The sequence below is a fragment of the Pseudomonas germanica genome (assembly GCF_019614655.1).
GTDB lineage: Bacteria > Pseudomonadota > Gammaproteobacteria > Pseudomonadales > Pseudomonadaceae > Aquipseudomonas > Aquipseudomonas neuropathica.
In genome coordinates this window covers 2387146-2502488 of record NZ_CP071586.1, presented here as the reverse complement: position 1 = coordinate 2502488, position 115343 = coordinate 2387146, and the positions used below count along the sequence as shown (strand labels likewise).

The window sequence follows — 115343 nt, the reverse complement described above, 5'->3', positions numbered from 1 at the left end:
ACCGCGAGCTTGTTGCTCAGTGCCTTGGCATCACCTGCCGGGCCTTTGCCGCGCGCCTTGGCGCTCTCAGCGGAGACCAGGCTCAGATTGTCCTGGGCGTTCTGTGCTGCACCGGTGTTACCGCGACCACGGTTGGTCGCATCGAGCTGCTGCTGACCAGTGCCCGGTTTGGCCACATAACGACGGCCCTGACGCCAGGCTTCGTTTTGCGCCGCGACTTCGGCAATCGCCTTGGATTGCGGCAGCGCGGTGCTTTGCACTGAATCCGGCAGACGCAGCACTTGGCCAGTTTTCAGACGGTTGATGTTGCCGCCGATGAATGCATCCGGGTTCAGCGCTTGAATGGCCAGCATGGTCTGCTGCACCGAGCCGCCGGTACGCGCCTTCGCGGCGATTTCCCACAGGGTATCGCGCGGCGTGGTGGTGTATTGCGTCGGGTGCGTGGCGCCAGTGGTCGGCGCGGCGATGGTCTGCGACGGCGCTGGCTGTGCGGCGGCGTCAGCGGTCTGTGGCGAGAACTTCGACGGATCCAGCAGCACGCTGTAGTCGCGCAGCAGACGGCCGTTCGGCCACATCACCTGCACGAGGAATTTGACCATCGGCTCGGACAACGGCTTGCTCGACGTTACGCGCAGCACGCTTTTGCCGCTGGCGTTGAGCACCGGGGTAAAGGTCAGATCGTTGAGGAAGGCCTGGCGGTCGACGCCGGCCTTGGCAAAATCTTCGGGTGACGCCAGGCTCGGCACCACTTCGGCAGCAGTGAGATCCTTGACGTCGAGCAGCTCGATTTCAGCCACCAGCGGCTGGTTCAGGGTCGACTTCAGGGTCAGCTCCCCGAGCCCGAGGGCATGCGCCATACCGGAGGACAGCGCCGAGGCGGCCGCTATTGCTAACACCAGTTTGCGAACTTGAACCATAGCCTCATCCTTTGTTTGAACGTTCCTCGGCCAGCGAGAAGATGTTGAATACCGCTGCCGTAAGGCATTGCGCGCGACGACGACAGATGTCGCGCGCGATCATTTCTTTGATGCCCCGGAATGTCCCGGAGGGTGACACGTTATCAAGCGATCTGGGCAAGCATAGCGCTCACCTAGAATCAGTCGACAAATTGTTGCCAAGTATCTTTTACAGCAGGTCTTTTATCAACAATTCAGCCACCTGCACAGCGTTAAGGGCCGCGCCTTTGCGTACGTTATCTGACGTCAGCCACAGATTTAGTTCCGCCGGATCGTCGACACCGCTGCGCACGCGACCGACATAGACAACATCCTGCCCTACCGCGTCACCGACCGCAGTCGGGTAATCACCGGCCTCGACCAGCTCGATACCCGGCGCATCTTCGAGTGCAGCGTTGACTTTTGCCAGGTCGACAGCCGACGTTGACTGCAAGGTCACGCTAAGGCTATCGCCAAAAAACACCGGGGCTTGAACGCAAGTTGCGGAAATCTTTAATAAAGGCTTGGCCAGCACCTGACGCAACTCGCGCACCAGACGTTTTTCCAGCAGCGTATGGCCCTGCGCGTCGGGCATGCCGACCTGAGCCAGCAAGTTGAACGCCATCTGCCGATCAAAGAACGTCGGCTCCAATGGACGCATGTTCAGCAGCTCGGCGGTCTGCCGCGCCAGCTCGGTCACGGCTTCGCGTCCCTGGGCGGAAACAGCCAGATTGGCGGTGACGTTGACATATTGCAGGTCAAGCAGATCAAGCAGTGGCGCCAATACCACGGCGAGCGAAGTGGCCGACGGGCTTGGGCTGCTGATCTGAAACGGCGCTTTCAAACCAGCGAGCACTTCGGCGTTGGCTTCGGGTACTACTTGCGGCGCCTGATCGACCGGCAGCGCGCCGGACAAGTCGATCAGCGAGCAACCGGCGGCGTGGGCACGGGCGGCGTAGCTCAGGGTAATCGCCGGGCCTGCGGCGAAAAACACCAGTTTGACCTTGCTGAAATCGAACTCGTCGACTTCGCGAACGCGCACGTTCTTGTTGCGGTACAGCACCGAGCTGCCGGCGGATTCGCTGCTCGCCAGCAGGTGCAGGGTACCGACCGGGAAGTCGCGTTCTTCGAGAATCTGCACGAGGGTTTCGCCGACAGTACCGGTGGCGCCGATCACGGCAATATCTAGGGTCTGGGTCATGGTGCGAGCCTCTGGCGAAACGGGGGGAGCGGCACTTTACCGGGTGACTGGCGCACAGGCAATTTCTGCCCACCCAGATCGTTCCCACGCTCTGCGTGGGAATGCCACATCGGACGCTCTGCGTTCGGCTTGTAAAGGGACGCGGAGCGTCCCGGGATGCATTCCCACGCAGAGCGTGGGAACGATCGGCATAAAAAAACCCGCACCTCTTTCAAGGCACGGGTTCTTTCATTGCTGCAAGCAATCAACGCTCAAGCAAAATCCGCAGCATGCGACGCAGCGGTTCGGCCGCGCCCCACAGCAGTTGGTCGCCGACGGTGAAGGCACCGACGAACTGCGAACCCATGTTCAGCTTGCGCAGACGACCCACCGGCACATTCAGGGTGCCGGTAACCTTGGTCGGGCTCAGCTCCTGCATGCTGATCTCGCGCTGGTTTGGCACCAGTTTGACCCAAGGGTTGTGCTGGCTGATCAGCCCTTCGATATCGGCGATCGGCACGTCTTTGTTCAGCTTGATGGTCAGCGCCTGGCTGTGGCAACGCATGGCACCGATGCGCACACAGATGCCATCAACCGGGATCGGGCTCTTGAAGCGACCAAGAATTTTGTTGGTCTCGGCCTGAGCTTTCCACTCTTCACGGCTCTGGCCGTTCGGCAGTTCCTTGTCGATCCACGGGATCAGGCTGCCGGCCAGCGGTACGCCGAAGTTTTCGGTCGGGTACGCTTCGCTGCGCATGGCGTCAGCGACACGACGGTCGATGTCGAGGATCGCGCTGGCCGGATCGGCCAGTTGATCGGCGACAGCGGCGTGGGTCGCGCCCATTTGCTTGATCAGTTCACGCATGTTCTGCGCGCCGGCACCGGAGGCCGCCTGATAGGTCATGGCGCTCATCCACTCGACCAGACCGGCCTCGAACAGACCGCCCAGGCCCATCAGCATCAGGCTGACGGTGCAGTTGCCGCCGATGTAGTTCTTGGTGCCCGCGTCGAGCTGCTGGTCGATGACCTTGCGGTTGACCGGGTCGAGAATGATCACCGCGTCATCGTTCATGCGCAGGCTCGAGGCCGCGTCGATCCAGTAACCCTGCCAGCCGGCTTCGCGCAGTTTGGGGAACACTTCGCTGGTGTAGTCGCCGCCCTGGCAGGTCAGAATCACGTCGAGGGTCTTCAGCTCGTCAATGCTGTAAGCATCCTTGAGCGGAGCAATGTCCTTGCCCACGGACGGGCCTTGGCCACCGACGTTGGACGTGGTGAAAAACACCGGCTCGATTAGATCGAAATCCTGCTCTTCCAGCATCCGCTGCATGAGCACGGAACCGACCATCCCGCGCCAACCGATCAGACCTACACGTTTCATCGCAACTACACCTTCTTGAAAAGTGGGCCGCTGCTTTGTATTGAATTTCGCAGCGGGCCCGAGAGATTACAGATTCCGCAGCGCGGCGACTACTGCGTCGCCCATTTCCTGCGTACCGACTTTGGTGCAACCGGCCGAATAGATGTCGCCAGTACGCAGCCCTTGATCAAGGACAACGCTGACAGCTTTTTCGATAGCATCGGCCGCGTCGTGCAGATTGAAGCTGTAACGCAGCATCATCGACACCGACAAAATGGTCGCCAACGGGTTGGCGATGCCTTTGCCAGCGATGTCCGGGGCTGAACCGTGGCAAGGCTCGTACATGCCCTTGTTGTTGGAATCCAGCGAGGCCGACGGCAGCATGCCGATGGAACCGGTGAGCATCGACGCTTCGTCGGAGAGGATGTCGCCGAACATGTTGTCGGTGACGATCACGTCGAACTGCTTCGGCGCGCGCACCAGTTGCATGGCGGCGTTGTCGACGTACATGTGGCTCAGTTCGACTTCCGGGTAATCCTTGGCCACTTGCTCGACCACTTCACGCCACAGTTGGCTGGACGCCAGCACGTTGGCCTTGTCCACCGAGCAGAGCTTCTTGCCACGGACCATGGCCATGTCGAAACCGACGCGGGCGATGCGGCGGATTTCGCTTTCGCTGTACGGCAGCGTGTCGTAGGACTGACGCTCGCCGTTTTCCAGGGTACGGGTGCCGCGTGGCGCACCGAAGTAGATGCCACCGGTCAGTTCTCGGACGATGAGGATGTCCAGGCCAGCAACGATTTCCGGCTTCAGGCTCGAAGCATCGGCCAGTTGCGGGTACAGAATCGCCGGACGCAGGTTGCCGAACAGGCCCAGTTGCGCACGGATTTTCAGCAGGCCACGCTCAGGGCGGATGTCACGCTCGATGGTGTCCCATTTCGGGCCGCCGACGGCGCCCAGCAACACGGCGTCAGCAGCGCGGGCACGGTCGAGGGTTTCGTCGGCCAGCGGCACGCCGTGCTTGTCGATGGCGGCGCCACCGATTACGTCATGGCTCAGCTCGAAGCTCAGGCTGTATTTGTCGTTGGCCAGCTCCAGCACCTTGACCGCTTCGGCCATGATTTCCGGACCAATACCGTCACCTGGGAGAATCAGAATCTGCTTGCTCATGCTTTCCTCGTGTCTTCAGTCGGTGCGCCATCTTAAGCGCGCCCGGAAAAATTCTTATCGCTCAGCCATCAGCACGATTACATCTGTACTGAACGAGCCGTCGGCATCAATCTCAAAATATTCGCGCACTTCATTGCCCATCGACTGCTGCAACTGGCGGATCGCTGCGCGCATCACTTCAGGCGTGCGCATGCGCTCAACCCAACTGGTGTACTCCAGACGCAGGCGCTGACGGGTGGTACTGCGTACATGCAAACCGGCCTCGCTGACCTGACGCAGCCATTCGGCGGCGGAATAATCGCGCACATGGCTGGTGTCACGCAGCACCTCGACGCTTTGCAGGTAAGTGTCGAACAACGGACTGCCCGGTGACAACACATCAACGAACGCCGCCACACCGCCCGGCTTCAACACCCGACGCACCTCGCGCAGGGCCACGCCGAGATCGCTCCAGTGATGCGCCGAATAACGGCTGAACACGAAGTCGAACTCGCCATCGGCAAACGGCAGACGCTCGGCGGCGCCGTTGACCGTGGCAATGTTGGTGAAACCGCGATCAACGGCCGCGGCGGCGACTACATCAAGCATCTGCTGCGACAGGTCGTAGGCGACCACTTCCCTGACCAGCGGTGCGACGTGAAAACTAACGTGACCGGCGCCGCAACCCAGATCCAACACCCGGGCGCTGCCCTGCCCTATCAGCTCAGCCTGTAGCAGTGCGAACTCGGTGCCTTGAGCGTGAACGGCGCTGCTCAGGTAGGCGGCGGCCTGTTCACCGAATTGCTTTTGTACGACCTGAGTGTGCTGGGCGGTGCTGGTCATGGTCATGGTCACATCCTGATATTTTTGTTGTTTGGGCTGCCGCCTTCGCGAGCAGGTCGAATCGTCGCACCGTCGCTCCCACATTTGAAATGCATTCCAAGGTGGGAGCGAGCCTGCTCGCGAAGGGGCCGGCCCTGACTAATCACGCGTCGCGAAACAACCACGGCTGGCTAACCCGATGCTTGGCCTCAAACGTCGCAATCGCATCACCGTCCTGCAAGGTCAAACCGATATCGTCCAGACCATTCAACAGGCAGTGCTTGCGGAACGCATCAATCTCAAAGCTGTACACCTTGCCATCCGGGCGAGTCACAGTCTGCGCCTGCAGATCGACCTGCAATTGATAGCCCGGCTCAGCCTCGACCTGCTTGAACAACTCGTCGACTTCCGCATCGCTCAAGATGATCGGCAACAAACCGTTCTTGAAGCTGTTGTTGAAGAAGATGTCGGCGTAACTCGGCGCGATGATGCTGCGGAAACCGTATTCTTCCAGCGCCCACGGCGCGTGCTCACGGCTGGAACCGCAACCGAAATTCTCACGGGCCAGCAACACGCTGGCGCCTTGATAACGCTCGGCGTTGAGGACGAAGTCCTTGTTCAGCGGGCGCTTGGAGTTGTCCTGATACGGCTGGCCAACGTCGAGGTAACGCCACTCATCGAACAGGTTCGGACCAAAACCAGTGCGCTTGATCGACTTCAAAAACTGTTTCGGAATGATCTGATCGGTGTCGACGTTGGCACGATCCAGAGGCGCGACAAGACCAGTGTGCTGGGTAAAAGCTTTCATGCTGCGCTCCTTTAGATCAATTCACGGACGTCGATGAAACGACCGTTCACCGCTGCCGCAGCAGCCATGGCCGGGCTGACGAGGTGGGTACGGCCACCGGCACCCTGACGGCCTTCGAAGTTACGGTTGGAGGTCGAGGCGCAATGCTCGCCGGACTCCAAACGATCCGGGTTCATCGCCAGGCACATCGAGCAGCCCGGCTCACGCCATTCGAAACCGGCTTCGAGGAAAATCTTGTCCAGACCTTCGGCCTCAGCCTGCGCCTTGACCAGACCCGAGCCAGGCACCACGATCGCTTGCTTGATGGTCGAAGCGACTTTGCGGCCCTTAGCGATGACGGCTGCAGCGCGCAAATCTTCGATCCGCGAGTTGGTGCAGGAACCGATAAACACGCGATCCAGTTGAATGTCGGTGATCGCCTGATTGGCGGTCAAACCCATGTATTTCAAGGCACGGACGATCGAGTCGCGCTTGACCAGATCCATCTCTTTGGCTGGATCCGGCACGTTCTGATCAACGGCCAAAACCATTTCCGGCGAAGTGCCCCAACTGACTTGCGGTTTGATCTGCGCGGCGTCGAGTTCAACCACGGTGTCAAACTTGGCGTCAGAGTCGGAGACCAAGTCTTTCCAGGCCTCGACGGCCATGTCCCATTCGGCGCCTTTCGGTGCAAAAGGACGGCCCTTCACGTAATCGACGGTCTTCTGATCCGCCGCCACCAGACCGACGCGGGCGCCGGCTTCGATGGACATGTTGCAGATGGTCATGCGGCCTTCAACGGACAAATCGCGGATCGCGCTGCCAGCGAATTCGATGGCGTGGCCATTACCGCCGGCGGTGCCGATCTTGCCGATCACCGCGAGGACGATGTCCTTGGCGGTCACGCCGAACGGCAATTGCCCTTCAACGCGCACCAGCATGTTCTTCATTTTCTTGGCGACCAGGCACTGGGTGGCGAGCACGTGCTCGACCTCGGAAGTGCCGATACCGTGAGCCAGAGCGCCGAATGCGCCGTGGGTCGAGGTGTGCGAGTCGCCGCAGACCACGGTCATGCCCGGCAAGGTCGCGCCCTGCTCCGGGCTGATGACGTGAACGATGCCTTGGCGCACGTCGTTCATCTTGAACTCGACGATGCCGTACTCATCACAGTTGTCATCGAGGGTCTGAACCTGCAAACGCGAGACCTGATCGGCAATGGCTTCGATGCCGCCCTTGCGCTCTGGAGTCGTCGGTACGTTGTGGTCCGGGGTCGCGATGTTGGCATCGATGCGCCAAGGCTTGCGCCCGGCCAGACGCAGGCCTTCAAAGGCTTGCGGCGAAGTCACTTCGTGAATGATGTGACGATCGATGTAGATCAGCGCCGAGCCATCGTCGCGCTGTTTGACCAAATGCGAATCCCAGAGCTTGTCGTAGAGCGTTTTGCCGGCCATCAGACGGTTCCTCATCAGCTTGTTTCTATGCCCTGGGCTTATCAATAACCCTTTGGCTTGTGAGGCCGATCCTATGGGGTTAGATTAAATAACTCAAATTCATATTTTTTATGCTTTGGATAACCAACTGGAATACGAACATGGATCTGGCCAACCTCAACGCTTTTATCGCGATTGCCGAGACCGGCAGCTTCTCCGGCGCCGGCGAACGGCTGCACCTGACACAGCCGGCGATCAGCAAACGCATCGCCGGGCTGGAGCAACAATTGAAGGTGCGCCTGTTCGATCGGCTGGGCCGCGAAGTCGGCCTGACCGAGGCCGGCCGCGCCCTGTTGCCGCGGGCTTATCAGATTCTCAATGTGCTGGACGACACCCGGCGCGCCCTGACCAACCTGACGGGTGAAGTCAGCGGGCGCCTGACCCTGGCCACCAGTCACCATATCGGCCTGCACCGCTTGCCGCCGCTGTTAAGGGAATTCACCCGCCGTTACCCACAAGTGGCGCTGGATATTCAGTTCCTCGATTCGGAAGTGGCCTACGAAGAAATTCTTCATGGCCGCGCAGAACTGGCGGTCATTACCCTGGCGCCGGAGCCTCACGCACTGGTCAAAGCCACGCCGGTGTGGGACGACCCGCTGGACTTTGTGGTCGCCCCGGAGCATTCGCTGATCAATAACGGTGCCGTCAGCCTGGCGGACATTGCCGGTCATCCGGCGGTTTTCCCCGGTGGCAACACCTTTACCCACCATATTGTCCAACGGTTATTCGAGGCTCAGGGCCTGACGCCGAACATCGCCATGAGCACCAACTACCTGGAAACCATCAAGATGATGGTCTCGATTGGCCTGGCCTGGAGCGTTTTGCCGCGCACCATGCTCGATGAACAGGTTGCCAGCATCGTATTGCCGGGCATACAGCTCAGTCGCCAGCTAGGCTATATCCTGCACACCGAACGGACGCTATCGAACGCGGCAAGAGCCTTTATGGCCTTGCTGGATGCACAGATCGATCTGCCAGGGACTTGAGGCCAACTTGTGCTACTCCTATAGAGCCGCTGCCCCTGTGCCTAACGCCACCATCAGCTCAAGGCCTGTCCACAATGCCGAAATCTGTTGACCGAATTCCGCCGATGCCGCGTATTCAGGCGATTGACCCGCGACATTCCGAGCAGAGCTGGGAGAGCGCGCCGCAATTGCTGGCGGCGCTCAACGGCGCGCGGCTCGGCGCCTGGTATTGGGACATCGAGCGCGGGCAGATCAGTTGGTCGCGTGGTACGCAGGCATTGTTCGGCTTCGATCCTCGGCAACCGCTGCCGGCGGACCTCGAATACCTCGACTTGCTCCCACCGGAAGACCGCGCCAAAACCGTTCGCGCCTTCCACGCGGTGATTGCCGGCGCGCCGCTGGAACAAGCGATGCACCACCGCATTCGCTGGCCCGACGGCAGCCTGCACTGGCTGGAGATCAACGGCAGTTTGCTGCCGGATAAAAACGGCCGCCCCCGAATGATCGGGGTGATTCGTGAAATCACCCATCAGCGCCAACGCGAACAGGCACTGAGCAGCTCGGAGAAGCGTTTCGCGACACTTTTTCACCTGTGCCCGAACATGGTCCTGCTGACCCGTCAGGAAGACGGCCTGATCAGCGAGGCTAATCAGTATTTTGAAAGCCTGTTTGGCTGGCCGGTGCAGAGCGCCATTGGTCGTACCACGCTGGAGCTGGGGTTGTGGGTGCATCCGGAGCAACGCGGCGAACTGGTCAAGAAGACCAAGGCCAAGGGCGAACTGATCAGCATGGAAGTGCAATTTCGCGCCAGCAACGGGCAGATTCACGACGGCATTCTCAGTGCGCAGAAAGTCGAACTCGAGGGCCAGCCGTATCTGCTCAGCACGTTCCTCGACACCACCGAACGCAAAGCCGCCGAACACGCCTTGAAGGACAGCCAGGAACGCCTCGATCTGGCACTGGACTCGGCACAGCTCGGCACCTGGGACTGGCACATTCCCAGCGGCATGCTTTACGGCTCGGCGCGGGCCGCGCAATTGCACGGTCTAGAGCCGAAACCGTTTCATGAGTCGTTCGAAGAGTTTTTCGAAGGCGTCCCCGGTGAGGAGCGCGACAGCATGCGCGACGCCTACCGCAGCCTGCGCGAAGGCCCGGCGGGCAATTATCAACTGACTTATCGCGTGCAATTGCCGGACGGCAGTTCGCGCTATCTGGAAAGCCGCGCCCGCCTCTACCGCGACGACAACGGCGCACCGCTGCGCATGGCCGGCACCCTGCTCGACATCACCGATCAGGTCGAGCGTGAACAGCGGCTGGTGGCCTCGGAAGAGAAATTTGCCACGCTGTTCCAGGTCAGCCCGGACCCGATCTGCGTCACCCGCCAAGACAGCGGCGAGTTCATCGAGATCAATAACAGTTTTACCCAGACTTTCGGCTGGAGCGCCGCCGACGTTATCGGCCACACCGCCGAAGAAATCGGCCTGTGGGACGCCTCGGCAAAAAGCCTGCAACGGATTGAACGGGTCATCCGCGAACAGGGCTTGAGCAATGTCGCGATCATCGTGCAACACAAGGACGGCCAGTCGCTGACCTGTGTGATTTCCAGCCGGCAGATCAGCGTCGGCGACCAGGCTTGTATCGTCACCACTCTGCGCGACATCACCCAGCAGCAGCGCTCGGAAGCAGCGCTGAAAGCCAGTGAGGAGAAATTCGCCAAGGCGTTCCACTCCAGCCCCGACGCAATCACCATCACCGAGCGCGACACCGGGCGTTATCTGGAGGTCAACGACGGCTTCTGCCGTCTCACTGGCTATCGCGCTGAAGAAGTCGTGGGCAAAACGGTTTATCAGGTGGGTATTTGGGCTGAAGAGAAACAGCGTTCAGCATTACTCGCCGAATTGCAGATCAAGGGCCGCGTGCACCATCAGGAAATGCTCGGGCGCAACAAGCGCGGGGAGATGCTGACGGTGGAAGTCTCGGTCGAGCCGATCACCCTCAATGAAACGGCGTGCCTGCTGCTGACCGCGCGGGACGTCAGCCTGCTGAAAAACGCCGAAGCGCAGATTCGCCATCTGGCCTACCACGACCCATTGACCAACCTGCCCAACCGCGCCTTGCTGATGGATCGTCTGAGCCAGCAGATCGCCCTGCTCAAGCGCCACAATCTGCGCGGCGCCTTGCTGTTTCTCGATCTCGATCACTTCAAGCACATCAATGACTCCCTCGGCCATCCGGTCGGCGACACGGTGCTGAAGATCATCACCGCGCGGCTCGAAGCCAGTGTGCGCATGGAAGACACGGTCGCACGCCTCGGCGGCGACGAATTTGTCGTGCTGCTCAGCGGTCTCGAAGGCTCGCGCAATGAAGTCAGCGCACAAGTGCGCAGTCTGGCCGACACCCTGCGCGAATTGCTCTCGGAACCGATGTTCCTCGACGGCCAGCGCCTGCAAGTGACGCCGAGTATCGGCGTGGCGCTGATTCCCGATCATGGCTCGACGCCAACCGACCTGCTCAAACGCGCCGACATCGCGCTGTACCGGGCCAAGGATTCCGGGCGCAACACCACGCAGATGTATCACAACACCATGCAGAAGGCCGCCAGCGAACGGCTGCGCATGGAGACCGACTTGCGCCTGGCGCTGTCGCGCGGTGAATTCACCATGCACTTTCAGCCGCAGGTCGACGCCCGCGACAACCGCATCATCGGTGCCGAAGCCCTGGTGCGCTGGAATCACCCGGAACTGGGCGCGCAGTCACCCACCGAGTTCATCAAGGTACTGGAGGACAGCGGCCTGATTCTCGAAGTCGGCACCTGGATCCTCGACGAAGCCTGCAATGCCTTCAAACAACTGATTGCGCTGAAACTGGTCGACCCGCTGAATTTCAGCCTGTGCGTGAACATCAGTCCACGGCAGTTCCGCCAGAACGACTTCGTCGAACGCATCGAGCACAGCATGAGCAGCCACGGCCTGCCGTGCTCGTTGCTGAAACTGGAAATCACCGAAGGCATCGTCATCCAGAACCTCGAAGACACCATCAGTAAAATGCGCCGGCTGAAAAAGCTCGGTGTGAGCTTTGCGATGGATGACTTCGGCACCGGTTATTCGTCGCTGACCTATCTCAAGCGCCTGCCGGTGGACACGCTGAAAATCGATCAATCGTTTATTCGCGATGCCACGACCGATCCGAACGATGCCGAGATCATTCGCGCGATCGTCGCCATGGCGCGCAGTCTGGAGCTGGAGGTGATTGCCGAGGGCGTGGAAACTCCCGAACAACTGGCGTTCCTGCAGGGTTTGGGCTGCCATTTGTATCAAGGCTATCTGCATAGCCGACCGGTTGCGCTCGAGGATCTGAAAAAGCTCCTGCCGTAACCGGTGCACGTTGCAACAGACGCGCAATTGCCACGATTTGCAGCAACCTGTAGGGTCGCGTTTTTTGCGCCGTTTCGAGATCTGTCATGCAGGATGCAACCCTCCCCCGCCCGGCTCTGCTGGGCATCGACCTTGGCACCACCAACAGTCTGATCGCCGTCTGGCAGGACGGTCAGGCCAGACTGATTCCCAACGCCCTGGGTGATGTGCTGACGCCATCGGTAGTCAGTCTCGATGAAGACGACACGATTCTGGTCGGTAAAGCCGCGCGCGCGCGCCTGACCACGCACCCTGATCGCACCGCTGCAGCGTTCAAGCGCTTCATGGGCAGCGATAAACAAGTCCAGCTCGGTACACGTCAGTTCAGCCCGGAAGAGTTGTCGGCGCTGGTACTCGGCTCACTCAAGCAGGACGCCGAAGCCTTTCTCGGCCACGCGGTTTCGGAAGCAGTGATTTCCGTGCCGGCGTACTTCAGCGACGAACAACGCAAACGCACGCTGTTTGCCGCCGAACTGGCTGGGCTCTCGGTGACACGCCTGATCAACGAGCCGACCGCCGCCGCGATGGCTTACGGGCTGCATGAACAGAAATTCGAACGCACGCTGATCTTCGATCTGGGCGGCGGCACCTTCGACGTCACGGTACTGGAATACGCGTTGCCACTGATCGAAGTGCACGCCTCCACCGGCGACAACTTTCTCGGCGGCGAAGACTTCACTGCCGCGCTGTTGCAGGCCTGCCTGAAGCACTGGCAACTGACTCCGGCAATGGTCGATGCGCAAAGCATGGCCAGCCTCGGTGATGCCCTGGAGCAACTGAAATGCAAACTCGGCGAAGGCATTCAACAACTGAGTTGGCGCCACGCCGACAAGACCTTCGAATGATCACTGGACGAAGCGGCGGCGGTAAAAATCTGGGAGCCGCTACTGGCCCGTTTGCGCGCGCCGATCGAACAGGCCCTGCGCGATGCCCGACTCAAGCCCCGCGACCTCGACAGCCTGGTGCTGGTCGGCGGCGCCACGCGCATGCCGGCGGTGCAGCAAATGGTTGCCACGCTGTTCGGGCGCCTACCTTACCGGCATCTTGATCCGGATACCATTGTTGCGCTCGGGGCGGCGACGCAAGCGGCGTGCAAGGCGCGTGACGGGGCGGTTGAAGAGTTGATTCTGACGGATGTCTGCCCGTATACGCTGGGGATTTCGACCATACGCGGCGAAGACATCAAAGGCGCGTTTTCGCCGATCATCGAGCGCAATACCATCATTCCGACCTCAAGGGTGGAGCGTTACCACACGACATCTCCACGGCAGGAAGTCATCCGTATTGCGGTCTATCAGGGCGAACGTCCGTGGGTACGCGACAACATTTTTATCGATGCTTTCGATGTCACGCTGACGCCCAGCGATGATATCCAGGCGCTGGATGTGCGCTTCAGTTATGACATCAACGGTTTGCTCGAAGTTGACGTCACCCTGCCAGGGACGGGCGAACGCCACAGCCACAGCATTGACCGCAGCCCGACCGGACTCGATGCGCAATCGCGGCAAACCAGTCATGAACGCTTGAGTACACTGAAAATTCACCCCCGCGACACGCTGCCCAACCGAACCCTGCTGGCTCGACTGGAACGGGCGTGGACGCAAAGTCTGGGCGAAGAACGCCAGCGGATTGCCGACTGGCTGGACAGTTTCACCACGGTGCTGGGCGGCCAGCGATCGGAAGAAATCGCCAGCCACCGCTCACAACTCAACAAGGTACTGGATGAGTTGCGCCTCTAGCCGATAAGTCGCCGCAAGGTCGCCTGCAAACCACCGGACAAGGTGCCTTCACCGCCACTGTCCGGTGGCACGCCATAACGATTGGGCAGCTTCTCTCCGGGAAAACCGAACAGTATCAGCGGCAGGAACGGCAACACCGGCGACAGCATTACCAAAATCAGTAACATCGGAATGCCCCGCCCCATGTCATGCAAACGGCGCAGGACCGCACCGAGCAGAAACGCCAGGCCCAGTAGCAACACGACGATGCCGGACACGGGCGTACCGCTGAGCAACGCCGCCACGGGCGTCACCAGCAACGCGCCAATCACCTGCCAGATAAACGCCCCGCGCCCCAGCCGGGTACCCAGGCGCCAGAACGCTCCGGCGGGGGTTGGACGGGTCTCTGCCTTGGCCAGCAGCAAACGCTCAGACCACGACAGCAATGCGCTGAATGCGAAGCGCAGACCGAGTCCATTTTCCGGGTCATCCTTGGCCCGCTGCATGCGCAACAGAACTTTCTGCCTTGGCACGCCCAGATTGCCAAAACGCACCAGATCCTTCAGCACATCCAGCGCCAGGTAAAAGGCGTCGCTGACACCCTCCTCCGTGAGAGCCTCACGGGGCGGGTGAACAGGCTCACCCTTGATCAGACTGTGACGGAAGCCGTCGAACCAGTCCTGTGGATTGACCACCTCGGTGATACTTTCCAGCAGGTATTTGCGCTGTTGCGCAGTGAGCAACGGGTCGTGGTAAAGGACTCCACCCAAGAGCATGCGCCCGAGCAAATCTTCGTTGAAGCTGGCGATGTCGCTGCGCATGCACTCGAACAAACGGTCATTACCCAACAGCCGAGTGCTGTCGAGCGCCTCATGCACACTGAACAACTTGCGCGCGAGCAGCGAGTGCACCGGATCCGCCGCTTGCAGCCAGCCGAGCAGGCCACTGGCACAGCCCTGCTCGCGATTCAGGCGACAGAGCAGCGGCTGCAAACGGGCCAAGGGGTGTTCACGCGCAATATTCATGGCGTCGACGCAGTGTGCCGATTGCGCGTCCAGCCAACGCGTCGGATCGTCGAGGGTGGCCAGCAGGTAAATCGCCTGACGATGCCATTCCCAGACATCAGAATAGCTATCGACGGCCGGAAGCAGCATGCCTTGCGCGGCCAGTTGCGCTTGCAACTTGAGCCCCGCAAGCCGTTCGTCACGTTTGTCGAGACTGAACGCTTCGGCAAGCCGCGCCAGCGATCGGGCGTCGTAAGTGCGCAAACGGCGCATCCACAGCAGGCTGAGTTCAAGCGGTTCGCCCTTTTCCAGCGCCGGCGGCAGTGTCGAGTCACTGGCCAGAAACGCTTCCAGGGCCTGAGGAATCGGCGCCCGGGTCAACCAGCAGATCTGCTGCCCGGCCTGATACTGCAAGCCTTCCAGCACCAGTTGATCGAGCACATCCTCCGGCTCGGATGCCTCCATGATGCGTCGCAGCAATGGCACATCACCACGGTGCAAAGCCCAGGCATGCTGGTAAAGCGTTTGCAGCGGCCGGTCATCACTGTCAATGATCAGCGCCGCCAACAACGGCAACTCGTCACCACTGATACGCCATTCGACAAATGCACCGGCAATGTCCTGCAACTCGAGTTGCCTGGCCCTAAACCAACGCCCGAGTGTCTCCGGGCGCTGCGATGGACTGCCGTACTCTTGGCTGACATCGCTCAGATCCTCGGACCAGTCGCGGAAGTTTTCCAGACGATCAAAGGCCTGAATCAGCAGCGGCAGGCGCTGAGGCTGATGTCGCGCGCACAATGCCAGTAACCACGTCGCCGCTTTCGGATGCTGATGTTCGCGCCAGAGCCGCACCCACGCCTGCAGTGCCAACTCTTCCATTCCCAGCGCACTGCGCTGACAGGCCAACAGATACAGCCAGTCGACATCTTCAGGTGCAAGCCGGTGCTGCTCGCTGATAATGTCGAGAAAGTCTTTGTTGGCGATATCAGCCTGACTGAACTGTATGGCCAGGCGTTGTAATAACCCGTCATCAGCAGGCAGCGGGATGCAAGTGTGCAGGCCGGCGAAATGACGGTAGTCGTCGAGCGACGCCTCTCGGTGCAGGTGATTCAGGGTGCGCACATACCAGAGAGTTTCCAGTTGCGCGACAGCGGGCCAATGGCTCATCAACGAGGTGTCGAACGGATCCGCCGCGCTGATCCGCTGCAAAAACTCGTCGACATGCCGTGCGTTGTCGAAATCCAGATCCAGCATGCGGCTTGCCCAGCCCAGGCGCTGGGCCAACAAACGGGCGCAGACATGGGAAATCGGGCCGGCGTCGAGCAACTCACGTAGCAATGGCCAGCAAACTTCGTCCAGTACCTCCAGCGGCAGACGGTCCAGCTCAAGGTTGAATGCCTGCCAGGCCACCGGGTGAAAGCGACGCGCTGGATCAAGCAGCAATGCTTCAAAGTCGGCCATCGTCTGATCGGCAGGACTGACCTCACCTGCAACCGGTTGATCCGGTTCCTCGGCTTCCTCGCGGGCAAAGCGTAGTGCCAGTTCATAGGCCTCACGCAACGCCTGAAAACCTTCCGGATCGGTTTCCGGGTGGTGCTGCGGCAAGCGCGCGCGATAGGCGCCGCGAATGACGTCGTTGTCTTTGGTGGGCTCGATACCCAAGCGAATCCAGCAGCTCATGACCAGTCGAACTCCCCTAGCGAATCAGGCCGCTCGGGTGGATGCAGGGGCATGTCCCACGGCAATTGTGCGAACAGCGCGCGCGCATCACGATCAAGCTTGCTGATGACCACGGTGGTGCCTATGTAATCGCCTTGCCGGTCATATTCGTGTTCCAGCTCTTCATCCTTGTTGCCCAGGCAATGCCAGAAGGCTTTGCCGAAGACAAAGCCGTTAAGGTAGCTCGTCCAACTGTCGTAGTAGTAGCGCGCGCGTGCCGCCATGCGACCATGCAGCCAAAGGCTTTCGGTGAGATCGATCCAGCCGTGCAGCACCGCAGAACGCAGCAGAAAACCCATGCGGCCAAGGTCCCAGGCACGGATGCCACCTGAACCGCACTCGCCAAATGTGCGACTGGCGAATTCGTAGAAAGCTCGCTGGCGAGTGTCAAGTGTTGCGAGCAAGGCCTGCCATTCTGACGGCAGACACCGCTCCCATTGCCGATAGGCTTCGTTCAACTGCGTAGCGTGGCCGTCATCGGCAGTACGCAGCATGTCCAACAGTTGTTCGCGCGTAGTGATGCCCCAACCACCTTCGACATCGACATGTTTGAGGTCAAAGCAATAGGTGGGTGCGGTGTAATCGGCGTCGGGATTGAGGGCGACCAAAGGCGCAGAAAGCGCGTATAGCCAGCGCTGTTCCATTTCGTCCATGAACAAAGGCTCCGGGGCCAGCGGGAATTAGGGAGTGCCGGCCTTGTTGGCGCGGATTGTAAAGAGCCACAAAGGCAGCGGCAAACGTTGCGTCCGCTTTCTTTGCGCGCACAAAAAAGGCCCCGACGTATCGGGGCCTTCATTCAGCGGCTCATCGCCGGTTCAGACGATTGTGTTGCGGCACATGACTCAGTGCTGCAACGCCGGCTTCTCCACCCCGTTGATCGGGATGCGTTTGGCTTTCGCTTCTTCCGGGATCACTCGCAACAGGTCGATGCTCAGCAGACCGTTTTTCAGATCCGCAGCCTTGATCTCGATGTGATCGGCCAGGCGGAAGGACAGCTTGAAAGCACGTTGGGCGATGCCCTGGTGCAGGAAGGTCACGCCTTCGTTGGCATCACGCTTGCCGCCACTGATGGTCAGCACACCTTTCTCGACTTGCAGTTCCAGGTCTTCTTCCTGGAAACCGGCTGCCGCTACGACAATGCGGTATTGGTCATCACCGTGCTTTTCGACGTTGTAAGGTGGGTAGCTGCTGCCTGGCTCGTTGCGCAGGGCGGTTTCGAACAGGTCGTTGAAACGGTCGAAACCTACCGAGGAACGGAACAGTGGCGCGAGGGAAAATGCAGTACTCATGGTTCAAATCTCCTGAAAACAATCAGCAAGGTTTTTTGACTCCGCGACCCGAATTCGGCATCGCGTACCCCTTAGATAGGGACCGCTGAAATGATTTCAAGAGATTATTTGCAGATTTTTTTCAGGCCGCTTCAGCCACTGGCAGACCGAGCAGACGCGAGACATGATCCGGCTCAGTTTCACGACGCAGAACGGTGAACAGCTCGGCAGCCTCGGGATAATTGCGCGTCAGCATGGCCAGCCATTGCTTCAAGCGGCCTGGCGATTGGCGTGCAGTCATCTGCGCTTTGGCTTGCAGCCAGAAGTCCTGGATCAGCGGCATCAGCTCGGCCCAGGTCATCTCAACCACTTCTTCACCAGCGCGAGCGGCAGCGATCTGTTTGGCCAGATCCGGGCGCGAGACCAGACCGCGACCGAGCATGATGTCTTCCACGCCACTGATTTCGCGGCAACGCCGCCAGTCTTCGACGCTCCAGATATCACCGTTGGCGAACACCGGGACTTTGACCACCTCCTGCACGCGCGGAATCCACTCCCAATGCGCCGGCGGCTTGTAGCCGTCCATTTTGGTTCGGGCATGAACCACAATGTGCTCGGCGCCGCCTTCAGCCAGCGCAGTGGCGCAGACCAGCGAACCGTCGGGGCTGTCGAAGCCCAGGCGCATTTTTGCGGTGACGGGAATGTGCGCGGGTACAGCGCGACGCACGTGCTCGACGATCTGGTTAAGCAGCTCCGGCTCTTTGAGCAGTACCGCGCCGCCACGGGACTTGTTCACGGTCTTGGCCGGGCAGCCGAAGTTGAGGTCGATGACTTCGGAGCCGAGTTCGCAGGCCAGTGCAGCGTTTTCCGCCAGGCAAACCGGGTCGGAACCGAGCAATTGCACGCGCAATGGCACACCGGAGGCGGTGCGGGCACCGTTGAGCAACTCCGGGCCGAACTTGTGGAAATAGGCCGGCGTGAGCAACTGGTCGTTGACCCGAATGAACTCGGTCACACACCAGTCGATGCCGCCAACGCGGGTCAGCACGTCGCGGAGAATGTCGTCGACCAACCCCTCCATGGGCGCCAGAGCAATTTGCATGGGAAAACACTACTTGAAGAAAAACGTGCGGCAGTTTACTGGATATCGCGCAAATCCGCAGATCCCTTGTAGGAGCTGCCGAAGGCTGCGATCTTTTGATTTTGCTGTTTGCAGATCAAGATCAAAAGATCGCAGCCTTCGGCAGCTCCTACAGGGATCGGGTCAGGCTAGTGCCAGGATCGCCGGTCCGTAGCCCTCGACGAACTCGGCCGGCATGCGCTTCGGCTTGCCCGTGGACAGCTCAATGCAGACAAACGTGGTCTGAGCGCGCAACAACGTGGTGTTGTCGCTCGGGCGCTTGAGCTGGAAATGCCGGGTCATCTTCAAGCGTTGATCCCAATCGACAATCCAGGTTGCCAATTGCAGTTCGTCGCCTTCATAGGCGGCGGCGAGATAATCGATCTCGTGACGGACCACGGCCATCGCCCGATCCAGTCGCCGATACTCGACCAGATCCAGGCCCAGACGCTGCGAGTGGCGCCAGGCGCAGCGCTCGAGCCAGGTCACGTATACGGCGTTATTCGCGTGGCCCAACCCGTCGATATCCTCAGCGCCTACTTGCAGATCAATGGTAAACGGCGTTGCCCGATCCCAACCCATGCCCCACTCCTGGTCAAAGTATTCAACCGGAGCAGTGTAACGGAGCTCAGGCCGATTGGCGCGCCTGAAGGCTGCGGCCGGCCAGCAGTGATAACACACCATCAATCACCCGAGGGTCGGCCAGCACGCGCTGGTGCCCGCCGCCCTCAAGGCGCAACAGGCGACTGTCGAACCAGGATTCGTGGATCAGCTGCGACTCCTTGACCGAAACGAAATTATCGTCCTCGGCATGCACGATCAGGCCGGGCATATCCAGTTGATAGTGGGCAACGTCGAGCGTCGCGGCGCGCATACCGACATCTTGCTCGACCTGACGGATGAAGGCGGAGCGCGCTCGCGGCGGCATACCGACGTAGCGGGCGAAACCGCGCAGTACACCCAGAATTCGCGCAGGTGCGGCGATGCTGACGAGGGTTTCGGTGCGCAAGCCCAGTTGCACGGCGAGCATGGCGCTGGCGCCGCCCATGGAGTGACCGATCACCGCTTGCAATGGCGGCAACTCGGCAGCGGCTTCGAGCATTGCCCGAGCGAACAACACGACATTGGCTTCACGCCCCGGCGAACGACCGTGAGCCGGACCATCCAACGCGACGACGGTATACCCGGCATCGACCAGCGCAGTGATCAGCGCGGCGAACTGGGTTGGCCGCCCTTCCCAGCCGTGCATCAGCAGCACTGTCGGGCCTTGGCCCCAGCGCAGCGCCGAGAGGCCAAAGCGCAAAGTGATGCGTTCGGAACTGGCCAGCAGCGGCAACTCCCAATCACGAAGAGGCAGCGAACGTGGCGTCATGAATGCCAGACGCATTTTGCTCGCCACGCGTTTCGGTGCAATCCAGCCCAAGGTGCCATTAACGCCACGAACCCACTTCAACGTGCTCATCGCTCTCTCCTCAGGCGTGTTGCCTTCAGGTCAACGCACCGCCGACTTAGCAGCGCGCAGCAATCGATCGGATAAATCTCCCGGGCCGAGCGCTCTTGCGAGTGCCAGACCACCCACCATCAAGGCCACGTCGGCCAGGGCTTTGTCGGTGTCCTCGGGGCTGGACGCCAACTGCGCAATCATCAATTCCAGGTGCTCGTTCAGCGCGATGCGGAACGATTCCGGCAAACGCCCCAGCTCGCCGATCGACGCTGGAATCGGGCATGCCGCGTCGCTGGAATCACGATGCTTGCGCGACAGGTAAAACGCGGCGACCAAGGCGCGGCGCTCTTCCCCGGTCAGTTCGGCATCCATGTCGGCAATCAGGTCGCGGCGGCGGCCGAGAAGCTGCTTGAACGCTTCCAGCATCATCGCGTCCTTGCTTTCGAAGTGCGCATAGAAACCGCCAACGGTCAGGCCGGCCGCGCCCATCACTTCGCCCACGCTAGGGTCAGCCGGGCCACGCTGGATCAGTGCGGCGCTGGCAGCCTTGAGGATGCGTTCGCGGGTTTGAGCTTTTTTATCGTTCATCGTTGCCTCCGAATATTACGACTAGAATATTATTCGCATAATAATATTCCGCAAGTCAAGGATATGACCGCTGGTCTGATGCACAGTGTAAGGAAAAAGGAGAATTGGCCAAACGCCAGACAAACAAAAGGGCCATTCAATAATTGAATGACCCTTATAAAATCCCGCAGAGCGGGTAATCGTGGCGTCCCCTAGGGGACTCGAACCCCTGTTACCGCCGTGAAAGGGCGGTGTCCTAGGCCACTAGACGAAGGGGACACAAACCTTCTATACAACTGATCAGCGCTGAGAACTGATCGATTCAAGGGCGGTGTGGCCAGACCTTGAACTGTAAATTGGTGGAGCTAAGCGGGATCGAACCGCTGACCTCCTGCATGCCATGCAGGCGCTCTCCCAGCTGAGCTATAGCCCCGGATTTTTCGCCTCGCGGCGGAGTGACATTTTGCAACATCACTTCTGTAAAACTGGCGTCCCCTAGGGGACTCGAACCCCTGTTACCGCCGTGAAAGGGCGGTGTCCTAGGCCACTAGACGAAGGGGACGCAAACCCTTCTATACAACTGATCAACGCTGAGTGTTGATCGCTTCGGAGCCGGTGTGGCCAGGCTTCGAAGTGTAAATTGGTGGAGCTAGACGGGATCGAACCGTCGACCTCTTGCATGCCATGCAAGCGCTCTCCCAGCTGAGCTATAGCCCCTCATCGTTGATGTCATCGCTGAGGACGGGGCGAATCTTAAGGGCGTATCGAAAGCCTGTCAAACTTATTTTTGAAAAATTTCAAAATTTTTCGTCGGCATAACAATCACTTACCGCCCTCCCCCCGTAAATTCGGGAGAAGCGCCGAAGGCACGATCAAAAGATCGCAGCCTTCGGCAGCTCCTGCACAAAGCCGCAAGCGCTTAGGCGATAGCGCCCAGCAGCTTTTCCCACTCTTTGTTTTCTTTCTTCGACACGCCACCCAGCAGGTCAATCGCCTGCCGCAGACGATAACGGGTCAGATCCGGGCCAAGGATTTCCATGGCATCGAGCACCGAGACGGAACTCGCCTGACCGGTGATCGCAGCAAACATCAGCGGCATCGCATCGCGCAGTTTCAACTCCAGCGATTCGACCACGGCCTGAATCGTCGCGGTGATGTTGTCCTTCTCCCACTGACGCAGGCTTTCCAGCTTCCACAGGATCAACTGCATCAACTGGCGAACCTGATCGCCCGAAAGCTTTTTCGATTCAAACAGCTTGGCATCCGGATTGACGCCGCCGGCGAAGAAGAACCCGCCCAACGGGGCAACCTGGCTGAAGGTTTCAACGCGGCCCTGAACGTGCGGCGCGATCTTCATCATGTATTCGGAATTGAACGCCCACTTCTGCACGCGTGCAGCGAACTCTTCCACCGGCAGATCACGCAGCCACTGGCCGTTGAGCCACGACAGCTTCTCGATGTCGAAGATCGGCCCGCCGAGCGAGACACGCTTGAGATCGAAGTTGTCGACCATTTCCTGCAGCGAGAACTTCTCGCGCTCGTCCGGCATCGACCAGCCCATGCGGCCGAGGTAGTTGAGCATCGCTTCCGGCATGAAGCCCATGCGCTCGTAGAATGTCACCGAGGTAGGGTTCTTGCGCTTGGACAGCTTGCTCTTGTCCGGGTTACGCAGCAGCGGCATGTAGCACAGCTCTGGTTGCTCCCAGCCGAAGTACTCGTAAAGCAGAATCAGTTTCGGTGCCGATGGCAGCCACTCTTCGCCCCGCAGCACGTGGGTGATGCCCATCAGGTGGTCGTCAACCACATTGGCGAGGAAGTATGTCGGCAGGCCGTCGGTCTTCATCAGCACTTGCATGTCCATGCGATCCCACGGGATCTCGACGTCGCCACGGAGCATGTCCGGCACCACGCAAACGCCTTCACTCGGCACTTTCATGCGGATAACGTGCGGCTCGCCAGCGGCCAGACGGGCGGCGACTTCTTCTTTCGACAGCAACAGTGCGCGGCCGTCGTAGCGCGGGGTCTCGCCGCGAGCCATTTGCTCGGCGCGCATCTGATCCAGCTCTTCAGCGGTGCAGAAGCACGGGAACGCGTGACCCATGTCGACCAGTTGCTGGCAGTACTTCTGATAGATGTCGCCGCGCTCGCTCTGACGGTATGGACCGTGCGGGCCACCAACGTCCGGGCCTTCGCTCCAGTCGATACCCAACCAGCGCAGGGCGTCGAAGATCTGCTGTTCGGACTCGCGGGTCGAACGCAACTGGTCGGTGTCTTCGATGCGCAGGATGAACTCACCGCCATGCTGCTTGGCAAAGCAGTAGTTGAACAATGCGATGTAAGCGGTACCTACGTGGGGGTCCCCGGTAGGCGATGGCGCGATGCGAGTGCGGACGGTGGTCATGGCATGTCTCGAAAAGAATGAAAAGCAAAACAATCAAGCGGCGAATGGTAACAGGCGACACCCGCCCCGCTCCAGCGGGCAGGGCATTTAAGCCAAGTTTGCGTCTGGAACGCCCGTAAGCCGTGGTGAATGGGCAAATATCAGCGGATGGCATTTACCGTTTATCGGCTGTATGCCAGATTCGCCTGCTGATAACTTTCCTTACAATTCATCGACTACAGTTTGCCCATGCCTGCCCAACTCAAGCGTCGCCTGTTGATTTTCCTACTGCTCGTCCTGCTGGTCGCCGGGGGCTTTTTCGCCCATTGGTTCTTCAAGGGACGCTTTTATGAAAGCACCGACAACGCTTATGTCCAGGGCGAAATCACCCGTGTCTCGAGCCAGTTGAGCGCGCGCATCGATGAAGTGCTGGTGCAGGACAATCAACACGTGGAAAAAGGCCAGTTGCTGGTGCGCCTCGAACCGAATGACTTCCGTCTGGCCATCGATCGCGCCAATGCCGCCCTCGCCACCCGCGAAGCCGAGCGCCTGCAAGCGCAAAGCAAATTGACTCAGCAAGCCAGTCTGATTGCTTCCAGCGACGCACAAGTGGCAACCACCCAAGCAACGCTCGGGCGCTCGCAGATGGATTTGTCGCGTGCCGAAACCCTGCGCAAGCCCGGTTACGTTTCCGAAGAACGCGTGACCACCCTCTCCGCTGACGCTCATATCGCCCGTTCGCAAGTGGCCAAGGCGCAGGCCGATGCGCAAGGTCAGCGTCAGCAGGTCAACGCCCTGAACGCAGAAATCAAACGCCTCGACGCACAGATCGCCAACGCCCGCGCCGATCTGGCGCAAGCCGAACTCAACCTGACCCGCAGCGAAATCCACGCGCCAATCAGTGGTCTGGTCGGCCAGCGCGCCGCCCGTAACGGCCAAGTGGTGCAGGCTGGCGCTTACCTGCTGTCGATCGTCCCGGACGAAGATATCTGGGTGCAGGCCAACTTCAAGGAAACCCAGATCGGCCGCATGCAACCCGGGCAGAAAGCCGAGCTGACCTTCGATGCCTATGGCGACACGCCGATCGAAGCGCGGGTCGACAGCCTGTTCGCCGCGTCCGGCGCGCAATTCAGCCTGCTGCCGCCGGACAATGCCACCGGCAACTTCACCAAAGTCGTGCAACGGATTCCGGTGAAACTGACCTTCAAGGCCGACAACCCGCTGCACGGCAAGATCCGCCCGGGCATGTCCGTCACTGCCAAAGTGAACATCAAAGACGCCCCGGACAATGGCCGGTGATGCACTGATCCGCCCGGTCGGCGAACCGACCCGGCGCGATTGGATTGCGGTGATGAGCGTGATGCTCGGCGCCTTTATGGCCGTGCTCGACATCCAGATCACCAACTCGTCACTGAAAGATATTCAGGGTGCGCTGTCGGCGACGCTGGAAGAAGGTTCGTGGATTTCCACCTCGTATCTGGTCGCGGAAATCATCATGATTCCGCTGACCGCGTGGCTGGTGCAACTGCTGTCGGCACGACGGCTGGCGGTGTGGGTGTCGCTGGGCTTTCTGGTTTCATCGCTGCTGTGCTCGATGGCCTGGAGCCTGGAGAGCATGATCGTCTTCCGCGCCATGCAGGGTTTTACCGGCGGCGCGCTGATCCCGCTGGCGTTCACCCTGACCTTGATCAAACTCCCCGAACACCACCGCGCCAAAGGCATGGCGATGTTTGCCATGACCGCGACCTTCGCCCCATCCATCGGCCCGACGCTGGGCGGCTGGCTCACGGAAAACTGGGGTTGGGAATACATCTTCTACATCAACATTCCGCCGGGCCTGATCATGATTGCCGGCCTGATGTACGGGCTGGAGAAGAAAGAAGCGCACTGGGAACTGCTGAAAAGCACCGACTACACCGGCATTCTCACGCTGGGGATTGGCCTCGGTTGTCTGCAGGTATTCCTTGAAGAAGGCCATCGCAAGGATTGGCTGGAGTCGAGCCTGATCGTGACCCTGGGCAGCATTGCCCTGCTCAGCCTGATTACCTTTGTGATCGTGCAGATTTCCAAACCGAATCCGCTGATCAATCTGGGCATCCTGCGTAATCGCAATTTCGGTCTGTCGAGTATTTCCAGTCTGGGCATGGGTGTCGGGTTGTACGGTTCAATCTATCTGTTGCCGCTGTATCTGGCGCAGATCCAGAACTACAACGCCCTGCAGATCGGCGAAGTGATCATGTGGATGGGCGTGCCGCAGCTGTTCCTGATTCCGCTGGTGCCCAAACTGATGAAGTTTGTTTCGCCGAAATGGCTGTGCACGATCGGCTTTGGGCTGTTCGGGTTGGCGAGTTTTTCATCGGGGGTGCTCAACCCGGATTTTGCCGGGCCGCAGTTCAATCAGATCCAGATCATTCGAGCGCTGGGGCAGCCGCTGATCATGGTGACCATTTCGCTGATCGCCACGGCTTACATTTTGCCGCAGGATGCGGGGTCGGCGTCGAGTCTGTTCAATATTCTGCGTAACCTCGGCGGTGCGATCGGGATTGCTTTGTTGGCGACGCTTCTGGATGCGCGCACCAAGACTTACTTCGATTATTTGCGCGAGGCGGTGGTGCCGACCAATCCGCAGGTGGCCGAGCGGTTGGCGTCGATGACTGATCGGTTTGGCAGTGATACGGCGGCGTTGGGCAAGCTGAGCGAGATCGTCCATCAGCAGGCGGCGATCATGGCTTACAACGATGCGTTTCACTTTGTCGGGATTGCGCTGGGGATCAGCATGTTGGCGATTTTGTTGACCAAGAAATTGCCGCAAGGGCTGAAGGCTGGGGAGTCCCACTAACTGCAACTGATCGTTCCCATGCTCCGCGTGGGAATGACTCCGGCGACGCTCTGCGTCACAGCGGACGCGGAGCGTCCGGGGCTGCATTCCCACGCAGAGCGTGGGAACGATCCTCCTTACACAGCCAAAAGCCGTTCGCGCAGTTTGGCAATCTCGTCGCGCATCTGCGCCGCCGCTTCAAATTCCAGATCCCGCGCCAGCTGATACATCTTCTCTTCCAGCGCACGAATACGCTTGGTGATCTCGCTCGGCGAACGCAGTTCTGCTTCGTACTTGGCGTTTTCTTCGGCGGCTTTGGCCATGCCTTTGCGCTTCTTGCTGCGCGAACCCGGCACGGTGGCGCCTTCCATGATGTCGGCGACGTCCTTGATCACCCCGCGCGGAGTGATGCCGTTTTCCAGGTTGAAGGCGATCTGCTTGTCGCGACGCCGCTCGGTTTCGCCAATCGCCCGCTCCATCGAACCAGTCATCCGATCGGCGTAAAGAATCGCCCGGCCATTGAGGTTACGCGCCGCCCGGCCGATGGTCTGAATCAGCGAACGCTCGGAACGCAGAAAGCCTTCTTTGTCGGCGTCGAGGATCGCCACCAGCGACACTTCCGGCATGTCCAGGCCTTCACGCAGCAAGTTGATCCCGACCAGCACATCAAAGGTACCGAGGCGCAGATCACGGATGATTTCCACGCGCTCAACGGTGTCGATATCCGAGTGCAGATAACGCACGCGCACGCCGTGATCGGCGAGGTAATCGGTAAGGTCTTCGGCCATGCGTTTGGTCAGCGTGGTGACCAGCACCCGCTCCTCGACCGCCACGCGTTTGCTGATTTCCGAGAGCAGATCGTCGACCTGAGTCAGCGCCGGACGCACTTCAACCTGCGGGTCGACCAGGCCAGTCGGCCGCACCACTTGCTCAACCACCCGCCCGGCGTGCTCGGCTTCGTAGTTGCCCGGCGTCGCCGAGACGAAAATGGTCTGCGGGCTGACCCCTTCCCACTCGTCAAACCGCATCGGCCGGTTGTCCAGCGCCGACGGCAAACGGAAGCCGTATTCAACGAGGGTTTCCTTACGCGAACGGTCGCCCTTATACATCGCGCCGACCTGCGGCACGCTGACGTGGGATTCGTCGATCACCAGCAAGGCGTCGGCCGGCAGATAATCGTAGAGCGTTGGCGGCGCCGCGCCGGCCGGGCGACCGGACAGGTAGCGCGAGTAGTTCTCGATGCCGTTGCAATAACCCAACTCGAGGATCATCTCCAGGTCGAAACGGGTGCGCTGTTCAAGACGCTGGGCTTCGACCAGTTTGTTGTTGCTGCGCAGGTATTCGAGGCGTTCCTGCAATTCGACCTTGATGTGTTCGATGGCGTCGAGCAGGGTTTCCCGTGGCGTTACATAGTGGCTCTTCGGGTAAAAGGTGAAGCGCGGCATCTTGCGGATGACTTCGCCGGTCAGCGGGTCGAACGCGGAAATGCTTTCGACCTCGTCATCGAACAGCTCGATGCGGATCGCTTCCAGATCGGATTCCGCCGGATAGATGTCGATCACGTCGCCGCGCACACGGAAAGTCGCGCGGGCAAAGTCCATGTCATTGCGCGTGTATTGCAAGTCGGCCAGCCGCCGCAGCAGCGCACGCTGATCGAGTTTGTCGCCGCGATCGACGTGCAGCACCATCTTCAAATAGGTTTCCGGGCTACCCAGACCGTAGATGCACGACACCGTGGTGACGATGATCGCGTCTTTACGTTCCAGCAACGCTTTGGTTGCGGACAGGCGCATCTGCTCGATGTGGTCGTTGATCGACGCATCCTTCTCGATGAAGGTGTCGGACGACGGCACATAGGCTTCCGGCTGATAGTAGTCGTAGTAGGAAACGAAATACTCGACGGCATTATTCGGGAAGAACGCCTTGAACTCACCGTACAGCTGCGCAGCAAGGGTCTTGTTCGGCGCCAGCACCAGGGTCGGGCGCTGAATCTGCGAAATGACATTGGCGATGCTGAAGGTCTTGCCCGAGCCGGTCACACCGAGCAGCGTCTGGTGCGCCAGCCCGGCCTCGATGCCCTCCACCAATTGGCGGATGGCTTCTGGCTGGTCGCCGGCGGGCTCGAAGCGGGTGACGAGCTGGAATTCGGACATATACACCTCTGGGATCGCGGCATTCCGAGCAAAGCGGAACACCACGGGGACGACCGCAAACGACCGGTGTCGCGCAAGAAAAAACCTGGATTGTGCTCAATGTGGTGGCGATTGCCTCACCTTTCAAGGCAAACGTCCTACATCCGGTAAAGACTCTGACACGAGCAGTCGACTAACGGTCAAGAAATAATCGGAAAAACTTACCCTAAAAGCCGAATCGCCTGTCGCCATTATTCAGTAATGGCCTCTATACTAGCTCCCCGTTTGTGCACCGCTCTAGTGCATCCGGCTGGAGCGCGACACGTCCCTCCATTCTCCATTCAGAGCCGCCGCAATAATGAGCCTGTTCTCCGCTGTCGAAATGGCACCCCGCGATCCAATCCTGGGCCTCAACGAAGCATTCAACGCCGATACCCGGACCACCAAGGTCAACCTGGGCGTGGGTGTTTACTGCAACGAAGAGGGGCGAATTCCACTTCTGCGCGCCGTGATCGAAGCCGAAACCGTTCGCGCCGCTCAACACGCTTCGCGCGGCTACCTGCCGATCGATGGTATCGCCGCCTACGACCAGGCCGTGCAAAAGCTGCTGTTCGGCAACGACTCGCCGCTGATCAGCGCCGGTCGCGTCATCACCACTCAGGCCGTCGGCGGGACCGGCGCACTGAAGATCGGTGCCGACTTCCTCAAGCAACTGCTGCCGAACGCCGTCGTGGCGATCAGTGACCCAAGCTGGGAAAACCACCGTGCCCTGTTCGAAACCGCCGGCTTCCCGGTGCAGAACTACCGTTACTACGACGCAGCCAGCCACGATGTGAATCGTGCTGGCATGCTCGACGACCTCAACGCCCTGCCGAACGGCTCGATCGTCGTCCTGCACGCCTGCTGCCACAACCCGACCGGCGTCGACCTGACCCCGGCGGACTGGAACAACGTGCTGGAAGTGGTTAAAGCCAAAGGTCACGTGCCGTTCCTCGACATGGCCTATCAAGGTTTTGGCGACGGCATCGATGAAGACGCCGCGGCCGTGCGCCTGTTCGCTGAGTCCGGTCTGACTTTCTTCGTTTCGAGCTCGTTCTCCAAATCGTTCTCGCTGTACGGCGAGCGCGTTGGTGCGCTGTCGATCATCAGCGAATCGAAAGAAGAAAGCGCGCGCGTGCTGTCGCAGGTCAAGCGTGTGATCCGCACCAACTACTCCAACCCGCCGACCCACGGCGCAAGCATCGTTGCAGCTGTATTGAACAGCCCGGAACTGCGTGCACAATGGGAAGCCGAGCTGGCGGAAATGCGTCTGCGCATTCGCGGCATGCGCGAGCAGATGGTTGCCCTGCTGGCAGAGAAAGCCCCGGGCCGCGACTTCAGCTTCGTCGGTCGTCAGCGCGGCATGTTCTCCTACTCAGGCCTGACCACTGAACAAGTGCATCGCCTGCGTAACGAGTTCGGCATCTACGCCCTGGACACCGGCCGCATCTGCGTGGCTGCGCTGAACCAGAGCAACATCAAGGCGGTAACGGATGCGATTGTTCAGGTCATCTGATTTCGCACTGTGATGAAAAACGGGAAGCCTTGGGGCTTCCCGTTTTTTATTTGTCCCGGATAACGCCCCATACCCTCTAGACTGCACACAAATCCAAAATGTAGGAGTTAGCCTGCTCGCGATAGCGGCGTGTCAGGTAATGAAGCTTCGACTGACACGACGCTATCGCGAGCAGGCGAAGGCCTACAGGTTTTGTGTACACCCGAGATTTCTGAAGAGACCCAATATGAAAAACGACAACCTGCGCGCCGACCGTGACGATCTGGATGATTTCATCCCCCGCGCATCGGCCAAGCGCGAAAAGAGCCTGGTACTGCAAGTCGCCGCCGGGGTGTTCCTGGGTGGCCTGGTCCTGTGGCTGGTGCAACTGGCCGCCACCGCGGCTTACGCCAAACTGATGATGGGCACCATCACCTTCGGCAGTTAAGCCAGTTCGATCGCACGCTGACTCGCGGCGTCGTCATAAACGACGTACAGCGATTCGGCGATCTGACTCTTGATCGCCTTGGTGCTTTCAAGACCCAGGACGAAGCCTTCGGCCTTGCCACCGGCGCGGTTCAATTCCTCAGCGGTGCTGGCCTGGGTGATTGCATCGAAGAGTTTTTCGGCGTGAGGGCCAACGCCCTTGGGTAGGCTGATTTGCGCGATGCTCATGCGAACACCTCGCTGTTGCGGGATAAATGGTTCATGACGCAGACCTTTTTCGGCGAATGGCCGGCAGCGCGTGTGACCACTTCCGGGCGCCCATGGTAGACCTCTACCGCAGTTCTGGTAACCGCCAATCGCTGACAAGTCACCGTTCGTCCCGAGGATTCAGCTAATTTTACAACCTGCGCTTGACTTCTCTTTTTGAATCAGTAACATACGCACCAATTCCGCAATAGCTCAGTTGGTAGAGCAAATGACTGTTAATCATTGGGTCCCTGGTTCGAGTCCAGGTTGTGGAGCCAAATAGCAAAGCCCCTGAATCGAAAGATTCAGGGGCTTTTTTGTGGGCGCTCGAAAAGATCTGAAGATCGCAGCCTTCGGCAGCTCCTACAGATTCAGCGTTCATCCGCAGAATCGGCGGAGCATGAGATCTGTGTAGGAGCTGCCGAAGGCTGCGATCTTTTGATCTTGAAATGAAAAAGGGCCGATCTGTGTGTAATAGATCGGCCCTTTTTGTTTAGAGACAGCCGTCAGACGTGCTCGCTACTCTTTACCTGCACCTTCGACGCACCCTGCCCATGATCGTGATCATCAGGCTCAATGACCGGCACTTCCTTGCCATCGCAGTCATGCAGCTTGCCGTCGCTGAAGTAATCGCCTTCACGCAGCGCCGCCAAGTCGCGATAGCGCAGGGTCCGCTCTTCCGCCGCCGCAAACACCGACTGCTGATCCGAGTTACCGGCGGTGAAGTGGTTGAAAGCCAGGTTGAGCAGGATCGCCATGATCGCCGACGAGCTGATGCCCGAGTGGAAAATGGTCGCGAACCAGCTTGGGAAGTGATCGTAGAAGTTCGGTGCGGCAATCGGGATCATGCCGAAACCGATCGAAGTGGCGACGATGATCAGGTTGACGTTGTTGCGGTAATCAACCTTCGACAGCGTACGGATACCGCTCGCTGCCACCGTGCCGAACAGCACGATACCGGCGCCGCCGAGTACCGACGTCGGCACTGCTGCGATAACCCGGCCCATGAACGGCAGCAGACCAAGAATCACCAGGAAGATACCGCCAGTAGCGACCACGTAACGGCTCTTGATCCCGGTAACCGCCACCAGCCCAACGTTCTGGGCGAAGGCGCTCTGGGTGAACGAACCGAAAATCGGCGCAAACATGCTCGACAGCATGTCTGCCCGCAGGCCATTGCCCAGGCGTTTGGAATCGACCTTGGTGCCGATGATTTCACCGACCGCAAGAATGTCCGCCGAAGTTTCCACCAGGGTCACCATGACCACGATGCACATCGACAGAATTGCAGCGAAGTGGAAGGTCGGCATGCCGAAATGGAACGGCGTCGGGAAGCCAAACATCGGCCCCGTGGTGACGCTGGAGAAATCCGCCATGCCAAGGAACACCGCCAGCACCGTGCCAATCACCATGGCCAACAGGATCGACAGACGCGAGATGGTCGAGCTGCCGACCTTGCTCAGCAGCAACACCAGCACCAGCGTGACCGCCGCCAGACCGATGTTCTGCATGCTGCCGAAGTCCGGCGCATGGCTGTTGCCGCCCATGGCCCAGCGTGCGGCCACCGGCATCAGCGTCAAGCCGATGGTGGTGATCACGATGCCGGTGACCAGCGGCGGGAAGAACTTGGTGATTCGCGAGAACACCGGCGTAATCAATAAGCCGATCAAGGACGCGGCAATCACTGCGCCAAGCACCGACTGGAAGCCGCCCTCCCCGCCACTGCTGACGATCGCGACCATGGTCGCCACACCGGAGAACGACACGCCCTGCACCAGCGGCAACTGACAACCAAAAAACGGTAGACCCAGGGTTTGCAGCAGCGTCGCCAGCCCCCCCGCAAACAATGAAGCAGCAATCAGCAAACCAATGTCCGCCGGCGACAGGCCGGCCGCCTGGCCGATGATCAGTGGCACCGCAACGATACCGCCGTACATGGTCAGAACATGTTGCAGGCCGTAAGCCATATTCGCGCCGACCCCGAGATTTTCGTCCTCGGGCCGTTGGTGTGAAACATGGGGCGTTTTCATGGTGGGGGGTTCCCTGGTTTTTGTTATGCGCACACTGTATTCAAAACTCGCGACAAGTGTCCATGGTTTTGTATACAAAATATCAGGCACGGGTTACTCGTCACTCAAACGGCCTGATGTCTTGAGTACCCCCTCATCACGTGGCACGATCAGAAGCCATGCTGTACGGACCAACGGATGCCCCCAGCCGGGCAAGAAAAGGAAGTCACCATGAGTGGAAAACCCGCTGCACGCGCCACAGACGCCACAACATGCCCTGCCCATGCGGCGCAGAAAATAGTTGCCGGTTCTCCCGACGTATTCTTCGATGGTCTGCCTGCCGCGCGCCTTGGCGATCCAGCCTCTTGCGGCAGCGCCATCAGCGGCAACATTTCCGCAACCGTCTTCATCAACGGTAAAAACGCCGCCACCCAAGGCAGTCAGGGCAGCCACGGCGACGTTATCGTCGGCGGTTCCGGCACCGTCATCATTGGCCAGAGTGGTGGTGGCGCGCCGATCAGTCCCGTTCCGCCGATCAACTTGGGTTTCGATGAACAGTTCACGTTACTGGACGCCGACGGCGAGCCTGTCCCCGACTTCGCTTACAAAATCACCACCGCGTCTGGCAAGGTAATCCGTGGCGTCACCAATGAGCGCGGACTGACCCAGAGAGTATCGACCCGAGCGAGCGAACTGCTGCATCTGGAGCCTGACGACCTGGCCTGAACAGGAAGAACCAGTGGCTGAATTCACCTGAAAGGAGTTGTAACCAGCATGGCGCAGGCAATCCTCAGCAATAACCGGGCTCCCTCGAATCGACAGGGTGGCAGTACGCATCCCGCAGCCGTTGTCACCAAATACACCAAACGAGCCGACGAAAACGGCTGGCTGAGTGTAAAACTCGAACCAAAAGGCACGCTCATCGCCCTCTGCGAATACACCAAAGTGACCTTCACCAAAGAGTCCGGTGGTCGAACCTACTTCCGGATTGCCGACGGCAATTCGGAGTTCGTCGGGCAGACGGCCAGCCTGAAAACCGAAAATGCCTTGAAGTACCTGATGGATACCCCGCCAACGGCGCCGGCCACCGTCAAGGTCAAGTACACCGGTGCACCGGTTCATGCGGTCTCGGAATTTAAAGGCAAACTCCTGCAGCAATGGGCACAGGTCAGTTTCAATGGCAAAACGGCGAAGGTGACGCTGAACAGCCAGTGGGGCGGCGAATTTACCCCGATCCCTCCCGGACGCCACCGGATCATGGCCCCGGACCGCTCCCACGGAAATATCTCCACGGATGGCTACAAGGCACAAGGTAATCTGCATTGCACCGACGTCTGGTTTCCAATCGAACTGCAAGGCACAAAAGGCAACAGCAGTCGTTACATCCACGTCGGTCATTTGTCCGACGGCTGTGTCACCTTTTATGAGCTGATCAAATGGAACGACATCTACGACTACCTGATCTGCCGGCGAGTTAAAGGTGAAGGCGGGAAATATGTCGGTGAATTGCTGGTGGAGAAATAATTGAAACGGTTGCTACTTATCCGATTAATACCCGCGCTGTTGCTGGTCGTTGCCAACAGCGCCAGTGCCGACTTTGGCTGTGATGACTTTCTGTCGAAGCTCGCAGACAAGCCATCGTTTGTTGAATTCAAAGGCTGCACACAGGCGCTTGACCGCATGGGCCAGCCATTTTCCGCCAGCTATGAAGTGTCCGGGGCCAATGCTTCGAAAGCCGAACAGTACCTTGAACAGCACTTCGGGATTTCGCCGATCACGCGCGCCTGTTGTGTCTGGGACTCGACCCAAAATGGTTTCAGAGACCCGGCAACAGGCATCAACTACCTCATCAGCATTGGCTCAGAGGAGACAGAGGTCAGGCAACGGGAGTCGTGGGCCAAGATCAATCTGTTCACGATCCAGGTCGATGCTTACGCTGAAGATCCCTGACCAGACTCGATAAGGCGTCCTAGCACCGGCCTCAACAACTCCGGGCTCGCGACCCGAATCCCGAACTCAACCTCAAGCAGACCGAGTAGATCCCCGGCGTCCGCGATATCACGCCGCTCGCTCTCGGCGCCCATGCGGTGAACAGCGAAGCTGCCGTTGTTCAGCGTCTTGCGCCAGCCCTCACCGGTGCGCGCAACCATCAGGCGCTGACTGAACGGTGACTCAGGATGGGTCGAGACGTACCAGTTGCCAATGGTGTAATCGATGTCTTCCTGGCGTTGCAGGTCGAACAGGTACATCGGCCGCCATTCACCCGCCACGTTGGCACGCAGCATGTAGCCGTCGGCCTGTTTCTCAATGCGATAAGGTTCGTGAGGCGTTGGTTGCTCAGTCTCGGTGTCAAGGAGCAGCGGTGCAGTCGGCACCATGCCACCGAAGCCGACATCTGTGATGTAGCGCACGTCGTCGATAGTCACCAGACTCAAACGGTGTGTGCGCGCTGTCCAGCTGCCTTCGGGCTGATTCATTACCACGCGCCCGCTGATGGCCCGAGCGTCGAAGCCCAGTTCCAGCAACAGGGCAAAGAACAAGTTATTCAGTTCATAGCAGTAACCGCCGCGCCCACCGAGCAGGACTTTCTCTTCAATGGACGGCAGATCGATCAACACCGGCGCGCCGGTAATCGTCGCAAGATTCTCGAAAGGGAACACGCCGGTATGGCGCAGTTGCAGCAAGCGCAGGGTCACCAGTGTCGGTTCCGGTGGCGTTTCAAAACCCAGACGTTGCAGGTACAGCTTCAGATTCGTCAGGCGTGGCTCACTCATTGCTCGATCCTTATGCATGGGGCCGCAGGTCACTGCGTTGATGGTCGCCATGTATACGGGATCAGGCACTGTTTTCGACAATTGATTTCGCCAATCGCCCGCTAGCGCTTCTTGCGGGAACCGATGCGAATCCACGTCGGCGCATGGTCGCTGGCGTGCGGTTCATTGCGCACCCAGGCGTCTACGCCGGCTTCATGCAGATAAGGACTCAGCGCCGGGTTGAGCAGCAGATGATCGATGCGCAGACCGGAGTTGGTTTGCCAATGCTGCCGAAAGTAATCCCAAAACGTATAGAGCCGATCCTCGGGATACAGATGCCGCAGCGAATCGGTCCAGCCCTGATCGAGCAAGCGCTGATAACACTCGCGGCTCTCGGGTTGCAGTAGCGCATCCTTGAGCCAGGAACGGGTGTTGTAGATGTCCATGTCGGTGGGCACGACGTTGTAGTCGCCGGCCAGCACCACCGGGTGATCGCTGCTTTGCAGGTCTTTGGCGTAGCTGATCAGCCGTTCGAACCACGCTAGTTTGTAATCGAATTTCGGCCCCGGTTGCGGGTTGCCGTTGGGCAGGTACAGGCAACCGACCAACACGCCATGCACCGCCGCTTCCAGATAACGACTGTGCTTGTCATCGGGATCACCCGGCAGACCGCGCCGGCTCTCCAGCGGCTGCGCATCGCGGGCGAGAATCGCTACACCGTTCCAGGAGGCCTGGCCCTGCCAGATCGCGCCGTAACCGGCGGCTTCCAGTTCTGCTGCGGGAAACGCCGTGTCGACGGATTTGAGTTCTTGCAGGCAGGCGATATCAGGCTGCTCGCGCTTGAGCCAATCCAGCAGGTTCGGCAAACGCGCGCGTAAACCGTTGACGTTGTAAGTGGCGATTCGCAGGTTTTTCATCGGCTGAGGCTCCTGCCCAAGGGCTGTAAAAATTGTGACCCCGTGATCATCGCGCCGGTTGCATCGGATCAGTCTCGTGCGGCGTAATGGGCACTCGCCTTTTACCCGCACTGCCGAGACCGGAATCCCATGCAAACCACGCTGCAAGGTCAGCGCATCCTCTTGCGCCCGCTCCAGTATTCAGATGCCGACGCCCTGCTCCACGCTGCCGCTGACGGCGAGTTGTGGAACCTCACCGTCACCGTGGTGCCTTCGCCCAGCACTGTCGACAGTTATCTGAAAAAAGCCCTCGATGGCCGTGACGCCGGCACGGTGATGCCGTTCGTGATCGTGTTGAAAGATAGCGGCCAAGTCATCGGCTCGACGCGCTTCTGGAAGATCGACCCGCTCAATCGCAAACTGGAAATCGGCAGCAGTTGGATCTCCGCGAGCTGGCAGAAATCCTTCGTCAACACCGAAGCCAAATACCTGATGCTGCGTCACGCCTTCGAAGTGCTCGACTGCGTGCGCGTGCAGTTCACCACCGACGAGAACAACCAGAAGTCGCGCAACGCGATCCTGCGGCTTGGCGCGCAGCAGGAAGGTATTGTCCGCCACGAGCGGATCATGCCGGACGGGCGCAAGCGCAACTCGGTGCGCTTCAGCATCATCGATGACGAATGGCCACAGGTGCGTCTGCACCTGGAACAGAAACTCGCTACCTGACCCTTCAGGCGCGATTACGCAGCCACTGCAAAAAGCCTCTTTTGGGTACAACCGCCGGCGCTTCCTCGGTCAGAGATTGCGCCTTGTGCAGGCGGAAATCGAGCAGCGTCTGCATCGCGTCGTGGATATCATGACGCGCATCGAGGCACGGTTTAAGGTACGACTTCTCGATGCGATACAACGCGCAAAAGGTCTTCGCCGAAAAGTCCGCCGGCAACGCGGTATCGGACAAGATTCCTGCCTCGCCAATCACCTCGCCCGGCCCCATGCGCCCGGACTCGAACGGTGTACCGTGGCGCTTCAACGTCACCGACACCACACCGGACTCGATAATGAACAAGTGATCGCTGACCTCCCCGCCCGCCAGAATGACTTCGCCGGCGCGGAAGGTTTGCAGGCTCATGTTCTGGCTGAAGGTGTCCTTCTCTTCCTGGCGCAGGGTTGAGAAAATCGGCGAGCTGTCGAGCAACGCCCGGGGCCGCGACAGGTTGGTCGGCGCAGCACTTTCATCGCTCGACAGCAGATTGACCCCGGAGGCCTGCAAGTGCCGATAGGCCAGATCGAACAACTGATTGCGCACCACCCGCTTCTCGCCCATTGAGGCGACGAAACCGCTGATCTCGTATTCCGCGCCACTGCTGCCGGAGCTTTTCAGTGCGACGCTCGGCGCAGGTATGTCGAGCAACTGGCGACAGCCCTGCATCGCCCGCTCCAGCGCATCGATCACCGAATTGGGCCGCGCATGCGGGCTTACCTGCACGCTGACCGCGACACCAAACATATTGCTCGGCCGGCTGAAATTGATGATCTTGGCCTTGGCCGCCAGCGAGTTGGGGATCACCGCCATGCTGCCCTGACTGGTTTGCAGGCGCGTGGCGCGCCAGTCGATATCGGTAACCCGGCCTTCGGTGCCGTCGATGGAAATCCAGTCATCGAGTTGATAAGGCTTGGTGGTGTTGAGGACTATCCCGGAAAACACATCGCTGAGCGTGCTCTGCAAGGCCAGACCGACAATGATCGCCAACGCCCCGGAGGTCGCCAGTACGCCTTTGACCGGCAGATCCAGCACATAGGCCAGCGCCGCGATGATCGCGATGAGGAAAATCACCGCGCCGAGCAAGTCCTGCAACAACCGCCCGGTGTGGCCGACCCGCTGCATCATCACCGCGCCGATCAACACCGTCAGGGTGCGCGCACCGAACAGCCACCAGCCAATCTGCAGGCCAGTCGCCGCTAGGTGCAGCGGCACGTTGTCGGCCCACGGCGCCGGCTCCATGGGATTGAGGCCTTCGTTGAACAGCAGCACGCTGAACAGGCTGAAAATCAGCACCCGCACCAGCAGTTTCCACTCGCTGCCATGGGAACTGATCAGACGCCATAAACCCAGATCGAGGAGGATCAGGATCAACGCGCAGAACAACGGATGTTCGGTGAGCAGAGACAGCATCAAACAACTCCGACGGGGGCCAATCGCGAGAAGATCGCACAGATTGAGCAAGTGTAGGAGCAATTGATTTCAGAGGATGAACACGCCCGCAAAAACACCACAAAACCCATGTAGGAGTGAGCCTGCTCGCGATGGCAGGGTATCAGTCAAAGAGACTTCGACTGACACTCCGCCATCGCGAGCAGGCTCACTCCTACATTTATTGCATAGGACTTGAGTTATGTACCGTTAGTCAGGGTGCTGTAGCTGGTCATCAGGTTGCGGTAATCCGGGATGTGATTGGAGAACAACGTGCCCAGCCCTTCGATGTCGTTGCGCCAGTCGCGGTGCAGCTCGCAGGCCAGACCGAACCAGGTCATCAATTGCGCGCCAGCGCTGGACATGCGGTTCCACGCCGATTCACGGGTCAGTTCGTTGAATGTGCCGGAGGCGTCCGTCACCACGAACACATCGAAGCCCTCTTCCAGCGCCGACAGCGCCGGGAACGCCACGCAAACCTCAGTCACCACACCGGCAATGATCAATTGCTTCTTGCCAGTGGCCTTGATCGCCTTGACGAAATCTTCGTTGTCCCAGGCGTTGATCTGGCCCGGACGGGCGTGTTCATGTGCGTTTCCTCTTTTCTATAGGCAACAGCCATCCCTGGCCTGCGAACCGGACTACGCGTCCTGTGTAGAGCGCAGTGGTGGTGCGTTAAGCGTGCATCTGACCGAAGCGGCCGGACTGGAAGTCGGCGAAGGCCTGGTGGATTTCCTGCTCGGTGTTCATCACGAACGGGCCGTGGCCGACGATCGGTTCGTCGATCGGCTCGCCGCTGAGCAGCAACACCACCGCGTCCTGGCTGGCTTCGAGTGTCAGTTGATGGCCGTCACGCTCGAACAGCGCCAACTGCCCTTCACGCACCGATTCCACACCGTTGACCTGCACCGAACCTTTGAGCACCACCAGCGCGGTGTTGCGGCCTTCGTGCAAATCCAGCGTCAGCAACTTGCCGGCGTTCAGGCGCAGATCCCACACATCAATCGGTGTGAAAGTCCGCGACGGGCCGGTGTGGCCATCGAACTCACCGGCGATCAGGCGCAGGCGACCGGCGTTGTCCTTGAGCGCAATGCTCGGGATGTCGCTGTCGAGAATGGTCTGGTAGCCCGGCGCGGCCATTTTGTCTTTGGCCGGCAGGTTGACCCACAACTGGACCATTTCCAGTTTGCCGCCGGTTTTGGCGAAGTTTTCCGAATGGAATTCCTCGTGGAGGATCCCGGAAGCCGCAGTCATCCATTGCACATCGCCCGGGCCGATCACACCGCCACTACCGGTCGAATCGCGGTGCTGAACCTCGCCTTCATAAACAATAGTCACGGTTTCGAAACCACGGTGCGGATGCTGACCAACGCCACGCCGTTCGATGGTCGGGGTGAAATCGGCTGGACCGGCGTGATCGAGCAGCAGGAACGGGCTGATGTGTTTGCCCAGGTTGTCGTAGGAAAACAGCGTGCGAACCGGGAAACCATCGCCGACCCAATGGCCGCGCGGGCTGGTGTAGATACCGATGATGTTTTTCATGGTTGTCTCCAATTTGGGTGAGTGACGCGATGGATCAAGCTTAAATCCATGACCATTAATGCACTAGACTGCAAAAATCAGCCTTAGCGTTCTATATGGAGAACGATGGTGGAAGACCTCAACACCCTTTACTACTTTACCCAAGTGGTCGAACATCATGGTTTCGCCGCCGCCGGGCGCGCACTGGACATGCCCAAATCGAAGCTCAGCCGACGGATTTCCGAACTGGAAGAACGCCTTGGCGTGCGCTTGCTTCACCGCACCAGCCGCCATTGTTAGTTGACCGAAATCGGTCAGGCCTATTACCAGCGCTGCCTGGCCATGCGCGTCGAAGCCGAAAGCGCCGCCGAGCTGATCGAACGCAACCGCTCCGAACCGCAGGGACTGGTGCGCCTGAGTTGCCCGACAGCGCTGCTCAACTCGTGGGTCGGGCCGATGCTCACCCGTTACATGCTCAAATACCCGCTAGTGGAATTGTTTATCGAGAGCACCAACCGCCGCGTCGATCTGCTGCACGAAGGCTTCGACATTGCCTTGCGCGTGCGTTTTCCGCCGCTGGAGAACACCGACATGGTCATGAAGGTGCTGGGCAACAGCACGCAATCGGTGGTCGGCAGCCCGCAGTTTGTCGAACGCCTGTCGTCACCGCCCTCACCTGCCGACCTCAACGGCTTGCCGAGCCTGCACTGGGGCGCGGCGCAGCGCGAATATCAATGGGAGCTGCTCGGGCCGAATGACAACACGGCACTGATTCGCCATATGCCACGCATGGTCACCGATGATTTGATTGCCCTGCGTCAGGCGGTGATTGCCGGCGTTGGCGTGGCGCATTTGCCGAGTGTGGTGGTGCGTGAGGACATTGCGGCCGGTCGTGTGGTGGAGTTGATTCCCGGTTGGGCGCCGAAGTGCGGCGTAGTGCATGCGATTTTCCCTTCGCGGCGCGGGTTATTGCCGTCGGTGCGCACGTTGATTGATTTTCTCGGCGAGGAATTTGCCCACAGTGACATTGCCTGAATCGGTGGTGCGCCCTTCGCGAGCAGGCTCGCTCCCACAAGGATTTTGTGAACACCACAGATCTCCTGTGGAAGCGAGCCTGCTCGCGAAGAGGCCAGCCCGGACAACACAAATCCTGAAAATGATTCATGACTTCTGATCAACAGTGCTTTGCCCCGCCAGCGGTTTTTCTCAACGATGCAGACGCCGATACTCCTGCCCATTCCCACTGCAACCCTGGAGTTTTTCATGTCTGTTCCCGCTTTTGGTCTGGGTACATTTCGCCTGCAAGGCCAGGTCGTCATTGATTCGGTGAGCACCGCTCTCGAACTCGGCTACCGGGCCATCGACACCGCGCAAATCTACGAAAACGAAGCCGACGTCGGCGAGGCCATCGCAGCCAGCGGCATACCGCGCGAAGAGCTGTTCATCACCAGCAAGATCTGGGTCGCCAACTTCGCCCAGGATCGCTTGATCGACAGCCTCAAGGAAAGCCTGCAAAAACTGCAGACCGACTACCTCGACCTGACGCTGATTCACTGGCCGTCGCCGGAAAACCAAGTGCCGGTCGAAGAGTTTATGGGCGCCCTGCTCGAAGCCAAGCGTCTGGGCCTGACCCGACAGATCGGTGTTTCCAACTTCACCATCGAGCTGATGCAACAGGCGATCGCGGCGGTCGGTGCCGACAACATCGCTACTAATCAGATTGAACTGCACCCGTACCTGCAAAACCGCAAAGTGGTCGAGTTCGCCCAGAGCCAAGGCATCCACATCACCTCGTACATGACCCTCGCCTACGGCGAAGTGCTGCAAGATCCGCTGATCCAGCAGATCGCCCAGCGCCTGCAAGCCACCCCGGCGCAAATCACCCTGGCCTGGGCCATGCAGTCTGGCTACGCGGTGATTCCGTCGTCGACCAAGCGCGCCAACCTGCAAAGCAACCTTACCGCTACAGCGCTGACACTGAGCGACGCCGATATGGCGCTGATTGCCACGCTTGATCGCGACCATCGCCTGACCAGCCCGAAAGGCATCGCGCCGCACTGGGACTGAGCCGGCGCCCGTCAGATTTGCAAGCGTTGCGCGAGTCCGGCCATGGCCTTGCGCAACGTCTCGCTAGCCACGTCCAGCGGCGCCGCGTGCGTCTCGCGACACGCCTGCTCGAGCGCTACACATGCCGCCACCACCCGCGCCGCGCCGACCATCTGCGCCCCACCCTTGATGTGATGCGCCAGCTCGCGCAACCCTGCGCGATCCTGCTCCTGCTGCAAAAGCTCCAGACGTTGCAGATCGAGGCGCACGCTGTTCAACACTTCCTTGCGCAACTGTTCGATCAAGGCACGATCATCCCCAGCCATTTGCTCCAGCGTGCTCAGGTCGATTTCCGTCAGCGCGGCCACCTCGCCGGGGTCCACCGTCTTCTCGCAATGACTGGCAGCCGTCAACGCCTGCTCCAGGTCGTGCAAGCGGATCGGTTTGAACAGGCATTCGTCCATGCCGGCATTCAGGCAGCGCGTCCTTTCCTCAGCTTGCGCATTGGCGGTAAAGCCGAGGATCAGACAAGGCTTGCGGCCGGCATGCGACTCGGCATCGCGGATGGCCCGCGCCAGTTGGTAACCGTTGCGCCGCGGCATGTTGCAATCGGTGATCACCACATCGAACGCCTGCGCCCGCCACTGCTTCAGGCCTTCATCACCGTTCTCGGTGTCGACGGTGCGATGGCCGAGTTCACTCAATTGCCAGCACAACAGCAATCGGTTCACCGGATGATCGTCCACCACCAGAACACTCAGTGAAGCCGTTACCGCAAGCGCTGCTTGCGGAGCACTTGGGGCGCGAGCCAGAGCAGCCAACAACGGCAGTTCAAGACTGACTTCGACGCGTGTGCCTTCACCCGGTGCACTATCAAGCCGCAGCGTACCGCCCATCATTTCACAGAGGTTGCGACTGATGACCAGCCCCAGCCCGGAACCACTGCGGGCTGATTGCGAGTCATGGCTCGCCTGCACGAAAGGGTTGAACAGCCGTCGTCGGTCGTCGGCGTTAATCCCCACCCCGCTGTCTTCAATAAGCACTTTCACACTCAGGCGTTCCGCCGTCGCGGTGGTCACCGTCAGCCGTAGACTGACCTCGCCCTCCTCGGTGAACTTGATCGCGTTGCTCAACAGATTCGACAGCACTTGTTTGAAGCGCGTCGGATCAATCAGCACGTCAATGTTGCTGCGGGCATCAAGTTCGATGTGCCACAACAAGCGCTTCTGCCGCGCCAGCCCTTCAAACACTCGACACACCGACACCACCTGCTCACGCAGGTTGGCACGCTCAGGCACGAGGGACAAATGCCCGGTCTCGATCCGCGCGATGTCGAGGATGTCGCCGATCAACGCCAGCAACTGTTGCCCGGCGTTGGATGCCACCTGAATCGCCAAGCGATCGGTCACGCCTTCCTCGGCGCGCTTCAAGGCCAGTTCGAGCATGCCGATCAAGGCGTTCATCGGCGTGCGAATTTCATGGCTCATGGTCGCCAGAAACGTGGTCTTGGCGCGATTGGCATCATCTGCCACGTCCTTGGCTTCCTGCAATTGCTGCAACCATTGCTGGCGCCGGCGAATCTGTTGGCGTTGAAAAACGATCCAGGCCAGCGCAAGCGCCAGCAACACCGCCGCACCGGCAAAACCGAGGAGAATCTCGCGACGATGGCGTAACCAATAACTGTCTTCCACCACCACATCGTGGCTCCAGCGCTCTACCAGTTCGTCCATCTGTGGCGGGGCGATGCTCAACAACGCCTTGTTCAGGATCGAATGCAATGCCGTCATCTGCGGTGCCGTCGCCAACGCAATGCGCGCCGGTTGATCGCCGATGGTGCCGGTAATGCGCAGACGCTCACGGTAGTGACGTGCGATCAGAAAGCGCGCCACCAGCAATGAACTCACCGTGGCATCGACCTGACCCTTGGCAATCAACGCCACGCCTTCAGCGGGGCTTTTGACTTCGACCAGACGGATGCGCGGCACGCGGCTTAACAGGTAAGCACGTAACGGATGGCCGCGATAAATCGCCAGCCGTTTATCGGCCAGATCATCGAGGTTGAGCGGTCCCTGCGCGGTGATTACGCTGACCAGCACAAACGGATTATTCAGGTAGGCACGGGTAAATTGCAGTTCGGCTTCGCGCTCGCTGCTCGGTGTCACCACCGGCAATACATCCAGTTCACCGGCCTTGAGCTGTTCGATCTGCCGATCCAGCGACGTCCCGCGCACGATCTCGAAGTTCAACCCGCTGCGCTGGCTGATCAGACTCAGCAGTTGCGCCGACAGTCCGCTGAAACGGCCATCGGCATCAAAAAATGTCAGCGGCGCGAAATCTTCGATGGCTCCAACCCGGACAACTGGATGCTGGTCCAGCCATTCCTGCTCATTCGCACTGAGCTGCACCCGCGACTGTTCAGCCATATCGGCGAGGCCGACGCTCCAGCGTAGCTCGATGCGCTGGCGCCGCTCCATGGGGATGGCCGTCAATGCCTTGTCGACGATGCGTTTGAGGCGCCCATCGCTGCGCAACAGCGCGAAGCCGAACGAATTGGCGTCCAGCCCGGCCGGACCGGCCAATTGCAGGTCGTTACGATAATTGGTGTTGATCAGGTAGTTGGCACTGATGAAGTCGCCCAGATAAACATCGTCCGCGCCGAAGGCCACCGCACCGAGCGCATCCATCGCCGACGGGTAACGCTGCACACTTGCCCGGGGATAAAACGCCTGCACGCTGGCCAGAGGCAGATAGTCCTCGACCATGGCCAGGCGCTTGCCGGCCAGATCGGTGGGCAATTGTTCATCGAGTCGAGTCACCAGCATCGGCTGATCTTCGGCGTAGGCACGGGACAGGATGAAGGCCGGGTCGGCGGCTTCAAAACTGTTGGAGGTCCCCAGCAGTTCGAGATCGCCGCGTTTGAGTGCCGCCATCACGGCATCGCGGTTGGCGAAACGGCGGACTTCGATGCGCACGCCGAGCAACTGCCCCAGCAGGTCGGCGTAATCGGCGGTCAGCCCTTCGAGTTCCTGTTGATTACGGGTGATCTCGAACGGCGGGTAATCCGGCCCGGAAATGCCCATGCGCAACACCGGATGCTGACGCAGCCATTGCCGGTCCTGTTCATCCAGGCGCAGCTGGACATTTTCCAGTCCGGTACGGGTCAGCACTTGCAGCACCTGCGGCGTGTCGCTTGCCCAACAGGTGGCCATCAGCGTCAGCCACAGCCACAGCCACAGCCACAGCCAGACAATCCGGCGCCCCTGCCTCATGTCTGTCCGCTCAGATCACATGATTGCGCTTGGCGAAATCGCGCAAGTGTACCGCTGAGTTCACCCCGAGTTTTTTCATCAGACGGGTCTTATAGGTGCTGACGGTTTTGTGACTCAGGTGCATGTCCTCAGCAATCGCCTTGTTGGACTTGCCCCGCCCCAGTTGCGCGAAAATGCTCAACTCACGGTCGGAGAGCTGCTCGATCATCTGTTTTTCCGTGATCTGCACGGCATTCAGCGTACTGAAATGGTCCGGGAGCGCAGAGAAAAAGGTATGCCCCGACACCACCGCCCGGATGGCATTGCGCAACTGCTCCAACTGATTGGTTTTGGTCACGTAGGCCATGGCCCCGGCGCGCACACAGCGTTCCTGATAGAACATCGGCTCGTGTGTACTGAACACCAGCACTCGACAATGAAGATCATTGGCCTTGATCCGGGCCAGCACCTCCAGCCCGCCGAGCACTGGCAGATTCAGGTCGAGGATCACCAATTGAGGCTTGTGTTCACGAATAAGCGAGATCACCTCGTTGCCTTGGGACGCCTCGTATATCTGCTTGAATCCTTCGGCTTGCAACACGATCCGGATGGCGGCACGCACCACCGGATGATCGTCGACGATCAGCGCTAACTTCATGGCCACTCCCGGTGCAAAGACTGACGGTCAGGCCACCGATGGGGGCTGATCCAGACTCAGTGGCTGCACAGGGACTGTTGCATGGAACGGGGAGCAAAGCACCTGTCAGGTCTGACAGTTGCGGCCGGGGACTTTTTATGCATGCGCAACGTACTGCATCAGCGGGTGTGGCTTGTGAGCGGCCGGTTTACCTGGTTTTGCGGGCACATCGACCAGCGCCATCAACTGACTGATCGACTGTTTTGAAGGCAACGTCAAATGACTGATCTGCACATTCTCCTGAGCGAACCCCGAGGTCTGTTGCAACGGCGCCGTGCCTTCGTTATAGATCAACGCCTGACGAATCTGCGGGTTATCAAGGAAAAACCCCAGCAGATCCAGCGAACGCGCCGCCAGTTCGGCATTGATGACCACCACATCGAACGGCTCACAACCGTAGTCCACCAGCGTCAACAGCTCAGTGAGGCTTTGCACCGGGGCCACGCGGTAGTAATCGAGGCTGTTGAACAGACGCTCGATTTTCATCCGGTGGAAATGCTGCGAATCTGCTATCAGGATGCGCAGGGCTTTATTGATCATGCTCAATCTCCCGGTGTCACGGTTTCTGGGTGCGGCAAGACTACGCAAGCCACACGACAGGATCTGTAGGACTTTTCCTAAAAGAAGGTTCACTCATCCAAGTCACGCCGATCACTGTGCTGCTGCAACCAAAGCAACAGATCAGCCCCGGACATCGGCCGCGCATACCAATAGCCCTGCCCTTGGGAACACCCCAATGCCAACAGTTCACGGCGCTGTGCATCGGTCTCGATCCCTTCGATCACCACGCTCATGCCGAGGGTTTCACCCAACGCCAGTGTGCTGCTGATCGCCGCCCGGCATCGTGGTTCGTGCTCAAGATTGCGGATGAATTCGGCGTCGAGCTTGATCTCGTTGAACGGCAACTGACACAAGCGCTGCAAAGATGAGAAGCCGGCGCCGAAGTCATCGATCGATAGACGACAGCCCATCATTCGCAGGCGGACGAGGCTTTCCAGGCTGGTGGCCGGCGCTTCTAGCAGACCGCTTTCGGTCAGTTCGAAAGTCAGGCCTGCACCGCAAGCGCCGTGGTGCGCCAGAAGGTTCTTCAACGTGGTCGTGAGCTGCGCATTGGCCAACTGCACAGCGTGCAGATTGAACGCAACATTCAGGAAAACTCCCTGTGCACGGGCACTTCGTTGCACGCCCAGTGCCTGCTCGATCTGCGCAAACAGTAGCTCGTCGAGCAACCCGCAACGCTCCAGTACAGGCATGAACAAAGCGGGCGAAAGGATGCCGTGGGTCGGATGGAGCCAGCGGCATAGCACCTCTACACCACAGACCTCACCGGTCTGCAGGTTGAATTTGGGCTGATACCAGGCCTGCAATTGCTGCTGCGCCAACGCCTGACGAACCGATGCCTCACTGGCCAGCGTCACGGCAGCGGCCGTGGGTTGCGCCAGAGCAGGCCTGTCGAGGGATTTGCTCAGCAGATTCGCCAGCACTTGCACATGCAAAGGCTTGCCTACATCGCCCAGCAGTTCCAGGCCAAGCAACGCCACCATCTGATGCACCGCACGACGTAGGTCTGCCGACAGCGAACTACTGATGATCACCGACTTGACCTGCCCCGAGGCCCCCACCCGCTGCAGAAACTCCAGCCCGTCCATCCCCTCCATCTGCAAATCGCACAGGGCGACATCGACGGTACCGACTTCCTGCAAGAGCGCCAGCGCCTGAGCTCCGTCACTGGCCTCGAAGATTTCGCGACAACCCAGCGTACGCAGCATGTTGACCGCCACCGAGCGCTGGAACGCATGGTCTTCCAACACCAACACACGCAGCGGCAGAGCAGGCACGGCGATTGAGTCGTCGATGCCGGGAGCATGGTGTGTCGTGGCCAATCGCGTATTCGACTCGCCAGCAGAGATCTCAACGGTTGTGGGATTGTTCATGAACATCGAGGTGCTCCAGCAAAGGGCCAAGGGTTTGCCGGTCCGGGGTACGGATCAGCATCAACTGTCGTCGGTGGTTGGCATAAATCGTCTGAGCCTGCGGCTGGCCGCGAACGGTGTCATGAATCACGCCGTGGCGAATCTGTGCATTGCTTGCAAAGAACCGCACCCAATCCACGCCAGTGGCGGCGATCAACCCCGCGTTGATGATCATCAGGTCAAAGTGCTGGAAGGGCTCGCTGGAGTAATGGGTCACGCCCAACAACTCACGAAACGAGTGCACCCGCGTCAGTTCGCGACAGCCCAGTTCTTTAAAGGTCTTGCCGATTCGGGCGTGCAACGCAGGCTCCTCGTCGGCAATCAGAATTCGCCAGCTTTTGTAGGACATTGGTTTCGACAGAGGTAGAAAAGGTCGCCGCTCGCGGCGTAAGAGGCGACACACTAGGCAAAACAGTCGTCAAAGCATGTAGGACGAGTCTGAAAAAACACCAAGAAATCTCCGACACCCTTTGAAGAACAACGCCACGTCGGAAGGATCCGACGTGGCAACCCGCCTCACCAAAGGTAGCGATACCCCAGGCTCACTCCGAATGGCTGTTCGATGCCATTGCCCTTGGCGTACTCGGCATCCAGCGAGATCTTGCTTTTCTCACTGACCTGCAATACGCCGCCGAAGCCGAGTTCGACGCGGTTGCCCGGCAGCTCGGCATCGAGTTTGTTGCCATTGACGCTGACCTTGCTGCTGCCGGCATGCTCGGTGATGTACGACGCTTTGACATACGGTTGGGCCTTCATGCCATTGCTCAGCTCCAGGCTGCGACCGAACAGCGAACCGACACGGCTTTGCAGTGAATCCAGATCATCGGACTTGACGCGCAGGCCGTTGCTGGCGGTGTAACTGGCCCCTTGGGTGCGGGTCGCAGTGATTTCCAGTTGCGGCTCGACGAACCAGCCATCCTTCAGATTGATGCGCTTGCCAACCTCGATATCAGCACCGACACCATTAGTGCTGTAGGAACCTTTTACCGCTTGCCCCAGATTGTTCGGCGTTTTGATGTCCGTATCGAAACGGCTGTACTTCAGGACGCTGTCAACGTAGACGCCATTGTCATTGAGGTAGGTGGCGTAAATGCCGAACATGCGGCTGTCGATATCGCCCGACGCCCCTTCACCGAAATCCAGATCGGAACGCGCAGTACCGACCATGCCACCGACATAAATCTTGCCGCTGTCCACTGCGAAAGCCTTGTCGGCACCGATTTCCAGACCGCTGACGTCCTGGGAATAGGCGCGGCTGGAATGCTCGCTCACATCGAAACGCTTGCCGATGGCGCGGGTCCAGAGCCCCCCGTCATCCTCGCCCATGCGCAACTCGCCGAGGCGCTTGACCAGAGCGTTCATCTGCGCGTTCCACAGGCTGGCGCCGGCGGTGTGCGCGGCGATGGCGGCGTTGGCCCCTTTGGACAGGTTTTCCGGCGCCGGGTCGATCGGGCGCGGCGGTGGCGTCACAGGGCCCACCGGATCCACTGGATTGACCGGATCAACTGGCGTCACTGGCTCCACCGGATTGCCGGGGTCTACTGGCGTCTCTGGATCCACCGGCGTTACCGGATCAACCGGAATCGCTCCCCCGCTCGCCAGTACCCAGTCATCACCCTGTTGGCGCAAGGTATAGCGGAATGCACCCGCATCGACGTGGCCGCCATACAGGGCGAATTTCGCGCTGCCGCCGTTCGTATCGACCAACAGCAAGCGGCCATCGGAGGTCGTCGGTTCATTACCGCTATCGCCGACGATCAACGTGTGATCACCACTGGCCATGCCGGCGCCTTGCACGATCAGCAAATCATCACGCTGATTGGCGATATCGGTATTCATCAAAATGCTGCCGCTACCGGAAAGAGCATTGACCGTAAGCGTCTTGAACGTACCGTCGCTGCCCGGCGCGAATGCCAGACGCCCGCCATTGAGGGTCAGCGAGTCCACCGTGTTCACGCCGTTCTCCATGACATTCACCGTGCCACCTGCGTCTGCCACAAGGCCATTGGCTTGGGCACCCGTGTAGAGATTGACCTGACCACCGTTGCTGACCGTACTGTTATTGGCCGTGCCAGTGGCGTACACGCTTTGGGTACCACCCTGCACGCGCGTGTCATTGGCCACCGCCCCGCCGACCAAGCCACGGCGCAGGGTTTGCTCACCGCCTGCGTTAATCACGCTGCCGTTAGCCACCGCCATGTTGATCAGGTTTTGCGTACCGCCAGCACCGACCTGGCTATCGTTGGCAATCGCCATGATATCCAGCGTCTGTACGCTGCCCGCATTGATCAGCGTGCGGTTGGCCGTGGAACGAGTGACGGTCTGCTGACTGGCATTGAGCACGGTGTCATTGGCAATACCGCTGGTGCCCACCATCTGTGAGCCGCCGTTATTGACCACCGTGCCATGGCTGACGCCACTGAGAACGTTTTGTGTCGCACTGTCTACTACGGTGTCGTAGGTCACACCGTTCTGAAATACGCTCTGCGTCCCACTACCGCTGACCGTGGTGCGATGGGCCGTGCCGTTGGTTCCGATCGATTGCACGCCGGTGGTAACGCTTTCGTCATAAATCACTGCCCCGCCATTGACTGAAGAGGTATAGGCACTGGCGTGCAGTGGCAGCAAAAACGCAATGGCGACGGCCACGGCGACAGGGTTGCGCTGGAACAACGGGGAACGGGTTTTCATCAACAGAACCTCACGTGCGCCCTCTTGGGCAACGGCGTAAATAGAGTTGAGTCAGAACCTTTGAGGGAACCGGTTCGCACTCGGGGAACCGGCAATTTAGAGAATCGAAGGGACTTTCTGTGTAGGATTTTTCCTTGTCTTTGTAGGAAATTTCCCAAGAGCATTGATCGGTCTTGACCCATGCTCAGATGCAAGAAAGCGAGCCCGTTGCAGGCTCGCTTGATCGCTCATCAGCCGCGTGCACCGACCACGCTTGAACCGTAAGAGATGATGACCTCCACCCGACGGTTGAGCTGACGGGAGCGAGCATTGCCGTTATCGGCAATCGGAAATTGCTTGCCGTAGCCTTTGGTGATCAGCCGATCAGCGCCGATGCCCATTTGCTTGAGCGCGAAAGCCACGGCGTCTGCGCGCCGCTCCGACAGACGCTGATTGAAATCGTCACCGCCGACATCGTCGGTAAACCCTTCGATGCGCACCTTGCGTTCAGGGTTGGCCGCCAGATACTGCGCCAGTTGTTCGAAGTTGCGCTGGCTGCCGTACTTGAGATCGGCCTTGCCGGTGTCGAACAGCACATCGCCGAAGGTCACGACTTCCCCGCGCTGGGTTTTCTGCGCTTTCATCGCTTGCAGCGCCTTGAGCTGCTGAGTGCGCACGTCGAGTTGCACCTGGGTACGCTCGGCGTCGATTTTCTTCAGACCCGCCTCGGCTTGGCGGCCGGCAATGGTCTGCTCGGCCAGGGCGATTTTCTGGCTGGCCAGATAGGCCAATTGATCGACTTGCGGTGCCTGGCGGTCCTTCTGCGACGCCTGGTCGGCCGCGTTCAACGCCGTAAAGGCAGACTTGGTTTCAATAGCTGCGAGGGTGTTGGCTTCCGGCTTGTTTTGCAGCGCCGCGAACTGTTCGCGGGCTTGCAGCAGTTGCGGGTTTTCAGGCGGCGTGGCGCAACCGGCCAGTGTCAGAGCGATCAGCGAAGCGATGGGCAACAGTTTGAAATTCGACATGAACAAGTCCTTATTGAGCGCTGGCTGGCGGATTGAAACCGGTGACCGGGTCTTGCAGCATTTCCTGCTTGAGCACCTCAATGCCATTGCGCGCGTCAGCCAATTGTTTCTGCCATTTCACAGCGCGCGATTTACGTTCGGCGAGGTTGGCATCGGCTTCGATCTGTTCGGCCAACAACTTGGCTTGCGGGTAGTTTTTCTCACCGAGGGCGCGTTCCATCTGGAACATCTTGTCTTGCGCTGCCTTCATTTCCAACGGTGCGTATTGGGTTGCTTCGGCCGACACCGCACGGTTGACCGCGTCCTTGGACAAGCTGATCTGTTGCTCTGGAAGCGGCGCGCTGGCGCAGGCACTCAACGCCGCAGCGACGGCCAGTCCACAGACGGCCAATCGTGCACGGGAAGACATACGTGGAAGGGTCATCAACAGCTCCAAATGTTAACCAGTGAAGTGAGCTCGGCTGTATGCCGAGACCACCGCACGTTAGCGACAGAGAGCCAGTGACGAATGTAGGAAAATTCGCAAGAACGACAGGGAAAATGGAAATAGATTGCTACGCCAGACGCTCATCCAGTTGTGCCGCCAAACGCTCCATCGATTGCTGCAAGGCATCCACCGCTTCGGTCAGAACCTGCGTGTCGAGACCTTCGCTGGCAACTTCCAGCGCTTCACAAGCCTGGATCAGTGAGTGCGCCTTGATAATGCGTGCGCCGCCCTTGACCCGGTGGGCCAGATTAGCGAGCCCGGGCATGTCGTGCTGGGTAAACAGGCGCATCAGTTTGGCCATGTCCTGCGCATTGCTCGTGGCCAGATCGCTCAACAGACTGTTGATCGACGCGCGGTCGCCACGGGTCAATTGTTCGAGGCTGCCCAGATCGATGTCACCGATGCCGACATCGCCGGGCTCGTCTTCAGTCGGTGAACGAGGCCGTGGAACGACTGCGGCCAGACGCAGATTCAGATCCCTGAGGCTGATCGGTTTGAACAGGCAATCGTCCATGCCGGCCTCGGCACAACGATCCTTCTCCTCGGCCAGCGCATTGGCGGTAAACCCCAACACCAGGCTGCGCGCCAATCCTCGCGTCGCCTCTTCATCGCGGATCGCCCGGGCCAGTTCGTAACCATTCATGATCGGCATGTTGCAGTCGGTGATGACCACGTCGAACGTCTGGTTGCGCCAGGCACGCAGGCCATGGGCGCCGTCCTCGGCATCCGTCACCCGGTGGCCCAGATAACTCAACTGCTGCGACAGCAGCAGACGGTTGGCCGGGTAATCGTCAATCACCAGAATATTCAGACAGTGACTGGCCTGCAGTGCCACGTTTTCCTCGACCGGCGCGGCGTCCAGAGGATCGAGTGTCGGCAGATTCAACCGCACCTCGATCTGTGTACCCTGCCCCAACTCGCTGGTCAGCGTGAGGCTGCCGCCCATCATTTCGCACAAGGTGCGACTGATCATCAGCCCCAGCCCGGAGCCGCCCTGGGCCGACTGACCATGGTTGGCAGCCTGGGAAAACGGCGTGAACAATTGCGCCTGATCCACAAGCGAGATGCCGCGCCCACTGTCGGTCACGCGCAAGCAAAGGCGCAGTCGATCATCACTGCCAGTCTCGACCTGCACGCTCAATACCACCTTGCCCACATCGGTGAACTTGATCGCATTGCTCAACAGGTTCGACAACACTTGCTTGAAACGCAGCGGATCGATCAACACGTCGACGTTGCTCAGGGCGTCCAGATCCAGTTGCAGACGCAACTGTTTCTGGCGCGCCAGGCCTTCAAAAATGCGCGCAACCGATTCAATCAGTTCACGCAGATTGGCGCGTTCCGGCGCCAGCGACAGGCGCCCGGACTCGATCCGTGCAATATCGAGAATGTCGCCAATCAGGTCCAGCAAGCCCCGCGCTGCGCCCGAGGCCACTTCAACGGCAAAGCGATCCAGCACACCTTGATCGGCCTTTTTCAGCGCCAGTTCGAGCATGCCGATGATGGCGTTCATCGGCGTCCGAATTTCATGGCTCATGGTTGCCAGGAACGTGGTTTTGGCGCGGTTGGCGTCATCGGCAACATCTTTGGCGATTTGCAGTTCCTGCAACAGATGCTGACGCTCGCTGACATCGATCCAGCCAGCGATCATGCCGGTGACGGCACCATCGCTGCCACGGTATGGCAGCATCCAGTGATAGATGGTCAGCGCGCGGCCGTCCGCCAGATTCAGGCTGCGGTCCTGGATGCTCGGCAAGCCGTCCTCCATCACCCGTAGATAATCATCCTGAAACGTCTGTGCTTGCTGCATATCGCTGAGCACGCCGTCCGTGACCAACTTGCCGATGACCGCTTCGCGCTCGGTGCCAAACACTTGCAGATAACCACTGTTGCAGATCACCAGGCGACCTTCGCGATCGCGCACGTAGATCGGATGCGGCGTGCCGTCGATCAGCACGCGCATGAACTCCATCTGATCGTTCAGCGCGATTTCCGCCTGACGGCGCTTGCGCATCAACAGACGCAGATAAGCGATCCAGCCCAGCGCCACCAACAGCAACACGCCGGCGATCACGAAGCCCTGGATGATCATGCCGCGATTGCGCAGCCAATAACTGTCATTCACCACCACTTCGCTGCGCCAGCGGTTGGTCAGCTCATCCATTTCCTCCGGGCTGATGCTCAACAGGGCCTTGTCGAGAATCGAGTACAGCTCCAGCGCACCGCGACTGGTGGCCAGTGCGATGCGTGCAGGTTGGGTGCCGACGGTACTGGTGACCTGCAATTTGTCGCGGTACTGACGCGAGATCGTGTAGCGGGCACTGACCAGTGAGTTGATCGCGCCGTCGACCTCTCCCAGCGCGACCATCTCCATGGCTTCGGCAGCATTGTCCGCCGGCACCAACTGCACATTGGGGTATTGCTCGACGAGGTATTCACGCAAGACATTGCCGCGAATCAGCGCCAGACGTTTGCCGGCCAGTTGATCGAGCGTCTGCGGCTCGTCGCCACGGCGCATGACCAACACGAACGGATTGATCAGGTACGGCCGGGTAAAGCGCAGTTCGCCTTCGCGCTCAGTACTCGGGGTGAAGGCGGCGAGCATGTCGGCCTTGCCGCTGGTCACCTCGCCGATCAGGTCGCCCACCGAATCTACGCGCTGCATATCGAATTGCAGACCCGTGCGCAGGCTGATCTTGGCCAGCACGTCAGCGCTGATGCCGCGAAAGTTTCCGGCCTGATCGACAAAGGTCAACGGCAGAAAGTTTTCGTTGATCGCGACTTTGATACGCGGATGGTGATCCAGCCAACGCTGTTCGTTCACGCTGAAATGCAGCCGATGCTGGCCGGGAATGGCCACCCCGCCGACACTCCAGCGGCGCCGGATGCTCATACGCTCTTCCGCAGGAATGACCTTCAACGCCGCATCGAGAATGTGCAACAACCGGGTGTTTTCCCGGGTCACGGCAAAACTGAAGGGCTGGGTTTCCATGCGCGAAAAATCGCTGAGCTGAACGTTGTTGAGGTAGTTCTTCTTGACCAGGTAATTGGAACTGAGCAGGTCGCCCAGATAGACGTCAGCCTGACCGAACGCCACGGCACCGATCGCCGTCAGTGTCGAGGGATACAGTTGCACGTCGGCTTTTGGGTAAAACGCCTTGACCGTTTCCGGTGGCAGGTAGTGATAGAGCATCGCCACCCGTTTGCCCGCCAGGTCTTCCGGCAGGTTGTGACTCTCATCGATGCGCGTCACCAGGGTCGGGTTATCGTCAGCGTAAGGCGAAGAGATTGCCAGTTCGGGGTCCGCCGCCTCAAAACCGTTGGCGGTGCCGATCATATCGATCTGGCCGTGCTTCAGCGCCGTCAGCAGATCGCCGCGCGAGGCGTAGCGCCGGACCTCGACCGTGACGTGCAGCAATTGTTCGATCAGTTGTGCGTAATCGGCCGTCAGGCCTTCGTAATCATTGCCGTTGCCGGTGATCGCAAAAGGCGCGTAATCAGGGCTGCTGTCGCCGAGCAACAGACGCCCCTTACGGCGCAACCAGCTCCAGTCCGGCTCATCGAGTGGCACGGCATACTCGTCGACATCCGAGCGACCGAGCAATTGCAATGTATCGGGCTGCGTCGCGGCCATGGCCTGCAGCAACGACATTGAGCCGAACAGTGCCAGACCGGCCAGGCAATTTCTGACGAAAATAATCATCTAGAGCAGGTTGTTACGCTTGGCAAAATCGGCGAGGTACACCACCGACTTGACGTTGAGTTTCTCAATCAGCCGCGTCTTGTAAGTGCTGACGGTTTTGTTGCTTAACAGCATGGCTTCGCCGATTTCCTTGTTGCTCAAACCCTTGGCCAGTTGCTGCAGGATCGTCAACTCGCGATCAGACAGACTTTGAATCAGTTCCAGATCGGTGGCCTGCGCATCGCTGCGGCGCACCGAGCTACTGGCCAGATTGGGGAAGAAGGTATAGCCGTCCATCACCACCTTGATGGCTTTGACCAACTCGTCGAGGTCGTTGGTTTTCGACATGTATCCGGCTGCGCCAGCCTTCATGCAGCGCATGGAATAGAACTGTGCCGACTGCGACGTCAGCACCAGGACCTTGCAAGACAGGTTCAGCGCGCGGATACGCGAGATCACCTCCAGGCCGTCGAGCTTGGGCATGGCGATGTCCAGAATGATCAGGTCGGGGGTATGTTCGCGGGCCAGCTGCACAGCATCGGCGCCATTGTCCGCTTCCGCGACGACTTCGAAATGTTCCTGTTTCAACAGCATCTTGACCGCAGAGCGAATGAACGGGTGATCGTCCACGATGATCGCTTTCAACATAAAAACCCCTGTAAGACGTTGATCAACTACTTGGCAACGCCACAAATAACAATGGGACAGCAGTCCAGATGCTCCACGTGCAGAACATACACGAGCACCACAGAATTGTAGGAAAATTCTTGGAAAACACCGCACAGCACCGCACAACGATCAGCGCTCGCCCTCTGGCTTCTCCAGCCATTGCAGCAAGTCATGTCCGCTCATGGGACGGGCCAGGTAATAACCCTGACCCATTTCGCACTCCAGCTCGCGCACATGCTCAAGCACCTTTGGGCTGCTGATGCCTTCGATCACCAGATCCATTCCTAACGAACGAGCCAGCACCCTCGTACTGGCGACCATCGCCCGGTTGCGTTGACGGTCGAGGTGCTGGACAAAACGGCCATCGAGTTTTATCTGGGTGAACGGTAACTGGCACATCAGCTTCAACGAGGAAAACCCGACACCGAAGTCGTCGACCGCTAATCCGCAGCCGAGCAGGCGCAAACGCAACAAGTTCTCCTGCGTGCCGGGCGGGCAATCGAGCAAACCGTTCTCCGCCAGTTCGAGCATCAGAACCGATCCGTTGAACCCGTGCCGCTCCAGCGCCCGTTTGATGTGTTCCACCAGAGCACTATGGGTCAGTTGCGAGGCATGCAGATTGAACGCCAACTGCAAGGCCACACCACGATGACGCAAAATGTCCAGCAGGTTCAGGCCCTGCTCAAGCAACTGTTTGAACATCTGGTCGGTCAAGTCATACGCCAGCACGGCGGAGAGAAAGTCGCAAGGCAACAGCGTCCCGCGCGCGGGATGCTGCCAACGCACCAGCGCTTCCACGCCGATCACCGCACCGCTGTGTAATTGAAACTGCGGCTGAAACCACGCCCGAAACTCACCCAGCGCCAGCCCGCGGCGCACTTCATCTTCGTGGGGCAACTCTTTGCTCGGTGGCGCCAGCACTGGCGGGATCCGCCCGTGTTTATAGCGATACAACAGGCGGTTCAACGCACGCAGCTGCACCGGCCGGCTCAGCACTCCGAGCAATTGCAGACCGCCCAGCGAGGCCATTTGCCCCAAGGTACGCGCCAGCTCCGGGGGGAGTTCACTGCACAGCAACACCGCGCGCACCATACCGCTGTGGCTGGCAACACGGAGGAATTCCAGGCAATCGAGGCCCCGGTCAGTGAGGTCGCAGATCACGATATCGACCCCGCCCTGCAGGTGCATCTGCACCATGGCCTGCTCGGCATCCGGTGCTTGCAACACGTCACGCACGCTCAGGCGTTGCAACATCCTGACCAGCACGTTGCGGGCAAACTCATGATTTTCCAGCACCAGAATACGTGGGGAGGTCATCTTCCTTTAATCACTCAATTGACCCGGGAGACCGGATAGTGGCCTGCGCCAGCAGGGTTGAACGCAGGACTTATCCTGCGTCAATGTAGGAAATTTCCCAGAAGCTAATGCGTCATCAGTAGTAAACGATCTGCACAACCATGATCGCTTCGAACGGTCCGACCTCGGGATTGCCCAGCGACACCACCGACGCGCTGAACGGCACATCGATATGGCTGACGTCCGCCGGAAAATTCGCCAGAGGGAAAGGCTCGTTGATCTGCACCAGATTGTTGTGGGCATCGCGCACCTGAATGCCGAACTGACTATCGGCGGATGGCAAGATGTTGTAGAGGCCCTGTTGGTGGGTGGTCACAAACGTCGCACCGATGTTGATCGCGCTGCTGCACTTTTTCTCCAGGGCCAGGTTGAAGGGGCCGGTCGGATTGGGTGGGGAAAAACCGGTGGTGGTTTTCTGGATCACGCCAAAGTCGACAATGCCCGGCTCCGGCGTCACCGTGACGTCGACTGTGCACGCAGTGCCGACAATGTTCTGCAACCCGGAGAGTTGAAAACGGAAGTTGCCCGCCGGGTTGCTCGGCCCGCCATTCAAGCCATAGAGACCGTCGAACTGGAACACGTCGTAGGTGTCTTGCGAGGGACGCTGCAAGGGCAACAATCCGCGTTTGCGGATCACCACCTGAAACGCAATGCTGGGCGTCACCCGTGAACACGCGAGCATGTCAGCGCCGCTGGTCGCGTCCGGGCAACCACGGGATACGAATCCGCTGTTCACGCCCTGGGTCGGGTTGGAGCTCCAGTCGCCGTCCCAGGCTGTCACGCCGCGATACACCAGACCGAATTCGATGCCCCACGGGGTGGCATTGAGTCCTGCCGGGTTGCCATAGAAGTAGATCGGATCGTCTTCCCTGAAGTGCAGATCGAAGAGTTTCCAGCAGTCGGCCGGCACCACATGGGTTTTCGAGCGCCAGATGATCGTGCCGTCCGGCACGGTGTCCGGCACCGACACCGGGCCAATGTATTCGCTCAGGTAGCTGCCGCCGTCCAGCGACTTGCAGACCATCGCCGAAGCCAACTGCGACGCGCCCAGCAGCACTGCGGCCGCGGCCAGCCGGGTCAGCGTAGAGAACAGGCTCACGGTCTCACGCCTTTGCAGACGTTCGCCACGCAGTTGAACAGCGTGTCGGACTGGCCACCGAAGTCATTCATGTTCGACACCCGCAAGGTGCTGAACGCGGTGTTGCTCAGGGCAAAGCGCGCATTGCCGCGTGGCGCGATCATCACCGTATCGATCGGCATTCTGGTTTTTTCCGGGCCGGCCAGCAGCCCGACCACAGTGATGTGAAACGGTGTCGGGTTATCGACAATCAGCTGTTTCGCTGCCGGGTCGATTTTCAGGTTCAGGCCCAGCGCGAGGTCTTCACCACGCTCACGCTTCACCGCTGCCGGGCGATAGAACAATTTGATCTTCGACTGCAAGGCGATCTGCATCGAGTTGACGGCCTGGCTCTTCGGCGGAATCTCGCGAATGTTCAAATAGAACACCGACTCGCGGTCAGCCGGCAGGGCCAGTTCGGGCAATTTCACGATACGCAGCACACTGCTTTCGTTCGGCTCGATGCGCTGCAGCGGTGGCAGGACCATGAACGGTGAGGTGACTTTCTGGCCACTCTCGTTTTCGATCCACGACTGCACAATGAATGGCAGCTGCGGGTTTTTGTTGCTGACTGTGACGCTGACCGATGGTGCACTTTCCTCGAACACCAGCCGGGTGCGATCCGGCACCACAGCGGCGCTGGCCAACAGCGGCAGACTAAGGCCCGCGGCCAGAAACAGACGGTGAGCAGTAAACAAGGCAAAACGAGACATGATGACTCCGGGTTCATTGGAAGACGCGGTTACAGACACTGGGCAGGCTTGGCGATATTGCTCACCACGTCCTCCTCAGGGAGTTTGGCCAGACTGCATTGGCCGGCGTCATCCCAACGCGCTACCAGTTCAGCCCCAACCTTGATGCCCAACAGATAAGTGACGCCCGCCTCGCCGACGATGCCCACCTCCCGGTTGGTGTTCTTGTCCTGCACCGATGCGCCGAAAGGCACCGGTTTACCGTCGTTGCGGGTTAACACAACAAATGCGTTGCGGCCCTGCCCCGTGGCGAAATTGACGTAGCCGATGGCCCCCTCGGTCAGCGCCAGACGCTGGATCGGGTTGGACACTTCGGTGTTGAGCGGCAGTTTTTCGACGTTGACCCGCGCTTCGTAAGCCTGAAACGAGGGCAAGCCATCCATCACCGCATAGCCGTCCCGGTTGGTGCGGGTCTGCCCGGTGAAGGCCACGTCCGGTACGCCATCGGTGGACACCAGCAGGCGCGTATCGCCATTGGTGCCATTGCCATGGGCCGAGACCCCATAACGGGTGGCGACCAGTGAGCTGTCGAGTTCGCCGGTCAGCGAGCGATAGGTGCTGCCATCGGTGGAGGCCGACGCGTTGGCGCGGTAACTCGAAGCGCGTTTACCGACATAGGCGTTGACGTAGCGGTTGTCGCCAACGCCGCCATACACCTGATAGTTCACGCCTTCGCCGTCGTCATGGCTGTAGCCGACACTGGCGGACGAATCGCCGGAGCCCGAGCGCTGCAGGTTACTGGAGGCCATCGAATTGCCCCCCAGTGGCACCGTCACACCGAGGTAGATCTGCGAGTCATTCTGCCGACTGTTTTGCGTCTGGTAAGCCGACAGGTTTGCGGTGATGTTCTTGACGTTGCCAAGGGAAAAACTGCGCGCCACGGTCATGCCGAAACGATCGGCTGCCGGCGCGTCCCAATAAGTCGAATGGTCGTAGGAAAAACTCGTCGATAACCAGGAAAAATGCTTGGCCAGGGTCACCGAATAACGTTGCTTGCCCGAGTTCATCGCATAGGAATCAGCATCGCCGACAAACTGCGAAAAGTTGGTGAAGGTCTTGTCGGAAAAGCGATAACCCAGAAACCGCAGGTCGGTGCCAATGGCGTCAAAACGCTTGGAATAGTTGATTCTGTAAGAGTTGCCGGCCACGGTTTCGCCGTTCCAGCGCAGCTTCGCCCGAGACGTGGTGACATCACCAGACACTGCGCCGAATACGCCAAGGTCCTTGCCGATACCGATGGCATTCGACTGATAACCCGAGGCAGCCAGCACGCCACCGTAGATCGTCCAGTCCCTTGGCAGACCATAGGCCGCTTCCGAGGCGACAAACTCAGGCTCTGTGCCGCCGTTACCGGTCAGGCGCGGCTGGCCGGCGGAAACCTTGTAACGCAACTCGCCTTCACGGGACAGAAACGGAACTGCGGCGGTGGCTACGGTAAACGTTTGTTCGCTGCCATCCTCTTCGCGCACGGTCACATCCAGTGTGCCTTGCACGCTGCTGTTGAGATCCTGAAGGCTGAACGCACCCGGTGTCACCGTGGTCGAGTACAACACACGACCCTGCTGGGATACGGTGACGGTCGCGTTGGTACGCGCCACGCCACTGATCAGCGGCGCATAACCGCGCAGGTTCGGCGGCAACATGCGGTCATCGCTGCTCAGGGTCGCACCGCGCAGGGCAAAGGTGTCGAACACATCGGAGTTCAGATAGTCCTCACCGACCGACAGCTTCGAACGTATCGATGGCAACGCGCGATAGGCGTACAAGCGGTTCAACTGGAACGCTTCGCCGTGGGGATCATTATTCTGGCTACCTGACTCTTGCCGCGCCTGATAATCGGCGCGGATGCGCCAGGCATCGAGGTTGACCCCGGCCGTGCCATAGCTTTGCAATGAACGCGAATCGCCGGACGGCGTATTGGTTTCGCGGCTGTTGGCGATCACTCGGTAATCAAGCAACGCGCCGTTGAGCCCGTCGCTCCAGGCGGCAGGCGGAATGTAGTTGGGATCGTCATACTCGAACGAGGCCTGCGGCAGGCTGATCGACAGACGTCCAAGGTTTTTCATGTACTTGATCGAGGCATTTTCAATGCCACGCAAATCCACACATTGCCCCTCAGCCAGACGCGGCAGGCTTTTGAGCAACGCAGGCTTGAGACCAAAGGTCGCCACCAGGTCTTCGGGCAGACAGGCGTAACTTTCTTGCGGGTTGGCGCCGCTCTTGAACTCGATCGAACGTGAACCGAAATAACGCTGATTGACGGTGATATCCAGCAAGTAACGACCGGGCACAGTGTATTGGGCGTGGGCAAACTGTCCGAGACTGATATCGTCGTTTTTATCGATATTCAGGAACTCCGAATTAAACTCCACAGCGTTTGAATAACGCGCACAGGAGATCAACACGCAAGACACGAAAAGTTTTCGGCCGTACACGGGAAATAGCCTTTATCAGAACTTTGACGGAAAAGAAAAAAGGGGTTTTCACCCCTTTCTCTTACAACGTGCGATACCGAGGTATCAGTTGTAGGCCACGGTGAAGTTCGCAACGCTGTCTGCTTCACCGGTGGTGACGGTCGCAGCGGTGGCTTCATACATGGCGGCGAAGGTCACGGTGTTGTTGCCGTTTTGCAGCACAACCGGAGCGACCTGCTCGGTGCCGTTATCGAGCATTTCGCCAGCGCTGGCCTGCAGACGGATGCCGACGTTCTGCGCCAGACCGGTAGTGGCGAACAGGCCCGGAACCGCTGGATCCTGCACACCGCTGAAGGTGAAGCGGGCGTTCTTCTGGGTGGTGGTGTCGCAGTCGGTCAGGATGATGTCGAACTTGGTCGGCGTCGAACGATCACCGATCGCCTTGAACTGGTTCGATGGCACCTGACCCAGGGAAACGGTCTGGTCCAGAGAGCTGGCGTCGATACCGCAGGCGCCGGATACGATTTCACCAATGAAACGTACGGTGCCAGGGTTGCCGGAAGCCGGCGTCGCAGCATTGGCGAAAGAAGCGAGACCCATGACAACGGTAGCGGCGGTAACAGCGACGATCTTTTTCATTTTTTACATCTCTTGGGATAGTTGTTTATTCGGCCCAGCGGCCTGGCTCTCCCAATTACTCATCAGCGACAACAGGCTTGCTCGCTGTAGCGAACAACCTTCATCACGGAATCTGCAACGAATGGTTCCCCCCTCTTTCCGGCCATTCCCTGCCGAACTTTCCAGGTATTCATTGCACTTCCGTAATAACGCATCGAGTCATCAGGACGCCGGGCATCTCTGCTCCGGAACAAATAGTGATCGAGACCCAAGGGTGAAAATGTAGGTTCTTTCTTGCCGCCTTGTAGGACAATTCTCAGCAACCGAAAACGATCATTCCGTGGTACTCGGACTCCAGAACGCCTGCACCACCAATGCCGAGGTCGAGATCCGCGCCACCAGCGCATCCAGTTCATCGCCATCGACCGACGTTGTCGCCAGCGTCGCTTCGATTTCGATTTCATCGGCGCCGAAGGCATGCACATCAACATCGCTGGCCGGGTAGTTGCTGCGTTCAAGCTCGGCCTCAAGCAAGGCGAACACGGCGGTTTGCTGGGAGCGTCGGGCGATGACGTAGACGATGTTGGTGACTTCCGCCGAGACCACGTCCAGTGGCTGGCGGTTGATGTTGTTGACGATCGGCCGCAGCAAGGTGTTGGCGGCCAGAATGAATAGCGTGCCGAGTACGGCTTCGGCGAGCAGATCGGCCCCGGCACAGGCACCGACCGCCGCGGAGGTCCACAGGGTCGCGGCGGTATTGAGACCGCGCACGTTGCCCTCTTCGCGCATGATCACCCCGGCGCCGAGAAAGCCGATGCCGGAGACCACGTAAGCAACCACGCGCACCGCACCTTCGGCACCAGCGAGACGGTTGGCCATGTCGACGAAAATAGCTGCGCCGACGGCGACCAGCACGTTGGTGCGCAGGCCGGCGGTGCGTTGCCGGTACTGACGTTCGAAACCGATCAGGCCACCGAGGATGAAGGCGGCACTGAGGCTGACGAGGGTGTCGAGCAGCGAATCGAGGTTGAGGTTGTTGATGGCTTGCATAGTCTTGTCCTTGAAACACATAACCTTTGTAGGAGTGAGCCTGCTCGCGATAGCGGTGTGTCAGTCATTGCAATGTTGACTGACCGATTGCTATCGCGAGCAGGCTCACTCCTACAGGGGGCAGCATTACTGCCAGCCGAACCGGCGGATGTAGAACCCTTTCACTGCCTGGGTCAGCGCCATGTACGCCAGCAGAATCACCGGCAGGAACACGAAGTACAGCGATGGCAACGCCTGCAGTTTGAAGTAATGCGCCAGCGGCCCCATCGGCAGGAAGATGCCGACCGCCATGATGATCCCGGTCATGACCAGCAGCGGCATGGCCGCGCGGCTTTGCAGGAACGGAATCTTCGGCGTGCGGATCATGTGCACGATCAGCGTCTGGGTCAGCAACCCGACCACGAACCAGCCGGACTGAAACAGGGTCTGGTGATCCGGGGTGTTGGCATCGAATACGTACCACATCAAGGCGAACGTGGTGATGTCAAAGATCGAACTGATCGGGCCGAAGAACAGCATGAAGCGCCCGACGTCACCCGGCTGCCAGCGTTGTGGTTTTTTCAGCATGTCCTCATCGACGTTATCGAATGGAATGGCGATCTGCGAAATGTCGTAGAGCAGGTTCTGCACCAGCAGATGCATCGGCAGCATCGGCAGGAACGGAATGAACGCACTGGCGACCAGCACCGAGAACACATTGCCGAAGTTGGAGCTGGCGGTCATCTTGATGTACTTGAGCATGTTGGCGAAGGTGCGCCGCCCTTCGAGTACGCCCTCCTCCAGCACCATCAGGCTCTTTTCCAGGAGGATGATGTCGGCGGCTTCCTTGGCGATGTCCACCGCACTGTCCACGGATATACCGATGTCGGCGGTGCGCAGGGCTGGAGCGTCGTTGATGCCGTCACCCATGAAGCCGACCACATGGCCGTTGCCTTTGAGGATGCGCACGATGCGCTCCTTGTGCGACGGCGTCAGTTTGGCGAAGACGTTGGTGGTCTCTACGGCAACCGCCAGTTCGGCATCGCTCATGCGTTCAACGTCGTTACCCAGTAGCAAACCCTGCTGAGCCAGACCGACTTCGCGGCAGATTTTCGCGGTCACCAGTTCGTTGTCGCCGGTCAGCACTTTTACCGCCACGCCATGTTCGGCCAAGGCCTTGAGCGCCGGCGCGGTGCTTTCCTTCGGGGGATCGAGGAACGCCACATAGCCGATCAGCGTCAGTTCTTGTTCATCGGCCAGGCTATAAATCTCGCGACCTTCAGGCATCGAGCGGGCGGCCACCGCCACCACGCGCAAGCCTTCAGCGTTGAATGCTGCGGTGACCTGACGAATCCGGGTCAGCAATTCATCGCTCAAGGCTTCATCGACCTCACCGTGACGCACGCGGCTGCACACCGCCAAGACTTCTTCCACGGCACCTTTGCAAATCAACTGATGTGGCTGGCCACGTCCTTCGACCACCACCGACATACGCCGACGATTGAAGTCGAACGGGATCTCGTCGACCTTGCGAAACGCCGTGCCGACTTTCAGTTCACGGTGGATTTCCACGTGTTCCAGCACCGCGACATCGAGCAGGTTTTTCAGGCCGGTCTGGTAGTAGCTGTTCAGGTAAGCCATTTCCAGCACGTCATCGGAGTCTTCGCCCCAGACATCGACATTGCGCGCGAGGAAGATCTTGTCCTGGGTCAGCGTGCCGGTCTTGTCGGTGCACAGCACGTCCATGGCGCCGAAGTTCTGGATCGCATCGAGACGTTTGACGATGACTTTTTTACGCGACAGGAACACCGCGCCTTTGGCCAGCGTCGAGGTGACGATCATCGGCAGCATTTCCGGGGTCAGGCCGACGGCAATCGACAGCGCGAACAGCAATGCTTCGGTCCAGTCACCCTTGGTGAAACCGTTGATGAACAGCACCAGCGGCGCCATCACGAACATGAAACGGATCAACAGCCAGCTGACTTTATTCACGCCTTGCTGGAACGAAGTCACCGCGCGATCGGTTGCGCCGACACGCTGGGCCAGCGCACCGAAATAGGTGCTGTTGCCCGTGGTGAGAATCACCGCCACCGCCGTGCCGGAGACAACGTTGGTGCCCATGAACAGGATGTTGTCCAGCTCCAGAGGATTGCGCGTGTCGCGATCAGCCTGACGCGGAAACTTCTCCACCGGCATCGATTCGCCGGTCATCGCCGCTTGGCTGACGAACAGATCCTTGGCGCTAAGCACGCGGCAATCGGCAGGAATCATGTCACCGGCCGAGAGGACGATCAGATCGCCCGGCACCAATTGCTTGATCGGCAATTCGCTGCGTGGGGCGTCACGGCGCATCACCGTGGCGGTGTTGCTGACCATGGCTTTCAGCGCGTCGGCAGCCTGGTTGGATTTGCTTTCCTGCCAGAAGCGCAGCAACGTCGACAGCACCACCATGGAGAAAATCACCACGGCGGCCTTGAGGTCTTCGGTCAGCCACGAGATCACCGCCAACAACGTCAGCAGCAAGTTGAACGGGTTTTTGTAGCAGTGCCACAGGTGAATCCACCATGGCAGCGGTTGTTCGTGTTCGACTTCGTTGAGGCCGTATTGCGCACGCAGCGCATCGACTTCGAAATCGGTGAGGCCATCGGAGTGCGTGCCCAATGACGAGAGCAACACACCGCTGTCGCAATGCGCGGCATCGACCAGGGTGTTGGCCAAAGTCGGCGGGACTTCACGGCTGACCGTGGTGTCGTTGATCGATTCCAGCAGCGCCAGACGACGGAAGTGCCGGGCGATGTGGCGGGTCCGCAGAAAACCTGCGAAGAATTCCTTGAGCGTAAGTTTCATGGCTGTTGCCCCTATGGTCAGCCGGGAAACCGTCAAGCAGGTACGGCCGCGCCTCGTCCACCGGAAAAACCGGCACGGCAAGGCCTGGCGCGCCGGTCAGAAACGACAGGCGTGTCGATAGGGCTGCGATCACGACTGTGTAGTCGAAATCACGCTCTGTTCAGCGTCGATGAGAAGAAACGTCCAGACATGGCCCAGGACGGGTCATGCACGGGATGCCGCTGCTCGCTGTTACGGCGAGACAACGGCAGAGAAAGGCTGCGCGTTATCTTGCCGAGAATCTGCCGGTTACCGAGACCGGCCGACAACTGTCACTCGAACAAGTACCCACTGTGGGTCTCCGCTATTGATGAAAACGCGCGAAGCTTACGCCCCGATGTCTGGAGAGTAAACCCGCAAAAGGCAGTGTGTCGGGGAATGTGGGGGATGTTCAGGAAGGGTTCAGGATGATCGTTCCCACGCTCTGCGTGGGAATGCAGCCCGGGACGCTCCGCGTCCCTATCGAAGGCCGAACGCGGAGCGTCCGTTGAGGCATTCCCACGCAGAGCGTGGGAATGATCTGGCCTGGAAATCGGCGTTAGCTGGCAGTTGCCAACAACAAATCCGCCATCGACCGATGCCCACGGTTCTTGCCGTGTTCATACAACGAACCTGCAATCTCGTCCGCACGAATCGGCAGCACCGACAGCAACGTGTCGCTCAGACCATGGCTGGCCTGGCAGAAGCCCTGCATGTAGATGCCGGCCTGGCAGCGTTCGTCGGTGATCAGTTTGTAATTGCGATCGACCTCGAAATCGCCCAGGTATTCTTCCAGCGGCGCCAGCAGTTTGCGGTGCATCTGCCGCTCGTAACCGGTGGCCAGAACAACCGCGTCGTAATTGCGTACAGTGACTTCGCCGGTGGCGTTGTTGCGCACGGCCAGTTCGATACCGTTTTCGGTGGCGGTGGCTTTCTCGACGGTGGTCAGGGTACGGAACGCGTGGCGGGCAACACCCGAGACTTTCTGCCGATAGAAGATGCCGTAGATGCGCTCGATCAGGTCGATGTCGACCACCGAATAGTTGGTGTTGTGGTACTCGTTGACCAGACGCTCACGCTCGACGCTGTTCTGCTGGAACACCAGATCAGTGAACTCCGGCGAGAACACTTCGTTGACGAACGGGCTGTCGTCAGCAGGCTTCAAGGCTGAGCCGCGCAGGATCATGTCGACCTGCACCGACGGGAACGAATCGTTCAGATCGATAAAGGCCTCCGCCGCACTCTGCCCACCGCCGATGATCGCGATGCTCATTGGCTGATTGTTCACGCACGGCTGCCTGGCCATTTGCGAGAGGTATTGCGAGTGGTGGAACACGCGGCTATCGCCCTTCAGCGCTTTGAACGCCTCCGGAATACGCGGTGTGCCACCGGCGCTGACCACCACCGAACGGGTGGTGCGTACATGTTGCAGGCCCTGGCTATCGCGGGAAATTACCCGCAGCGCTTCAACCTGGTGGTTGTGCAGCACTGGCTCGATGGTCAGCACTTCTTCGCCGTAACGGCTCTGCTCGGTGAACTGCCCGGCGACCCAGCGCAGGTAGTCGTTGTACTCCATGCGGCACGGATAGAAGGTGCCGAGGTTGATAAAGTCGACCAGACGACCGTGATACTTGAGGTAATTGACGAACGAGTACGGGCTGGTCGGATTGCGCAGGGTCACCAGATCCTTGAGGAAGGAAATCTGCAACTCGCTCTGCGTCGACAAGGTGTTGCCGTGCCAGCTGTAGTTGGCCTGTTTGTCGAGGAACAGCACATCCAGCTCGCCCTGGGTCGGGCCGCGCTCTTGCAGAGCGATGGCCAGTGCCAGGTTCGAAGGGCCGAAACCGACGCCGATCAGGTCGTGAACGATGGGCGATGCAATTGCCTGTGTCATTTCCAGTGTCCTCTGGATGAACCCCTCAACGCGGGGATAAAGCCTGGGTGGCCTGACCGGCCTGAATCAGGTCAGCAGGTCGTCTGTTGAGTAGGAACGAGGACGATGAACGGAAATTTAACCAGCAAGGATCAATGGGCGTCCCATTGTTTGATGCGCAAGCGGCAATGTTTCATGGCGTTGACGATGTGCTTTTCCACCAACGCCTTGGAAATCCCTAGATGCTCGGCAATTTCCGGATGGGACAGACCTTCGATCTTGCGCAGCAGAAAACTTTCCCGGCAGCGCGGCGGCAACTCGGCCAACGCGCGCTGGAGCATCTCCAGACGTTGACCGTGGTCGAGGGTGCCGTGGGGCGACGGGGTGAAATAGCGCTCTTCGCTGTCCAGCACATCGAGCGATTCGACCTGGCGCAAGGCGTTGCGCCGATGATCATCGATAACCAGGTTCAATGCCGTGCGATAAAGGAAGGCCCGCGGTTGTTCGATCGGTGTGTCGCTGGAACGCTCCAGTACCCGTACATAAGCGTCATGCACCACATCTTCGGCCACCTGACGGTTGCCCAGCTTGGCGTTAAGGAAACACACCAGCTCGCGATAGTAGTTTTCCAACATGACTCCCGACCGCATCGATGCAGTTCCTGTCCTTGAGCACACTGATCCAGCCGCCGCAAACGCAGTAGCAAGATAGTGGCAACGTGAGGTGCGTAATTTATAGTAATTCTCATATAGATTTAAAGAGTTGTTTCCACATCCGCCCCAAATAGTCGCGTCTGGCTACCTGTTACTTGATGTGTACGGCGCTTAAATTCCCTTGTGCATTCATCGTTTACAGGACAGCTCCCCGTATCTGTCGTGCCATGCGACAGCGTTCAGCGCCCCTGCACGCCTGTGTACTGGCCGAATGACGGGCCGATTCCACTGGCCGGAACCCTGCATGAAACGTCCCCGCCCCGCCCGACGCGCCCTGTTCGCCGCCCTTTGCCTGATTCCCGTGATCGCCGTTGCCGCGTGGCAAGTCCTGCCGCCCGGGCGCGACGCCCTCGCCACGGTGCAGGTGACGCGTAGCAGTATCGAAAACAGCGTGACCGCACTGGGTACGTTGCAGCCACGTCGTTATGTGGACGTCGGTGCGCAGGCATCCGGGCAGATCCAGAAGATTCATGTCGAGGCTGGCGACACGGTCAAGGAAGGCCAGTTACTGGTAGAGATCGACCCCTCCACGCAAAAGGCCAAACTGGATGCCGGGCGGTTTTCCATCGAAAACCTCAAGGCACAGTTGCAGGAGCAACGCGCCCAGCACGACCTCGCGCAACAGAAATACCAGCGCCAGCAGAAACTCGCCGCCGGTGGCGCCACCCGTGAGGAAGACGTGCAGACCGCCCGCGCCGAAGTCCGCGCCACGCAGGCACGCATCGACATGTTCCAGGCGCAGATCCGCCAGGCTCAAGCCAGCCTGCGCAGTGACGAAGCGGAGCTCGGCTACACGCGTATTTATGCGCCGATGAGCGGCACCGTCGTCGCCGTCGGCGCCCGCGAAGGCCAGACGCTCAACGCGCAGCAGCAAACCCCGCTGATTCTGCGCATCGCCCGGCTTTCGCCGATGACCGTGTGGGCCGAGGTTTCCGAAGCGGACATCGGCCACGTCAAACCCGGCATGACCGCCTACTTCACCACGCTCAGCGGCGGCAGTAGGCGCTGGAGCAGCACCGTCCGGCAAATTCTGCCGGTGCCGCCGCGCCCGCTCGAACAGAATCAGGGTGGCAGCCCCACCAGCGGTCGCAGCGGCAGCGAACGCGTGGTGCTCTACACCGTATTGCTCGACGTCGACAACGCCGACAACAGCCTGATGACCGACATGACTGCGCAGGTGTTCTTTGTGGCGCAACAGGCGCAAGACACCCTCACCGTGCCCAGCGCCGCCCTGCAACCCGGCTCACGCCCACAATGGCAACGGGCGCAGATCGTCGCCGCCAATGGCGAAATCCAGCCCCGCGAAGTGCGCACCGGCATCAGCGACCGCTTGCGCACCCAAGTGCTTGAAGGCCTGGCCGAAGGCGATCACATTCTCAGCGCGCCGGCCACCGGCAGCGGAGGCTGAATGCAAACGCCACTGATTGACCTGCGGCAGATCCGCAAATCCTATGGCGGCAATGACAGCCCGCTGGTGGAAGTATTACGCGGCATTGATCTGTCGATTCATGCCGGTGAGTTCGTCGCCATCGTCGGGGCGTCCGGCTCCGGCAAGTCGACATTAATGAATATCCTCGGCTGCCTCGACCGCCCTACCAGCGGCGAATATCGCTTCGCCGGGGAAGACGTCGCCCGACTCGACACTGACGAACTGGCCTGGCTGCGCCGCGAAGCGTTTGGTTTTGTATTCCAGGGTTATCACCTGATTCCGTCCGGTTCTGCCCAGGAAAACGTCGAGATGCCGGCCATCTACGCTGGCACCCCGGCCGCCGAACGCCACGCGCGCGCCAGCGCCTTGCTGGAGCGGCTCGGCCTGGGCAGCCGCACCGGCAACCGTCCGCATCAGCTTTCCGGCGGTCAGCAACAGCGGGTGTCGATTGCCCGGGCGTTGATGAACGGCGGCCACATTATCCTCGCCGACGAACCCACCGGCGCCCTCGACAGCCACAGCGGCGCCGAGGTCATGACCCTGCTCGATGAGCTCGCCAGTCAGGGCCATGTGGTGATTCTCATCACCCACGACCGCGAAGTCGCACAACGAGCCAAGCGCATCATTGAAATTCGTGACGGGCTGATCATCAGCGACACCGCCGAACACCCGTCAGCCCCACCGCGCAGCGCCAACCCCGGCGCCCTGCAAGCGGTGGATCTGCGCCAGCGCCTGAGCAGCGGCAGCACCCAGACCGGCGCCTGGAAAGCTGAACTGGTCGACGCCGTGCAAGCGGCGTGGCGGGTCATGTGGATCAATCGTTTTCGCACCGCGCTGACCCTGCTCGGGATCGTCATCGGCGTGGCCTCGGTGGTGGTGATGCTCGCGGTGGGCGAAGGCAGCAAACGCCAGGTGATGGCGCAAATGGGCGCCTTCGGCTCCAACATCATCTACCTCAGCGGCGCCGCACCCAATCCGCGCACACCACCGGGCATCATCACCCTCGACGACGTCGCCGAACTGGCCGCCCTGCCCCAGGTCGAGCGGATCATGCCGGTCAACGGCTCGACCGCTGGCGTGCGTTTCGGCAATGCCGACCACAGCAGTTACGTCGGTGGCAACGACACCAATTTCCCGAGCATCTTCAACTGGCCGGTGGTTCAGGGCAGTTACTTCAGCCAGGCCGATGAAGACAGCGCCGCCGCCGTGGCGGTGATCGGCACCAAGGTGCGCGACAAGCTGCTCAAGGATGTCGCCGATCCGATCGGCCAATACATCCTGATCGAAAACGTGCCGTTTCAGGTGCTCGGTGTTCTGGCGGAAAAGGGCTCGAGCTCCGGCGATTCCGACAGCGACAACCGCATCGCCGTGCCCTACTCGGCGGCCAGCACGCGCCTGTTCGGCAGCCGTAATCCGGAATACGTGGTGATCGCCGCCAAGGACGCACGCAAAGTCAAAGACGCCGAGCAGGCGATCGAACAGGCGATGCTGCGGCGACACAATGGCAAGAAGGATTTCGAACTGACCAACAACGCCGCAATGATTCAAGCCGAAGCACGCACGCAGGGCACGCTGTCGCTGATGCTCGGCGCCATCGCCGCGATCTCGTTGCTGGTCGGCGGTATCGGGGTGATGAACATCATGCTCATGACCGTGCGCGAACGCACCCGGGAAATCGGTATCCGCATGGCCACGGGCGCGCGTCAGCGCGACATCCTGCGCCAGTTTCTCACCGAAGCGGTGATGCTTTCGGTGGTCGGCGGCGTGGCCGGTATCAGCCTGGCGATGCTGGTCGGCAGCGTGCTGTTGTTCAGCGGCGTGGCGATCGCGTTTCAATGGCTGGCCGTCATCGGTGCGTTCGCCTGCGCGCTGGCCACCGGCGTCCTCTTCGGCTTCATGCCTGCCCGCAAGGCTGCCCGGCTCGACCCGGTCACGGCCCTTACCAGTGAATGATCGACCTATGAAAGCGCCACTGACAATTCTTGCCGCCAGCCTGTTGCTGGCGGCCTGCAACAGCCCTGCGCCACGCCCCGACAGCGGCGTGCTGCCACCGGCCGCGTGGCAATCACCTGAGCAGCCCGGTGCCGTGCAGAGCAACCGCCAATGGTGGACCCAGTTCGGCAGCCCCGAGCTGGATCGACTGGTCGAACAGGCGCGACTGGGCAGCCATGACCTCGGCGCCGCTGTTGCGCGAGTCAGGCAAGCCCAGGCCAGCGCGACGATTGCCGGCGCCCCGCTGCTCCCGGAAATCAAGGCCGGTCTCAATGCCAACCGGCAGAAACTGTTGCACGGCAAAGGCTACAGCCAACTCGACGTCAGCCCGGACAATCGCTCGCTGGATTATTACGACGCCGAGCTGAGCGCCAGTTACGAAATCGACTTCTGGGGCGGCAAACGCGCGGCGCGCGACAGCGCCGTGTTCGGTGTACAGGCCAGCGAGTTCGACCGTGCCACCGTCGAACTGACCCTGCAAAGCGGCGTCGCCAACAGTTACACGCAGGCCTTGGCATTGCGCGAACAGGCACGCATTGCCGAGCTCAATCTGGCCAACGCGCAAAACGTCCTGCACTTGGTGCAAACCCGCTTCGACGCCGGCAGCGCCACCGCGCTGGAACTGGCCCAGCAAAAAAGCCTGGTAGCGGAACAGCAGCGCAAATTGCCACTGGTGCAGCAACAGGCCCGCGAAGCCTTGATCACCCTCGCCGCCCTGCTCGGCCAACCGGTGCAGGCATTGTCGGCACCGCAACAGTCATTCGAACAGTTGCAATGGCCGAACATCGCCAGTGGTGTGCCCAGCGATTTGCTGAGCCGGCGTCCGGACATCGCCAGCGCCGAAGCCAAACTGGCGGCGGCCCAGGCTGACGTCAGCGTGGCCCGCGCCGCCATGCTGCCGAAAATCACCCTGACCGCCAGCCTCGGCACTGGCGCCGATCTGGCGGCGGACCTGCTGCGCACCACGTTCTACAACCTGTCTTCCGGATTGACCGCGCCGATCTTCAACAACGGCCGCCTGAGCGCCGAGCGCGACAAGGCCAAGGCGCGTCAGGACGAACTGCTGAAAACCTATCGAGGGGCGATCATCAATGGCTTCGCTGACGTGGAAAAAGCCCTGAGCAGCATTCGCGGCCTCGACGAACAGCGCCAGTGGCAAAGCGAAGAACTGAGCCAGGCGCAGACCGCGTTCGACATTGCCCAGAGCCGCTACCAGGCCGGTGCCGAAGACTTGCTGACGGTGCTGCAAACCCAGCGCACCTTGTATGCGGCGCAGGATATGAATGTGCAATTGCGCTTGTCGCGACTGCAGGCGAGCATTGCCCTGTACAAGGCGCTGGGCGGGGGCTGGCAGGTTATCTGAGCGAAAATTATCGACTGGACTGACGCCTTCGCGAGCAGGCTCGCTCCCACATTGGATCTGCGTCGTTTACAAAGCCCCCTGCTCGCGAAGGCGCCAGGTCAGGCAACCAAGATCCCTAGGCAAAAAAAATCGCAGCACCGGGCTGCGATTTTTTTGCGCTCAGAGTTGCCGCCCTTTCACTTTCAGATGCCGCGCGTACCACGGTCGCTGCGGCACTTTGCGGAACAGGTCGGCCATGTTGTCTTCATCGCCAAAGGTGATGCGCAACGCCAGCTTCATCGTCTCAGGATCCATCTCCACCGAGCGCCCGATCTGCAACCCCGGCACGGTGCTGCAGCCATGGGTGTCCGGCCCCAGCCACGGGTCATCGACCTCAACCCAGCGACCCGGCGCAAACCACGGCACACCGTTGACTTCCAGCCGGCTGACTTCGCCCGGGTGAAAGCGCTCGTGGGCGCGGAACCAGTCTTCGATGCGATCATCGATCCAGCCGTGGAAACGCCAGAACACCGGGTTCACGTGCGAGGAAAACGGGTCGCCGAGAAAGTCGTTTTCCGGCGCATACCAGCGCGCGGCAAAATCTGCCTGATCGCGCGCCATCGGCACCGGAATGTCGTTGGACGGATCCCGCGCCACCGACGCCCAGCGCATGTGCAGCCAGTCGTGCAGACCCAATTCGACTTCCGAACCGAACTGGCCGAGGCTGAGTTTCGCCAGGTAGCGCGGGTCGCGGTACTGCGATTCCCACACCTGGAAATTACTGTGATAGGTCTCGGCCGCTTTAATATCGCTGACCCACTTGGTGTACTCGTCGTCACCTTCAGTCAGCCACGTCGGTGGTAGTGCATCGCCGTCGTGATTGTCGAAGTAACGGGCGAAGCCCTGGCGGTCACGCTCCAGCTCCGGCTGCGGCATCGGGAAGGCCTGCCATGACGGCAAATCCTGCATCGAACGGGCCTTGCCGAGCATGTGTCGGTGCATGAAGAAAAAATCGATACCAGAGCCGTTACGATCCTTGCTGGGCCCACGGGCATCGCGCTCCTTGTCACGGGGGCCGGGTTGCCAGCCAATACCGCGCAGGGCGTCGCGTTTTTTCTCCGAGAGCTTGTGCCACTTGTCGCGGCTGGCGTGCCAGAGCTGGTGGAACAGGCGATGTTCCGGCGCCACCAGCCACGCCAACAGCGTCGGGTTCAAACCGGTGCGTTCGCGGGCCTCGGGAAAACGTCGCTTGATGGCGATGAAATGATTGTCCAGTTCAGGCAGCGCCAACGGCCGATCGAGGCGCAACACTTGCCCGGTGAACGTGCCGCTGCCGGCATTGCCGAACGCCGCCCAGACTTCGTCGAGTTTGACTTTGAATTCGTAGACCGGCGGCGCTTGCGGCGCATCGGTGCGCATCAGCCGCCAGTACATTTCGGCGCCGTTGCCCGGCGCCAGATCGCCGATCACTTGGTAACGCGCAGGCGCTTCTGAGCGCAGGTTGGCACCGGTATCGAGAAACCCGCGCAAACCGCGCCCCCGGTGGGCAATGTCGAGAAACAACTCGAGGCCGTCGCGTGGCAAGCCATCAAGCCCGGCCGCAGATCCGCTGAAACGGATATCCCAGACGCCGCGCAGGTTGTCCGCCAACTGCTGTCCGGCGGTATCGGCCAGATCGACCGTAGCCTCGCCCGGGGTGATCGGAAACTCCTCGCGGGTCAGCTCACGATGTGCATAAAAAGCGGCAGGCAGCGCGGCGCCCGTGAGTGCCATGCCCGCCATGAACCAGCGTCGAGAGATCGTCATTGCCCTACCTGTGTCAGCCATGAAGCAGGCTTTATCCAAGCTAGAACGTTTGCTCGCCGGGGAAATTTATGGCCCCGGCAAAAGATCGCTGCGCGCCGTCAGCGCTTTTCCTGCGCGCGACTAAATTACCCGCCCGGCCACTCGTTCCTCCCAGATAGCAAAGGCCCCTGCGCCTGCACCTCGACGGCGAACCTGAATGAGATGGCAATGACAAAACCGCGTTCGAAAAAGGCTCTATTTATCGGCCTGCCGCTGGCCTTGGCGATCAGCGCCGGCGCAGGGTTTCTGGCCTGGGATTACTGGTTTCGGGACAACCCTGGCTACCCGGTAAAGGTGATGAAACAGGCGACCGAGTTGCAGGATCGCATTCTCTCCTTCGACAGCCACATCACCGTACCGCTGAGTTTCGGCGCCCACGGCAACGAAGCCGACAAGGACGGCTCCGGCCAGTTCGACCTGATCAAGGCCAACCGCGGGCGCTTGTCGGGCGCTGCGCTGACGGTGTTCGGCTGGCCGGAAATGTGGAACGGCCCGAACGCCCCGCATCGCCCCACCGAAGGTTTTGTCGAAGAGGCCCGCAACCAACAGGAAGTCCGTTACAAGATCATCACCGGCATGGTCCGCGACTTCCCCAATCAGGTCGGCATCGCCTACACCCCGGATGATTTCCGCCGCTTGCATGGCGAAGGCAAGTTTGCGATTTTCATCAGCATGCTCAACGCCTACCCGCTGGGCAACGACCTGAGCAAACTGGACCTGTGGGCCGGACGCGGCATGCGCATGTTCGGCTTCAGCTACATCGGCAACAACAGCTGGGCGGACTCCTCGCGGCCGCTGCCGTTCTTCAATGACTCGCCGGACGCCCTCGACGGTCTCTCCGATATCGGCAAGCAAGCAGTGCAGCGTTTGAACGATCTGGGCGTGATCATCGACGTTTCGCAGATGTCGACCAAAGGCCTGGAACAGGTTGCACAGCTGAGCCGCACACCGTTGGTGGCCTCACACTCGGCGCCGCGTGCGGCGGTGGATATTCCGCGCAACCTCAGCGACAAGGAATTGCAGCTGATCAAGAACAGCGGCGGCGTGGTTCAGGTGGTCGGCTTCTCGCAGTACCTCAAACCGCTGACTCAGGGCACGCAGGACAAACTCAATGCCCTGCGCGCACGCTTCGATCTGCCGCCACTGCCAAACCTGGCCATGGCGCTGATGCCGGGCGACCCGATCATCACGGCCTGGTCGGAACAAAAACTCGGCCAGTACGCCAGCGGCCTCTACGGCATCCTTGAAGAAGAGCCGAAAGCCACCCTCAAGGATCTCGGTGACGCCATCGATTACACCGTGCGCAAAATCGGTATCGACCATGTCGGCATCTCGTCCGACTTCAACGACGGCGGCGGCATCAAGGGTTGGGAAAACGTTGGCGAAATCCGCAACGTCACCGCCGAATTGATACAGCGCGGCTACTCCGAAGCGGACATCGCCAAGCTGTGGGGCGGCAACTTTATGCGCGTCTGGGATCAGGCACAGAAATCCGCGAAACCGGCACTGATTTCCCGTCAGGACACTGCCAAGCCATGACTGACCGCCGGACCTTTCTGAAACAGGCCGGCGTGCTGGCGGCCGCTCTGCCGTTCGGCGCCAGCCTCACAGCGCCGGCAATGGCCGCGACCGCGCCCGTGGCCTCCGTGAACAAATGGACGCAATTGCGCCAGCTGTTCGATCAGGACCCGCAGGCGATTCACTTCGCTAACTTCCTGATCACCTCGCACCCCAAACCCGTGCGCGAAGCCATCGAACGCCATCGCGCCACGCTCGACCGCAATCCGGGACTGGCGATGGATTGGGATCAGGGTAGCAACGAACAATTGCAGCACAACGTGCGGGTCTGGGCCGGCCAATACCTGCAAGCCAAGCCCGGCCAGATCGCCCTCACCGGTAGCACCACCGAAGGTCTGGCGATGATTTATGGCAGCGTGCAAGTGCGCGCGGATCAGGAAATCCTCACCACCGAGCACGAGCACTATTCCACCCGCAACATTCTCGATTTCCGCAGCCGCCGCGATGGCACCCGGGTGCGCAAACTCAGGCTGTTCGACAACCCGCAAAGCATTTCCCTGGATCAGGTGCTCGACACCATCAACCGCAATATCCGCCCGCAAACCCGCGTCCTCGGCATGACCTGGGTACATTCGGGCAGCGGTGTGAAATTGCCGATCAGCGCTATCTCGCGGCTGGTCGATGAACACAACCGTCAACGCGACGACAAGGATCGGCTGATTTACGTGGTCGACGGCGTGCACGGTTTCGGTGTCGACGACCTGAGTTTCCCGCAGATGAACTGCGACTTCTTTATCGCCGGCACCCACAAGTGGATGTTCGGTCCGCGCGGCACCGGCATCGTGTGCAGCCGCAGCGAAGAGCTGAAATACGTCAGCCCGAGTGTGCCGACGTTCTCCGAAGCCACTTCTTTCGCCACGATCATGACCCCGGGCGGTTACCACGCTTTCGAGCATCGCTGGGCGGTGGACGAAGCGTTCAAGTTGCACCTGCAACTGGGCAAGGCTGACGTTCAGGCGCGCATTCATCAGCTCAACAGCTACCTGAAGCAGCGTCTGCAAGAACAGTCGAACATCGAGCTGGTGACTCCGCTCGATCCGCAGTTTTCTGCCGGTTTCACGTTCTTCCGGGCCAAGGGTCAGGACAGTGATGCAGTGGCCGCCTACCTGATGCAAAACCGGGTGATCTGCGATGCGGTCAGCCGCGATGTCGGCCCGGTGATTCGCACCGCGCCGGGCCTGCTCAACAACGAAGCCGAAGTGGACCGCTTCATGGCCCTGCTCGGTAAAAAACGCCGCGCCTGATCCCTCGACTCCAGTTTTCCTTTTCACAGAGACGACTCATGAAAAAGCCCCATGCCTGTTTCACCTTCAAGGCCTTGCCCGCGCTGGCCCTGACCGCGCTGTGCGCCGGCCTGTTGCCCGGCGCAGCTCAAGCGGCGACAGTGCCGGCGCCAGGCAAAGTGTTCAAGGACTGCAAGGACTGCCCGGAAATGGTCGTGCTGCCGACCGGCACCTTCACCATGGGCACCCCGGACGACGAAGTCGGCCGCGAACCGGACGAAGGCCCGCGCCACGCAGTGACCTTCAGCAAACCCTTCGCCATCAGCCGCTTCCAGGTGCTGGTCGGCGAGTGGGACGCGTACGTGCGCGAAACCGGCAACAAGCCTTACGACTTCGATGATCGCCCGGGCCGCCGCTGCACCGCCGGCAAACCGGAATTCAAACAGACCGCCCGCGACCCGGCCGTGTGCATGAACGTCGCCGAAGCCCAGGGCTACATCGATTGGTTGTCGAAAAAAACCGGTCATGCCTATCGCTTGCAAAGCGAATCGATCCGCGAGTACGCCGCACGCGGCGGCAGCACCGGGCCCTTCCCTTTCCCGTTCGATGAAGGCAACAACTACCAGATCTCCAAACACGCCAACACCTATGGCGCCGCCGACGGTTACAACTTCACCTCCCCTGCCGGGACGTTCCCGGCCAATGCCTTCGGCGTTTACGACGCTCACGGCAACGTCTACGAATGGACCGCCGACTGCTATCACAAGGATTACTCCGGCGTACCCAACGACGGTCGCCCATGGACCCAGGAAAACTGCGAGCGTCAGGTCATGCGCGGCAACGATTGGGGCGAGGCGCCGGTGTTCTCGCGCTCCGGCAACCGCAACAGCAGCTGGCCGACCAGCAAAGGCGACTGGCTCGGGTTTCGCGTAGTGCGCGACCTCTGATCCTGCCCATCCCGACCGCAGCCCCGCCTGCGGTCGTTTAAAGAAAGTCCGTGACCATTCGTTTTCCTTAAGTACCGGCACTCCCTCCGCACCGAAGCAGGAATCCTCCATGACCAAGCCTACGCGTGGGGCGATCAACGAATTGTTCGCCTTGCTCAAGCCCTTCCGCCTGATCGTCTCTGTGTCCATCGTGCTCGGCATGATCGGCGGCCTGAGCGTCACCGTGCTGCTGGCGACCATCAACAATGCCCTGCACTCCGACGACGGCCTGACCCGCACCGTGGTAATGATCTTCGCTGGCCTCTGTGCGTTGGCCTTATTGACGACGATTTTGTCCGACATCGGCACCAACTACGTCGGCCAGCACATCATCGCCAAATTGCGCAAAGAGCTGGGGGAGAAAGTCCTGTCGGCGCCGATCGACCAGATCGAACGTTACCGCAGCCATCGCTTGATCCCGGTGCTGACCCACGACGTCGACACCATCAGCGACTTCGCCTTCGCCTTCGCCCCGCTGGCGATTTCCATGACCGTTACCCTCGGCTGCCTCGGCTATCTGGCGCTGCTGTCCTGGCCGATGTTCCTGATGATGTTGGTGGCGATTGCGATCGGTACGACCATTCAGGCGATTGCCCGGGCCAAGGGCATGCGCGGTTTCTACGCTGCACGCGATTCCGAAGATGAACTGCAAAAGCATTACAACGCGATTGCCGAGGGTGCTAAGGAACTGCGCATTCATCGCCCGCGTCGCCAGCGCATGTTTGTCGCCGGGATTCAAAAAACCGCCGAGAAGATCTGCGACACCCAGATCAAATCCATCAACACCTTCGTCATCGCCAAGTCCTTCGGTTCGATGCTGTTCTTCGTGGTCATCGGCATGGCCCTGGCCCTGCAATCCTTCTGGCCCAGCGGCGACAAAGCAGTGATGAGCGGCTTCGTCCTGGTGCTGCTGTACATGAAGGGGCCGCTGGAGCACCTGGTCAGCACCTTGCCGATCATCAGCCGTGCGCAGATTGCCTTCCGCCGCATCGCCGAACTGAGCGAGCAATTCTCCTCGCCCGAACCGCATCTGCTGCTGGAGGATCAGGGCAAGAAACCCGGTGCGGTCAACAGCCTGGAACTGCACAACGTGCGTTACGCCTTCCCACCCGTGGAAGGCAGCGAACCGTTCCGTCTGGGGCCGGTCAACCTGCGCATCGAACAGGGCGACATCGTGTTTATCGTCGGTGAAAACGGCTGCGGCAAAACCACGCTGATCAAACTGCTGCTGGGCTTGTACGCGCCAACCGAAGGCGAAATCCGCGTCAACGATCAGCCGATCACCGCGCTTAATCGCGATGACTACCGGCAGAATTTCACGACGATTTTTGCCGACTACTACCTGTTCGACGATCTGATTCAGGGCGACCGCGAAGTCCCGCAGGACGCGACCCGCTACCTCGAACGTCTGGAGATCGCGCACAAGGTCAGCGTGCGCGACGGCGCGTTCAGCACCACCGATTTGTCCACCGGCCAGCGCAAGCGCCTGGCCCTGGTCAATGCCTGGCTCGAAGAGCGGCCGGTGCTGGTGTTCGATGAATGGGCGGCCGATCAGGACCCGACCTTCCGGCGAATTTTCTACACCGAGTTGCTGCCTGACCTCAAACGTCTGGGCAAGACCATCATCGTCATTTCCCACGATGACCGTTACTTCGACGTCGCCGATCAACTGGTGCGCATGGAGGCCGGCAAGGTCAAGAGCGAACTGCAAACCGCTTGATCGACGAGGTCGCGGCAAACCGGAAAAATAATTTTCCGGTTTGCCGCGGCTTCCTCGTCTTAATGAGATGAATAAGAACCATTAACAACTATACCTGCCAAGGTCTTAACCTCATGTCCGCATCCCGTTTCATGCTTCGCCCTCTGACTCGAGCCCTGCTGATGCACGGCGCGACACGCACTCGACTGGCCGGCACCGGCCTTGGTCTGGCACTGACATTCACGGCAGCGCCGTATGTTCAGGCCCAGGAATGGACCCTGAACATCCCGTCGCAGCCACTGGCCCAGGCACTGCAAACCCTTGGCCAGCAGACCAGCCTGCAAATCATCTACAGTCCGGAAAGCCTGCAAGGTTTGCGTTCGACCGCGCTCAACGGCCGCTACCAGGACGACGAGTCACTCAAGGCGATGCTTAACGGCACCGGCATCCGCTACCAGCGTGACGGCAACACCGTGACCGTGCTCGGCCCGGCCACCGGCAGCGCGATGGAACTGGCCCCGACCAACGTCAACGCCAGCCGCCTCGGTGCCACCACCGAGGGCAGCAACTCCTACACCACCGGCGGCGTGACCATTGGCAAGGGCGTGCACTCGCTGAAGGAAACCCCGCAGTCGGTCACGGTGATGACCCGCAAGATGCTCGATGACCAGAACCTCAACACCATCGAACAGGTGATGGAGAAGACCCCGGGCATTACCGTGTATGACTCGCCCATGGGCGGCAAGTATTTCTACTCCCGCGGCTTCCGTATGACTGGCCAGTACCAGTACGACGGCGTGCCGCTGGATATCGGCAGCAGCTACGTGCAGGCCGACAGCTTCAACAGCGACATGGCCATTTATGACCGCGTGGAAGTTCTGCGTGGCGCAGCCGGCATGATGAAAGGCGCAGGCGGCACCGCCGGTGGCGTCAACTTCGTACGCAAACGCGGCCAGGACACTGCGCACACGCAGCTCTCGCTGTCGGCAGGCACCTGGGACAACTATCGTGGCCAGGTCGATACCGGCGGCCCGCTGAACGATTCCGGCACCATCCGTGGTCGCGCCGTGGTCACCGAACAGACCCGTCAATATTTCTATGACGTGGCCAGCCGCAAAGACCAGATCTACTACGGCGCCCTGGACTTCGACCTCAGCCCCGACACCACCCTGGGTCTGGGTTTCGCCTGGGAAGACGTCGACGCTACGCCATGCTGGGGCGGCCTGCCGCGTTACGCCGACGGATCCGACCTGCACCTCAAGCGCTCCACCTGCCTGAACACCGCGTGGAACAACCAGCGCAGCAAACGCGCCACCTACTTCGCCGACCTGAAACACCAGTTCAACGACGACTGGTCGCTGAAAGTCGCCGGGGTGTATTCGCGCAACACCCAGGACATGGAATACGCCTTCCCGAGCGGTGCAGTGCCGGTCGGTGCCACGGCTTCGAATACGCTGATGCTGGGTAGCATTTACGACTACGACCAGCGCGACTACGGCTTCGATGCCTATGTCGACGGCAAATTCGACGCCTTCGGCCAGCAACATGAACTGACCATCGGCGCCAACGCCAGCCGTTCGCACAAGGATGACTTCTACGCCGTCGCCGCGCTGCCACAACGGCAGAACGTGCTCGACCCGAACCACCACATCCCGCAACCGGACGAAAGCTACTACCTGGCCAACGCTTCCCGTGGCGGCCCGGTGGACATGCACATCAAGCAATACGGCGCCTACTCGATCGCCCGCCTGAAACTGGCTGATCCGCTGACCCTGGTACTGGGCAGCCGTGTCAGCTGGTACAAGTCCGACACCGATTCGGTGCAGTACTTCCGTGGCGAAGGCACCCAGGTCGACACCAAGTCCACCGAAACCGGCCAGGTCACGCCGTTCGCCGGTGTGCTGTTCGACCTCAACGACAACCTGACCGCCTACGCCAGCTACACCGACATCTTCACCCCGCAAGGCGCTTACAAGACCATCGATGGCAGCACCCTCAAGCCATTGGTTGGCCAGAGCTACGAGCTGGGGATCAAGGGTGAGTGGTTCGACGGTCGTCTGAACAGCTCCTTCAACCTGTTCCGCACCATTCAGAAAGATGCCGCCCAGGATGACCCGCGTTGCGAAGACAGTTCTTGCTCGATCAACTCCGGCAAGGTTCGCGCGCAAGGCTTCGAAGCGGAAGTCAGCGGTGAGGTGATTGATCGCCTGCAATTGCTCGCCGGTTACACCTACACCCAGACCAAAGTGCTGGAAGATGCCGACGCCACGCAGGATGGCGTGGTCTACAACTCCTACGTGCCGCGCCATTTGCTGCGTGTCTGGGGTGACTACAGCCTGAGCGGGCCGCTGGATCGCGTGACGATCGGTGCGGGTGTCAACGCGCAGACGGGCAACTACCGGACTTCGCCTTTGGGCGGTGACAACATTGATGGCGCCGGTTATGCGGTCTGGAACGGTCGCATTGGCTACCGTATCGATGACACCTGGTCGGTGGCGCTTAACGGGAACAACCTGTTTGACAAGCGTTACTACTCGACCATTGGTACCGAAGGGTTCGGTAACTTCTATGGTGATCCGCGTAACTTCGTGATGTCGGTCAAGGCTGATTTCTGATTGGGTGTGATGTGAGAGAGCCCCGCTTTGGCGGGGCTTTTTTTCGCCTGTTGGTCTTGGCGGCCTTCGGGCCGACCATGCTCTTTGGGTTTTGGGGGCATATCCGTTGCTGCGGGTGTTGCCGCTGGCGATTTCGCTCTTACAGCGAGTTACCTTTTCCAAACGCCGAAAAGGTAACCCAAAAGGCTTTGCCCCGGCGTACGGCACTTCGCTGAGGCTCAGTGTTCCCTCGCTACGGTGTCCATCCGGGGGCATCGCCTACGGTTTGCTGCGCGGCACCTCCTCTCGATGTATGCGGCTAAGCCGCACGGCGCTGCGCGCCTAACCCCCGGATGAACACCTCCGCTCGGCCTGCCGATGGGGCAAAAGATCAAAAGCCGAAGCCAGATCAAAAGCCAGATCAAAAGCCCCTCACCCTAGCCCTCTCCCTGTATGTACCGGAGACATGGTGGACACATGTTCGGAGACATGGTGGACGGTTTTAGATCTTCTTACCTGCCGTCACGATCTGCAAGTTCAAGTCGATTCGGGCGATACGATGTCTACTCCAGTAGACATCGTGGATGCCGTCCTCCGTCGTTTCCCTGATAGCCACTGACCTCCCGTAAAATGCCTTTCCAACTGTGTATTCACGATTGCCCCAGTAGATCTCGCCCTTCACCTGAACCTTCCTGACCACATCCCCATCATCGTACTCAGGCGCCGCCGGTTGCTCCTGATATTCCCGCGGGCTACTGCTGTAGCGAGTAGCAGGAACCTGCATGCCCAGTGCTTGATGCGGGCGCTTCTGGTTGTAAATCTCACGCCAGATATCAAACGCCCGTTGCGCATCGTCCAGATCGATGAAGAGCTGGCCTTGCAGGACTTCCCTTTTCAGGCTGCGGTGGAAGCGCTCCAGCTTTCCCTGGGTTTGCGGGTGATAAGGTCGGGAGTGGCCGACCTTGATGCCCTGGCTCATCAGCCAGACCTCCAGTGCGGTATAAACACCTGTCTGATCACCCCATGGCGAACCGTTGTCCATCGTCATGCGTAAAGGCAGGCCGAAACGCCGAAAGGTCCTGATTAGATGCTCCTGAACGGTTTGGCGCTGCTCATTAATGCATGCCGCGATGCACAGCGAAAACCGTGAATGATCGTCCAATATCGTCAACGGATGGCAACGCCCCTGAGCCAGGCTGATATGTCCCTTGAAGTCCATCTGCCAAAGATCGTTGGGCGCTTCATGCTCGAACCGGATAAACGGTTTGATCTCAGCGGCCTTTGGATCAACGCGCGAATGACGCTGTAAAACCGCATGCACGGTACTGACCGAAGGCATCACTTTGCCGTCGTCTTCCAGCACACGCTTGAGCTTGCGAGCGCCCCAAGCGGCGTACTCCTGACTCACGGTCAGAATCTGCTGCTCAACATCGTCAGCGCAACGTTTGGGTGATGTCTTTGGTTGTCGAGACTGATCGATCAATCCCTCTGCACCTGAGGTCTCAAACCTGTTGAGCCATTTGTAGGCAGTGCTTGGGCTGATATTGAATCGACGGCAAAGCTGCCGAACATTGGCCCCTTCTTGCCGAGCCAACAGCACGAATTCTGAACGAAGCTGCACGGTGGACACCTCTTCCCAAGACACAGGCCATCTCCTTCGCGATGAGCAATGTGTCTATTAAAATGTGTCCACCATGTCTCCGAACACCTGTCCACCATGTCTCCGGTACATACACTCCCGGAGGGAGAGGGGACTGATTGAGGTGTTTGGGAGAGCTACGCCGACGTGCGATACCGCGCTGAGCTCAGGCTCTGAAAAGCAAACAAATCAGCCCCTCGCCATGAGGAAAAGGGGACTGATCGAGGTGATTGGGCGAGCTACGCCGACGTGCGATACCGCGCTGAACTCAGGCTCTAAAAAGCAAACAAATCAGCCCCTCCCCCCCCAAGAAAGAGGGGCTGACTGAGATGTTTGGGAGAGCTTCGCCGACATGCGATACCGAGTCGAACTCAGATTTTGAAAAGCCCACAAATTGGCTCCCTCTCCCTCGGGAGAGGGCTGGGGTGAGGGGAAAATCCACCTCAAATCCAAAGCCGAACACCCGCTCTTCACCACTCAATAGGCCGAGTGTCAGCTCGCCTGCTTTTGATCTTGATCCATGGGCGACGTCGGAAGGCTGAGTGGAGGGATTGATCCGGGCGTGGGAGCGCAGCGACCGTTTGGCGCAGCCAAACACAGCGAGAGGAGGTGCAGCGAAGCAAACCGTAGGCGCTGCGCCCGGATCGATCCCGCAGCGAAGGAACCCCGAGCCCCAGCGAGCGGGCCGCACGTAGGAGCAAGCGTTTTTGGTTACTTTTTAGGCGTTTGTAAAAAGTGACCCGCCGTAAGGGCGGAACCCTAAGCCGCCATTACCGCAGCAACGGATATTCACCCAAAAACCACCCCCCCAAAAATCAAACCAACACCCCCGCCAACGCCCGGCTCAGGCGTTCATGCACCCGCAAAACATCAGGCATCACCGAAGCCATCCGCAGCAAATCATGCGTCAGCTCAGGACAATGCTCAACCTCAACACTCACCCCCTGCCCCCGCAACTTATCAGCGTAAGCCTGCCCCTCATCAAACAACGGATCAAAACCCGCCAACAACACAATCGCCGGCGCCACCCCCTGCAGATCCTCCGCCAACAACGGCGAAAAACGCCAGTCCAGATAATCTTGCGGACTGCGGGCGTAATGCTGATAAAACCAGTCAAGCGTATCGCTCTCCAACAAATACCCCTCGCTAAACAACAACCGCGAATCGTGCACACGCGAAGCATCGGTCACCGGATAGCACAACAACTGCGCCTTGGGTGCGATGGCCACAGTATGCGGTTGCACCACGGCCTGAATCGCCAGCACCGTAGCCAACGTCGCGCCGGCACTATCGCCACCAAACGCCACGCGCGAGGTATCAAGCCCAAGACTTACGGCGTTTTCCGCTAACCACGACAAAGCGTCTTCGCCATCCTCCAATGCCGTTGGAAAACGATGCTCCGGGGCCAGTCGATAGCCCACCGACAACACCGCACACGGCGTGCGCTGACAAAACTCGCGGCACACACCGTCGTGAGAGTCGAGGCTGCCGACAACAAAACCACCACCATGGAAATACACCAGCACCGGCATCGGCGAGACCGCAGCATTGGGGCGATACAGACGCAATGCCAACGGCGCACCATCACGTGCCGACGTGTCGATTGCGCTGACCAACAGGTCTTCAGGCGCCGGCCAGCGCAGTTGCGCAGTGGTCTGTTCGAAAGTCGCGCGGGCTTCGTTCGGGGTCATTTGGTGCATGGCCGGCAGGCCGGCGTCCTGGCTGTCTTGGGCCAGATCGAGGAAGGCTTCCAGATCAGGGTGTAACGACATCGCTTAAATCCTTGTATCGGCAAAAAAGGGGCGCGCCGCGGCAGCGCCCCCGAAGATGACTGAACGTGTGGCGATCAGCCCGCGCGTGCCATGCAATGCTCGACCAACGCTTCCAGCTCACGCTGGTAATCGCTCATCAAGGCATCCATGGTGCCGGCGCGATAACGCTGGCTGCTGTAGATGCAACGCAAGGCCAACTGACCGTCATAGACCTGGCCGACAATTTCCAGCCAGTTGCCCAAATTGGCTTTGAGGCTGTAGTTGTCACCGGTTTCTTCCAGCGCCGGCACCAGCAGGGCCTGCTCGTCGAAGCTCTGGTCGAATTGCCCCAGGTAGTTGAACGTGACCCGCGCTTGCGGCAGCTCGGCCAGTTGCCTCGACACCTCAGCGCCTGCCAGATGCCGCAGCACGCCATAGCCGATGCCTTTCTGCGGCACCGCTGCCAACTGTGCCTGCACATTGACGATCGACTGGCCGATGTCGTCGCTGTCGGGGCGCAAACGCACCGGGAACATGCTGGTGAACCAGCCCAGGCTGCGGCTCAGGTCGATGGCCTCGAACAGATCTTCACGACCATGGCCTTCGAGCAGGATCAGTGCCGACGGTTGTTGACTCCAGCGGCACAGGGCACGGCTGAGCGCCGACAACAGCAGGTCGTTGATCTGCGTGCCATACACCGCCGGGGCCTGTTTGAGCAGTTGTTCAGTGTGCTCGCGAGACAATTTGAGCCGCGCCTGCGCCTGCTGACGCACGAGGTTTTTGCCGCGCAGGTTGTCGCACGGCAAGTCGACGCCCGGCTGATCCAGTTGCTCCAGCCAATACCCCAGCTCCTGCTCGGCAATCACCGGCGCCTGCGCCTGCAAGGCTTCGGCGAACGATCGGTAACTGCTGGTGCGAATCGGCAGTTTCGGTTGCAGCCCCTGCACGCACGCCTCGTACGCCACTTTCAAATCGTCGAGCAGAATTCGCCACGACACGGTGTCGACCACCAAGTGATGAATCACCACGAGCAGGCGCGCCTGGCCATCCGGCAAGGCGACGTGCATCACCCGCCAGACCGGCCCGTCATCGAGTTTCAAGCTGCGCTGGGCAAGGTTGGCCAAGGCTTCGACCTGCTCGCTGTTGTCCGCCTCGCGGCGCCAGAGCAACGTCTCGCCCTGTTCACTGAGGTCGCAGTAACGCTGCATCCAGCGCCCGCCTTCGTGGGAGAAACGCAGGCGCAACGAGTCGTGATGTTGCTCGATCCAGCCCAGTGCCTGCTCGAGCGCATCGAGGTCCAGCGGCTGGCGCGCGCTCAACAGCAATGACTGGTTGTAGTGATGCGCCTCGGCCATGCCTTCAGCAAAGAACCACTCCTGAATCGGCAAGAGATTGAACAAGCCCTCGGCGGCCACGTGCGTGACGTCCGTCTGCGGTTGTGCCGTGCCCTCCTTCGCCGCTTCCTGCTCGACGATGCCGGCGATGGTCTGATAACGCATCAGGTCGCGCAGCTTGAGATCCATCTGCAACGTCGGGTGGTTTCTGACGCGGGAGATCACCTGCAAACTCAAAATCGAATCGCCGCCCAGTTCGAAGAAGTTGTCGCTGATGCCCACTTGTTCGACCTGCAGCACCTGCGCCCAGATGTCCGCGAGCAGGCTTTCCTGCTCATTGCGCGGGGCGACGTATTCTTCGGTTTTGAATTCCGGTTCCGGCAGCGCCTTGCGATCCAGCTTGCCGTTAGGCGTTACCGGGAAAGCGTTCAGGCAGACGATCTGCGCCGGCACCATGTATTCCGGCAACGAGGCGCGCAGGCCCGCCTTGAGTTCATCGCCGATGTCTGCACCGGTCGCGGTGACCACATAACCGATCAGTTGCTTGCCGGAGGCATTGTCCCGGGCGATCACCAGTGCATCAGTCACCGACGGCAACTGGCGCAGACTGGCCTCGACTTCACCCAGTTCGATGCGGAAGCCGCGCACCTTGACCTGATGGTCGATACGGCCGACGTAATCGACCACACCGTCGGCGCGTAAACGCACCAGATCGCCGCTGCGATACAGGCGCTCGCCCGCCGCGAACGGATTGGGTACGAAGCGCTCGCAGGTCAGGTCCGGACGGCCGTGATAACCCCGGGCGACGCCATAGCCACCGATGTACAACTCACCGGCAAAGCCTGGCGGCAGCGGGTTCAGGTCTTCGTCCAGCACGTACAGCGAGCGTGCCCCCACGGCGCGGCCGATCGGCGCGTACGCCGCTTCGCAATGCTGGCTGACCGGGACTTTCCAGAGCATCGGCGTGACCACGGTTTCGGTCGGGCCGTAGCCGTTGGTGAAGTACTGCGGACGCAGCGCAGCTTTGACCTGCTCGAAGGTCTGATCCGGCACCGCGTCACCGCCGAAGCAATAGATGCGCACGGGTGGCGGCGCAATACCGCTGGCCGCCGCGTACTCGGCCAGTTGCTTGAGATAGGCCGGCGGGAAGCAGGCAATGGTGATGCCGTAGTCGTGCAGCGCCTGATAGGTCTGCTCCGGCGTCCACAGGCAACCGTCGCGAATCAGCAGACGACCGCCGCTGTACAAGGTGCTCAACCAGCGCTCATGGGCCCCGTCGAAGGCGAACGACATAAAGTGCAGCTCGCAACTGCTGGCGTCCATTTCGTACAGCTCGGCGATGGCCTGACAGTGCATGCTCAGCGGGCCTTGGGTCACCGCGACGCCTTTCGGCCGGCCGGTGGAACCCGAGGTGTAGACCAGATAGGCCAGGCCCTGCTCCTGCACGCGACGTTCGGGGGCGTGGTCGGCGTAGCGGCTTTCATCGAGGTGATCGATTTCCAGGCGCAGCAGGCCTTGCGGCGCCGGCAACGTGCTGCGCAGACTGCTCTGGGTCAGCAACAGCGCCATGCCGGAATCTTCGATCATGTAGGCCAGACGCTCCGGCGGATAGTCGATGTCCAGCGGCACGTACGCCGCCCCGCTCTTGAGTACGGCGAGGAAGCTCACGACCATTTCCAGCGAGCGTGGCAAGGCCACGCCGATCACCACTTCCGGCCCGGCGCCGTGTTCGATCAGGCAGTGCGCCAGTCGGTTGGCGCGTTGCTCGAGTTCGGCGTAGGTCAGGTTCATTCCGGCGCATTGCAGGGCGATGGCCTGCGGCTGCTGTTGCGCGTGACGACTGATCAGTTCCGGCAACAGCGCGGCTTGATGGGTGTGTGCCGGTTCAGCGCTCCAGGCTTGCGCCGCTTGCCATTGCTCGCCGCTCAGGCGCTGCAAATTACCGAGGCGTTCGTACGGCGCCTCCAGCATCGCGGCGAGGGTGTTTTCCATGGTCTGGCGAATACCGACAACCGCCTCGGCGCTGAAGTGGCTGCGCAGGTACAGGTATTCGATCGACAACTCGTCGCCGAGCATCACCGCGAGGTCCATCGGCACGTTGGTCACGCCATGGCCGATGGATTTGCCGAAGGTCAGATCGGTGTCGTTGTCTTCCTGCAAGCGATCGTCGATCGGGAAGTTTTCGAACACCACGATGCTGTCGAACAACGCCTGCCCACCGAGGCTGGACCAGCGCTGTACATCCGCCAGCGGCGCCTGGGAATAATCACGGATGTCGAGGTTGTAGGCCTGCACTTCGCCCAGCCAGTCAGCCAGACGCTGATCGGCTTGCGGGGTCTGAATGATCGGCAAGGTGTTGATAAACAGACCGAGCATGTTGCCGACATTCGCCAGACTTTCCGGACGCCCCGACACCGTGGCGCCAAAGGTCACCGTCTGCTGCCCGGTGTAGCGTTGCAACAGCAGCAACCATGCACCCTGAATCAGCGTGTTGGGGGTGATGCGCAGGTCGCGACAGAACTGCAACAGCCGCGCGGTCTGCGCTTTATCCCAGTTCGAATAGATTGCATCGTGACCGGCGACATCGGCGCTGTGGCGCGGGTGCATCGCCTGGCTCAGTGCCGTCGGCTCGTTGACGGCCGCCAGACGCGCCTTCCAGAACAATTCCTGGGCGTCCTGATCCTGCGCCTGCAGCCAGGCGATGAAGTCGCGGTAGCGACCGTTCTCGCCAATGATTTCGCCCTTGGCGTAATACTGCAGCACCTCGCCGAACAGCCGCGAACTGCTCCAGCCGTCCATGAGAATGTGGTGGCTGGTCCAGATCATCTGGTACTGATCTTCGCTCAGGCGCAGCAGGGTCACCCGCAACAAACGCGCTTCGGCCAGATTGAAACCGAGCGCACGGTCAGCGCTGGCGAACTCGGCAATCAGTTCCTCGCTCGTCTCCCGATCACGCCAATCAAGTACCTGCATTTGCAACGGCGCATGGCGATGCACCACCTGCAACGGTTTGGCCAGGCCGTCCTGCCAATGGAAACTGGTGCGCAGAATCGCCTGACGGGCGATGACAAATTCCCACGCCTGACGGAAGCGTTCCACGTCCAGGCCCTTGATCGGCAGGCTGACCTGTTGCACGTAAAGGCTGCTGCCGTTATCCGACAGCGTGTGAAAGAGCATGCCTTCCTGCATCGGCGACAGCGGGTAGACATCCTCGATCTGGTCGGCCGGCACCGGCAACGCATCGAGCTGCGCCTGATCGAGTTGCGCCAGCGGATAATCCGCCGGCGCCTCGTCGGTCGACGACTCGAGCGCAACCACAGCGGCGAGCTTCTGCACGGTCTGCTGCTGGAACAGGTCTTTGGGGGTGAAGCGAATCCCCTGCTGGCGCGCACGGCTGACCAGTTGAATCGAGATGATCGAATCGCCGCCCAGCGCAAAGTAGTTGTCGGTCACGCCGACCCGTTCGATCTTCAGAATGTCCTGCCAGACCTCGGCGAGTTGCTGCTCCAGCGGCGTCGACGGCGCCACGTATTCGCGCTGCGACTGGCTGAGGTCCGCTGCCGGCAAGGCTTTGCGGTCAAGTTTGCCGTTCGGTGTCAGCGGCAACTGTTCGAGGAACAGCCACTGCGCCGGCACCATGTATTCCGGCAGGTGCGCCTTCAGCGCGGCCTGCAGCGTTTCACTCAGATCGTCCAATTGTTCGAGGCTGAGGCTGCTGTCACTCGGCACCACATACGCCACCAGTTGCTGACCGCTGTGGCCATCCACCGCCAGCACCACGCCTTCGCGCACGCTGTCCTGAGCGAGCAGACGCGCTTCGATTTCACCCAGTTCGATGCGGAAACCGCGCACCTTGACCTGATGATCGATGCGGCCGACGTATTCGATCCGGCCGTCATCGCTGAAGCGAGTCAGGTCGCCGGTGCGGTACATGCGTTCGCCGCTGCTCGAGAATGGATTGGGCACGAAACGTTCGGCGGTCAGGCCGGGGCGGAACAAATAGCCACGGGTGATGCCGTCGCCGGCCAGGTACAGTTCGGCCGCCACGCCCAGCGGCGCTTGCTGCAATTGACCATCGAGCAGGTACGCCGTGGTGTTGACCAGCGGCCGGCCGATGTTCGCCAGACCACCCAGTTCGCGGCGGGTGCAGGTCGAATAGGTGGTGTCTTCCGACGGCCCGTACAGGTCGTAGACGTGCTCCACCGCCGTCTCGCGGTAGAGCGTGTCGACCAGGCTCTGCTTCAGTGGCTCGCCGGCGAGGTTGATAATGCGCACGCCCGGCGGAATTTGCCCGGTGCGTTGCAGCGCGGCAATCGCCGACGGCACGGTGTTGATCAGGCGCACCTGATCGCGCTCCGGCAAGTCCGGCAGTTCCAGGGCATTGCGCGCCATGACGATCGAGCCGCCGCGTGCGAGGGTGACGAAGATCTCCCACACCGACAGGTCGAAGCACACCGACGTCGACGCCAGTACACCTTGCAGATCGTCTTCGCTGTAGACCTCGGCGGACCAGTGAATCAGCGCCTGCACGTTGCGATGGGCAATGGCCACGCCTTTCGGCTTGCCGGTGGAACCGGAGGTGTAGATCACGTAGGCCAGATTGGCCGAATCCCCGCGCGCAGCAAGATTGTCCGCAGGCTGCTCGGCAAATGCTGCACCACCCGCCTCGACCAGCACCACCTGCGCATCGGTCTGCGGCAGTTGCGCCAGCAGCGACTGCTGCGTGAGCAAGACTTTCGCCTGACTGTCGTCGAGCATGTAGGCCACGCGATCCGCCGGGTAATCCGGGTCCAGCGGCACATAGGTGCCACCGGCCTTGAGCACCGCCATCAGGGCAATGACCAGCTCCGCCGAACGCGGCATCGCCACGCCTACACGGATTTCCGCACCGACACCCAGTGCGACAAGATGATGAGCCAACTGGTTGGCGCGTTGATTGAGCTCGGCATAGCTCAGGGCGACGCCGGCATGACTCAGCGCCAGTGCCTGCGGATGTGCCGCGACGCGACGTTCAAAACTTTGCGGGATCAACCGCTCAGCCGGATACGCGGCCTGATGGTCGTTCCATTGCGCCAGGGTCTGGCGTTCGGCGAGTGGCAACAGGCCGGTCTCACCGAGCAGACGCTGCGGCGCCTCGATGAATTGACGCAGCACTTCTTCCAGATGCCCCGCCAGACCTAGCACGCTGCGTTCGGCAAAGTGTTCGGTGAGGTAGTTGAAGTCCAGGTTCAAGACATCGCTGGCCCCGGCGATCAGGGTCAGGCCGTAGTTGGTTTGCTCGCGATGCTCCAGGCCAGCGAAACGCAGACCGCCCGGATTGGCTTCCAGCGCTTCGGACACCGGATAGTTTTCAAACACCAGCAAGGTGTCGAACAACGCTTCGCCGCTCAGCTGGGCCAGACGCTGGATGTCCTGCAACGGCGTCTGCTCGTAGTCGCGCAGCAACAGGTTTTTGTCCTGCACGCTGCGCACCCAGTCGCCGACGCTGAGCGTGGCTTGCGGGCTGGCGATCACCGGCAAGGTGTTGATGAACAGACCCAATTGCTGCTCGATGCCCGGCAGATCCACCGGACGTCCGGACACAGTCGCACCAAAGGCTACCGTGGCCTGGCCGGTGTAGCGCTGCAACACCAGCAACCACGCGGCTTGCACCAGACTGTTGAGGGTCACTTGCTGCTGACGGGAGAAACCGTTCAGGCGCTGAGTGAAGGCTTGGTCGAAATGCAGGCGATGCATCTGTTTGCCAGGCCCCGGCACGGTACGCCCGTGACAGGCCGAAGCCAGTCGGGTCGGTTCGTCCAGTGCGGCCAGTTGTCCGCGCCAGAATGCCTCTGCGCCCGCCTTGTCCTGACCTTGCAGCCAGACGAGGAAGTCGCGATAACGGCCCTGCGCGCTTGGTACCGGCTGACCGGCGTAATCCTGCAACACCTCGCCGAACATCCGCGAGTTGCTCCAACCATCCATGAGGATGTGGTGGCAGGTGAAAATCAAACGATGGCGGTCATCGCCGGTGCGCAGCAGGCACAGACGCAGCAGCGGCGGGTTCTGCAGATCGAAACCGCGTGCGCGATCAGCCTGCGCCCGCGCTTCGAGCACGGCCGGCAAGTCCGCCACACCGCGCACATCGACTTCGGGCATTTCCAGGGTCAACTGGCGATTGATCACTTGCAGCGGCGCATCGAGGCCATCGCGGCCCCAGATAAAACCGGCGCGCAGCACTTCATGGCGATCCACCACGCGCTGCCAGGCCTGCTGGAAACGCGCCACGTCGAGGCCGTCGATATCCAGCAGCATCTGATAGACATAGGCGCTGGCATCGGCGTCGTACAGGCTGTGAAACAGGATGCCTTGCTGCATCGGCGCCAGCGGATAGATGTCCTCGATGCGCTGGGCAGCGATCGGCAAGCTATCCAGATGCGCCTGGGACAACCCGGCCAACGGCACGTCCGATGGCGTCAAACCGCCGCTCGGATGGTTCAGGCAATGGTCGATCAACTCGCTCAGCGCTACTTCATAAGCGCGGGCCAACGCGTTGATGGTCGCCTCTTCAAAGACATCGCCGCTGTAAGTCCAGGTCAGGCTCAACTGGCCCTGATAAACCCGGCCATCGATGGTCAGCCAGTTGGCCATCGGCGCGTTTTCGTCCTGACCGGCGCCCTTGTCTTCAGTGGCCGGCACCCACAGGGCGTGTTCATCGAAGTTGTTGTCGAACTGGCCGAGGTAGTTGAACGTCACCTTCGGTTGCGCCAGTTCGTTCAAGACCCCTTGCGACTCGGCGCTGCCCAGATGACGCAGCAAGCCATAACCGATGCCTTTGTTCGGGATCGCGCGCAGTTGCTCCTTGATGCCTTTGATCGAGGTTTCCAGACTGGCGTCCGGGGTCAGGCGCACCGGGAACATGCTGGTGAACCAACCCACCGTGCGGCTGAGGTCGACGTCATCGAACAGGTCTTCGCGACCATGGCCTTCAAGCTGCACCAGGGCGCTATCGGTGTTCGTCCATTGGCACAGCACGCGGGCCAGCGCGGTCAGCAGCAGGTCGTTGACCTGGGTGCGATAAACCGCAGGTGCCTGTTGCAGCAACTGGCGAGTGCGTTCGCCGTCGAGACGCGTATCGACGCTGCGCTCGAAACGGTTGCTCAACTGGCCATGCGGGTTGTCCAGCGGCAGTTCGACCGACTCATCGCGCAGTTGCCCGCGCCAGTAATCCAGTTCGCTTTCCAGTTCAGCGCTACGGGCATGCTTCTGCAGACGCTCGCCCCAATCCTTGAACGCGCTGGTCTTGGCCGGCAGACGCACAGCCTGACCGCTGCTCAGTTGTTGATAAGCGCTTTGCAGATCTTCCAGCAGAATCCGCCACGACACGCCATCGACCACCAGGTGATGGATCACCAGCAGCAGACGCTGAGTGGCGTCCGGCAAGTCAACCAACACTGCACGAATCAGCGGACCATCGAGCAAATCGAGGCTGCGTTGCAAGTCCAGGCACAGCGCTGGCAATGCTGCGCTGTCGTCCAGGGTGACCGTGCGCAACAAGGTTTGCGCCTGATCCGCCGGCGCGTGGCTCTGCTGCCAGCCATCGTTGGTTTGCCGGTAACGCAGGCGCAAGGCGTCGTGGTGGCGCTGCAACTGCACCAGCGCCTGCTCCAGCGGCGCCGCGTGCAGTGCGCTGGCCGGGGTCAGCAGGATCGACTGGTTCCAGTGATGCCGCGCCGGAATGTCGCTGTTGAAAAAGTAATGCTGGATCGGTGTCAGCACTGCGTCGCCGAGCACTTCGCCCTGCTGCATTTGCACCGCGTCGCTCTGTTGCGCGACGGTCGCCAGACGTTGCACGGTCTGATGCTGGAAGATGTCTTTGGGGGTGAAGCGAATGCCCGCCTGACGCGCGCGGCTGACCACCTGAATCGAAATGATCGAGTCGCCGCCCAGCTCGAAGAAGTTGTCGTTGAGGCCGACACGCTCGACCTTCAACACGTCCTGCCAGATCTCGGCCAGACGCTGTTCCAGTTCGTTGCGCGGTGCGGCATAGACTTCCTGCGCCTGCGCAACTTCCGGGTGCGGCAGTTGCTTGCGATCGAGTTTGCCGTTGGCCGTCAGCGGCAGGCGTTCAAGGAACGCCCAACTGACCGGAACCATGTAATCCGGCAGGGTTTCGCGCAGATGCGCCTTGATCGAATCGCGCAGTGCGCCCTGCCCTTCGGTATCCAGCGCCTCGTTGGCGACGATCCAGGTTGCCAGTTGCTGGCCGCTGATACCGTCGACCGCCAGCACCACCGCTTCGCGCACGTCGGCGTGCTTGAGCAGTTGCGCTTCGATTTCGCCAAGCTCGATACGGAAACCGCGAATCTTCACCTGATGGTCGATACGACCGATGTACTCAATCACCCCGTCGCCGCGCAGCCGCGCCAGGTCGCCGGTGCGATACAAGCGCTCGCCGGCCTGCGGATTGAAGGGGTCGGGAACGAACCGTGTGGCGGTCATGCCGGCCTGATTCAGATAACCCCGGGCCAGACCGGCACCGGCGATGTACAGCTCACCGATGCAACCTTGTGGCACCAGGTTCAGCGAGCCATCGAGCAAGTACCACGACAGGTCGACAATCGGCTCGCCAATCGGGCTGCTGTGGCTTTGTTCAAGATCGGCCATCGACAACGGCCGGTAGGTCACGTGCACGGTGGTTTCAGTGATGCCATACATGTTGATCAGCGTGGGCGCACGGTCGCCGAAACGTTCGAACCACGGGCGCAGGCTCTGCACTTCCAGCGCCTCGCCGCCGAACACCACGTAGCGCAGAGCGTTGTTGCGCGATGACTCGCTGGCGACCTGCATCAAGGGCTTGAACGCCGACGGCGTCTGGTTCAACACGGTGACGTTTTCATCGCACAGCAGCGTGTAGAAATCCTCCGGTGAACGGCTGACGTCGTGGGGCACCACCACCAGTTTGCCGCCATACAACAGCGCGCCGAAAATCTCCCAAACCGAGAAGTCAAAGGCGTAGGAATGGAACAGCGTCCAGCTGTCCTGCGGGCCGAAATCGAACCAGTGTTCGGTGGCGCTGAACAGCCGCATGACGTTGCCGTGCGGCAGCAATGCGCCTTTCGGTTTACCGGTGGAACCGGAGGTGTAAATGACGTACGCCAGGCTGTCCGACGTGGTCAGGCACAGCGGGTTGGTTTCGTTGTCGGGCTCTGGGGTCTGATTCAGATCGAGGCACGCCAGCCCCAACGGTACCGGCAGTTGCGCGAGCAGATGACCCTGGGTCAGCAGCAGCTCGATGCCGCTGTCCTCGATCATGTAGCTCAAGCGATCATCCGGGTAGCCCGGATCCAGCGGCACATAAGCGCCACCGGCCTTAAGCACAGCGAGGATGGCGACAATCATGTCCAGCGAACGCTCGACCGCGACACCAACACGCACGTCCGGGCCAACGCCACGCGCGATCAGCGCATGCGCCCACTGGTTGGCGCGGCGATTGAGTTCGGCGTACGTCAGGCGTTGCCCGTCGTACGTCACGGCGATCGCGCCGGGATAACGCTCGGCCTGCGCTTCAATGGCTTGGTGAATGCACTGCTCAAGCGGTTGCTCGACCCGCTGAGGATTCCACTGCGCGAGCAATTGTTGCTGCTGGCCGGCATCGAGCATCAGCAACTGGCCAATGCGCTGGGTCGGCTCGGCGACGATGGCCTGCAACAGCGCGTTCCAGTGTTGTGCCAGACGCTCAATGGTCGCGGCGTCGAACAGATCGGTGGCGTATTTCAGTACGGCTTCGATGCCATGGGCTTGTTCGGTGGTGTTGAGGGTCAGGTCGAACTGCGCGGTCTGGCTCTGCCATTCCAGTGGCTCGATGCTCAGGCCATTCAAACGGGTTTCGACACTCACGCGGCGCTCGGCCTGATGGTTGAACATCACCTGGAACAGCGGGCTGTGACTAAGGCTGCGGCCCGGTTCCAGCGCTTCGACCAGTTGCTCGAACGGCAAGTCCTGATGGGCCTGCGCTTCTTGCGCGGTCTGTTTGACCTGACGCAGCAGATCGACAAAGGACATCTGCCCATCGATGTCGGCCTTGAGCACCTGAGTGTTGACGAAGAAGCCGATCAGCCGCTCGATCTCTACCCGGCCACGGTTGGCATTTGGCACGCCGACGCGGATGTCGGCCTGACCGCTGTAGCGATGCAACAAGGCCTGGAACGAGGCCAGCAAGACCACGAACAGGGTGACGTTTTCTTGCCGGGCGAAGGCTTTGAGCGCGTTGCTCAGCGCCGGGTCGAGAATCAGGTTATGGCTGGCGCCAGCGAAGCTTTGCTCGATGGTGCGCGGGCGATCCATCGGCAGTTCCAGCACCGGTTGTTCGCCACCGAGTTTCTCTTGCCAGTAGGCCAGTTGCCGCTCCTGTTCACCGGCCTCCATCCACTGCCGCTGCCACAAGGCGTAGTCGGCGTATTGAATCGGCAGCGCCGGCAGACCGGCGTCGTGATCGAGGTTGAAACCGGCGTAGAGCTGCACCAGTTCCTCGATCATCACTTGCAGCGACCAGCCATCGGAGACGATGTGGTGCAGGGTCAGCACCAGCACATGGTCATTGGGGCTGACTTGCAGCAGCGCTGCGCGCAAGAGCGGGCCGTGCTGCAGGTCAAAAGTTTTCTGGCTCTGGGTCTGTACGAACGCCTGGATCGAGGCATCCGCGTCGTTGGCCAGCTCAGCGCTCAGTTGATGGATCTCCAGTGCAAAGGGCCCTGCGGGCAGGACCACTTGCAAGGGTTGCGCGGTTTCCTGGGAGAACACCGTGCGCAAGGTTTCGTGTCGTTCGATCAGCGCCTGGACGCTGCGCTCCAGCGCGCTGACATCCAGCGGACCCTGCAAACGCAGGGCCGTCGGAATGTTGTAGGCCGCACTGTGCGGCGCCCACTGCCAGAGAAACCACTGGCGCTGCTGAGCGTAGGAGAGCAGCAACGGCTCTTCAGCCGTGCGCTTGAAAACCGGGGCAATGTCAAAGAGGTTGACGCCTTTCTGCTTGAGCAGAACCGCCAGAGCCTTTCTTTGCTTAGCCGAAAGTTGTCCTACCGACTCGATTAACTCTTGCACGCGTTTTTCCCTCTCAAGAAATCAGTTTTTCCAGATCATCGAGGGATAGACGTTTGAGGGCCTCCAGGGATTTAGCCAATTCATCCTGAACGGGCGACATTTCGACGCGCAGAGCCTCGATTCGCGCGCAGAACGCCTTGAGGGTATCGGTTTCGAACAACTCTTTAAGCGGCACCTTGTCGCCCAGACGCTCCTTGATCCGGGTCACCACCAGCGTGGCCAGCAACGAATGCCCGCCGAGCTGGAAGAAGTTGTCCGCGAGGCCCACCTGCTCGACCTCCAGCACCTCCTGCCAGATCGTCGCCACCTCCCACTGCAAATCGCTTTGCGGCGCCTGATAGTGCTGCTGCGTCGGGCCGTCGCCCAAGGCCATCAGCGCCTTGCGATCGAGCTTGCCGTTGGGAGTCAGCGGAATGGCGTCGATCAGGTGCAAGTGGCCTGGCACCATGTGCGCCGGCAAGCGACTGGCCAGTGCATTGCGCAAGTGTTCCGCCAACACCGGTTGATCGACCACTGCCTGCGCCGCCACCACATAGGCGTGCAGGTGTTTGCCGGCGGCTCCGTCCTGAGCGAGCACCACCGCTTCACGGATGTCGTCCTGCTCCAGCAGTCGCGCTTCGATTTCGCTGAGTTCGATACGGAAGCCGCGAATCTTCACCTGATGGTCGGCCCGGCCGATGTACTCGATGTTGTCATCGCTGCCCTGGCGTACCAGATCGCCGGTGCGATACAGGCGTTCGCCGTTGCTGGCGTACGGGTTCGGCACAAAGCGCTCGGCGGTCAGTGCCGCACGCATCAGATAACCCCGGGTGACACCGGCACCGCCCAGGTACAACTCGGCGGGCACGCCACTCGGCAGTACTTGCAACTGGCTGTCGAGCAGATAGGCCACGGTGTTCGGCAACGGCCGGCCGATGTTCGCCTGCCCCTGCGGGGTGCGCAGGGTGAAGGTCGAATAGGTGGTGTCTTCCGACGGCCCGTAGAGGTCGTAGACCTGTTGCACCGACGTGCTCGCGTACAACGTGTCGACCAGGCTCTGTTTGAGCGGTTCACCGGCCAGATTGATGGTCGCCACCGAATGTGGAATCTGCCCGGCCCGTTGCAGCGCGGCAATCGCCGACGGCACCGTGTTGATCAGGGTGACCTGTTCGCGGGCCGGCAAATCGGCCAGCACCAGCGCATTGTCCGCCAACACCAGGCAACCCCCGCAAGCCAGAGTGACGAAAATCTCCCAGACCGACAGGTCGAAGCAGATCGACGTCGACGCCAGCACGCCACGCAACTGTTCTTCGCGATAGACCCCGGCCGACCACTGAATCAGCGCCGACAGGTTGCCGTGGGTGATGGCTACGCCTTTCGGTTTGCCGGTGGAACCGGAGGTGTAGATGACGTACGCCAGATTCTGCGCAGTGACATTCGCCAGCGGTGCCGTTGTCGGGAACGCGCTCAACGCGCCCTCTTCCACCAACAACACCTGCGCACTCAAGTTTTCAGGCAGCAGCGCCAGTGCGGCCGGTTCGGTGATCAGCACGGCGGCGCGGCTGTCATCGAGCATGTGCAGCAAGCGTTCCTGCGGGTAGTCCGGATCCAGCGGCACATACGCGCCACCGGCCTTGAGAATGGCCAACAACGCCACGAGCATATCTGGCGTGCGTCGCATGCACACGCCGACGCGCACCTCCGGTCCGACACCCAGTGCCTGCAGCTTGTGCGCCAGACGGTTGGCCCGAGTATCGAGGCTTTGGTAATCGATCTGTTGTTCGGCGAACAGCACCGCATGCGCTTGCGGTTGGCGCTGCACTTGCGCGGCGAGGTGTTCCAGCACCGTGCGCGCGTCCGTTGCCGTGAGGTCAGCCTTGCCCCAAGCGATGGCTTGTTGACGCTGCGGTTCTGCAAGCAATTGCAAATCGCCCAGCGGCAGAGAAGCATCGGCGAGGAACTGCGTCAGCAGGCTCTCCAGTTGCGCGCTCAAACCGCTGATTGCGGCCGCATCGAAACTGGCCCGGTCGTAACTGATCCCCAGGCTCAGCTCACGCCCGGTGACCGCCACCAGCGTCAACGGGTAGTTGGTCTGTTCCTGACGACGAATCGCCGAGAACTTCAGACCGGTGGCCGGGCCTTGTTGCAGCGCTTCGGCCATCGGGTAGTTTTCGAACACCAGAATGCTGTCGAACAACGCGCCGTTACCGGCACCGGCCCAACGCTGAATGTCGTAGAGCGGCGTGTGCTCGTGTTCACGCAGTGCCAGATTGACGTCCTGCACCTGTTGCAGCCACTGGCTGACGACGATCTCGGCGGACGGCGCCGCGACCACCGGCAAGGTGTTGATGAACAGACCGATCTGCTGCTCGACGCCCGGCAAATCCGTCGGACGCCCGGCAACCGTGGCGCCGAAGGCCACATGGTCCTGCCCGGTATAACGCTGCAACAGCACCAGCCACGCCGCTTGCACCAAGGTGTTGAGGGTGACTTTCTGCTCGCGGGCGAAGCGGTTCAAGTCCGCCGTCAAGGTTTCGCTGAATACATGCGCGTGATCGACGTAACCGCTGGCCGCGTGCTGCCCGCCCGACACGGCACTGGCCAGACGCGTCGGCTCATCAAGATCAGCGAGGGCTGTCGTCCAGAAATCGCGGCTGGCCTGCTGATCGCGCTGATCCAGCCATTCGATGTAATCGCGATAGCGCCCCTGCCCGACCGCTGGGGTCAGGCCGGCATAACGCTGCAGCACTTCGCCGAACAACTGCGAGGTGCTCCAGCCGTCCATGAGGATGTGATGGCAGGTGTAAATCAGGTGATGCGTGGCCTCGTCCGTGCGCACCAGCGTCACCCGCAACAGCGGCGCGCCAGTCAGGTCGAAACCGTTGGCCAAATCCTCGCTGGCCAGTTGCTCCAGCGCCGTGCCGAGGTCAGCACGACCGCGCCAGTCCTGCACGCGCCATGGCATCTGCGCACTTTGACGCACCACTTGTACTGCGGCGCCAGCGTCTTGTGGCCAGACAAATGCGGTGCGCAGGATCTCGTGGGCATCAACGGTTTGCTGCCAGGCTAGACGGAAGCGCTCGGCGTCGAGTTGTTGCACATCCACACGCAATTGATTGGTGTACGCCGGGCTGTCCGGATCGTTGACGCTGTGGAACAGAATGCCCTGCTGCATCGGCGACAGCGGATAGAGGTCGACGATGTCGCGGGCCGGGATCGGCAGCGCCGACAGTTGTGCCTGGGTCAGCGTTGCCAGACTGAAGTCCGACGGCGTCACAGCCGCCTCGCCACTGTCGCAGCAATGTTCGATCAAACGCTCCAGCTCGCGCCGGTAGGCTTCGGCCAGCGCCGCGACGGTTTCTGCGCGATACATGCCGCTGCCGAAGGTCCAGGTCAATTCCAGCTCACCGCCGTAGACCTGACCGTCAACGCTCAGCCAGTTACCCAGCGGCGCTGCCGCGTCCTGATTAGCGCCGGTGCTTTCGCCGCTTGGCACGAACAGCGCACCCGCGTCGGCGTTGAACGCGCCGTCGAACTGGCCGAGGTAGTTGAAGGTCACGCGCGGCTGCGGCAATCCCTGCAACTCGGCGGATTGGCTCAAGTAACGCAGCACGCCAAACCCGATGCCTTTGCCCGGCACCGCCCGCAACTGTTCCTTGATCGCGCACAGCGACGCACCCGGCGTCGATTCAGGGGTCAGGCACACCGGAAACAAGCTGCTGAACCAGCCCACGGTGCGGCTCAGGTCGATGTCGTCGAACAAGTCTTCACGACCATGACCTTCGAGCTGAATCAGTACCGAAGGCTGTTCGCTCCAGTCACACAACACCCGCGCCAGGGCCGTCAGCAACAGATCATTGATCTGCGTGCGATACGCCGCTGGCGCCACTTTTAGCAGTTTGTGCGTCAGCGTCTGACTCAAGCGCGTGCTGGCCCGGGCCGCTTGTGCGCGGGTCTGGGTGTCCTGCGGGAAATCCCGTGGCAGTTGCGCGTCGCCCGCCGCCAGGGTTTGCCGCCAGTAGGCGCTCTCAGCAGCCAGCGCCTCACTCTGCGCGTAACGCTGCAGATGTTCGGCCCAGCTGTGCAGCGAGCTGCTTTTGCCCGGCAAGACCAGCGGCGTGCCCGCCGCCAAAGCGGCGTAAGCGAGCTGCAGATCCTCCAGCAGAATGCGCCACGACACGCCATCCACCACCAGGTGATGAATCACCAGCAACAGGCGTTGCTCAGCGTTCGGCAGGTTCACCAGCACCGCCCGCACCAAGTGACCTTGTTGCAGATCGAGACTGCGCTGGGCGTCGTCGGCGAGTGCCGGCAACGCGTCCACGCTGCTCAGTTCGCGCACCCACAACACCTGCGGATCACGCTGGGTCTGCGGCATCGCCTGCCAGACGTCGCCGGATGCCTGGAAATTCAGCGTCAATGCGTCGTGCTGTTCGATCAGCGCGGCCAGCGCCGTGCGCAGATGCGCGGCGTCGAGCGGCGTGGTCGGCTGCAACATCACCGACTGGTTCCAGTGCTGACGCTGGGCAATCGGGGTTGCGAAGAACCGCGCCTGAATCGGCAACAATGGCAACGGCCCGCGAGCAGCAGGTGCCGCAGCCGTGACGGGCTTGGCTTCGATCAGTTTAGCCACGGCGGCCAGTTGGCCGATGGTCTGTTTTTCGAACAATTGCTTAGGGCTCAGCTTGATGCCCTGGCGTTTGGCCCGGGCAATGATCTGCAAGCTGAGGATCGAATCACCACCCAGTTCGAAGAAGTTGTCGCTGCTGCCCACGCGTTCAAGCTTGAGCACATCGGCCCAGATCGCCGCGAGTTTCTCTTCAACTTCACCTTGCGGCGCGACGAAGTGCTGAGTGACCACGCCCGGCACCGGCAAAGCACGCTTGTCGAGCTTGCCGTTGGCCGTCAGCGGCAATGTTTCCAGCAGCACAATCTGCGCCGGCACCATGTAATCCGGCAGGCACGCCTGCAATTGCTCGCGCAGCGCCTGCGCCTGCAAGGTCAGCCCCGCCGCCGGCACACACCACGCGACCAGTTGCAGACGCGTCGGGTCGTCATCCAGTGACAGCGCCAGCACCGCCGCTTCACTGACACCGTCCAGGCCCAGCAACACCCGCGCGACTTCCGCCGGCTCCACGCGATAACCGCGCACCTTGACCTGATCGTCGGCGCGGCCGATGAATTCCACCGTTTGCTGACGATTGCGGCGTACCCGGTCACCACTGCGGTACACCCGCGCACCCGGCGCGCCAAACGGATCGGGCAGGAAGCGCTCGGCCGTCAGCCCCGGCTGATTCAGGTAGCCCAGCGCCACGCTGTCACCACCGATATACAACTCGCCAGCCACCTGATCGGCGACGTTGTTCAGCACATCGTCGAGCACGTAAACGTGAGCGCCGGCCAGTGTGCTACCGACCGGTACGCTGCGCGTCAGGCTCAGATCACCGACTTCATGGGCCAGCACGCCCACCGTGGTTTCGCTCGGCCCGTAGTGGTTGATGAGGCGGCAGCCCGGTTTGAGCTGGCGCACGCGCTCGACCAGCGCCGGCGAGCACGCTTCACCGCCGACAATCAACGCGTGTTCCGGCAGCACGTCGGCAGCCCGCGCGGCCTGCAACAACGCGGCCAGATGGCCCGGGACGATTTTCAGCATGCCCACTTGATGCGTGGCCATGTACTCGGCAAAGCGGTCCGGATCGAAGCCCAATTCTTCCGGCAAGACATGCAACAGGCGCCCGGAACACAGCGCACCGAAGAGCACGGTAAAGCCCAGATCCGCAGCAATGGTCGAGACCAGCGCCATGCTGCTGTCCGCCGTCGGCGCCATCCGTTCCAGCACACCGCGCACATAACTGCCCAGCGCACCGTGGCTGACCAGTACGCCTTTCGGTTGCCCGGTGGAACCGGAGGTGTGAATCACGTACGCCGGTGATTGCGCGCACAGCGTCACGGCTGGGCAAGTGTCCGGCATTGACTGCCACTGCTGCGCTGCAAAGGCGATGCCCTGACAGCCATCGACCGCCAGCGCGGAGACTCGCGCATCGCCTTCGGCGCACAACAGCAGCCGTGCTTTCGCAGCGCCAAGCATCTGCTGCAGGCGTGCGTCCGGCGCCTTGACGTCCAGCGGCATGTACACCGCGCCCGCCTTGAAGATCGCCAGCACAGAAGTCAGCCAGTCCAGCGAACGCTCCATCAGCACTGCCACCGGCTGGCCGTCGCGCACGCCTTGGGCGCGCAAATGATGGGCCAGTCGATTGGCCGCCTGATCCAGCGCCTGAAAACTCAAGGCCTGATTCAAGTCGCGCGCGGCCAATGCTTCGGGCTGGCGCGCGACTTCACGATCCCAGTGCTGCAACACCATCAACGCCGGTTCGGCGGGTGCCGGGAGCGGTGCTGGCAAGATCAACGCAACACTGTGCAACGGTGCCTGCGGCGCTTTCAGCAATTCGCTGAACAGACCGAGCAAGGCCGGCACGAAAGCTTCGACGGTCTGCGGGCGATAGAGGTCGCTGGCATAGGTCATCTGACCGTGAATCAGCGTGCCGTCATCGGTGATGTCCAGCGCCAGATCGAAGTGGGTGCCGTCCTTGTCCAGCGGATACTCGGCGACAGTCAGCCCTGGCAGAGCCATCGCGCGCTGTTTCTGCATGCCGACGTTCTGGTTGAACTTGGCCTGGAACAGCGGGTTGTGGCCGAGGGTGCGTTCAGCCACCAATTCGTCCACCAGTTGCTCGAACGGCAACTCCTGATGCGCCTGCGCGCCGAACGAAGCTTCACGCACCCGCGCCAGCAAATCCTCGAAACTGCCGCGCTCATCCACCTCGCAACGCAGCACTTGGGTGTTGACGAAAAAGCCGATCAGCCCTTCGACTTCAGCACGGCCACGGTTGGCATTCGGCACGCCGACACGAATGTCGCGCTGCCCGGCCTGCCGCGACAGAAACAGCGAGAACCCGGCCAGCACCAGCATGAACAGACTGATGCCTTGGCTACGGGCGAAGGCGTTGAGTTGCAGGGATAGCGGCGCACCGAAATCAAAACTCAGGGTCTGGCCTTCGAAGCTTTGCGTCAGTGGCCGGGCAAAGTCCGGCGCCACTTCCAGCAGCGGATGTTCTTCACCCAGTTGCTGGCGCCAGTAATCGAGTTGACGCTCGCCCTCGCCGGCTTCCAGCCAGCGGCGCTGCCAGATCGCATAGTCGGCGTATTGCAGCGCCAGCGCCGGCAATTGCGGTTCGCGTTCGAGGCTGAACGCCTGATAGCACTGGACGAATTCCTTGACCATCACGTCCATCGACCAGCCGTCAGAGACGATGTGGTGCATGCTCACCACCAGCACGAATTCCTCGTCGGCCAGGGCAAACAGACTGGCGCGCAGCAGCGGCCCGTGGCGCAAATCGAAAGGCCTTGCAGTGACGGTCTGCACCTGTTGCGCCAACGCTTGCTCGCGTTCTGCTGCCGGCAGGCGGGTCAGGTCGATACGCTCCACGGCCAGCGGTTGCTGTTCAAGGATCACCTGATGCGGCTGATCACCGTCAGTCTGGAACACCGTGCGCAGGACCTCATGGCGCGCCACCAGATGATCGAAGGAGCGCTGCAGCGCCGCTTCGTCCAGACGCCCGTTCAGGCGCAGGCCGGCGGCCATGTTGTAAGCGGCGCTTTGCGGTTCGAGTTGCCAGAGAAACAACAGACGCTGCTGAGCGAACGACAATGGAATCGGCGCGACATCGTGACGGCTGACCGGCAGCGGCAACAGGCTGAAGTCCTTGCCGTCTGCGCGCAGCTTGGCCAGAAACAGCCGGCGCTGTTCCAGCGGCAAGCCGACGAACCTCTTCGCGATACGTTCCGCCATGGTGCCGCTCATACTTCTTCTCCTTCCAAAGCATTCATGAACTGATCCATGTCGGACCAGTCGTCGTTCGTTGCGCCATCAGCCAGTTGCGCCAGCACGGCGGCCAGATCAGCCAGCACAGGTTTCTCGAACAGGCTGCGCAGCGGCAGCACCACGCCCTGCTGGCTTTTCACCCGGGCGATCACTTGCGCGGCCAACAGCGAGTGGCCGCCCAGTTCAAAAAAGTGATCGTCCAGACCCACCCGCGAAACTTGCAGGACATCCGCCCAGATCTGCGCCAGACAAAGCTCGGCGTCCGATTGCGGGGCGCGATAATCGCCCTGCAACTGCGCCGAATCCGGCGCTGGCAAGGCCTTGCGATCGAGCTTGCCGCTCGGTGTCAGCGGCAGGTTCGCCAGCAACAGCAAGTGGCCCGGCACCATGTAGTCCGGCAGATTGGCTTGCAGGGCAGCGCGAATTTGCTGACGGAACGCCGCTTGCGTCGCGGCGTTTTCGAGCGAGGCGTGATCGGCGACTACGTAGGCCACCAGTTGCTGGCCGCCGCTGAGCGGCACCGCCAGCACCACGGCTTCGCGAACGCCAGAGCATTGCTGCAGGCGCGATTCGATTTCGCCCAACTCGATGCGGAAACCGCGAATCTTCACTTGATGATCGGCCCGACCGATGTACTCCACGGCTCCGTCAGGTCGCAAGCGCGCGCGGTCACCGGTGCGATACAGGCGCTGGCCATCGGCAAACGGGTCGGCGATAAAACGCTCGGCGCTGAGCATCGGCTGGCGGTGATAACCCCGCGCCAGGCCCGGACCACCGATGTACAACTCACCCACCGCGCCTTGCGGCAGAAGGTTCAAATCATCGTCCAGCACGTATAAACGGCGCGCGTCGAGACCGTGGCCGATCGGGATGCCGCGCCACGACACGGCGTCTGCCGTCAATGCCGTGCAATCGTGAATGCTCGACACCACCGTGGCCTCGGTCGGCCCGTAGGTATTGAGCAAGTGCACATGGCCCAAACCGGCCTGTTGCCACAAGCGCAAACCGTCCACCGCCATCGCTTCGCCGCCGACGTGAATCTGCCGCAGCGCACCGAAGCCGCTCGGTGGATTAGCGGCAAATTCCTGCACCAGCCAATACCAATAAGCCGCCGGCAAGTCGGCCAAGGTGATGCCGTGATCGACAATCACTTGATGCAACGCCGCGCTGTCCCACAACCGCGCATCGCGCAGGACGACTGCGGCGCCGTGGCACAGCGGCGGGAAAAACTGCTCGACAAAGCCGTCGAAGCTGCTGGTGGCGAACTGCAGAACGCGATCGCCTTCACGCAGGTCGCTGTAATCAATGGCGCGGGCGATGAACTCGCTCAGCGCACCATGACTGACCGCGACGCCTTTCGGGCGCCCGGTGGAACCGGAGGTGTAGATCACATAGGCGAGGTTTTGCGCGGCGACCGTCACCGGCAGATTGTCGGCCCGATCACTCTCGGCCAGTTGCTCCAGGCACAGGCAATCGACGCCATCCAGATCCGGCAGGCTGGCGAGGCTGGCGTGATCGGTCAGCAGCAATTTCAAACCGCTGTCATCTAGCACATGGCGCAAGCGTTCGGCCGGGGTTTGCGGATCCAGCGGCACGTAGGCGCCGCCGGCCTTGAGCACCGCCAGCAACGCCACCGCCAGTTCCAGCGAGCGCCCCAACGCGACACCGACCAGCACATCAGGGCCGACACCGCGAGCGCGCAACTGATGGGCCAGACGATTACTGCGGGTGTTCAACTCGGCATAGCTGAGTGCCGGCGACGGCTCGGTCGCCAGAATCACTGCCAATGCCTGTGGCGTGCGCGCTACTTGCGCTTCGAACAGGGTCTGCACGCTGGCGAACACAGGTTCTGCTTCGGTGGCCTGAATGAGTTGTGCACGTTCCGCCTCCGCCAGCAGTTCGACTTCGCCGACGATTTGCTGCGGATCGCGGCACACGGACGCGAGGATGTTGCGCCAATGCCCGGCCATAGCAGCAATGGTGGTGGCATCAAAAATATCGGTGGCGTAGGTGAACGCCGCGAACAACTGCTCGCCCTCCTCGCGGGTGTCGAGCATCAGGTCGCTGGTGGCGGCATGTTGGCGACCGCTGCCGGCCAATTGCTCCTCAGTCAAATAGCCCACCTGCAAACCGGACTCAAGTTGCACATCGTGCAAGTCGGTCACCAGCGGCTGGTGGCTGAACATCACCTGGAACAACGGGTTGTGGCTTTGGCTGCGCGCCGGTTGTAAGGCTTCGATCAAGGCATCGAACGGCAGATCCTGATGAACCTGGGCGCCGAGCGCAGCCTGACGCAGGCTTTGCAACAGATCGGCAAAACGGGTTTGTGCGGTGACTTCACTGCGCAGGATCTGCGTGTTGACGAAGAAGCCGATCAGCCCTTCGGTTTCGCTGCGCGTACGGTTGGCAATCAACCCGCCGACGCGGATGTCGGTCTGGCCGCTGTAGCGATGCAACAACGTTTTGAACGCCGCCAACAGCACCACGAACAGCGTCACGCCCTGACGTTGCGCGAGGCTTTTCAGCTCTTGGCGCAGCGCTGCGTCGATCACCGCTTCCAGACGCGCGCCCTGATGACTGGATTGCGCCGGATAGGCACGATCGGTCGGCAGCTCAAGCAGCGGATGCTCGTCGCCCAATTGCGTGCGCCAGTAATCCAGCTGACGTTCGCGCTCACCGGCCTCCAGCCAACTGCGTTGCCACAGGGCGAAATCGCGGTAGTGCACGGTAAGTGCCGGCAATGACGGCTCGCGCCCCGCCACCAGAGCATCGTAAGTGCGCATGAATTCATCGATGAGAATATTCATCGACCAGCCATCGGCGATGATGTGGTGCAAGGTCAGCAGCAACACATGCTCCTGCTCGGCCAGACGCAACAGGCGCAGGCTGAGCAGCGGACCGTTCTCGAGATCGAAGGCCTGAGCGGCCTCAGCCATCATGTGCTGTTGCGCCAGTGGCCAGCGCCGGGTCTCGGGCAGCGCACTCAGATCAGTGATCGGCAGTTTCAACGGCTGCGGTTCGGCGACACGCTGAAACGCGCGCTCACCCTCCTGACCAAAGGTGGTGCGCAAGCACTCGTGCCGCGCCGCCAGTAGACTGAACGCCTGCTCCAGCGCCTGCGCTTGCAGGTCGCCCGTCAGGCGCACCGCCATCGGCAAGTTGTAAGCGGCACTGTGCGGGTCCAGTTGCCAAAGAAACCACATCCGCTGCTGGGCGTACGAAAGCCCGTCGCGCTCGGCGATTCCGTCACAGGCAGTCATGGGAAGCTGCGCAAAATCGATGCCCTCACGGGCCATGCCGGCGAGGAACAAACGGCGTTTGTCCTGTGGCAGTTCGATAAAACGACGGGCTAGTTTCTGGGCGTCTGCGGCATTCATGCATGGGGTCCTTGCTGATCGGCGGCGTGACCAGGAGACCCGGTCGTATCAACAAGAACGAATGACAAACGCGATGATTTAGCGCGCTGGCGCAACAGCGGCCCGACGGTAGGCACACAAACGCCGAAGCCGGTACGAGACCGGCTTCGGCTGCTTTACCACCAGGCGTGGGGATTGCTCAGAGCGGCCCCTGTGAATGCCCTTCAGCCATGGCGACAATCACTTTGCGCGGCCCCTCGAATGGCGAACGCGCGTGCGCCGAGAGCATGTTGTCGAGCATCAGCACATCGCCCTCCTGCCAAGGAAAACTGATCGCGCACTCATCGAGCACCGCGCGAATCTGCGCCAGCACCTCGTCTTCAATCGCCGAACCATCGCCGTAATAGACGTTACGCGGCAAGTCCTCTTCGTCGACGATATCGAGCAGGCTTTCGCGCACTTCCGCTTGCAGGTTGGAAATGTGGAACAGGTGCGCCTGATTGAACCAGACGTTGTCGCCGGTCACCGGATGCACCGCCACCGCCTGACAAGTCTGGCGGGTGCGCAATTCACCGTCGTCCTTCCATTCGCAGACAATGCCGTGAGCCTTGCAGTAGGCCTCGACGACCTCGCGATCGTCGGTGTTGAACACGTCTTCCCAAGCCACATCCAAGCCGTTGCCGAAGTTGCGCACATACATCAGCCCTTTGCTGACGAAGCGCTCGCGAATTGCCAACGGAATGCGCCGATAAACTTCACGGCTGTCGGCAATCGGCGTCTCGCCGCCGGACTTGGCGGCGATCATGCTGTAGAACCAGATCTTCATCGGCCAGTCGCGGGAATAAGCCTGCTCGTTGTGCAGCGGAATGCTCTGGTGCGCCGGGTATTCGGTCGAGGTGTACACGCCCTGCGTCACGTTGGTGCGCGGCGTCGAGCCGAATTCATAGTTCAACAACGGATGGCCAAAACTGGCCGCAAACTGCCGGAACTGTTCGGCACCGTTCAGACGGAAGCCGCGAAACAGCAGCCCGCCGTCGCGCAGCAGATGCTCGTCCACCAGTTCTTTCAATTCATCGAACACCGCCAACAAGTCAGTGTCCGCATCGGTCGCTTCCACCAACAACGGCAAGCGCCCCCGTTGCGGCAGCAGTGGCCGAACGGAAAATCCCACAGCAACAGCCATGACTGGCCTCCTGTAATCACTCGATAGGTGAACCGCGCGCTAAAACGCCGGTGCCGTAGCCTGCGCATGACGGCGGTGATGGACTTCCAGATGGGTCTTGATCGTGCGGATGACCCGGGCTTCGTGTTCATGAATGAAGAAATGCCCACCGGTCATCATGTCCACGGAAAAACTGCCCAGGGTTTCCTTGCTCCAGCCGATCAGTTGCTCGGTGGTCGCGCGGTCTTCCTTGCCGCCCAGCACGTGCACCGGGCAATTGAGCAACGGCCGCTGCGCCGGCGTGAAACGCCCGCACATCATGAAGTCGGCGCGCAGCACCGGCAGGGTCAGGCTCATCAGTTCTTTGTTGGCCAGCACTTCTTCGCTGGTGCCCTGAAAAGTGCGCAGTTGATCGATCAATTCCTCATCGCTGCGCGCTTCGGCAAAGCCGCGATCGTAGTCACTGCGCATCGTCGGCGCAGCAGTACCGGAAGCGAACAACGCCACCGGTTCCGGTACTCCGAGTTCGCGAAAGGCATGCGCCATCTCGCACGCCAGCAGCGCGCCGAGGCTATGCCCGAACAGTGCGTAAGGCGCCTGCAAGCCAGCCTTGTGCTCGCGGGCCAGTTGCCGGGCCAACGCACGCATGTCGATCTGCAGGGGTTCGTCGAAACGGGCACCGCGCCCGGGCAATTCCACCGGTTGCAAGTGCAGCCACGACGGCAGTTGGCGCCGCCAGCGGCTGTAGACCATGGCGCTGGCGCCCGAATAGGGCAGGCACAGCAGTGTCAGCTTTGTCACCGCGTTTACCTCAATAGGGTTATCTGTAAAAGAGAACGGATGAGATAGCGCGGGAATTAGTCGGTTAGCCGATCACTTCAAATGACGGAAACTCTGCACCGCCGATGCGAGGACTACCGCCCCGGCAGCAATCGCCAGCCAGAAGCCGCTGCGCGCGCCGAAGGCATCGACCAGCGCACCTGCGCCGGCGGCGCCCACCGCCACGCCGATACTCAAACCGGTCACCAGCCAGGTCAGGCCTTCAGTGAGCTTGGCCGGCGGCACAATGCGCTCGATCAACGCCATCGCCACAATCAGCGTCGGTGAGAAGAACAGCACGGCGACGAATACCGCCACCGACAATCCAACAATATTGCTCGCCAGCAACAGCGGCAATGTCGTCACCGCCGTCGCCACTCCACCGTACAAAAACAGCTGCGGCAACGGCAGCTTCGAGCGCATCGCACCGAACGCGATACCGGACAGGAAAGAACCGATTCCGTACACCGACAACACGATGCTCGCTGCCGCCGGCTGCCCCTGTTGCTGGGCGAACGCGACGCTGACCACATCGATCACGCCGACGATGACGCCCATGGCGGTCATCAACAACAGCAGCCACTGCATGTCCGTGGAGCGAATGATCGAGCCTTGATGGTGTGGCTCATGCGGATGCACCGAGGGCTCGGTACTGCGCTGGGCGACAAACGCGGTGACGCCGACCGCCAGCATCAACAGTCCCGCCAGTGGTCCGGCCTCGGGAAACAGCGTCACGCACAGCCCCACCGACAGCGGCGCACCGACGATAAAGCAGACTTCATCGAGTACTGACTCCAGCGCATAAGCCGTCTGTAACTGCGGTTGGCCGCGATAGATCTCCGTCCAGCGCGCCCGCACCATCGCCGACATGCTCGGCATGCACCCGGCCAGCGCGGCAAAGATAAACAGCGTCCAGTTCGGCGCCTGCAACCGCGTGCACAGCAGCAACATCAGCAGTGCCCCGCCGCCGATCAATGCCGATACCGGCAGAATGCGTCGCTGCCCATAACGGTCAACCAGACGCGATACCTGCGGCGCGCAAAACGCTGTGGCCAGGGCAAAGGTTGCCGCCACCGCGCCGGCCAGCGCATACCCGCCCTTCAACTGCGACAGCATGGTGATCACGCCGATACCGGTCATGGAGATCGGCATGCGCGCGATCATTCCGGCCAGGACAAAATTCCGTGCGCCGGGGGCGTTGAACAATTCGCGGTAGGGGTTTGCCATGGACTGCAGCCTCATCAAGGGCCGCCAAGTTGCCATAGGGTCGGGTGGCGTGGAAGCGCGGAATTGTTGGTGGAATGTGAAGCCCCCATCGCGAGCAGGCTCACTCCCACAGGAGGATTTGTGTACGACGCCGATCCAGTGTGGGAGCGAGCCTGCTCGCGAAAGCGTCGGCGAAATCACCACAGCCCTTTCTGCCGAATGAACTCTCACTATTGGCAACCGGTCAGCTATGTAGGCCCTCACTCAAGGCGCGATTTTGCATGCATATTTCCCTCGCCCGACAAACAGCCCTGATCACCGGCGCCAGCTCCGGCATCGGCCACGCGTGCGCCAAAGCCCTGGCCGCTGCCGGCGCGGCAGTGGTCATCAACTACAACCGTCAGGCAGAACCTGCCGAAGCACTGGCCCGGCAAATCATTGCTGACGGTGGGCAGGCCATCGCCATTCGCGCTGATGTCTCCAAGGAAGACGAGGTTGAGCGTCTGTTCTCGGCGGCCATCGATGCCTTCGGTTCGCTGGATATTCTGCTGGCCAACTCGGGTATGCAAAAAGATGCCGCCGCTGTGGACATGACCCTCGACGACTGGAACGCGGTGATCGGCGTCAACCTCACCGGGCAGTTCCTCTGCGCCCGCGCTGCCCTGCGGATTTTCAATCGCCAGGGCGTTCGTGAAGGCGTGTCCCGCGCGGCCGGCAAGATCATCCACATGAGTTCGGTGCACCAGCGCATTCCCTGGGCCGGGCACGTCAATTACGCCGCGTCCAAGGGTGGTGTCGATCAGCTGATGCAGACCCTTGCACAGGAAGTCAGCCACCAACGCATTCGCATCAACGGCATCGCGCCGGGGGCGATTCGCACGGCGATCAATAAAGATGCCACCGAAGGCGCTGCCGGCGAAAAGCTGCTTGATCTGATTCCCTACGGGCGCATCGGCGACGCGCAAGACGTCGCCAACGCCGTGGTCTTTCTCGCCTCGGATGCCGCCGATTACATCGTTGGCACCACCCTGTTCATCGACGGCGGCATGAGCCTCTATCCGGAGTTTCGCGGCAATGGCTGAGCATCACCTGGAACGACAAAGCCCAATCGACGCCCACGGCATCATCGGCGACATGCGCAGCGCGGCACTGATCAACGACCGTGGCAGTGTGGATTTTTTCTGCTGGCCGGAGTTCGACAGTCCGTCGATTTTCTGTTCGTTGCTGGACACCCCGGACGCGGGGATTTTCCAGTTGGCGCCGGACTTGCCCGACGCCCGCCGCGAACAGATTTACCTGCCCGACACTAACGTTCTGCAAACCCGCTGGCTGAGTGAACGCGCCGT

71 protein-coding genes, 5 tRNA genes and 3 pseudogenes (2 of these 79 only partly in view) are annotated in these 115343 nt (G+C 60.6%); 24 read left to right on the top strand and 55 right to left on the bottom strand.

Annotated features, from left to right (window positions below):
* The 7 genes from J0G10_RS10970 to leuC all read right to left on the bottom strand — a co-directional run.
* Positions 1 to 917: the beginning of a FimV/HubP family polar landmark protein gene (locus J0G10_RS10970; protein ID WP_220558420.1), read on the bottom strand. It extends 1732 nt beyond the left edge of the window; only the first 917 of its 2649 coding nucleotides appear in the window; the start codon lies at positions 915 to 917; the stop codon falls past the left edge of the window.
* 208 nt (positions 918 to 1125) lie between these two features.
* Positions 1126 to 2136 (bottom strand): aspartate-semialdehyde dehydrogenase, encoded by a 1011-nt coding sequence (locus J0G10_RS10965; RefSeq protein ID WP_220558419.1) that lies wholly within the window; start codon positions 2134 to 2136, stop codon positions 1126 to 1128.
* Positions 2137 to 2380: 244 nt separating this feature from the next.
* On the bottom strand, positions 2381 to 3493 hold the full coding sequence (gene asd, locus J0G10_RS10960) for an aspartate-semialdehyde dehydrogenase (RefSeq protein ID WP_007913448.1): 1113 nt from the start codon (positions 3491 to 3493) through the stop codon (positions 2381 to 2383).
* A gap of 66 nt (positions 3494 to 3559) precedes the next feature.
* The gene (gene leuB, locus J0G10_RS10955; protein ID WP_220558418.1) at positions 3560 to 4642 is read right to left on the bottom strand and encodes a 3-isopropylmalate dehydrogenase; all 1083 of its coding nucleotides are present in this window, start codon (positions 4640 to 4642) and stop codon (positions 3560 to 3562) included.
* Positions 4643 to 4696: 54 nt separating this feature from the next.
* Complete coding sequence (locus tag J0G10_RS10950) at positions 4697 to 5464, bottom strand: class I SAM-dependent methyltransferase (protein WP_095047652.1); 768 nt, start codon at positions 5462 to 5464, stop codon at positions 4697 to 4699.
* Between the two features lie 142 nt (positions 5465 to 5606).
* The gene (gene leuD, locus J0G10_RS10945; RefSeq protein WP_007913445.1) at positions 5607 to 6251 is read right to left on the bottom strand and encodes a 3-isopropylmalate dehydratase small subunit; all 645 of its coding nucleotides are present in this window, start codon (positions 6249 to 6251) and stop codon (positions 5607 to 5609) included.
* 11 nt (positions 6252 to 6262) lie between these two features.
* Positions 6263 to 7681, bottom strand: a complete 1419-nt coding sequence (gene leuC, locus J0G10_RS10940) for a 3-isopropylmalate dehydratase large subunit (protein ID WP_095047654.1) — start codon at positions 7679 to 7681, stop codon at positions 6263 to 6265.
* Positions 7682 to 7821: 140 nt separating this feature from the next.
* Here leuC and J0G10_RS10935 point away from each other — a divergent pair, with 140 nt between their 5' ends.
* The 3 genes and pseudogenes from J0G10_RS10935 (at position 7822) to J0G10_RS10925 (ending at position 13837) form a co-directional block, all read left to right on the top strand.
* The gene (locus J0G10_RS10935) at positions 7822 to 8706 is read left to right on the top strand and encodes a LysR family transcriptional regulator (RefSeq protein WP_220558417.1); all 885 of its coding nucleotides are present in this window, start codon (positions 7822 to 7824) and stop codon (positions 8704 to 8706) included.
* A gap of 74 nt (positions 8707 to 8780) precedes the next feature.
* A complete protein-coding gene (locus J0G10_RS10930; RefSeq protein ID WP_220558416.1) occupies positions 8781 to 12059 on the top strand; it encodes a sensor domain-containing protein in 3279 nt (1092 codons plus the stop codon).
* A gap of 86 nt (positions 12060 to 12145) precedes the next feature.
* A pseudogene (locus tag J0G10_RS10925) lies at positions 12146 to 13837 on the top strand (Hsp70 family protein).
* Here J0G10_RS10925 and J0G10_RS10920 read toward each other — a convergent pair.
* From J0G10_RS10920 to gltX, 12 genes are all read right to left on the bottom strand, one after another.
* Positions 13834 to 16500 (bottom strand): DUF805 domain-containing protein, encoded by a 2667-nt coding sequence (locus J0G10_RS10920; RefSeq protein ID WP_220558415.1) that lies wholly within the window; start codon positions 16498 to 16500, stop codon positions 13834 to 13836. The pseudogene J0G10_RS10925 and the gene J0G10_RS10920 sit on opposite strands and share 4 nt — an antisense overlap.
* Positions 16497 to 17192: a DUF1266 domain-containing protein gene (locus tag J0G10_RS10915; protein WP_095047658.1), complete on the bottom strand. Its 696-nt coding sequence runs from the start codon at positions 17190 to 17192 to the stop codon at positions 16497 to 16499. The genes J0G10_RS10920 and J0G10_RS10915 overlap by 4 nt, the downstream gene beginning before the upstream one ends.
* A 189-nt stretch (positions 17193 to 17381) precedes the next feature.
* Positions 17382 to 17828 carry an Hsp20 family protein gene (locus tag J0G10_RS10910; protein WP_093432063.1) on the bottom strand — a complete coding sequence of 149 codons (447 nt, stop codon included), beginning with the start codon at positions 17826 to 17828 and terminating at the stop codon, positions 17382 to 17384.
* A 121-nt stretch (positions 17829 to 17949) separates the two neighbouring features.
* Positions 17950 to 18909 carry a tRNA dihydrouridine synthase gene (locus J0G10_RS10905; protein WP_038363617.1) on the bottom strand — a complete coding sequence of 320 codons (960 nt, stop codon included), beginning with the start codon at positions 18907 to 18909 and terminating at the stop codon, positions 17950 to 17952.
* A 162-nt stretch (positions 18910 to 19071) separates the two neighbouring features.
* On the bottom strand, positions 19072 to 19509 hold the full coding sequence (locus J0G10_RS10900) for an acyl-CoA thioesterase (RefSeq protein ID WP_095047659.1): 438 nt from the start codon (positions 19507 to 19509) through the stop codon (positions 19072 to 19074).
* Positions 19510 to 19555: 46 nt separating this feature from the next.
* Positions 19556 to 20389 (bottom strand): alpha/beta fold hydrolase, encoded by an 834-nt coding sequence (locus tag J0G10_RS10895; RefSeq protein ID WP_095047660.1) that lies wholly within the window; start codon positions 20387 to 20389, stop codon positions 19556 to 19558.
* Between the two features lie 30 nt (positions 20390 to 20419).
* Positions 20420 to 20959: a TetR/AcrR family transcriptional regulator gene (locus tag J0G10_RS10890; protein ID WP_007913421.1), complete on the bottom strand. Its 540-nt coding sequence runs from the start codon at positions 20957 to 20959 to the stop codon at positions 20420 to 20422.
* Positions 20960 to 21141: 182 nt separating this feature from the next.
* Positions 21142 to 21217 (bottom strand) — tRNA-Glu (locus tag J0G10_RS10885).
* 78 nt (positions 21218 to 21295) lie between these two features.
* A tRNA-Ala gene (locus tag J0G10_RS10880) sits at positions 21296 to 21371 on the bottom strand.
* 53 nt (positions 21372 to 21424) lie between these two features.
* Positions 21425 to 21500 (bottom strand) — tRNA-Glu (locus J0G10_RS10875).
* A gap of 79 nt (positions 21501 to 21579) precedes the next feature.
* Positions 21580 to 21655, bottom strand: a tRNA-Ala gene (locus J0G10_RS10870).
* 202 nt (positions 21656 to 21857) lie between these two features.
* A complete protein-coding gene (gltX, locus tag J0G10_RS10865) occupies positions 21858 to 23339 on the bottom strand; it encodes a glutamate--tRNA ligase (protein ID WP_007913414.1) in 1482 nt (493 codons plus the stop codon).
* 228 nt (positions 23340 to 23567) lie between these two features.
* On the opposite strand from gltX, the gene J0G10_RS10860 reads away from it, so the two are divergent.
* Positions 23568 to 24617: an HlyD family secretion protein gene (locus J0G10_RS10860; RefSeq protein WP_095124829.1), complete on the top strand. Its 1050-nt coding sequence runs from the start codon at positions 23568 to 23570 to the stop codon at positions 24615 to 24617.
* Complete coding sequence (locus J0G10_RS10855) at positions 24607 to 26157, top strand: MDR family MFS transporter (protein ID WP_095124831.1); 1551 nt, start codon at positions 24607 to 24609, stop codon at positions 26155 to 26157. The genes J0G10_RS10860 and J0G10_RS10855 overlap by 11 nt, the downstream gene beginning before the upstream one ends.
* A 116-nt stretch (positions 26158 to 26273) precedes the next feature.
* Here J0G10_RS10855 and uvrB read toward each other — a convergent pair whose 3' ends face one another.
* A complete protein-coding gene (uvrB, locus tag J0G10_RS10850; RefSeq protein ID WP_007913411.1) occupies positions 26274 to 28289 on the bottom strand; it encodes an excinuclease ABC subunit UvrB in 2016 nt (671 codons plus the stop codon).
* A gap of 337 nt (positions 28290 to 28626) precedes the next feature.
* Between uvrB and J0G10_RS10845 the strand changes: the two genes are divergently transcribed.
* Together J0G10_RS10845 and J0G10_RS10840 are read left to right on the top strand one after the other, a co-directional pair.
* Positions 28627 to 29823, top strand: a complete 1197-nt coding sequence (locus J0G10_RS10845; RefSeq protein WP_095124833.1) for an amino acid aminotransferase — start codon at positions 28627 to 28629, stop codon at positions 29821 to 29823.
* A gap of 226 nt (positions 29824 to 30049) precedes the next feature.
* On the top strand, positions 30050 to 30250 hold the full coding sequence (locus tag J0G10_RS10840; protein WP_095047664.1) for a hypothetical protein: 201 nt from the start codon (positions 30050 to 30052) through the stop codon (positions 30248 to 30250).
* Here J0G10_RS10840 and J0G10_RS10835 read toward each other — a convergent pair.
* Positions 30247 to 30477, bottom strand: a complete 231-nt coding sequence (locus J0G10_RS10835; protein WP_093432041.1) for a hypothetical protein — start codon at positions 30475 to 30477, stop codon at positions 30247 to 30249. The genes J0G10_RS10840 and J0G10_RS10835 overlap by 4 nt on opposite strands.
* Before the next feature lie 220 nt (positions 30478 to 30697).
* Here J0G10_RS10835 and J0G10_RS10830 point away from each other — a divergent pair.
* Positions 30698 to 30773, top strand: a tRNA-Asn gene (locus tag J0G10_RS10830).
* Between the two features lie 228 nt (positions 30774 to 31001).
* On the opposite strand, the gene J0G10_RS10825 is transcribed toward J0G10_RS10830, so the two are convergent.
* Entirely contained in the window at positions 31002 to 32525 is a 1524-nt protein-coding gene (locus J0G10_RS10825; protein WP_095047665.1) for a nucleobase:cation symporter-2 family protein, read from the bottom strand.
* Between the two features lie 210 nt (positions 32526 to 32735).
* Between J0G10_RS10825 and J0G10_RS10820 the strand changes: the two genes are divergently transcribed.
* Genes J0G10_RS10820 through J0G10_RS10810 form a run of 3 tightly spaced genes read left to right on the top strand, consistent with a single transcriptional unit; the run spans position 32736 to position 34454 of the window.
* Positions 32736 to 33230 (top strand): PAAR domain-containing protein, encoded by a 495-nt coding sequence (locus J0G10_RS10820; RefSeq protein ID WP_095047666.1) that lies wholly within the window; start codon positions 32736 to 32738, stop codon positions 33228 to 33230.
* 48 nt (positions 33231 to 33278) lie between these two features.
* The gene (locus J0G10_RS10815; protein ID WP_095047667.1) at positions 33279 to 34028 is read left to right on the top strand and encodes a hypothetical protein; all 750 of its coding nucleotides are present in this window, start codon (positions 33279 to 33281) and stop codon (positions 34026 to 34028) included.
* Positions 34029 to 34454, top strand: a complete 426-nt coding sequence (locus tag J0G10_RS10810) for a DUF4952 domain-containing protein (RefSeq protein WP_095047668.1) — start codon at positions 34029 to 34031, stop codon at positions 34452 to 34454. It abuts the gene before it with no gap.
* On the opposite strand, the gene J0G10_RS10805 is transcribed toward J0G10_RS10810, so the two are convergent.
* Together J0G10_RS10805 and xth are read right to left on the bottom strand one after the other, a co-directional pair.
* Positions 34436 to 35278: an arylamine N-acetyltransferase family protein gene (locus J0G10_RS10805; protein WP_095047669.1), complete on the bottom strand. Its 843-nt coding sequence runs from the start codon at positions 35276 to 35278 to the stop codon at positions 34436 to 34438. The two genes, J0G10_RS10810 and J0G10_RS10805, sit on opposite strands and share 19 nt — an antisense overlap.
* Before the next feature lie 101 nt (positions 35279 to 35379).
* Positions 35380 to 36174: an exodeoxyribonuclease III gene (gene xth / locus J0G10_RS10800; RefSeq protein ID WP_095047670.1), complete on the bottom strand. Its 795-nt coding sequence runs from the start codon at positions 36172 to 36174 to the stop codon at positions 35380 to 35382.
* A 129-nt stretch (positions 36175 to 36303) separates the two neighbouring features.
* On the opposite strand from xth, the gene J0G10_RS10795 reads away from it, so the two are divergent.
* Positions 36304 to 36879 carry a GNAT family N-acetyltransferase gene (locus J0G10_RS10795; RefSeq protein ID WP_095047671.1) on the top strand — a complete coding sequence of 192 codons (576 nt, stop codon included), beginning with the start codon at positions 36304 to 36306 and terminating at the stop codon, positions 36877 to 36879.
* Between the two features lie 4 nt (positions 36880 to 36883).
* Here J0G10_RS10795 and J0G10_RS10790 read toward each other — a convergent pair whose 3' ends face one another.
* From J0G10_RS10790 to J0G10_RS10780, 3 genes and pseudogenes are all read right to left on the bottom strand, one after another.
* A complete protein-coding gene (locus tag J0G10_RS10790; protein ID WP_095047672.1) occupies positions 36884 to 38326 on the bottom strand; it encodes a mechanosensitive ion channel family protein in 1443 nt (480 codons plus the stop codon).
* A 218-nt stretch (positions 38327 to 38544) separates the two neighbouring features.
* Positions 38545 to 38925: pseudogene (locus tag J0G10_RS10785) on the bottom strand (isochorismatase family protein); the annotation flags it as partial.
* Between the two features lie 94 nt (positions 38926 to 39019).
* Entirely contained in the window at positions 39020 to 39886 is an 867-nt protein-coding gene (locus J0G10_RS10780; protein ID WP_095047673.1) for a pirin family protein, read from the bottom strand.
* 105 nt (positions 39887 to 39991) lie between these two features.
* On the opposite strand from J0G10_RS10780, the pseudogene J0G10_RS10775 reads away from it, so the two are divergent.
* Positions 39992 to 40900 (top strand): annotated as a pseudogene (locus J0G10_RS10775) (LysR substrate-binding domain-containing protein).
* 228 nt (positions 40901 to 41128) lie between these two features.
* A complete protein-coding gene (gene dkgB / locus J0G10_RS10770; protein WP_095047675.1) occupies positions 41129 to 41932 on the top strand; it encodes a 2,5-didehydrogluconate reductase DkgB in 804 nt (267 codons plus the stop codon).
* 11 nt (positions 41933 to 41943) lie between these two features.
* On the opposite strand, the gene J0G10_RS10765 is transcribed toward dkgB, so the two are convergent.
* The 19 genes from J0G10_RS10765 to J0G10_RS10675 all read right to left on the bottom strand — a co-directional run bounded on the left by J0G10_RS10765 (position 41944) and on the right by J0G10_RS10675 (position 69021).
* Entirely contained in the window at positions 41944 to 45180 is a 3237-nt protein-coding gene (locus J0G10_RS10765; RefSeq protein WP_220558414.1) for an ATP-binding protein, read from the bottom strand.
* A 10-nt stretch (positions 45181 to 45190) separates the two neighbouring features.
* Entirely contained in the window at positions 45191 to 45817 is a 627-nt protein-coding gene (locus J0G10_RS10760; protein ID WP_095047677.1) for a response regulator transcription factor, read from the bottom strand.
* A 135-nt stretch (positions 45818 to 45952) separates the two neighbouring features.
* Complete coding sequence (locus J0G10_RS10755) at positions 45953 to 46396, bottom strand: ANTAR domain-containing protein (RefSeq protein ID WP_095047678.1); 444 nt, start codon at positions 46394 to 46396, stop codon at positions 45953 to 45955.
* A gap of 89 nt (positions 46397 to 46485) precedes the next feature.
* Positions 46486 to 47796, bottom strand: a complete 1311-nt coding sequence (locus J0G10_RS10750; RefSeq protein ID WP_342593395.1) for an EAL domain-containing response regulator — start codon at positions 47794 to 47796, stop codon at positions 46486 to 46488.
* Complete coding sequence (locus tag J0G10_RS10745) at positions 47768 to 48178, bottom strand: hypothetical protein (RefSeq protein ID WP_095047679.1); 411 nt, start codon at positions 48176 to 48178, stop codon at positions 47768 to 47770. The genes J0G10_RS10750 and J0G10_RS10745 overlap by 29 nt, the downstream gene beginning before the upstream one ends.
* A 167-nt stretch (positions 48179 to 48345) precedes the next feature.
* The gene (locus tag J0G10_RS10740) at positions 48346 to 50520 is read right to left on the bottom strand and encodes an autotransporter outer membrane beta-barrel domain-containing protein (protein ID WP_095124836.1); all 2175 of its coding nucleotides are present in this window, start codon (positions 50518 to 50520) and stop codon (positions 48346 to 48348) included.
* A gap of 230 nt (positions 50521 to 50750) precedes the next feature.
* A complete protein-coding gene (locus J0G10_RS10735; RefSeq protein WP_095124838.1) occupies positions 50751 to 51524 on the bottom strand; it encodes an OmpA family protein in 774 nt (257 codons plus the stop codon).
* Positions 51525 to 51534: 10 nt separating this feature from the next.
* Positions 51535 to 51948 (bottom strand): DUF4398 domain-containing protein, encoded by a 414-nt coding sequence (locus tag J0G10_RS10730; RefSeq protein WP_245398035.1) that lies wholly within the window; start codon positions 51946 to 51948, stop codon positions 51535 to 51537.
* A gap of 130 nt (positions 51949 to 52078) precedes the next feature.
* Entirely contained in the window at positions 52079 to 55714 is a 3636-nt protein-coding gene (locus J0G10_RS10725; RefSeq protein ID WP_245398034.1) for a transporter substrate-binding domain-containing protein, read from the bottom strand.
* The gene (locus J0G10_RS10720) at positions 55715 to 56341 is read right to left on the bottom strand and encodes a response regulator transcription factor (RefSeq protein WP_093431991.1); all 627 of its coding nucleotides are present in this window, start codon (positions 56339 to 56341) and stop codon (positions 55715 to 55717) included.
* 150 nt (positions 56342 to 56491) lie between these two features.
* Complete coding sequence (locus J0G10_RS10715; RefSeq protein ID WP_220558413.1) at positions 56492 to 57679, bottom strand: EAL domain-containing response regulator; 1188 nt, start codon at positions 57677 to 57679, stop codon at positions 56492 to 56494.
* A 115-nt stretch (positions 57680 to 57794) separates the two neighbouring features.
* Positions 57795 to 58817 carry a fimbrial protein gene (locus J0G10_RS10710; RefSeq protein ID WP_245398033.1) on the bottom strand — a complete coding sequence of 341 codons (1023 nt, stop codon included), beginning with the start codon at positions 58815 to 58817 and terminating at the stop codon, positions 57795 to 57797.
* Entirely contained in the window at positions 58814 to 59548 is a 735-nt protein-coding gene (locus tag J0G10_RS10705) for a fimbrial biogenesis chaperone (RefSeq protein WP_095047683.1), read from the bottom strand. Before J0G10_RS10705 ends, J0G10_RS10710 begins: the two co-directional genes overlap by 4 nt.
* Positions 59549 to 59577: 29 nt before the next feature.
* On the bottom strand, positions 59578 to 61959 hold the full coding sequence (locus tag J0G10_RS10700; RefSeq protein WP_245398032.1) for a fimbria/pilus outer membrane usher protein: 2382 nt from the start codon (positions 61957 to 61959) through the stop codon (positions 59578 to 59580).
* 147 nt (positions 61960 to 62106) lie between these two features.
* Positions 62107 to 62640: a fimbrial protein gene (locus J0G10_RS10695; protein WP_095047684.1), complete on the bottom strand. Its 534-nt coding sequence runs from the start codon at positions 62638 to 62640 to the stop codon at positions 62107 to 62109.
* A gap of 312 nt (positions 62641 to 62952) precedes the next feature.
* Positions 62953 to 63669: an MgtC/SapB family protein gene (locus tag J0G10_RS10690; protein WP_007913384.1), complete on the bottom strand. Its 717-nt coding sequence runs from the start codon at positions 63667 to 63669 to the stop codon at positions 62953 to 62955.
* Between the two features lie 126 nt (positions 63670 to 63795).
* Entirely contained in the window at positions 63796 to 66495 is a 2700-nt protein-coding gene (mgtA, locus tag J0G10_RS10685; protein ID WP_095047685.1) for a magnesium-translocating P-type ATPase, read from the bottom strand.
* Between the two features lie 577 nt (positions 66496 to 67072).
* Complete coding sequence (locus J0G10_RS10680; protein ID WP_220558412.1) at positions 67073 to 68407, bottom strand: lysine N(6)-hydroxylase/L-ornithine N(5)-oxygenase family protein; 1335 nt, start codon at positions 68405 to 68407, stop codon at positions 67073 to 67075.
* Between the two features lie 131 nt (positions 68408 to 68538).
* Entirely contained in the window at positions 68539 to 69021 is a 483-nt protein-coding gene (locus J0G10_RS10675) for a sigma-70 family RNA polymerase sigma factor (RefSeq protein ID WP_042704912.1), read from the bottom strand.
* A gap of 322 nt (positions 69022 to 69343) precedes the next feature.
* Here J0G10_RS10675 and J0G10_RS10670 point away from each other — a divergent pair, with 322 nt between their 5' ends.
* The 3 genes from J0G10_RS10670 to J0G10_RS10660 are packed head-to-tail and all read left to right on the top strand — an operon-like array spanning position 69344 to position 73883.
* On the top strand, positions 69344 to 70507 hold the full coding sequence (locus J0G10_RS10670; RefSeq protein ID WP_095047687.1) for an efflux RND transporter periplasmic adaptor subunit: 1164 nt from the start codon (positions 69344 to 69346) through the stop codon (positions 70505 to 70507).
* Positions 70508 to 72481, top strand: coding sequence for a MacB family efflux pump subunit (locus tag J0G10_RS10665; protein ID WP_095047688.1), 1974 nt, complete (start codon positions 70508 to 70510; stop codon positions 72479 to 72481).
* Between the two features lie 7 nt (positions 72482 to 72488).
* Positions 72489 to 73883, top strand: coding sequence for an efflux transporter outer membrane subunit (locus J0G10_RS10660; RefSeq protein ID WP_220558411.1), 1395 nt, complete (start codon positions 72489 to 72491; stop codon positions 73881 to 73883).
* 159 nt (positions 73884 to 74042) lie between these two features.
* On the opposite strand, the gene pvdP is transcribed toward J0G10_RS10660, so the two are convergent.
* Positions 74043 to 75668 (bottom strand): pyoverdine maturation tyrosinase PvdP, encoded by a 1626-nt coding sequence (gene pvdP / locus J0G10_RS10655; RefSeq protein WP_116255266.1) that lies wholly within the window; start codon positions 75666 to 75668, stop codon positions 74043 to 74045.
* Between the two features lie 207 nt (positions 75669 to 75875).
* Between pvdP and pvdM the strand changes: the two genes are divergently transcribed.
* From pvdM to J0G10_RS10630, 5 genes are all read left to right on the top strand, one after another.
* Positions 75876 to 77246, top strand: coding sequence for a pyoverdine-tailoring dipeptidase-like protein PvdM (gene pvdM / locus J0G10_RS10650; RefSeq protein ID WP_220558410.1), 1371 nt, complete (start codon positions 75876 to 75878; stop codon positions 77244 to 77246).
* Entirely contained in the window at positions 77243 to 78529 is a 1287-nt protein-coding gene (gene pvdN, locus J0G10_RS10645) for a pyoverdine-tailoring periplasmic protein PvdN (RefSeq protein ID WP_220558409.1), read from the top strand. Before pvdM ends, pvdN begins: the two co-directional genes overlap by 4 nt.
* A 38-nt stretch (positions 78530 to 78567) precedes the next feature.
* Positions 78568 to 79455 (top strand): dihydropyoverdine dehydrogenase, encoded by an 888-nt coding sequence (gene pvdO / locus J0G10_RS10640; RefSeq protein ID WP_095047692.1) that lies wholly within the window; start codon positions 78568 to 78570, stop codon positions 79453 to 79455.
* A gap of 109 nt (positions 79456 to 79564) precedes the next feature.
* A complete protein-coding gene (locus J0G10_RS10635) occupies positions 79565 to 81214 on the top strand; it encodes a cyclic peptide export ABC transporter (protein ID WP_095047693.1) in 1650 nt (549 codons plus the stop codon).
* 113 nt (positions 81215 to 81327) lie between these two features.
* A complete protein-coding gene (locus J0G10_RS10630) occupies positions 81328 to 83808 on the top strand; it encodes a TonB-dependent siderophore receptor (RefSeq protein ID WP_176471252.1) in 2481 nt (826 codons plus the stop codon).
* A gap of 481 nt (positions 83809 to 84289) precedes the next feature.
* Here J0G10_RS10630 and J0G10_RS10625 read toward each other — a convergent pair whose 3' ends face one another.
* From J0G10_RS10625 to J0G10_RS10590, 8 genes are all read right to left on the bottom strand, one after another.
* Positions 84290 to 85432, bottom strand: coding sequence for an IS481 family transposase (locus J0G10_RS10625; protein WP_220556126.1), 1143 nt, complete (start codon positions 85430 to 85432; stop codon positions 84290 to 84292).
* Positions 85433 to 86241: 809 nt separating this feature from the next.
* Complete coding sequence (locus J0G10_RS10620) at positions 86242 to 87198, bottom strand: alpha/beta hydrolase (RefSeq protein ID WP_220558408.1); 957 nt, start codon at positions 87196 to 87198, stop codon at positions 86242 to 86244.
* 74 nt (positions 87199 to 87272) lie between these two features.
* A complete protein-coding gene (locus tag J0G10_RS10615) occupies positions 87273 to 99593 on the bottom strand; it encodes a non-ribosomal peptide synthase/polyketide synthase (protein ID WP_220558407.1) in 12321 nt (4106 codons plus the stop codon).
* A gap of 13 nt (positions 99594 to 99606) precedes the next feature.
* Positions 99607 to 107433 carry a non-ribosomal peptide synthetase gene (locus tag J0G10_RS10610; RefSeq protein WP_220558406.1) on the bottom strand — a complete coding sequence of 2609 codons (7827 nt, stop codon included), beginning with the start codon at positions 107431 to 107433 and terminating at the stop codon, positions 99607 to 99609.
* Entirely contained in the window at positions 107430 to 110831 is a 3402-nt protein-coding gene (locus J0G10_RS10605) for a non-ribosomal peptide synthetase (RefSeq protein ID WP_220558405.1), read from the bottom strand. Before J0G10_RS10605 ends, J0G10_RS10610 begins: the two co-directional genes overlap by 4 nt.
* A 178-nt stretch (positions 110832 to 111009) precedes the next feature.
* On the bottom strand, positions 111010 to 111993 hold the full coding sequence (locus J0G10_RS10600) for a TauD/TfdA family dioxygenase (RefSeq protein WP_095047699.1): 984 nt from the start codon (positions 111991 to 111993) through the stop codon (positions 111010 to 111012).
* A gap of 39 nt (positions 111994 to 112032) precedes the next feature.
* The gene (locus J0G10_RS10595; protein WP_095047700.1) at positions 112033 to 112773 is read right to left on the bottom strand and encodes a thioesterase II family protein; all 741 of its coding nucleotides are present in this window, start codon (positions 112771 to 112773) and stop codon (positions 112033 to 112035) included.
* A 72-nt stretch (positions 112774 to 112845) separates the two neighbouring features.
* Entirely contained in the window at positions 112846 to 114018 is a 1173-nt protein-coding gene (locus J0G10_RS10590; RefSeq protein WP_220558404.1) for an MFS transporter, read from the bottom strand.
* 260 nt (positions 114019 to 114278) lie between these two features.
* Between J0G10_RS10590 and J0G10_RS10585 the strand changes: the two genes are divergently transcribed.
* Entirely contained in the window at positions 114279 to 115079 is an 801-nt protein-coding gene (locus tag J0G10_RS10585) for a glucose 1-dehydrogenase (protein WP_093431918.1), read from the top strand.
* Positions 115072 to 115343: the 5' end (the start) of a glycoside hydrolase family 15 protein gene (locus J0G10_RS10580; protein ID WP_220558403.1), read on the top strand. 1555 nt of this gene lie beyond the right edge of the window; only the first 272 of its 1827 coding nucleotides appear in the window; its start codon is at positions 115072 to 115074; its stop codon lies beyond the right edge, outside the window. The genes J0G10_RS10585 and J0G10_RS10580 overlap by 8 nt, the downstream gene beginning before the upstream one ends.

Coding starts and splice junctions, on each gene's coding strand:
- J0G10_RS10755 (WP_095047678.1), bottom strand. CDS start 46,396: ATGATCAATAAAGCCCTGCGCATCCTGATAGCAGATTCGCAGCATTTC.
- J0G10_RS10765 (WP_220558414.1), bottom strand. CDS start 45,180: ATGAGGCAGGGGCGCCGGATTGTCTGGCTGTGGCTGTGGCTGTGGCTG.
- J0G10_RS10715 (WP_220558413.1), bottom strand. CDS start 57,679: ATGACCTCCCCACGTATTCTGGTGCTGGAAAATCATGAGTTTGCCCGC.
- J0G10_RS10750 (WP_342593395.1), bottom strand. CDS start 47,796: ATGTTCATGAACAATCCCACAACCGTTGAGATCTCTGCTGGCGAGTCG.
- J0G10_RS10695 (WP_095047684.1), bottom strand. CDS start 62,640: ATGAAAAAGATCGTCGCTGTTACCGCCGCTACCGTTGTCATGGGTCTC.
- J0G10_RS10610 (WP_220558406.1), bottom strand. CDS start 107,433: ATGAGCGGCACCATGGCGGAACGTATCGCGAAGAGGTTCGTCGGCTTG.
- J0G10_RS10605 (WP_220558405.1), bottom strand. CDS start 110,831: ATGAATGCCGCAGACGCCCAGAAACTAGCCCGTCGTTTTATCGAACTG.
- J0G10_RS10820 (WP_095047666.1), top strand. CDS start 32,736: ATGAGTGGAAAACCCGCTGCACGCGCCACAGACGCCACAACATGCCCT.
- J0G10_RS10815 (WP_095047667.1), top strand. CDS start 33,279: ATGGCGCAGGCAATCCTCAGCAATAACCGGGCTCCCTCGAATCGACAG.
- gltX (WP_007913414.1), bottom strand. CDS start 23,339: ATGACCACCGTCCGCACTCGCATCGCGCCATCGCCTACCGGGGACCCC.
- J0G10_RS10855 (WP_095124831.1), top strand. CDS start 24,607: ATGGCCGGTGATGCACTGATCCGCCCGGTCGGCGAACCGACCCGGCGC.
- J0G10_RS10790 (WP_095047672.1), bottom strand. CDS start 38,326: ATGCTGTCTCTGCTCACCGAACATCCGTTGTTCTGCGCGTTGATCCTG.
- J0G10_RS10860 (WP_095124829.1), top strand. CDS start 23,568: ATGCCTGCCCAACTCAAGCGTCGCCTGTTGATTTTCCTACTGCTCGTC.
- J0G10_RS10630 (WP_176471252.1), top strand. CDS start 81,328: ATGTCCGCATCCCGTTTCATGCTTCGCCCTCTGACTCGAGCCCTGCTG.
- J0G10_RS10730 (WP_245398035.1), bottom strand. CDS start 51,948: ATGACCCTTCCACGTATGTCTTCCCGTGCACGATTGGCCGTCTGTGGA.
- xth (WP_095047670.1), bottom strand. CDS start 36,174: ATGAAAAACCTGCGAATCGCCACTTACAACGTCAACGGTTTACGCGCG.
- J0G10_RS10805 (WP_095047669.1), bottom strand. CDS start 35,278: ATGAGTGAGCCACGCCTGACGAATCTGAAGCTGTACCTGCAACGTCTG.
- asd (WP_007913448.1), bottom strand. CDS start 3,493: ATGAAACGTGTAGGTCTGATCGGTTGGCGCGGGATGGTCGGTTCCGTG.
- J0G10_RS10965 (WP_220558419.1), bottom strand. CDS start 2,136: ATGACCCAGACCCTAGATATTGCCGTGATCGGCGCCACCGGTACTGTC.
- J0G10_RS10895 (WP_095047660.1), bottom strand. CDS start 20,389: ATGAGCACGTTGAAGTGGGTTCGTGGCGTTAATGGCACCTTGGGCTGG.
- J0G10_RS10740 (WP_095124836.1), bottom strand. CDS start 50,520: ATGAAAACCCGTTCCCCGTTGTTCCAGCGCAACCCTGTCGCCGTGGCC.
- leuC (WP_095047654.1), bottom strand. CDS start 7,681: ATGGCCGGCAAAACGCTCTACGACAAGCTCTGGGATTCGCATTTGGTC.
- pvdP (WP_116255266.1), bottom strand. CDS start 75,668: ATGACGATCTCTCGACGCTGGTTCATGGCGGGCATGGCACTCACGGGC.
- J0G10_RS10930 (WP_220558416.1), top strand. CDS start 8,781: ATGCCGAAATCTGTTGACCGAATTCCGCCGATGCCGCGTATTCAGGCG.
- J0G10_RS10795 (WP_095047671.1), top strand. CDS start 36,304: ATGCAAACCACGCTGCAAGGTCAGCGCATCCTCTTGCGCCCGCTCCAG.
- J0G10_RS10905 (WP_038363617.1), bottom strand. CDS start 18,909: ATGCAAATTGCTCTGGCGCCCATGGAGGGGTTGGTCGACGACATTCTC.
- J0G10_RS10845 (WP_095124833.1), top strand. CDS start 28,627: ATGAGCCTGTTCTCCGCTGTCGAAATGGCACCCCGCGATCCAATCCTG.
- J0G10_RS10760 (WP_095047677.1), bottom strand. CDS start 45,817: ATGAAGTTAGCGCTGATCGTCGACGATCATCCGGTGGTGCGTGCCGCC.
- J0G10_RS10660 (WP_220558411.1), top strand. CDS start 72,489: ATGAAAGCGCCACTGACAATTCTTGCCGCCAGCCTGTTGCTGGCGGCC.
- J0G10_RS10635 (WP_095047693.1), top strand. CDS start 79,565: ATGACCAAGCCTACGCGTGGGGCGATCAACGAATTGTTCGCCTTGCTC.
- J0G10_RS10670 (WP_095047687.1), top strand. CDS start 69,344: ATGAAACGTCCCCGCCCCGCCCGACGCGCCCTGTTCGCCGCCCTTTGC.
- J0G10_RS10725 (WP_245398034.1), bottom strand. CDS start 55,714: ATGATTATTTTCGTCAGAAATTGCCTGGCCGGTCTGGCACTGTTCGGC.
- J0G10_RS10675 (WP_042704912.1), bottom strand. CDS start 69,021: ATGTTGGAAAACTACTATCGCGAGCTGGTGTGTTTCCTTAACGCCAAG.
- J0G10_RS10620 (WP_220558408.1), bottom strand. CDS start 87,198: ATGTCGTTACACCCTGATCTGGAAGCCTTCCTCGATCTGGCCCAAGAC.
- J0G10_RS10935 (WP_220558417.1), top strand. CDS start 7,822: ATGGATCTGGCCAACCTCAACGCTTTTATCGCGATTGCCGAGACCGGC.
- J0G10_RS10705 (WP_095047683.1), bottom strand. CDS start 59,548: ATGTCTCGTTTTGCCTTGTTTACTGCTCACCGTCTGTTTCTGGCCGCG.
- J0G10_RS10780 (WP_095047673.1), bottom strand. CDS start 39,886: ATGAAAAACATCATCGGTATCTACACCAGCCCGCGCGGCCATTGGGTC.
- pvdO (WP_095047692.1), top strand. CDS start 78,568: ATGAAAAAGCCCCATGCCTGTTTCACCTTCAAGGCCTTGCCCGCGCTG.
- leuD (WP_007913445.1), bottom strand. CDS start 6,251: ATGAAAGCTTTTACCCAGCACACTGGTCTTGTCGCGCCTCTGGATCGT.
- pvdM (WP_220558410.1), top strand. CDS start 75,876: ATGACAAAACCGCGTTCGAAAAAGGCTCTATTTATCGGCCTGCCGCTG.
- J0G10_RS10720 (WP_093431991.1), bottom strand. CDS start 56,341: ATGTTGAAAGCGATCATCGTGGACGATCACCCGTTCATTCGCTCTGCG.
- uvrB (WP_007913411.1), bottom strand. CDS start 28,289: ATGTCCGAATTCCAGCTCGTCACCCGCTTCGAGCCCGCCGGCGACCAG.
- J0G10_RS10890 (WP_007913421.1), bottom strand. CDS start 20,959: ATGAACGATAAAAAAGCTCAAACCCGCGAACGCATCCTCAAGGCTGCC.
- J0G10_RS10600 (WP_095047699.1), bottom strand. CDS start 111,993: ATGGCTGTTGCTGTGGGATTTTCCGTTCGGCCACTGCTGCCGCAACGG.
- J0G10_RS10665 (WP_095047688.1), top strand. CDS start 70,508: ATGCAAACGCCACTGATTGACCTGCGGCAGATCCGCAAATCCTATGGC.
- J0G10_RS10915 (WP_095047658.1), bottom strand. CDS start 17,192: ATGGACGAAATGGAACAGCGCTGGCTATACGCGCTTTCTGCGCCTTTG.
- J0G10_RS10680 (WP_220558412.1), bottom strand. CDS start 68,407: ATGACACAGGCAATTGCATCGCCCATCGTTCACGACCTGATCGGCGTC.
- J0G10_RS10585 (WP_093431918.1), top strand. CDS start 114,279: ATGCATATTTCCCTCGCCCGACAAACAGCCCTGATCACCGGCGCCAGC.
- J0G10_RS10735 (WP_095124838.1), bottom strand. CDS start 51,524: ATGTCGAATTTCAAACTGTTGCCCATCGCTTCGCTGATCGCTCTGACA.
- J0G10_RS10745 (WP_095047679.1), bottom strand. CDS start 48,178: ATGTCCTACAAAAGCTGGCGAATTCTGATTGCCGACGAGGAGCCTGCG.
- pvdN (WP_220558409.1), top strand. CDS start 77,243: ATGACTGACCGCCGGACCTTTCTGAAACAGGCCGGCGTGCTGGCGGCC.
- J0G10_RS10910 (WP_093432063.1), bottom strand. CDS start 17,828: ATGAGTACTGCATTTTCCCTCGCGCCACTGTTCCGTTCCTCGGTAGGT.
- J0G10_RS10825 (WP_095047665.1), bottom strand. CDS start 32,525: ATGAAAACGCCCCATGTTTCACACCAACGGCCCGAGGACGAAAATCTC.
- mgtA (WP_095047685.1), bottom strand. CDS start 66,495: ATGAAACTTACGCTCAAGGAATTCTTCGCAGGTTTTCTGCGGACCCGC.
- J0G10_RS10690 (WP_007913384.1), bottom strand. CDS start 63,669: ATGCAAGCCATCAACAACCTCAACCTCGATTCGCTGCTCGACACCCTC.
- J0G10_RS10950 (WP_095047652.1), bottom strand. CDS start 5,464: ATGACCAGCACCGCCCAGCACACTCAGGTCGTACAAAAGCAATTCGGT.
- J0G10_RS10590 (WP_220558404.1), bottom strand. CDS start 114,018: ATGGCAAACCCCTACCGCGAATTGTTCAACGCCCCCGGCGCACGGAAT.
- dkgB (WP_095047675.1), top strand. CDS start 41,129: ATGTCTGTTCCCGCTTTTGGTCTGGGTACATTTCGCCTGCAAGGCCAG.
- J0G10_RS10840 (WP_095047664.1), top strand. CDS start 30,050: ATGAAAAACGACAACCTGCGCGCCGACCGTGACGATCTGGATGATTTC.
- J0G10_RS10835 (WP_093432041.1), bottom strand. CDS start 30,477: ATGAGCATCGCGCAAATCAGCCTACCCAAGGGCGTTGGCCCTCACGCC.
- J0G10_RS10900 (WP_095047659.1), bottom strand. CDS start 19,509: ATGGGTTGGGATCGGGCAACGCCGTTTACCATTGATCTGCAAGTAGGC.
- leuB (WP_220558418.1), bottom strand. CDS start 4,642: ATGAGCAAGCAGATTCTGATTCTCCCAGGTGACGGTATTGGTCCGGAA.
- J0G10_RS10920 (WP_220558415.1), bottom strand. CDS start 16,500: ATGAGCTGCTGGATTCGCTTGGGTATCGAGCCCACCAAAGACAACGAC.